The sequence below is a fragment of the Arthrobacter sp. 754 genome (genome assembly GCF_040548695.1).
Lineage (GTDB): Bacteria > Actinomycetota > Actinomycetes > Actinomycetales > Micrococcaceae > Arthrobacter.
The window spans coordinates 688,315-799,892 of the sequence record NZ_JBEPSC010000002.1 but is presented as its reverse complement, the minus strand read 5'-3'; the positions used below and the strand labels follow the sequence as shown (position 1 = coordinate 799,892).

General features: G+C 65.8%; 108 protein-coding genes, 3 tRNA genes, 1 pseudogene and 1 riboswitch (2 of these 113 only partly in view). Of the genes and pseudogenes, 32 read left to right on the top strand and 80 right to left on the bottom strand.

Translation table 11 applies throughout. From position 1 onward, the window contains the following. A protein-coding gene (locus ABIA70_RS09090; protein ID WP_502917191.1) for an HNH endonuclease signature motif containing protein crosses the window boundary here: on the top strand, positions 1-1,404 show its 3' portion. Its footprint begins 216 nt before the window's first position; only the last 1,404 of its 1,620 coding nucleotides appear in the window; its start codon lies beyond the left edge, outside the window; its stop codon occupies positions 1,402-1,404. 86 nt (positions 1,405-1,490) lie between these two features. Here ABIA70_RS09090 and ABIA70_RS09085 read toward each other — a convergent pair whose 3' ends face one another. After that, positions 1,491-2,453, bottom strand: coding sequence for a helix-turn-helix transcriptional regulator (locus tag ABIA70_RS09085; protein WP_354147252.1), 963 nt, complete (start codon positions 2,451-2,453; stop codon positions 1,491-1,493). Positions 2,454-2,896: 443 nt separating this feature from the next. On the opposite strand from ABIA70_RS09085, the gene ABIA70_RS09080 reads away from it, so the two are divergent. Beyond that, on the top strand, positions 2,897-3,178 hold the full coding sequence (locus tag ABIA70_RS09080) for a hypothetical protein (RefSeq protein ID WP_354147251.1): 282 nt from the start codon (positions 2,897-2,899) through the stop codon (positions 3,176-3,178). Between the two features lie 39 nt (positions 3,179-3,217). On the opposite strand, the gene ABIA70_RS09075 is transcribed toward ABIA70_RS09080, so the two are convergent. The 7 genes from ABIA70_RS09075 to ABIA70_RS09045 all read right to left on the bottom strand — a co-directional run bounded on the left by ABIA70_RS09075 (position 3,218) and on the right by ABIA70_RS09045 (position 11,310). Next, complete coding sequence (locus tag ABIA70_RS09075; RefSeq protein ID WP_354147250.1) at positions 3,218-3,679, bottom strand: DUF1579 family protein; 462 nt, start codon at positions 3,677-3,679, stop codon at positions 3,218-3,220. A gap of 61 nt (positions 3,680-3,740) precedes the next feature. Next, positions 3,741-5,084 (bottom strand): M16 family metallopeptidase, encoded by a 1,344-nt coding sequence (locus ABIA70_RS09070; RefSeq protein WP_354147249.1) that lies wholly within the window; start codon positions 5,082-5,084, stop codon positions 3,741-3,743. A 109-nt stretch (positions 5,085-5,193) separates the two neighbouring features. After that, the gene (locus tag ABIA70_RS09065) at positions 5,194-7,455 is read right to left on the bottom strand and encodes a polyribonucleotide nucleotidyltransferase (protein ID WP_354147350.1); all 2,262 of its coding nucleotides are present in this window, start codon (positions 7,453-7,455) and stop codon (positions 5,194-5,196) included. Between the two features lie 246 nt (positions 7,456-7,701). Continuing rightward, complete coding sequence (gene rpsO / locus ABIA70_RS09060; protein ID WP_108597943.1) at positions 7,702-7,971, bottom strand: 30S ribosomal protein S15; 270 nt, start codon at positions 7,969-7,971, stop codon at positions 7,702-7,704. 215 nt (positions 7,972-8,186) lie between these two features. Next, positions 8,187-9,446 carry a kynureninase gene (kynU, locus tag ABIA70_RS09055; protein WP_354147248.1) on the bottom strand — a complete coding sequence of 420 codons (1,260 nt, stop codon included), beginning with the start codon at positions 9,444-9,446 and terminating at the stop codon, positions 8,187-8,189. Next, on the bottom strand, positions 9,443-10,297 hold the full coding sequence (gene kynA / locus ABIA70_RS09050; RefSeq protein ID WP_354147247.1) for a tryptophan 2,3-dioxygenase: 855 nt from the start codon (positions 10,295-10,297) through the stop codon (positions 9,443-9,445). The genes kynU and kynA overlap by 4 nt, the downstream gene beginning before the upstream one ends. Before the next feature lie 29 nt (positions 10,298-10,326). Continuing rightward, the gene (locus ABIA70_RS09045) at positions 10,327-11,310 is read right to left on the bottom strand and encodes a bifunctional riboflavin kinase/FAD synthetase (protein WP_354147246.1); all 984 of its coding nucleotides are present in this window, start codon (positions 11,308-11,310) and stop codon (positions 10,327-10,329) included. Positions 11,311-11,561: 251 nt separating this feature from the next. On the opposite strand from ABIA70_RS09045, the gene ABIA70_RS09040 reads away from it, so the two are divergent. After that, positions 11,562-12,386: a DUF937 domain-containing protein gene (locus ABIA70_RS09040; RefSeq protein WP_354147245.1), complete on the top strand. Its 825-nt coding sequence runs from the start codon at positions 11,562-11,564 to the stop codon at positions 12,384-12,386. 21 nt (positions 12,387-12,407) lie between these two features. Here ABIA70_RS09040 and ABIA70_RS09035 read toward each other — a convergent pair whose 3' ends face one another. The 5 genes from ABIA70_RS09035 to ABIA70_RS09015 are packed head-to-tail and all read right to left on the bottom strand — an operon-like array spanning position 12,408 to position 15,184. Then, on the bottom strand, positions 12,408-12,932 hold the full coding sequence (locus tag ABIA70_RS09035) for a hypothetical protein (RefSeq protein ID WP_502917187.1): 525 nt from the start codon (positions 12,930-12,932) through the stop codon (positions 12,408-12,410). Between the two features lies 1 nt (position 12,933). Then, positions 12,934-13,287 carry a hypothetical protein gene (locus tag ABIA70_RS09030; RefSeq protein ID WP_354147243.1) on the bottom strand — a complete coding sequence of 118 codons (354 nt, stop codon included), beginning with the start codon at positions 13,285-13,287 and terminating at the stop codon, positions 12,934-12,936. Between the two features lie 2 nt (positions 13,288-13,289). Next, positions 13,290-14,210, bottom strand: a complete 921-nt coding sequence (truB, locus tag ABIA70_RS09025) for a tRNA pseudouridine(55) synthase TruB (RefSeq protein WP_354147242.1) — start codon at positions 14,208-14,210, stop codon at positions 13,290-13,292. A 20-nt stretch (positions 14,211-14,230) separates the two neighbouring features. Further along, positions 14,231-14,656 carry a thioredoxin gene (trxA, locus tag ABIA70_RS09020; RefSeq protein WP_354147241.1) on the bottom strand — a complete coding sequence of 142 codons (426 nt, stop codon included), beginning with the start codon at positions 14,654-14,656 and terminating at the stop codon, positions 14,231-14,233. Between the two features lie 27 nt (positions 14,657-14,683). Then, positions 14,684-15,184, bottom strand: coding sequence for a nucleoside deaminase (locus tag ABIA70_RS09015; RefSeq protein WP_354147240.1), 501 nt, complete (start codon positions 15,182-15,184; stop codon positions 14,684-14,686). Positions 15,185-15,360: 176 nt separating this feature from the next. Here ABIA70_RS09015 and ABIA70_RS09010 point away from each other — a divergent pair, with 176 nt between their 5' ends. Next, positions 15,361-16,476, top strand: a complete 1,116-nt coding sequence (locus tag ABIA70_RS09010) for a ScyD/ScyE family protein (protein WP_354147239.1) — start codon at positions 15,361-15,363, stop codon at positions 16,474-16,476. Positions 16,477-16,554: 78 nt separating this feature from the next. Here ABIA70_RS09010 and rbfA read toward each other — a convergent pair whose 3' ends face one another. The 5 genes from rbfA to rimP all read right to left on the bottom strand — a co-directional run bounded on the left by rbfA (position 16,555) and on the right by rimP (position 22,549). Further along, a complete protein-coding gene (gene rbfA, locus ABIA70_RS09005) occupies positions 16,555-17,064 on the bottom strand; it encodes a 30S ribosome-binding factor RbfA (protein WP_354147238.1) in 510 nt (169 codons plus the stop codon). 240 nt (positions 17,065-17,304) lie between these two features. Then, positions 17,305-20,241 (bottom strand): translation initiation factor IF-2, encoded by a 2,937-nt coding sequence (gene infB, locus ABIA70_RS09000; RefSeq protein WP_354147237.1) that lies wholly within the window; start codon positions 20,239-20,241, stop codon positions 17,305-17,307. 152 nt (positions 20,242-20,393) lie between these two features. Beyond that, positions 20,394-20,753 (bottom strand): YlxR family protein, encoded by a 360-nt coding sequence (locus ABIA70_RS08995; RefSeq protein WP_354147349.1) that lies wholly within the window; start codon positions 20,751-20,753, stop codon positions 20,394-20,396. Positions 20,754-20,954: 201 nt separating this feature from the next. Beyond that, complete coding sequence (nusA, locus tag ABIA70_RS08990) at positions 20,955-21,935, bottom strand: transcription termination factor NusA (protein WP_354147236.1); 981 nt, start codon at positions 21,933-21,935, stop codon at positions 20,955-20,957. Next, the gene (rimP, locus tag ABIA70_RS08985; RefSeq protein WP_354147235.1) at positions 21,935-22,549 is read right to left on the bottom strand and encodes a ribosome maturation factor RimP; all 615 of its coding nucleotides are present in this window, start codon (positions 22,547-22,549) and stop codon (positions 21,935-21,937) included. Before rimP ends, nusA begins: the two co-directional genes overlap by 1 nt. Before the next feature lie 105 nt (positions 22,550-22,654). Here rimP and ABIA70_RS08980 point away from each other — a divergent pair, with 105 nt between their 5' ends. The 3 genes from ABIA70_RS08980 (at position 22,655) to ABIA70_RS08970 (ending at position 25,575) form a co-directional block, all read left to right on the top strand. Beyond that, complete coding sequence (locus ABIA70_RS08980) at positions 22,655-23,740, top strand: DUF4439 domain-containing protein (RefSeq protein ID WP_354147234.1); 1,086 nt, start codon at positions 22,655-22,657, stop codon at positions 23,738-23,740. A gap of 102 nt (positions 23,741-23,842) precedes the next feature. Next, entirely contained in the window at positions 23,843-24,571 is a 729-nt protein-coding gene (locus tag ABIA70_RS08975) for a VIT1/CCC1 transporter family protein (protein WP_354147233.1), read from the top strand. Then, on the top strand, positions 24,568-25,575 hold the full coding sequence (locus tag ABIA70_RS08970) for an aminoglycoside phosphotransferase family protein (protein WP_354147232.1): 1,008 nt from the start codon (positions 24,568-24,570) through the stop codon (positions 25,573-25,575). The genes ABIA70_RS08975 and ABIA70_RS08970 overlap by 4 nt, the downstream gene beginning before the upstream one ends. Before the next feature lie 43 nt (positions 25,576-25,618). Here ABIA70_RS08970 and ABIA70_RS08965 read toward each other — a convergent pair whose 3' ends face one another. From ABIA70_RS08965 to ABIA70_RS08955, 3 genes are read right to left on the bottom strand one after another with little or no spacing between them, the layout of a single operon-like run. Continuing rightward, positions 25,619-27,016 carry a pyridoxal phosphate-dependent decarboxylase family protein gene (locus tag ABIA70_RS08965; protein ID WP_354147231.1) on the bottom strand — a complete coding sequence of 466 codons (1,398 nt, stop codon included), beginning with the start codon at positions 27,014-27,016 and terminating at the stop codon, positions 25,619-25,621. Positions 27,017-27,070: 54 nt separating this feature from the next. Further along, entirely contained in the window at positions 27,071-27,865 is a 795-nt protein-coding gene (locus tag ABIA70_RS08960) for a sulfite exporter TauE/SafE family protein (protein WP_354147230.1), read from the bottom strand. 9 nt (positions 27,866-27,874) lie between these two features. After that, positions 27,875-29,683: a proline--tRNA ligase gene (locus ABIA70_RS08955; protein WP_354147229.1), complete on the bottom strand. Its 1,809-nt coding sequence runs from the start codon at positions 29,681-29,683 to the stop codon at positions 27,875-27,877. A gap of 421 nt (positions 29,684-30,104) precedes the next feature. Here ABIA70_RS08955 and ABIA70_RS08950 point away from each other — a divergent pair, with 421 nt between their 5' ends. Genes ABIA70_RS08950 through ABIA70_RS08940 form a run of 3 tightly spaced genes read left to right on the top strand, consistent with a single transcriptional unit; the run spans position 30,105 to position 32,310 of the window. Beyond that, on the top strand, positions 30,105-30,908 hold the full coding sequence (locus ABIA70_RS08950) for an ABC transporter ATP-binding protein (protein WP_354147228.1): 804 nt from the start codon (positions 30,105-30,107) through the stop codon (positions 30,906-30,908). An 8-nt stretch (positions 30,909-30,916) separates the two neighbouring features. Beyond that, a complete protein-coding gene (locus ABIA70_RS08945) occupies positions 30,917-31,660 on the top strand; it encodes an ABC transporter permease (RefSeq protein ID WP_354147348.1) in 744 nt (247 codons plus the stop codon). Further along, entirely contained in the window at positions 31,657-32,310 is a 654-nt protein-coding gene (locus ABIA70_RS08940) for a TetR/AcrR family transcriptional regulator (protein WP_354147227.1), read from the top strand. Before ABIA70_RS08945 ends, ABIA70_RS08940 begins: the two co-directional genes overlap by 4 nt. Here ABIA70_RS08940 and ABIA70_RS08935 read toward each other — a convergent pair. The 8 genes from ABIA70_RS08935 to dxr all read right to left on the bottom strand — a co-directional run bounded on the left by ABIA70_RS08935 (position 32,294) and on the right by dxr (position 39,421). Next, positions 32,294-33,184: a GNAT family N-acetyltransferase gene (locus tag ABIA70_RS08935; protein WP_354147347.1), complete on the bottom strand. Its 891-nt coding sequence runs from the start codon at positions 33,182-33,184 to the stop codon at positions 32,294-32,296. The two genes, ABIA70_RS08940 and ABIA70_RS08935, sit on opposite strands and share 17 nt — an antisense overlap. Further along, a complete protein-coding gene (gene ispG / locus ABIA70_RS08930; RefSeq protein ID WP_108600185.1) occupies positions 33,147-34,313 on the bottom strand; it encodes a flavodoxin-dependent (E)-4-hydroxy-3-methylbut-2-enyl-diphosphate synthase in 1,167 nt (388 codons plus the stop codon). The genes ABIA70_RS08935 and ispG overlap by 38 nt, the downstream gene beginning before the upstream one ends. A gap of 50 nt (positions 34,314-34,363) precedes the next feature. Beyond that, positions 34,364-34,657 (bottom strand): YciI family protein, encoded by a 294-nt coding sequence (locus tag ABIA70_RS08925; RefSeq protein ID WP_354147226.1) that lies wholly within the window; start codon positions 34,655-34,657, stop codon positions 34,364-34,366. An 89-nt stretch (positions 34,658-34,746) separates the two neighbouring features. Then, positions 34,747-35,262, bottom strand: coding sequence for a hypothetical protein (locus tag ABIA70_RS08920; RefSeq protein ID WP_354147225.1), 516 nt, complete (start codon positions 35,260-35,262; stop codon positions 34,747-34,749). Next, positions 35,259-35,924, bottom strand: a complete 666-nt coding sequence (locus ABIA70_RS08915) for a MarR family transcriptional regulator (protein WP_354147224.1) — start codon at positions 35,922-35,924, stop codon at positions 35,259-35,261. Before ABIA70_RS08915 ends, ABIA70_RS08920 begins: the two co-directional genes overlap by 4 nt. A gap of 136 nt (positions 35,925-36,060) precedes the next feature. Continuing rightward, the gene (locus ABIA70_RS08910) at positions 36,061-36,762 is read right to left on the bottom strand and encodes a hypothetical protein (protein WP_354147223.1); all 702 of its coding nucleotides are present in this window, start codon (positions 36,760-36,762) and stop codon (positions 36,061-36,063) included. Positions 36,763-36,886: 124 nt separating this feature from the next. Further along, complete coding sequence (locus ABIA70_RS08905; RefSeq protein WP_354147222.1) at positions 36,887-38,218, bottom strand: M50 family metallopeptidase; 1,332 nt, start codon at positions 38,216-38,218, stop codon at positions 36,887-36,889. 18 nt (positions 38,219-38,236) lie between these two features. Beyond that, positions 38,237-39,421, bottom strand: a complete 1,185-nt coding sequence (gene dxr / locus ABIA70_RS08900) for a 1-deoxy-D-xylulose-5-phosphate reductoisomerase (RefSeq protein ID WP_354147221.1) — start codon at positions 39,419-39,421, stop codon at positions 38,237-38,239. Between the two features lie 84 nt (positions 39,422-39,505). Between dxr and ABIA70_RS08895 the strand changes: the two genes are divergently transcribed. Continuing rightward, positions 39,506-40,978 carry a lipase maturation factor family protein gene (locus ABIA70_RS08895; RefSeq protein WP_354147220.1) on the top strand — a complete coding sequence of 491 codons (1,473 nt, stop codon included), beginning with the start codon at positions 39,506-39,508 and terminating at the stop codon, positions 40,976-40,978. Here ABIA70_RS08895 and ABIA70_RS08890 read toward each other — a convergent pair. Genes ABIA70_RS08890 through ABIA70_RS08860 form a run of 7 tightly spaced genes read right to left on the bottom strand, consistent with a single transcriptional unit; the run spans position 40,975 to position 48,997 of the window. Next, positions 40,975-41,814, bottom strand: a complete 840-nt coding sequence (locus tag ABIA70_RS08890; protein ID WP_354147219.1) for an HpcH/HpaI aldolase/citrate lyase family protein — start codon at positions 41,812-41,814, stop codon at positions 40,975-40,977. The two genes, ABIA70_RS08895 and ABIA70_RS08890, sit on opposite strands and share 4 nt — an antisense overlap. Further along, entirely contained in the window at positions 41,811-42,368 is a 558-nt protein-coding gene (locus tag ABIA70_RS08885) for a MaoC family dehydratase (RefSeq protein ID WP_354147218.1), read from the bottom strand. Before ABIA70_RS08885 ends, ABIA70_RS08890 begins: the two co-directional genes overlap by 4 nt. Then, on the bottom strand, positions 42,365-43,132 hold the full coding sequence (locus tag ABIA70_RS08880) for a CoA transferase subunit B (RefSeq protein WP_354147217.1): 768 nt from the start codon (positions 43,130-43,132) through the stop codon (positions 42,365-42,367). The genes ABIA70_RS08885 and ABIA70_RS08880 overlap by 4 nt, the downstream gene beginning before the upstream one ends. A gap of 2 nt (positions 43,133-43,134) precedes the next feature. Continuing rightward, positions 43,135-43,929 (bottom strand): CoA transferase subunit A, encoded by a 795-nt coding sequence (locus ABIA70_RS08875; protein ID WP_354147216.1) that lies wholly within the window; start codon positions 43,927-43,929, stop codon positions 43,135-43,137. Positions 43,930-43,978: 49 nt separating this feature from the next. Next, complete coding sequence (locus ABIA70_RS08870; protein WP_354147215.1) at positions 43,979-45,154, bottom strand: acyl-CoA dehydrogenase family protein; 1,176 nt, start codon at positions 45,152-45,154, stop codon at positions 43,979-43,981. A 2-nt stretch (positions 45,155-45,156) separates the two neighbouring features. Then, positions 45,157-47,382: an acetyl/propionyl/methylcrotonyl-CoA carboxylase subunit alpha gene (locus tag ABIA70_RS08865; protein WP_502917186.1), complete on the bottom strand. Its 2,226-nt coding sequence runs from the start codon at positions 47,380-47,382 to the stop codon at positions 45,157-45,159. Positions 47,383-47,389: 7 nt separating this feature from the next. Next, a complete protein-coding gene (locus ABIA70_RS08860; RefSeq protein WP_354147214.1) occupies positions 47,390-48,997 on the bottom strand; it encodes a carboxyl transferase domain-containing protein in 1,608 nt (535 codons plus the stop codon). 155 nt (positions 48,998-49,152) lie between these two features. Here ABIA70_RS08860 and ABIA70_RS08855 point away from each other — a divergent pair, with 155 nt between their 5' ends. After that, entirely contained in the window at positions 49,153-49,812 is a 660-nt protein-coding gene (locus ABIA70_RS08855; protein ID WP_354147213.1) for an SACE_7040 family transcriptional regulator, read from the top strand. Positions 49,813-49,904: 92 nt separating this feature from the next. Here ABIA70_RS08855 and ABIA70_RS08850 read toward each other — a convergent pair whose 3' ends face one another. The 3 genes from ABIA70_RS08850 to pdhA are packed head-to-tail and all read right to left on the bottom strand — an operon-like array spanning position 49,905 to position 53,559. Further along, positions 49,905-51,353: a dihydrolipoamide acetyltransferase family protein gene (locus ABIA70_RS08850; protein ID WP_354147212.1), complete on the bottom strand. Its 1,449-nt coding sequence runs from the start codon at positions 51,351-51,353 to the stop codon at positions 49,905-49,907. Then, complete coding sequence (locus ABIA70_RS08845) at positions 51,350-52,360, bottom strand: alpha-ketoacid dehydrogenase subunit beta (protein WP_354147211.1); 1,011 nt, start codon at positions 52,358-52,360, stop codon at positions 51,350-51,352. Before ABIA70_RS08845 ends, ABIA70_RS08850 begins: the two co-directional genes overlap by 4 nt. Continuing rightward, positions 52,360-53,559: a pyruvate dehydrogenase (acetyl-transferring) E1 component subunit alpha gene (gene pdhA / locus ABIA70_RS08840; RefSeq protein WP_502917185.1), complete on the bottom strand. Its 1,200-nt coding sequence runs from the start codon at positions 53,557-53,559 to the stop codon at positions 52,360-52,362. Before pdhA ends, ABIA70_RS08845 begins: the two co-directional genes overlap by 1 nt. A gap of 194 nt (positions 53,560-53,753) precedes the next feature. On the opposite strand from pdhA, the gene ABIA70_RS08835 reads away from it, so the two are divergent. Further along, positions 53,754-54,227, top strand: a complete 474-nt coding sequence (locus tag ABIA70_RS08835) for an Lrp/AsnC family transcriptional regulator (RefSeq protein WP_354147210.1) — start codon at positions 53,754-53,756, stop codon at positions 54,225-54,227. 128 nt (positions 54,228-54,355) lie between these two features. Further along, positions 54,356-55,033 carry a hypothetical protein gene (locus tag ABIA70_RS08830; protein WP_354147209.1) on the top strand — a complete coding sequence of 226 codons (678 nt, stop codon included), beginning with the start codon at positions 54,356-54,358 and terminating at the stop codon, positions 55,031-55,033. Positions 55,034-55,164: 131 nt separating this feature from the next. Here ABIA70_RS08830 and ABIA70_RS08825 read toward each other — a convergent pair whose 3' ends face one another. Together ABIA70_RS08825 and ABIA70_RS08820 are read right to left on the bottom strand one after the other, a co-directional pair. Then, on the bottom strand, positions 55,165-56,781 hold the full coding sequence (locus ABIA70_RS08825) for a monocarboxylic acid transporter (RefSeq protein WP_354147208.1): 1,617 nt from the start codon (positions 56,779-56,781) through the stop codon (positions 55,165-55,167). Beyond that, positions 56,778-57,158: a DUF485 domain-containing protein gene (locus ABIA70_RS08820; protein WP_354147207.1), complete on the bottom strand. Its 381-nt coding sequence runs from the start codon at positions 57,156-57,158 to the stop codon at positions 56,778-56,780. Before ABIA70_RS08820 ends, ABIA70_RS08825 begins: the two co-directional genes overlap by 4 nt. Positions 57,159-57,331: 173 nt before the next feature. On the opposite strand from ABIA70_RS08820, the gene ABIA70_RS08815 reads away from it, so the two are divergent. The 5 genes from ABIA70_RS08815 to ABIA70_RS08795 all read left to right on the top strand — a co-directional run bounded on the left by ABIA70_RS08815 (position 57,332) and on the right by ABIA70_RS08795 (position 61,922). After that, positions 57,332-58,522, top strand: coding sequence for a sensor histidine kinase (locus ABIA70_RS08815; protein ID WP_354147206.1), 1,191 nt, complete (start codon positions 57,332-57,334; stop codon positions 58,520-58,522). A 44-nt stretch (positions 58,523-58,566) separates the two neighbouring features. Then, positions 58,567-59,289 (top strand): LytR/AlgR family response regulator transcription factor, encoded by a 723-nt coding sequence (locus ABIA70_RS08810; RefSeq protein WP_354147205.1) that lies wholly within the window; start codon positions 58,567-58,569, stop codon positions 59,287-59,289. Beyond that, positions 59,286-59,636 carry a DUF485 domain-containing protein gene (locus ABIA70_RS08805; protein WP_354147204.1) on the top strand — a complete coding sequence of 117 codons (351 nt, stop codon included), beginning with the start codon at positions 59,286-59,288 and terminating at the stop codon, positions 59,634-59,636. The genes ABIA70_RS08810 and ABIA70_RS08805 overlap by 4 nt, the downstream gene beginning before the upstream one ends. A 7-nt stretch (positions 59,637-59,643) precedes the next feature. Then, positions 59,644-61,110, top strand: coding sequence for a sodium/solute symporter (locus ABIA70_RS08800; protein ID WP_354147203.1), 1,467 nt, complete (start codon positions 59,644-59,646; stop codon positions 61,108-61,110). Between the two features lie 122 nt (positions 61,111-61,232). Continuing rightward, positions 61,233-61,922: a hypothetical protein gene (locus tag ABIA70_RS08795; RefSeq protein ID WP_354147202.1), complete on the top strand. Its 690-nt coding sequence runs from the start codon at positions 61,233-61,235 to the stop codon at positions 61,920-61,922. Between the two features lie 22 nt (positions 61,923-61,944). On the opposite strand, the gene ABIA70_RS08790 is transcribed toward ABIA70_RS08795, so the two are convergent. The 6 genes from ABIA70_RS08790 to rpsB all read right to left on the bottom strand — a co-directional run bounded on the left by ABIA70_RS08790 (position 61,945) and on the right by rpsB (position 66,973). Continuing rightward, positions 61,945-62,529, bottom strand: coding sequence for a DivIVA domain-containing protein (locus ABIA70_RS08790; protein ID WP_354147201.1), 585 nt, complete (start codon positions 62,527-62,529; stop codon positions 61,945-61,947). A 78-nt stretch (positions 62,530-62,607) separates the two neighbouring features. Next, complete coding sequence (locus tag ABIA70_RS08785) at positions 62,608-63,531, bottom strand: phosphatidate cytidylyltransferase (RefSeq protein WP_354147200.1); 924 nt, start codon at positions 63,529-63,531, stop codon at positions 62,608-62,610. After that, entirely contained in the window at positions 63,531-64,088 is a 558-nt protein-coding gene (gene frr / locus ABIA70_RS08780) for a ribosome recycling factor (protein WP_354147199.1), read from the bottom strand. The genes ABIA70_RS08785 and frr overlap by 1 nt, the downstream gene beginning before the upstream one ends. A 125-nt stretch (positions 64,089-64,213) precedes the next feature. Beyond that, the gene (gene pyrH / locus ABIA70_RS08775; protein ID WP_354147198.1) at positions 64,214-64,951 is read right to left on the bottom strand and encodes a UMP kinase; all 738 of its coding nucleotides are present in this window, start codon (positions 64,949-64,951) and stop codon (positions 64,214-64,216) included. 126 nt (positions 64,952-65,077) lie between these two features. Next, a complete protein-coding gene (tsf, locus tag ABIA70_RS08770; protein ID WP_354147197.1) occupies positions 65,078-65,914 on the bottom strand; it encodes a translation elongation factor Ts in 837 nt (278 codons plus the stop codon). A gap of 129 nt (positions 65,915-66,043) precedes the next feature. Beyond that, on the bottom strand, positions 66,044-66,973 hold the full coding sequence (rpsB, locus tag ABIA70_RS08765) for a 30S ribosomal protein S2 (protein ID WP_354147196.1): 930 nt from the start codon (positions 66,971-66,973) through the stop codon (positions 66,044-66,046). A gap of 404 nt (positions 66,974-67,377) precedes the next feature. On the opposite strand from rpsB, the pseudogene ABIA70_RS08760 reads away from it, so the two are divergent. Next, positions 67,378-67,938: pseudogene (locus ABIA70_RS08760) on the top strand (M23 family metallopeptidase); the annotation flags it as partial. Positions 67,939-68,031: 93 nt separating this feature from the next. Here ABIA70_RS08760 and ABIA70_RS08755 read toward each other — a convergent pair. The 6 genes from ABIA70_RS08755 to ABIA70_RS08730 all read right to left on the bottom strand — a co-directional run bounded on the left by ABIA70_RS08755 (position 68,032) and on the right by ABIA70_RS08730 (position 73,358). After that, positions 68,032-69,222 (bottom strand): acyl-CoA dehydrogenase family protein, encoded by a 1,191-nt coding sequence (locus tag ABIA70_RS08755; protein WP_354147194.1) that lies wholly within the window; start codon positions 69,220-69,222, stop codon positions 68,032-68,034. 155 nt (positions 69,223-69,377) lie between these two features. After that, positions 69,378-69,451, bottom strand: a tRNA-Ile gene (locus ABIA70_RS08750). 148 nt (positions 69,452-69,599) lie between these two features. Then, positions 69,600-70,796 (bottom strand): glycosyltransferase, encoded by a 1,197-nt coding sequence (locus ABIA70_RS08745; protein WP_354147193.1) that lies wholly within the window; start codon positions 70,794-70,796, stop codon positions 69,600-69,602. A 111-nt stretch (positions 70,797-70,907) separates the two neighbouring features. After that, entirely contained in the window at positions 70,908-71,816 is a 909-nt protein-coding gene (locus ABIA70_RS08740; protein ID WP_354147192.1) for a DMT family transporter, read from the bottom strand. Next, a complete protein-coding gene (locus ABIA70_RS08735; RefSeq protein ID WP_354147191.1) occupies positions 71,816-72,457 on the bottom strand; it encodes a CDP-alcohol phosphatidyltransferase family protein in 642 nt (213 codons plus the stop codon). The genes ABIA70_RS08740 and ABIA70_RS08735 overlap by 1 nt, the downstream gene beginning before the upstream one ends. Before the next feature lie 46 nt (positions 72,458-72,503). Further along, positions 72,504-73,358: a phage holin family protein gene (locus ABIA70_RS08730; RefSeq protein ID WP_354147190.1), complete on the bottom strand. Its 855-nt coding sequence runs from the start codon at positions 73,356-73,358 to the stop codon at positions 72,504-72,506. Between the two features lie 184 nt (positions 73,359-73,542). On the opposite strand from ABIA70_RS08730, the gene ABIA70_RS08725 reads away from it, so the two are divergent. The 3 genes from ABIA70_RS08725 (at position 73,543) to ABIA70_RS08715 (ending at position 75,482) form a co-directional block, all read left to right on the top strand. Then, on the top strand, positions 73,543-74,766 hold the full coding sequence (locus tag ABIA70_RS08725; protein WP_354147189.1) for a multidrug effflux MFS transporter: 1,224 nt from the start codon (positions 73,543-73,545) through the stop codon (positions 74,764-74,766). Between the two features lie 24 nt (positions 74,767-74,790). Further along, a complete protein-coding gene (locus tag ABIA70_RS08720) occupies positions 74,791-74,970 on the top strand; it encodes a YMGG-like glycine zipper-containing protein (RefSeq protein WP_354147188.1) in 180 nt (59 codons plus the stop codon). A gap of 104 nt (positions 74,971-75,074) precedes the next feature. Next, positions 75,075-75,482 (top strand): hypothetical protein, encoded by a 408-nt coding sequence (locus tag ABIA70_RS08715; RefSeq protein ID WP_354147187.1) that lies wholly within the window; start codon positions 75,075-75,077, stop codon positions 75,480-75,482. 7 nt (positions 75,483-75,489) lie between these two features. Here the strand turns inward: ABIA70_RS08715 and ABIA70_RS08710 are convergent, their stop codons facing one another. The 8 genes from ABIA70_RS08710 to ABIA70_RS08675 form a co-directional block, all read right to left on the bottom strand. Continuing rightward, positions 75,490-75,759 (bottom strand): hypothetical protein, encoded by a 270-nt coding sequence (locus ABIA70_RS08710; RefSeq protein ID WP_354147186.1) that lies wholly within the window; start codon positions 75,757-75,759, stop codon positions 75,490-75,492. Positions 75,760-75,919: 160 nt separating this feature from the next. Next, positions 75,920-76,393, bottom strand: a complete 474-nt coding sequence (locus ABIA70_RS08705; protein WP_354147185.1) for a hypothetical protein — start codon at positions 76,391-76,393, stop codon at positions 75,920-75,922. Positions 76,394-76,572: 179 nt separating this feature from the next. After that, positions 76,573-76,645 (bottom strand) — tRNA-Asn (locus tag ABIA70_RS08700). 125 nt (positions 76,646-76,770) lie between these two features. Beyond that, a tRNA-Asn gene (locus ABIA70_RS08695) sits at positions 76,771-76,843 on the bottom strand. An 81-nt stretch (positions 76,844-76,924) separates the two neighbouring features. Further along, positions 76,925-78,841 carry a DNA primase gene (dnaG, locus tag ABIA70_RS08690; RefSeq protein ID WP_354147184.1) on the bottom strand — a complete coding sequence of 639 codons (1,917 nt, stop codon included), beginning with the start codon at positions 78,839-78,841 and terminating at the stop codon, positions 76,925-76,927. Positions 78,842-78,857: 16 nt separating this feature from the next. Next, positions 78,858-80,147, bottom strand: a complete 1,290-nt coding sequence (locus ABIA70_RS08685) for a deoxyguanosinetriphosphate triphosphohydrolase (protein WP_354147183.1) — start codon at positions 80,145-80,147, stop codon at positions 78,858-78,860. After that, positions 80,140-81,318 (bottom strand): tRNA dihydrouridine synthase DusB, encoded by a 1,179-nt coding sequence (dusB, locus tag ABIA70_RS08680; protein ID WP_354147182.1) that lies wholly within the window; start codon positions 81,316-81,318, stop codon positions 80,140-80,142. The genes ABIA70_RS08685 and dusB overlap by 8 nt, the downstream gene beginning before the upstream one ends. Before the next feature lie 77 nt (positions 81,319-81,395). Further along, entirely contained in the window at positions 81,396-82,913 is a 1,518-nt protein-coding gene (locus ABIA70_RS08675; protein WP_354147181.1) for a YibE/F family protein, read from the bottom strand. Between the two features lie 83 nt (positions 82,914-82,996). Here ABIA70_RS08675 and ABIA70_RS08670 point away from each other — a divergent pair, with 83 nt between their 5' ends. Further along, positions 82,997-83,749 (top strand): alpha/beta hydrolase, encoded by a 753-nt coding sequence (locus tag ABIA70_RS08670; protein ID WP_354147180.1) that lies wholly within the window; start codon positions 82,997-82,999, stop codon positions 83,747-83,749. Further along, positions 83,746-84,546 carry a DUF1295 domain-containing protein gene (locus ABIA70_RS08665; protein WP_354147179.1) on the top strand — a complete coding sequence of 267 codons (801 nt, stop codon included), beginning with the start codon at positions 83,746-83,748 and terminating at the stop codon, positions 84,544-84,546. Before ABIA70_RS08670 ends, ABIA70_RS08665 begins: the two co-directional genes overlap by 4 nt. A gap of 100 nt (positions 84,547-84,646) precedes the next feature. On the opposite strand, the gene ABIA70_RS08660 is transcribed toward ABIA70_RS08665, so the two are convergent. The 3 genes from ABIA70_RS08660 to ABIA70_RS08650 form a co-directional block, all read right to left on the bottom strand. After that, positions 84,647-85,684: a GNAT family N-acetyltransferase gene (locus ABIA70_RS08660; RefSeq protein ID WP_354147178.1), complete on the bottom strand. Its 1,038-nt coding sequence runs from the start codon at positions 85,682-85,684 to the stop codon at positions 84,647-84,649. 2 nt (positions 85,685-85,686) lie between these two features. Continuing rightward, entirely contained in the window at positions 85,687-87,072 is a 1,386-nt protein-coding gene (locus tag ABIA70_RS08655) for a glycine--tRNA ligase (protein WP_354147177.1), read from the bottom strand. A gap of 140 nt (positions 87,073-87,212) precedes the next feature. Further along, entirely contained in the window at positions 87,213-88,217 is a 1,005-nt protein-coding gene (locus ABIA70_RS08650) for a DMT family transporter (protein ID WP_354147176.1), read from the bottom strand. Positions 88,218-88,249: 32 nt separating this feature from the next. Here ABIA70_RS08650 and ABIA70_RS08645 point away from each other — a divergent pair, with 32 nt between their 5' ends. Continuing rightward, complete coding sequence (locus ABIA70_RS08645) at positions 88,250-88,486, top strand: RNA-binding S4 domain-containing protein (RefSeq protein WP_354147175.1); 237 nt, start codon at positions 88,250-88,252, stop codon at positions 88,484-88,486. Positions 88,487-88,598: 112 nt separating this feature from the next. Here ABIA70_RS08645 and ABIA70_RS08640 read toward each other — a convergent pair whose 3' ends face one another. Further along, positions 88,599-89,249, bottom strand: a complete 651-nt coding sequence (locus tag ABIA70_RS08640; RefSeq protein WP_354147174.1) for an alpha/beta hydrolase — start codon at positions 89,247-89,249, stop codon at positions 88,599-88,601. Between the two features lie 95 nt (positions 89,250-89,344). Here ABIA70_RS08640 and ABIA70_RS08635 point away from each other — a divergent pair, with 95 nt between their 5' ends. From ABIA70_RS08635 to ABIA70_RS08625, 3 genes are read left to right on the top strand one after another with little or no spacing between them, the layout of a single operon-like run. Continuing rightward, positions 89,345-90,193 carry an SGNH/GDSL hydrolase family protein gene (locus ABIA70_RS08635; protein ID WP_354147344.1) on the top strand — a complete coding sequence of 283 codons (849 nt, stop codon included), beginning with the start codon at positions 89,345-89,347 and terminating at the stop codon, positions 90,191-90,193. A 47-nt stretch (positions 90,194-90,240) separates the two neighbouring features. After that, a complete protein-coding gene (locus tag ABIA70_RS08630; RefSeq protein ID WP_354147173.1) occupies positions 90,241-91,398 on the top strand; it encodes a winged helix DNA-binding domain-containing protein in 1,158 nt (385 codons plus the stop codon). A 13-nt stretch (positions 91,399-91,411) separates the two neighbouring features. After that, a complete protein-coding gene (locus ABIA70_RS08625; protein WP_354147172.1) occupies positions 91,412-91,921 on the top strand; it encodes a hypothetical protein in 510 nt (169 codons plus the stop codon). 7 nt (positions 91,922-91,928) lie between these two features. On the opposite strand, the gene mmsB is transcribed toward ABIA70_RS08625, so the two are convergent. From mmsB to ABIA70_RS08600, 5 genes are all read right to left on the bottom strand, one after another. Then, the gene (gene mmsB, locus ABIA70_RS08620) at positions 91,929-92,867 is read right to left on the bottom strand and encodes a 3-hydroxyisobutyrate dehydrogenase (RefSeq protein ID WP_354147171.1); all 939 of its coding nucleotides are present in this window, start codon (positions 92,865-92,867) and stop codon (positions 91,929-91,931) included. 60 nt (positions 92,868-92,927) lie between these two features. Continuing rightward, positions 92,928-94,046: a zinc-dependent alcohol dehydrogenase family protein gene (locus tag ABIA70_RS08615; protein WP_354147170.1), complete on the bottom strand. Its 1,119-nt coding sequence runs from the start codon at positions 94,044-94,046 to the stop codon at positions 92,928-92,930. 3 nt (positions 94,047-94,049) lie between these two features. After that, positions 94,050-95,432, bottom strand: coding sequence for an MFS transporter (locus tag ABIA70_RS08610; RefSeq protein ID WP_354147169.1), 1,383 nt, complete (start codon positions 95,430-95,432; stop codon positions 94,050-94,052). A 180-nt stretch (positions 95,433-95,612) separates the two neighbouring features. Continuing rightward, the gene (metX, locus tag ABIA70_RS08605; protein WP_354147168.1) at positions 95,613-96,728 is read right to left on the bottom strand and encodes a homoserine O-acetyltransferase MetX; all 1,116 of its coding nucleotides are present in this window, start codon (positions 96,726-96,728) and stop codon (positions 95,613-95,615) included. A 12-nt stretch (positions 96,729-96,740) separates the two neighbouring features. Next, positions 96,741-96,855: riboswitch (SAM riboswitch) on the bottom strand. A gap of 69 nt (positions 96,856-96,924) precedes the next feature. Next, positions 96,925-98,277, bottom strand: a complete 1,353-nt coding sequence (locus ABIA70_RS08600; protein WP_354147167.1) for a bifunctional o-acetylhomoserine/o-acetylserine sulfhydrylase — start codon at positions 98,275-98,277, stop codon at positions 96,925-96,927. A gap of 206 nt (positions 98,278-98,483) precedes the next feature. Here ABIA70_RS08600 and ABIA70_RS08595 point away from each other — a divergent pair, with 206 nt between their 5' ends. Further along, complete coding sequence (locus tag ABIA70_RS08595; RefSeq protein WP_354147166.1) at positions 98,484-99,122, top strand: VOC family protein; 639 nt, start codon at positions 98,484-98,486, stop codon at positions 99,120-99,122. A gap of 106 nt (positions 99,123-99,228) precedes the next feature. On the opposite strand, the gene ABIA70_RS08590 is transcribed toward ABIA70_RS08595, so the two are convergent. Then, positions 99,229-100,008 (bottom strand): CPBP family intramembrane glutamic endopeptidase, encoded by a 780-nt coding sequence (locus tag ABIA70_RS08590; protein WP_354147165.1) that lies wholly within the window; start codon positions 100,006-100,008, stop codon positions 99,229-99,231. A gap of 125 nt (positions 100,009-100,133) precedes the next feature. Here ABIA70_RS08590 and ABIA70_RS08585 point away from each other — a divergent pair, with 125 nt between their 5' ends. Continuing rightward, a complete protein-coding gene (locus ABIA70_RS08585) occupies positions 100,134-100,814 on the top strand; it encodes a histidine phosphatase family protein (RefSeq protein WP_354147164.1) in 681 nt (226 codons plus the stop codon). A 27-nt stretch (positions 100,815-100,841) separates the two neighbouring features. On the opposite strand, the gene ABIA70_RS08580 is transcribed toward ABIA70_RS08585, so the two are convergent. From ABIA70_RS08580 to tdh, 5 genes are all read right to left on the bottom strand, one after another. Further along, complete coding sequence (locus tag ABIA70_RS08580) at positions 100,842-101,630, bottom strand: DeoR/GlpR family DNA-binding transcription regulator (protein ID WP_131681998.1); 789 nt, start codon at positions 101,628-101,630, stop codon at positions 100,842-100,844. Positions 101,631-101,725: 95 nt separating this feature from the next. Beyond that, on the bottom strand, positions 101,726-102,937 hold the full coding sequence (gene hutI, locus ABIA70_RS08575; protein WP_354147163.1) for an imidazolonepropionase: 1,212 nt from the start codon (positions 102,935-102,937) through the stop codon (positions 101,726-101,728). Positions 102,938-102,948: 11 nt separating this feature from the next. Next, positions 102,949-104,061 (bottom strand): NAD(P)/FAD-dependent oxidoreductase, encoded by a 1,113-nt coding sequence (locus ABIA70_RS08570; protein WP_354147162.1) that lies wholly within the window; start codon positions 104,059-104,061, stop codon positions 102,949-102,951. 65 nt (positions 104,062-104,126) lie between these two features. Beyond that, entirely contained in the window at positions 104,127-105,323 is a 1,197-nt protein-coding gene (locus tag ABIA70_RS08565; protein ID WP_354147161.1) for a glycine C-acetyltransferase, read from the bottom strand. Between the two features lie 8 nt (positions 105,324-105,331). Next, positions 105,332-106,378 carry an L-threonine 3-dehydrogenase gene (gene tdh, locus ABIA70_RS08560; RefSeq protein WP_354147160.1) on the bottom strand — a complete coding sequence of 349 codons (1,047 nt, stop codon included), beginning with the start codon at positions 106,376-106,378 and terminating at the stop codon, positions 105,332-105,334. 138 nt (positions 106,379-106,516) lie between these two features. Here tdh and ABIA70_RS08555 point away from each other — a divergent pair, with 138 nt between their 5' ends. Beyond that, entirely contained in the window at positions 106,517-107,428 is a 912-nt protein-coding gene (locus tag ABIA70_RS08555) for a LysR family transcriptional regulator (RefSeq protein ID WP_354147159.1), read from the top strand. 53 nt (positions 107,429-107,481) lie between these two features. On the opposite strand, the gene ABIA70_RS08550 is transcribed toward ABIA70_RS08555, so the two are convergent. The 4 genes from ABIA70_RS08550 to gatC all read right to left on the bottom strand — a co-directional run. After that, positions 107,482-108,099: a hypothetical protein gene (locus tag ABIA70_RS08550; protein WP_354147158.1), complete on the bottom strand. Its 618-nt coding sequence runs from the start codon at positions 108,097-108,099 to the stop codon at positions 107,482-107,484. Between the two features lie 184 nt (positions 108,100-108,283). Then, entirely contained in the window at positions 108,284-109,792 is a 1,509-nt protein-coding gene (gatB, locus tag ABIA70_RS08545; protein ID WP_354147157.1) for an Asp-tRNA(Asn)/Glu-tRNA(Gln) amidotransferase subunit GatB, read from the bottom strand. Next, on the bottom strand, positions 109,792-111,387 hold the full coding sequence (gatA, locus tag ABIA70_RS08540; protein ID WP_354147156.1) for an Asp-tRNA(Asn)/Glu-tRNA(Gln) amidotransferase subunit GatA: 1,596 nt from the start codon (positions 111,385-111,387) through the stop codon (positions 109,792-109,794). The genes gatB and gatA overlap by 1 nt, the downstream gene beginning before the upstream one ends. Positions 111,388-111,390: 3 nt before the next feature. After that, positions 111,391-111,578, bottom strand: the 3' portion of a protein-coding gene (gene gatC, locus ABIA70_RS08535) for an Asp-tRNA(Asn)/Glu-tRNA(Gln) amidotransferase subunit GatC (RefSeq protein ID WP_354147155.1). 109 nt of this gene lie beyond the right edge of the window; 188 of the gene's 297 nt are visible here — the last part of the coding sequence; the start codon falls outside the window, past its right edge — the gene reads right to left on this strand; its stop codon occupies positions 111,391-111,393.

Here is a 111,578-nt window from a genome sequence, read left to right as displayed (position 1 = left end):
CTCGCCGGCATTGCACGGCTCGAGGCCCGGACCGCGGCTGAGAAGGTCCGGATCCTGGCGGAATTACTCGTGGTGTCCACGGCGTTGGAAGCACCGGCGCAGTCGCCGCAGGAGGCCACGGCCCAGGAAATGGCGTTGATCGCGGAGGTCGCGTGTGCCCTGACGGTCGGCGAACGGACCGCCTCCACTCTGCTGACCGAATCCCTTGAACTCACCACCGCCCTGCCGTTAACCTTGGCCGCTCTGCAGGCAGGGGCAATTTCGTGGCAGCACGCCCGGGTCATGGTCGATGAGACCACCAACCTCGACGCTTCCGCTGCGAAGGCTCTGGAGGCGCACTTCCTGGACCCCGGGGCGGAGAACCCCAACCGGGGCTGCCCGGCCGGGGAACTCGTCCCGTCCCGGTTCCGGCATAAGGCCCGGATCTGGCGGGAACGCCACCACCCGGTCAGCATCGAAGAACGCCACACCAGAAGTGTTGCGGACCGGCGGCTGGAATACCGGCCGGACCGGGACGGGATGGCCTGGCTCTCGGCGTACCTGCCCGCGGACCAGGCCGCGGGGATCTGGAACCGCACCACCGCCGACGCCCGCGCCTTGCAGGGCCCGGACGAGGACCGGACCATGACCCAGAGGCGTGCCGACATCGCCGCGACCCTGCTCCTCTGTGGGGACGCGGACACACTGCTCTCAGGCGGCGATGGTGACAACCTCACCGGCGGCTCCGGCGGCGCGGGTGAAATGGCCAGCCAGACGGGTGGGGGTGGAGCCGGGCGGGTGCCTTCACCCAGGGCGCTGGTCCTGGTCACCGTGCCCATCATGTCGCTGCTCGGCGCCACGGATGAACCGGCGATGCTGGATGGGTTCGGGCCGATCCCTGTCACCATGGCACGCCGGCTCATCGCAGACGGCGCCACCTCCTTCCACCGGGTCCTGATCGACCCCAGGGACGGTGCACCGCTGGAGATCGGACGGACCAGCTACCCGGTCACCAAAGCCCAACGCCAATGGCTGCGCATGCGGGACGGGAAATGCCCGTTCCCCGGCTGTCACAACCAATCCCTGGACAACGAAGCAGACCACCTCCTCGCCTGGGCACACGGCGGCACCACCGGCATCACCAACCTCGCCCAGCCCTGCCCCAAACACCACAAGCTCCGGCACACCGGCGGCTGGACACCCGGCCCGGCCACCCACCACGAACCACCGGGCTGGATCTCACCCACCGGCAGACGCTACGCCAGCGAACAACCCGACTGGGAACCACCACATTGGCCGGAAGACCTGCTGGAAGACCTGCAGGTTCCCGTGCCGGAAGACTGGCGGGCGCTGACCACTGTTGGCTGGGATCCCCCAGGATGCGACGAGCCTCTTGACGACCTCTCGGAGCATGGTTTGACGTAGCAGCGGGACGGCCGCTCGGAGTTTGAGTTGCTCTCATGGCCCCGCCTCTGTTCACGGTTGAGTTGCCTCATGGGCCCCGCCTCTGTTCACGGTGCAGTGCCTAGGGCCATGGCCAAGAGGGCCGCCCGGCTGTGCACACCGCAGGCATCAAATATCTGTTTGAACTGATCCTGAACGGTGTAGATGCCGATGCCCAAGGTGGTCGCCATCGCAGCGGTGTCGAGGCCTTCTGAAGCCAGCTGAAGCAACTCCCTTTGCCGTGGTGTCAGCCCAAGGCTGCGGGCGAAGACATCCAGCCGCGCTTCGGGAGGACAAGCCTGGATAGTGATCGCGAGCGGTGGCGTCGCCTCCAATCCAGCTGGACCCATCCGGCTGGCCCTCAGAATGGCCCACTGACCGGACACCAGATGTACCCGGGACCACGCCGGGTGGTGATCCACGCCCGCTTCCTGGGCCAGCAGTTGGGCAGCGACGTTCAGAACCTCGGACGGTACGGTGTGAAAGGGCCGCGGTCCTGCCTGGAGGAGCCCCAGCCATTCGTCAACTGAAGCCGTTTTACCCAACACTGCCATGTCCTCGTCGAGGGTGAGGATGGCCTGTTGAGGCAGGTCAGCTATCAGGCGGTCGGTTCTCGGACGATCGTCAGTGGACGAGGGAATGCGTGGGGAGACAGGCCACGGAATTGGCCCGGCGATGCCAAACTGCCTGGCTACTGACCGGCGAAGTGCCGGTGTCACTGCGAGCACTACAGCCGCGAGGAACTGCACTTCCTCGGCAGTGAAGGCGCCTTGATCAGCCGTCCGCCAGAGATCAAGCCAACCCCAGTAGCCATACTTGTCCGCGAAGCCCGCATACAGAACATCGGACACTTCATAGCGCTTCATCAAGCTTTCCCAGACAAGGCTCTGCGATGGATTGCCGCCAGTCTCGCTCAGCAGTGTCGTCACCTGCGGTCCCCTGGCCGCCAGCGTGGTCCAGCGCCCTACCGTCGTTTGATACTTCAGCCGGATCAGCAGCGGCAGGTCCTCCGGGTACGGAATGCGGGCCATGGGGGAAATTCCGGTTCCCGTCACGGGGTCGGAAAGTGGCCAGACGAAGGCGCTGAACGGAACAACGCGGCCCAACTCCGACAGCACACTGGCACGCAGGGCGTGATGGTCCGGACTCGAATCACCGACAAGCCGAATCCGCTCCAGGCTCCGGTCCAAGGACCCTCCGGCTCTCATTCCCCCAGTATGCGCTCTGGGCCCCACCGCACGCTTGGACAGCACCACGCTCCGCACAGCACCGGCCACTGGACAGCACGCACTCTCGACAACACCGACGCAGGCAGCCCAGTTCTCCCAGAATTCTGGGATGGCCGCCGGGCTGGCAGGCATTTACCGTGAAAACACGCACCGGAGGAACCGCCACAGTGCGGATTCCGCCGGAATCGCGGAACCCAAAACATTCGCAGGCCAGTTAAGGGCAGGCCAGTTAAGGAGAATCAGTAATGTACACACTGCACATAGAACATGGGATCAACGACTTCGGACTGTGGAAGCAGGCCTTTGACCGCGATCCGGTGGATCGGGGTGCTTCGGGCGTGATCGGCCATAGGATTTCCCGTCCGGTGGATGACTCCCATTACGTGGTGGTGGAGCTCGACTTCAATGAACTCAGCCAGGCCGAGCAATTGTTGGCGAACCTGAAAGCAACGGTTTGGAACTCGCCGGCCGTATCCCCTGCGTTGCATGGAGCGCCGCAGACCCGAATCCTGGAATCCGCCGCGTGAGGTGCACCAGGATGAAGCGGCGGCTGCGCTGCAGCCCCGTCAGGCCCTGCGGCATTCCGAAGTCATAAACGGTGCAAAGTCTGACGTAGGGCCAAGCCGCAACTCAGCTGTGTGGGTCAGCACGCCGTCATCCACGCGGAAAGTATGGCGCGCCGTCCCCCGGTCGCTGTGGCGCTCCACCCGGAGTACACCGTCCTGCCACGTGCACCGGGCAGGTGCTTCGGGCGGCTGGCCCAGGCTGTCCACGTGGTACCAGAGAACGTCGTCACGGTCCGGGTCCACGGTGAACACGCCGTGGCCTTCGAAGTGGGTGCCGTCAGCCTCCGTGTGCCGGTAACTTTGGAGCACGGCGTAGCCGCCGGCGGCCCGGGTATAGCTCACCTCGGCTAATGCCGTGCGTTCGGGACCCCACGCCGAAGCCGCAAGGCGTGTGGTGCCTCGCCAGTGTCCCAGAAAGCCTTCCAGCACGGCGTGCACCGTTCCCGGCTGCGGAGCGTCCATGGATTCATTATCCCCGGACTGTGTCAGTCAGGTCAGGTCATCGCCGCCAGGGCCGCCCGAATCAGAGGCCGAACGTCTCGGTTTCCTCGAACGGACCCACCACGGTAACAGTCCGGGGGGCGGCTGCCAGTTCCTTGGCAAGGTCCTGCACATCCTGGGCGGTGACTGCCTTGATGAGACGGAGGGTTTCGTCGATGTCCTGGTATTCGCCGGAGACCAGTTCCGCGCGGCCCAGGCGGGACATCCGCGAACCGGTGTCCTCGAGAGCCAGGACGATTCCGCCGCACAGCTGGCCCACAGCCTTGCGGAGTTCCTCGTCGGAAATTCCGCCTTCCGCCAGCTTGTCCAGTTCCAGCCCCAGCAGGTCCAGCACCTGGCGGACCTTGGACGGTGTGCACCCGGCGTACATGCCAAAGTAGCCGGCATCGGCGTACGAAGAAGCGAAGGAGTAAGTGGAGTACACGAGCCCCCGCTTCTCCCGGATTTCCTGGAAGAGGCGCGAGGACATGCCGCCGCCGAGCACGGCGTTGAGCACGCTCATCACGAAGCGGCGGTCATCGGTGGCCACGATCGTGGGGCAGCCCATGATGATATTGGCCTGCTCCACGGCACGCTTGACCACATGGAGTCCGGCCGTGCCGGTGATCTCGGCCCGTTCGGTGGACCTCCGGTCCACGGGAGCGGCGTCCGGCTCAAGCGACCACCCGGCGGCGTGGAGCGCATCCACCACCAGGCTGCAGACGACGTCGTGCTCCAACCCTCCGGCGGCGGTGATGACCAGCTCATCGGGACGGTAGTACCGGCGGTAGTGTTCCCAGACGGAGTCGCGGGCTACGGCGCGGATGGCTGCGGGGGTTCCGCCGATCGGGCGGCCCAGCGGGTGCGTGCCCAGTACGGCCGCCACAAAGTTTTCATGGGCGACGTCGGTGGGGTCATCGCTGTCCATGGCGATTTCCTCCAGGATGACGTCGCGTTCCTGCTCCATCTCAGCCGGGTCAAGGACGGCGCCGGTGATCATGTCGGCAATGACGTCAATGGCCATGGGGAGGTCGGTGTCGAGCACCCTGGCGAAGTAGCAGGTGCTTTCCTTGGCAGTAGCCGCATTGGACTCCCCGCCCACCTCGTCGAACGCCGAAGCGATCTCCAGTGCGGTCCGCTTCTTGGTGCCCTTGAACAGCAGGTGCTCCAGGAAGTGCGTGGAACCGTGCTGCCCGGGAGCCTCGTCACGGGAACCCACCCCCACCCAGAACCCGATGGTTGCCGAGCGCTGGCCCGGCATCGCCTCAGTGAGGACCCGCACGCCGCCGGGGAGGACCGATCGCCGCACCACGGCGCCGCCCTCGGATCCGTGAACCAGGGTGTCACCAGCGTGGTTCTGCTCAAGCGGCAGGGGTACAACAGTCATTGAGGCCTTTCAAAAGCGGCAGCCGGATCTGGCTGCCATCGTAACAGCGGCGGGGCCGGTGGATCATCCACCGGCCCCGCCGATTCATGCTTGTGTACCGAAAACCCGATTACTCGGAGTCGGCGCCCTCAGCGGCAACCGAAGCGTGAACGCGCTCGGTCTCGCCGGCGCCTTCCTCTTCAGCCACTACGGGGGAAAGGGACAGCTTTCCGCGGTCGTCGATCTTGGTGATTTCCACCTGGATCTTCTGGCCGACGGAAACAACGTCATCAACGTTGTCCACGCGCTTGCCACCGGCGATCTTGCGCAGCTCGGAGATGTGCAGCAGGCCGTCCTTGCCCGGGGTGAGGGAAATGAAGGCACCGAAGGTGGTGGTCTTGACGACCGTACCCAGGTAACGCTCGCCGATTTCCGGAACCTGCGGGTTCGCAATGGCGTTGATCGCGGAGCGTGCTGCGTCTGCAGACGGACCGTTGGTAGCGCCAATGTAGACCGTGCCGTCGTCCTCGATGGAGATGTCGGCGCCGGTGTCTTCCTGGATCTGGTTGATCATCTTGCCCTTGGGCCCAATGACCTCGCCGATCTTGTCAACCGGGATCTTGACCGCGATGACGCGCGGCGCGAACTCGGAGAGCTCGTCCGGGGTGTCGATCGCGGAGTTGATGACATCCAGGATGTGCAGGCGGGCTTCGCGGGCCTGCTTCAGTGCTGCTGCCAGCACGGAGGCGGGGATACCGTCGAGCTTGGTGTCCAGCTGGATGGCCGTGACGAACTCGGAGGTACCGGCGACCTTGAAGTCCATGTCACCGAAGGCATCTTCGGCGCCGAGGATGTCGGTCAGGGCTGCGTAGCGGGTCTGGCCGTCAACCTGGTCGGAGACCAGGCCCATGGCGATACCTGCGACGGCGGCCTTCAGCGGCACACCGGCGTTCAGCATCGACAGGGTGGAGGCGCAGACGGAACCCATCGACGTCGAACCGTTGGAGCTGAGAGCCTCAGACACCTGGCGGATGGCGTACGGGAACTCCTCGCGGGACGGCAGTACGGGCACGAGTGCACGTTCCGCCAGGGCACCGTGGCCGATTTCGCGGCGCTTGGGCGAACCCACGCGGCCGGTCTCACCGGTGGAGTACGGCGGGAAGTTGTAGTTGTGCATGTAGCGCTTGCGCGTGACCGGTGACAGCGAGTCGATCTGCTGTTCCATCTTGAGCATGTTCAGCGTGGTGACGCCCAGGATCTGGGTTTCGCCGCGCTCGAAGATGGCCGAACCGTGCACGCGGGGCAGAACCTCGACCTCGGCAGTGAGCTGGCGGATGTCCGTCAGGCCGCGGCCGTCGATACGGATCTGGTCCTTGAGGATGCGCTGGCGCACAACCTGCTTGGTGACCGAGCGGAACGCTGCGGACAGTTCCTTCTCGCGGCCCTCGAACTGGCCGGACAGCGAAGAAGTGACTTCGTCCTTCAGCTCATCCGAAGCGACGTCGCGCTCCTGCTTGTCAGCGATCTGGAAGACGGCAGCAAGCTTCTCAGCGGCAGCAGACTCAACAGCGGCGTAGACGTCATCCTGGTAGTCAAGGAAGACGGGGAACTCAACCGTGGGCTTGGCAGCGCGGGCGGCCAGGTCCGCCTGGGCGTCGCACAGTGCCTTGATGAACGGCTTGGCAGCCTCGAGGCCCTCGGAAACAACCTCTTCGGTGGGGGCGGTGGCGCCCTGTTCCTTGATGAGGTTCCAGGAGTTATCGGTTGCTTCGGCTTCGACCATCATGATGGCGACGTCGTCACCGGCAACGCGGCCGGCTACAACCATGTTGAACACGGAGTTTTCCAGCTGGGAGTGCTTGGGGAAGGCAACCCACTGTGAACCCTGCTCGTCGGCTACGAGGGCAACGCGCACGCCGCCGATCGGGCCGGAGAACGGGAGGCCGGAAAGCTGGGTGGACATGGAGGAGGCGTTGATGGCCACCACGTCGTAGAGCTCGTCGGGGTTGATCGCCAGGACGGTCACGACGATCTGGACCTCGTTGCGCAGGCCCTTGACGAAGGCCGGACGCAGCGGGCGGTCCATGAGGCGGCAGGCCAGGATGGCCTCGGTGGACGGGCGGCCTTCACGGCGGAAGAACGAGCCCGGGATGCGGCCGGCGGCGTACATACGCTCTTCGACGTCAACCGTGAGCGGGAAGAAGTCGAAACCTTCACGCGGGTGCTTGCCGGCGGTGGTTGCGGACAGCAGCGCGGTGTCTTCGTCGATGTACACCATGGCTGCGCCGGCTGCCTGCTTGGCAAGACGGCCGGTTTCGAAGCGGATTACACGCTTGCCAAAGCGGCCATTATCAATGACTGCTTCTGAGAACTGGATTTCGGGACCCTCCAAGAGAGTCACCTCCGTTTCTTGTTTCACGGAGCCCAGCCGCATCAACCCAGGCCAGCATCTGTCTACTGGCCTGCACTGCACCCGGTCATCGATCGAGACCCACGGGCCAGGGGCTTCAGTCTTCGAAGCCGTTCCCGGGGATCACTACCGAGGACCGCGAATGCGTGATGCGGTTGATCCTCCTGTTTAGTTTTTTCTGAAGAAGGCGGCCCGTTCCACGTGGGAAAGGGCCGCCCCTAAATCAGACTAGCGACGCAGGCCGAGGCGCTCGATGAGCGCACGGTAGCGGGCGATGTCTGTGTTCTTGAGGTAGGTGAGCATGCGCTTGCGACGACCAACCATTGCCAGCAGACCGCGCTGGGTGTGGTAATCGTGCTTGTGCTCCTTCATGTGCTCAGTCAGATCCTTGATCCGCTGGGTAAGGACTGCAACCTGGACCTCGGGCGAACCGGTGTCGCCTTCGCCTGTTGCGTATTCCTTGATGATGGACTGCTTTACAGCGGCGTCAAGTGCCACAATAACTCCTAGAGATGTGCCGTGAGGCCCGAATCAGTAATTCACTGCCGGGTCTGCCAGCGCAGGAATCCCCCGAAAACCAGGGGTTCGCCATACATGGCAGGAACCAGCCGCCACGGACTGCAGCCGGATCCATCGTTCAGTTTACCGTCAGGGCTGCAATCTTGTCGAAACAGCCGCGGCAGCGTACCCACGCCGCCAGCCAGATGGCAGGGTCAGGGACGCAGCAGGTCCCGGACGGCAGCCATCCCCCGGTACAGTTCCGCGAAGCTGGTGCTCAGCGGCGACAGCCCGATGCGGATTCCCTGCGGTGCCCGGAAGTCCGGTATGACGTCCTGTTCCCAGAGCGCTGCGGTCACGTTGCGGAATGCCGGATGGTCCAGGGTGATGTGGCTCCCCCGCCGTTCCGGGTCGCGCGGCGACGATAACTGCACGCCGAGGGGCTTGAGCCAGGCTTCGAACAGGTCCACGGCGTAGGCGGTAAGGTCCAGGGATTTGGTCCGGACAGCAGCCATTCCGGTCACTTCGATGAGATCCAAAGTCCCGCGCATGGCGAGCATGCCGAAAATGGCCGGGGTGCCGCTGAGGAAACCCCGGATTCCGGGCGCGGGTTCGTACCCTGCGGCCATCTCGAAGGCGTCCTTGCGGCCCATCCAGCCCCAGATCGGCTGGCGAAGCGTGGCCAGGTGCCGGCTGTTGACGTACGCAAAGGCCGGCGAGCCCGGGCCACCGTTGAGGTACTTGTAAGTGCATCCGGCTGCGAAATCCACGTCTGCAGCATCAAGGTTCATTTCCACCGAGCCGGCGGAATGGCACAGATCCCAGACCACCAGCGCCCCCGCGCTGTGCGCAACCCCGGTGATGGCCGGAAGATCGGCCAGGAAGCCCGAGCGGTATGCCACATGGGACAGAAGTACGACGGCGGTGGACGGCCCGGTTGCCTCCCTCACCTGCTCAGGGGTTACCCCGGCTGCCGGATCGGCGTCGATCCATTTGAGCGTGAGGCCTTCCTCGCGGGCGATCCCCTCCACCAGGTAGCGGTCGGTGGGGAAGTTCTCCGTGTCCAGCACGATCTCCGTCCGGGCGGGGTCGGTCACTGCTGCGAGGGCGGCGCGGATCAGTTTGTACAGCACCACGGTGGTTGAATCGGCGATCACGGTCTGGCCGGGAGCGGCACCGAGCACCGCTCTGCCCAGCTGGTCGCCGATGGCCTGCGGCAGTTCCAGCCATTCCTCGTCCCACCCGCGAATGAGCCGGCCGCCCCAGCCGTCCTGGATGAAGGCGCTGATGTCGCTGAGGGTCCGCTTCAGCGGGCGGCCCAGGGAGTTGCCGTCCAGGTACGAAAGGTCGGTCTCGGTGCCGATGAAGAGATCGCGGCAGCGGGCCAGCGGGTCGACGGCATCGAGTTGCGCTGCCCGCTCGAGGAGGGCGCCGTCGTCGTGCGTTTCGGTCAAAGGCAGACCATGCGTGCTCACTGGCCGATCTCCGTCCGGACAGCGAAGAGTTCCGGGAAGAACGTGAGTTCCAGGGCCTTCTGCAGGAAAGCGGCGCCGCTGGATCCTCCGGTTCCGGATTTCATGCCGATGGTGCGCTGGACGGTGCGGAGGTGGCGGAACCGCCATAGCTGGAAGTTGTCTTCCAGGTCCACGAGTTCCTCGCAGGCCTCGTAGGCACCCCAGTTGTCGGCAGCGTTTTCGTAGATGTGCTTGAAAACCGGCACCAATTCGGGGCAGAACTCATGGGCGCGGGTGACGTCGCGTTCCAGGACGGACTGCGGAACGTCGAAGCCCTGCCTTGCAAGGTACGCCAGGAATTCGTCGTAAATGCTGGGGGCGTTGAGCAGTTCTTCGAGCATGGCGTGTGCTTCGGGATCCGATTCGAAGACGGGGAGCATTTTGTGGTTCTTGTTGCCCAGCACAAACTCCACGGCGCGGTACTGGCTGGACTGGAAGCCGGAGGAATTGCCCAGGAAGCCGCGGAACTGGGAGTACTCCGTCGGCGTCAGGGTGGCCAGCACGGACCACTGTTCGGTGAGAGTTTTCTGGATGTGCTTGACCCGGGCGATGCCCTTGAGCGCTGCGCCAAGGTCATCTGCGCGGAGCCAGGCCGCGGCGCTGCGGAGCTCGTGCAGCACGAGTTTGAGCCACAGTTCGGTGGTCTGGTGCTGGATGATGAACAGCAGTTCGTCGTGGTGCTCGGGCTTGCTGACAGGCTGCTGGGCGCTGAGGAGGGTCGGCAGTTGCAGGTAGGACGAGTAGCTCATCCGGGAGCTGAAGTCGCGGACGATGCCCTTGTCCAGCTTCCTGGTGTTCTTTTGGACGGTCACTGGCTGCCTTTCGTGGGCGGGTGCTCCGGTCAGCGCCGCGCCAGCAGATCGTGTGCCTGGACGACGTCCAGCCGCATCTGCTCAACCAGCGCCTCAGGCCCACGGTATGCCACCATGCCGCGGAGGCGCTGCACAAATTCCACGATTACTGTCTGGCCGTACAGATCGAAATCCTCCACGGACTCTTCCGGACGGTCAATCACATGCGCTTCAACCTGGCGGCTGACGCCGTCGAACGTGGGGTTTGAACCCACCGATATTGCAGCAGGCCAGCGCGTCCCGGCGTGGTCAACCAGCCACCCGGCGTAGATTCCGTCCGCGGGGATGAAGCCTGATGCCTCATGGGCAAGGTTGGCCGTGGGGAACCCCAACGCCCGCCCCCGGGCGGCGCCGTGGACAACCTCCCCGCGCATCCGGTGCGGCCGGCCCAATACGGCGGCGGCAGTGGCAACGTCTCCCTCCTGAAGTGCTTCACGCACCCAGGTGGAGGAACAGCGGCGGTCCTTGCCGCCGTCGTCGTGCAGCGGATAGCCCTCCGAGCCGAACTCGCTGATGACCAGGACTTCGAAGCCGAATTTCACACCGAGTTCCTTCATGGTCTCCAGGTCACCGGAGTTGCCCCGGCCAAACCTGGCATCGTGGCCGATCACCACATGGCTGGCGTGCAGGCTGTCAACGAAGACCTGCTCCACGAACTCCTCGGGCGTGAGGCTGGCGAGGTTGAGCGAATATTTCATCACCAGGATCGCGTCGAGGCCCAGCTCCCCCAAAGCCTCCAGTTTGTCCGGAAGGCCCATGATCAACTCCGGCGCTGACTCCGGGCGGTGGACGAGTGCCGGGTGCGGATCAAAGGTGATCGCGACGGCCCTGGCGCCGTTGAGGCGGGCGGTGCGCGTGAGCTGGGAGAGCACCTGCTGGTGGCCGCGATGGACGCCGTCGAAGTTGCCGAAGGTGACCACGGAGGGACCAAAGTCCGCCGGGACTTCGGACGGATCGTTCCAGATGTAGACCATCACCCTCGCCTTTTTACTGCGTACAACTGTCATGGTTCCGGGCGCGCCGGCGCCGGAACTCTCTAAGATTACCTGCAATCAAGGCGACTGCCGGACGGCGCAACCGTGCCGGCCGGCCACGTCGGAAGCGACGGGTATCTCTCTGGTACTGGTCAGTAAGCCGGACTACGATGCAAGGGCAGCTTCCGGCGGCGACCCTCGCCGCATAGAACAATGTCCGCAGTCCAACGCGGCGCTGAAGGAGTTACCTCATGACCGAGATCCACGACCTCCTGAACCAGATAGACGTTAACCAGATCGCTTCCCTGCTCGGAACAGACCCGGCTTCAGCCCAGTCAGCTGTTGAAGCGGCGCTGCCCACGCTGCTGGCGGGGATGCACAACAACGCGCAGGCCCCCGACGGCGCGGCATCACTTCAGGAGGCACTCGGCCAGCACCAGGACGGGCTGGTTGACGGCGGCGTGGACGCCACCCGGGTTGACACGGCCGACGGCGAAAAGATTGTCAGCCACGTCTTTGGCGGCCAGCAGGATCAGGTGGCGGCCCAGCTCGCGGGGGCGCCTGCCCTGGGTGGTATCGGCGGAGACCTGATCCGGAAGGTCCTCCCCATCCTGGCCCCGATCGTGATGTCATACCTGGCGAAGAAGATTCTCGGTCAGGGCGGCCAGGGCACCGGCCAGTCGACGCAGGCCGGCGCCCCGGGTCAGGCCGGTGGAATCGACCTTGGCAGCATCCTCGGCGGGATCCTTGGTGCAGGAGCAGGTGCCGGTGCGGGTGCAGGTGCGGGCGCAGGGTCGGGCCGGCAGGGCTCGGTGCTGGACAGCATCCTGGGGAGCCTCGGCGGGATCCTGGGTGGCGGGGCACCGGGAACAACGCAGGCAGACACCCAGGGTGCGACGCCTGCGGAGACGCCGGCACGTGACCAGCTGCCGGACGTTCAGGGCCAGCCAGGTCAGCGGTCAGTACAGCCCGGCGAGGTCATCGAGGTGGACTTCCCGAAGAACCAGCCCGCACCGGAGGCCGACAGGAGCGGCGGGCTGGGAGACATCCTCGGCGGCCTGTTCGGCAAGAAATAGCAGCAGGAGTACTGCAGGCAGCTAGCGCTGCCCTTCGGCGGCGGCCGGCGTCCTGTCCGGCCGCCGCCGGTACAGCCAGACCAGGCCCAGGATGGGCAGCAGCAGCGGGATGAAAGCGTAGCCGCGGCCGAACAATGACCAGACCGTCTCGTGCGGGAACTGCACAGGGTCGAATACGCTCAGCGCCCCCACCACCAGCACGCCCACGAGTTCCACCAGCACGGCGGCAAGGGAGACCTTGAACCAGGTGCGGCCGGGCTTGGCCAGGGATACCGTGGCAACCAGATACACGACGGCGGCGAAGGCGGAGAGCAGGTAGGCCAACGGGGCCTCGGAGAACTTGGTGAGGATCTGGTAGCCGGCGCGGGCGGTCGCTGAAATCGCAAACACCGCATACACGGCAATGAGCAGCCGACCGGGCCCGGTGTTCCTGGTGTCCTTGCCGCCGGTCTTGCCGGCCGCCGCTCCAGTGGCCCCGGCTCCAGGGGCTCCGGACACGGGGGTGGCTGCGGACTTCGGTGCTTTCACTTTGCGCGCTTCTTCCATTTCAGTACCAGATCTGGTTCATTCGGGCGGCCATCACCAAAGCTGTGACGCCGACGGCGGCCAGGACAAAGTTGCTCCAGCGGGTCCGTTCGAGGATGGACCAGTAGACAGCAGCCGGTGGCAGGAGCATGGCCGTAGCAAGATATCCCCAGAACTCCCAGGCTTCACCGGCGATGGGTTCGCCCGCGACGACCCTGATGATTGAGCCCACCAGGTAGATCACCAAGGTCAGCTCGACGGCAGCAACGGACAGGATGGTGACATCGTTCGGAGCTCTTTTCAGGATGCCGGCCACCAGGCAGATGCCGCTGGAGATCAGGCCGACCGTCATGATGATGTAGAAATACGCATCCATGCTCAGGAATCCTGCCTGGCGTTGCCGGGCGCGAAGACAAGCACGGGTTTCGCGTAGCTGCCGGTATCGGCGAGCAGGGCCACCAGGCTGCCGTCCGGTGCGAAAGCCGCTGCAGGGTGCTCGGTGGTGGCCGCCGGCAGGCTGCCTGCCTCCGTTCCTGCGGCGATCCGTCGGCCGAAGGAGATCTCGGTGGTTTCCTCTGCCGTGAGTTCGCGGTTGGGCATGAGGGCCCGGGCGGCCTGCGACATCTCCAGGACCTCAAGTTCCTCAGCAAGCTGCTCCAGGGTGCGGGCCTGGTCCAGCGAGTAGGGGCCCACATGGGTCCGGCGGAGGGCCGTGAGGTGGCCACCCACCCCGAGCCCGTCCCCCAGGTCCCGAGCGAGTGCACGGATGTAGGTCCCCGACGAACACTCCACTGTGACATCGACGTCAAGGGTTTCGCTGCCGGGTTCGCGTTTGATGCCGTGGACCTCGAAGCGGTGGATGGTCACGGGGCGGGCGGCGAGTTTCACTTCCTCGCCTGACCGGACCCGGGCGTAGGCCCGTTCGCCGTTGACTTTGATGGCGCTGACGCTGCTGGGGACCTGCTGGATCTCCCCGGTGAGGGCGGCGACGCCATCGAGGACAGCTGCATCTTTGACCCCGGCGGCGCTGACGGAGGCAATGACGTCACCTTCGGCGTCGTCCGTGATGGTGGACTGGCCCAACCGGATGGTGGCTGTGTACGTCTTGGAGGTGCCCACGATGTAGGTGAGGAGACGGGTGGCCTTGTTGATGCCGACCACCAGCACTCCGGTGGCCATGGGATCGAGGGTGCCGGCGTGTCCCACTTTCCGGGTTCCGGCGATGCGACGCATCCGACCAACCACATCATGGCTGGTCCATCCCTGCGGTTTGTCCACTATCACCAGTCCAGAAAGCACGCCTCCCAGTATATCGGCGCTCAGCGAAGCGCTTGGTCAAGCCAGGAGCGAAGGGCTTCGGCAGGTGCAGCGCCGGTCTGCGTGGCTACCACTTTGCCGCCGGTGATGATCATGAGCGTGGGAATCGCCTGGATGTCGAACCGGCTGGACAACCTGGGTGCCCGGTCCACATCAACCTTGACGAGCTTGATTTTGCCGACCCGCTCCCTGGCCAGCTTGTCCAGGACAGGGCTCACCATCCGGCAGGGCCCGCACCAGGCAGCCCAGAAATCGATGAGCGCGGGGACCGGTGACTGTTCAGCCACTACCGCGAAGTCGTCGTCCCCGGCATCGACGATCCAGGGCAGGTCAGACCTGCAGCTCCCGCAGCGCGGATGGCCGGCTGCCGCGGCGGGGACCCGGTTGGTCTTCCCGCACGCAGGGCATTTGATCAGGGCTGGTTCCACTGCTCCTCCAGGCACTTCGGCTCCGGTTCAGTACTCGGTTCGTTCGGCGTTGTTCCGCCAGGCGTCAAACGGAAGGTCCGACGTCGGAATCGGCTCGTGTGCCACCGGCAACAGTTCCGGCCTGGCTCCGTCGAAGTATTCGTAGAAGACCGCGTCGTCGAACCCTGCTGCGGCCGCCCCATGGCGGTCGGCGGCGAAGTACACACGGTCGATGCGGGCCCAGAGCGCTGCGGCCAGGCATAACGGGCACGGCTCGCAGCTGGCGTAGAGCACCGCACCGCTGAGGTCGAAGTTGGCGCTCGCAGCGGCCGCCGTGCGGATGGCCACTACTTCAGCGTGTGCGGTGGGATCGTTGTCGCGGGTGACCCGGTTGATGCCTTCATGGACGCGCCCGTCGGCTGTCACCACCAGGGCAGCGAACGGTCCCCCGCCGTCAGCGACGTTCCGGACCGCCAGGTTCACGGTGCGTTCGAGGTACTGCCGTTCGAGGTGCTGTTCGGCGTCGCTGTGATCATTCCCCAAGGCCATAGCTCGATCCTAGCGACAGGAGCAAAAGCAGGGGGCCCATTAGGGGCAAAATGCCATCGACTTTGTTGCCGCAGCGGGACTAACCTAGCGCCAGGGGTTCATTCAGCGCAGTGCTGATCTTGGTCTCATTGCCCGGCCCCGTCCGCGCGGGGTGCACTTCAACTCCGGAGTATGCAATGAACAGGAAGTCCACCGTTATCGCGTGCCTGGCGGCCGCCGCGATCCTTGTCCCGGCAAGCCCGGCCGCCGCAGAATCCAAAGAATCCGGTCCCGACACCGTGGCGGAGCACTTGTTCTCGCCGCTGAGCCTCGCTGTGGGACCAGGCAAGAGCATCCTCGTCACACAGAACTTTGCCGGAACCCTGGACCGCGTCGAGGACGACAAGAAGCCAGTCAACGTCTACAAGAGGGCGGACTGGGATGTTGGCGGTGTTGAAACCCGGGGCAGCACCACGTTCTTCGTTGAAAGCGTGGGCGCGGGCGGCGGCGATCCCGCAGCGCTGAAGGGTTACCTGAAATCAATCAACAGCCGCGGTGACGTCCGGCAGATCGCCGACCTCGCGACCTACGAACGTGAGAACAACCCGGATGGATCCCAGCACTACGGCTTCGGCTCCGATCTTCCGGATTGGTGCCTGGCCAAAATCAACGTGCCGTTCCCGCCTGCCCAATACACCGGGATAGTCGACTCCCATCCCTATGCGACGGCCGTGCAAGGCAACACCGTGTACGTGGCCGACGCCGGGATGAATGCCATCCTGAAGGTCAACGCCACCACGGGAGAAACCTCCACCGTCGCCGTGCTGCCCCCGCGTCCGGCGGAGGTGACTGCCGAAGCCGCCGCAGCTGTCGGCTTCCCGGAGTGCGTCAAGGGCTACGACTATGCTTTCGAGGCGGTCCCCACAGACGTGGAGATCGGCCCTGACGGCTGGCTGTATGTCTCATCGCTGCCGGGCGGTCCTGAGGATCCGTCCCTGGGCGCCCGCGGTGCCATCTTCCGGATCAACCCCTGGACCGGGGCGACGCACGTGTGGGCAAAGGACATCCTCAGCCCCACCGGCATTGCGGTCGCGGGCAACGGGGACGTTTACGCCGCTTCAATGTTCGGCAACGAGATCGTCAGGATCGACGCCACCAGCCGTAAACAGTCGCAGTTCCTGGAGGTGACAACACCGGGTGCGGTTGAGATCCAGGGCCGGACCCTTTACGCCACGGTGAAGGCCCTGCCTGACTTCATGGCCCCGCCCCCGCCGCCGGCCGTGGGTGAGGTCATCGAGGCTGAGCTCTGGTAGCAGCACAAAGACCCGGAATTTCCGGGAATCAGAAGGCCCGGACCACGTGTGGTCCGGGCCTTCTGCTGAAGACTTGACTTACTTGTTGCCGTCTTCGTCGAGTTCCTCGTCGTCGGTGAGGTCAAGGTCCTCTTCGTCGAAGTCGTCCTCGTCAATGTCGACATCCTCAGGAATGTCGCTCTTGTAGGGATCGGCGTCGCCGGCGTGCTTGGCGCTTGCAGCCAGCGCGGCCACCTCGGCGTCCCGCTTCTTGGCGGCCCGGAGGAGTTCCTCGAGGTTCGAAGCATTGACCGGAATCTGGTCGGCCACAAACTCCAGGGTAGGCGTCAGGCGAACGGTGATGTTGCGCCCCACTTCCTGACGGAGCACGCCCTTGGCCTTTTCCAGCCCCTTGGCAGCATCGGCCTGGACAGCCTGGTCCCCGAAAACGGTGTAGTAGATCGTGGCATGCTGCAGATCATTGGTAACGCGGGCATCGGTAACAGTAATGCCCTCGAGCCGGGGATCCTTAACCTTCCGGCCCAGAGCCTCCGCAACAACAACCTTAATCCGCTGCGCCAACTTGGCAGCCCGTGCGGGATCAGCCATTTCCACTCCTATAAATTTGGATGTACGACGACGCGCTGGCGGCTTAGCTTCTTGGGCTGAGTTCGCTGCCACGCACCTGAGGTGAGTCTATGACGATGCCGGAGAGTTTTGGGGGCGCCCGGGAGTGGCATCGGGCCTACCGGAGCTGGGCGGCACAGGATCGCAGATCCAGTGCCGCCCAGCGTAGGGGCGGGGCGCCCCCAAAACTCGGAGGCTCCCCGCGATAATGCTTACCCTGCCTTAGACGCGCGGCTTTTCGCGCATCTCGAAGGTCTCAATGATGTCGCCTTCGTTGATGTCGTTGAACGAACCAAGACCGATACCACACTCGAAGTCCGTGCGGACCTCAGTGGCGTCGTCCTTGAAGCGCTTGAGCGTCTCAACGGTGAGGTTGTCACCGATGATTTTCCCGTCGCGGCTGATGCGGGCCTTCGTGTTGCGTCGGATGATGCCCGAGCGAACGATGGAACCGGCGATGTTTCCGAACTTGGAGGAACGGAAGACTTCGCGGACCTCGGCGGTGCCCAGCTGGACTTCTTCGTACTCCGGCTTGAGCATGCCCTTGAGCGCTGCTTCGATGTCATCGATTGCTGCGTAGATGACGGAGTAGAAGCGCATGTCCACGCCTTCGCGGTCGGCCAGTTCGGCAACCCGCTCGGCAGGCTTGACGTTGAAGCCGATGATGACGGCGCTGTCCACTGTTGCCAGGTTGACGTCGTTCTGCGTGATGGCACCAACGCCGCGGTGGATGACGCGCAGCTGCACGCCTTCGCCGACGTCGATCTTGAGCAGGGCATCTTCGAGGGCTTCCACGGCACCGGACACGTCACCCTTGAGGATGAGGTTGAGGGTGTCGATCTTGCCATCGGCCACAGCCTGGTCGAAGTCTTCGAGGCTGATGCGCTTGCGGCGCTTGGCGAGGGCTGCGTTGCGGTCGGCTGCTTCACGCTTCTCGGCGATCTGGCGGGCGGTGCGCTCGTCAGCGGTCACAAAGAAGGTGTCGCCGGCGCGCGGCACGTTGGACAGACCCAGCACCTGCACGGGGCGGGACGGGCCTGCCTCGGTCAGGGCGCTGCCGTCGTCGTCGAACATCGCACGGACGCGGCCGTGGGCCGTGCCTGCCACGATGGTGTCGCCGACGTGCAATGTACCGGACTGCACCAGGACGGTGGCCACAGAACCGCGGCCCTTGTCCAGGTTGGCTTCGATCGCGATACCGCGGGCGTCCTTGTTCGGGTTGGCGCGCATGTCCAGGGCGGCGTCTGCGGTGAGCAGGACGGCCTCGAGCAGCTCGTCGATGTTGAGGTTCTGGCGGGCAGAGACCTCTACGAACATGGTGTCGCCACCGTATTCTTCCGGAACCAGGCCGTACTCGGTCAGCTGGCCGCGGACCTTCTCCGGGTTGGCGCCTTCCTTGTCGATCTTGTTCACGGCCACGACGATCGGCACGTTGGCCGCCTGGGCGTGGTTGAGGGCTTCAACGGTCTGCGGCATCACGCCGTCGTCCGCTGCGACCACCAGGATGGCGATGTCGGTGACCTTCGCACCACGGGCACGCATGGCGGTGAACGCCTCGTGGCCCGGAGTATCGATGAACGTGATCTTGCGGTCAGTGCCTTCGTGCTGGTGCGTGACCTGGTAGGCACCGATGTGCTGCGTGATGCCGCCGTGCTCGCCCGCCATAACGTCGGACTTGCGGATGGCATCGAGCAGGCGCGTCTTACCGTGGTCAACGTGACCCATGACGGTGACGACCGGAGGACGTGCCTCGAGGTCTTCGTCGCCTTCGGCTTCCAGCTCGGCTTCGAAGTCGATGTCGAATCCGGAGAGCAGCTCGCGCTCCTCATCTTCCGGGGACACAACCTGGAGCTTGTAGCCAAGTTCCTCACCCAGCAGGGCGAAGGTCTCTTCATCCAGCGACTGCGTTGCGGTAGCCATTTCACCGAGGTGGAAGAGGACGGTCACCAGTGCTGCGGGGTTTGCCTCGATCTTGTCGGCAAAGTCCGTGATGGACGAGCCGCGGCGAAGCCGGACTACGGTGTTGCCGTCGCCGCGGGGTACGCTCACGCCACCCAGCGACGGGGCACTCATCTGCTCAAGCTCTTGGCGCTTGGCGCGCTTGGACTTGCGCTGCTTGCCGCGTCCTGCGCCGCCCTTGCCGAAGGCACCCTGGGTGCCACCGCGACCGCGGCCACCCTTGCCGAAGCCGCCGCCGGCCGGAGCGCCGCCACCGGCACCGGGAGCGCCGCCTGTACCTGGTGCGCCACCCGGACGTCCGGGACCACGCGCGCCGCCACCGGGACGTCCGGCACCAGCGGGTGCGGGACGCTCAGTGCGGTTGGGCATCATGCCCGGAGTAGGCCGGTTTCCACCGGCACCCGCCGGACGGGGGCCACCTGCACCGGCAGCGGGGCGGGGACCACCCGGACGGGGGCCACCTGCACCGGCCGCGGGACGGGGACCACCCGGACGGGGGCCACCTGCACCTGCTGCGGGGCGGGGACCACCGGGACGGTCGCCGTCGGGACGGCTTCCACCGGCCCGGGGCATGCCCTGTGAAGGTGCGAAGGGGTTGTTGCCCGGACGCGGAGCGCGTTCCCCGTCGCCGCCACGGCCGCGGGGCATGCCCTGGGAGGTGGCGAACGGGTTGTTGCCCGGGCGGGGACCGCCGGGACGCGGTGCGGAACCGCCCTGGGATCCACCCTGCGGTGATCCCTGGCGGGTGGGTGCAGCCGGGGCTTCAGCCTTGGGGGCCGGACGGGCACCGGGCTTTGCGCCGTTGAAGGGTGATGCCGGAGCACTGGCAGCGGGGGCGGCCGGTGCTGCAGCAGGAGCAGCCGGGGCTGCGGCTGCCGGAGCGGCAACTGCAGGCGCTGCAGCAGCAGGTGCGGCAGGTGCCGCAGGTGCCGCGGGAGCTGCCGGGCGTGAGTCAGCCGACGGAGCCGGTGCTGCGGGAGCTGTTGCTGCCGCCGGGGCAGGCGCCTTGGGCGCGGCTGCCGGAGCTGCGGCCTTCGCCGCTGCGTCGGGGTAGGCGTTGCGGAGTTTCCGCACCACCGGGGCCTCAATTGTTGACGAGGCGGAGCGAACGAATTCGCCCAGTTCCTGCAGTTTTGTCACTGCATCTTTGGAAGTAATACCGAGCTCTTTAGCGAGCTCATGTACGCGGACCTTGGCCACATTTCTCCTGTCTCGGTCCGCACCGAGCCAGGCACGAACCGTCTACTTCTTACTGCGGGCCCCAGCCGCGGTTGCAGCTGCCGGGCCCATTGCAGAGCGCAACAAAGTTGTCATCGTTGCGCACTCATCGCTGGGAACTCATCGGGTTTCCATCAGTTTTCTGACCCGCTTTCAGGTTGGACGGTTTTTGCTGCAGCTACCGGAGGTTTCTGCAACGGGCCGGCTTGCTTGCCTGCCAGGATCCGGCGTTCGACGTCGGCGGTTCCGGTTGCGCCGTTGAGGGCACGTCCGAATGCACGCCGCTTCACCGCCAGGGCCAGGCAAGCTTCGCTGGGGTGCAGCCATGCTCCCCTGCCAGCCATCCGGCGTCGTTCGTCAACCAGCACTGCGGTGGAACCGGTGCTTTCGGCGACGAGCCGGAGTAACTCCGACCGCGCACCCTTCTTTCGGCATCCGATGCAGGTACGCTGCGGTTGATTCTCACTGTGAAGCACTTCTGCCACGGGGAGCATCATCCTGACGTTCATAACTGCCGGCCCGGAACCCCTTCACCACTGGTCAGCGGATCGGGAATTCTCAGGGCACACGAATACCGGCCGTTAGGCGCGGTCACGTTCTATTCTAGACCCTCCGGGCCGTTATGCCTGAAACCGCGGCTTCCAATGAGGAAGCCGCGGCAGGTACGGGCGTACGGGAGGGCTTTGCCGTGCGGGTCAGTGCTCCCGCGGCGCGGCAGCGTCGGAGACGATGTCGATCCGCCAACCGGTCAGTTTCGCCGCCAGGCGTGCGTTCTGGCCTTCTTTGCCGATCGCCAGGGACAGCTGGTAGTCGGGAACGACAACACGCGCAGAGCGGGTGGCCTCGTCAGTGATGGTGACGGAGTTCACACGCGACGGCGACAGTGCGCTGGCAATGAAGGCGGCAGGATCTTCGCTGTAGTCGACGATGTCGATCTTCTCGTCGTTCAGTTCAGTCATGACGGCCCGGACCCGCGAACCCATTTCGCCGATGCAGGCGCCCTTGGCGTTGATGCCCTGGGTGTTGGCTTTGACGGCGATCTTGGTGCGGTGGCCGGCCTCGCGGGCCAGGGCAACGATCTCCACGGAGCGGTCGGCGATCTCCGGCACTTCCAGTTCGAAGAGCTTCCGGACCAGGCCCGGGTGCGACCGGGACAGCGTGACGGACGGGCCTTTGGTGCCGCGGTGGACGTCGATGACCAGGGCACGGAGACGGTTGCCGTGGGTGTACTTCTCCCCCGGCACCTGCTCGGGCGGCGGCAGGAGGGCCTCCACCGAACCCAGGTTGACCTGGATCATGTGGGGGTTGTTGCCCTGCTGGATGGTGCCGGATACGAGTTCGCCTTCGCGTCCCTTGAACTCACCCAGGACGGCGTCGTCCTCCACGTCGCGCAGGCGCTGGAGGATGATCTGCCGGGCGGTGCTCGCCGCAATGCGGCCGAAACCGGCCGGGGTGTCCTCGAACTCGCCGATCGGGGCGCCGTCGTCGTCGATCTCCACAGCCCAGATGGTTACGTGGCCGCTCTTGCGGTCCAGCTCTGCGCGGGCCTTCTCGAAAGCTCCGGGAGACTTGTGATAGGCCACCAGGAGCGCCTGCTCGATGGTGGGGATCAGGAGGTCCAGCGGAATTTCCCGTTCACGCTCCAGAAGTCTCAGCGCGCTCATGTCAATATCCATCAGGCCTCCTCAGAAGGTCCATTGTGTTCAGTTTCCAGACCGGCCTCATCGAGGTGGCTGAATTCGATCTCGACTTTTCCGTTGCGGATCCTGTCGAAAGGAAGTTTTACCGGTTCGCCCTGTTTGGGCTTCATGCCTTTTTTGACCTCGATCTCCGGGACAAGGGTCACCCCGGAGTCGTCCACCGACTGGACGCGGCCCGTGACGTTCTCGCCCTGGATGACGTTGACCTTGACCATGCGGCCGCGGGCCCGGTGCCAGTGCCTGGGTTCGGTCAGGGGGCGCCCCACGCCCGGTGAGGAGACTTCAAGATCATACGGGCGGCCGTCGTCGGCAGGATCGTTGTCCAGGACGTCGGAAAGGACCCTGGAGATGTCCGCGATGACGTCAAGGTTCACCCCGCCCGTCTCCTCCTGGGGCAGGTCCACTACGACGTGGACCACCCGGTGCGAGCCTGCGTTGATGGATACATCCTCGAGATAGAGGCGGTTGGCCTGGACTGCGGGTTCAAGCAAGGCCCGCAGCCGGGCAGCTTCCGGATTGTAAGCCGGCGCCGCCTCAGTTTTGCCGGCTCCGGTAGGTTCTGATGAAGTCGTGGCTTCTGCATTACTCACGATTCCGGCCGCCTCCGATAGATGATGTTGTGACTACTAGCCTAGCGATTATCCGGCCGCAGTGGTGCACGGAGATTGGCATCAGGCGTGACAACATGGTCTGTTGTGAAAGACGACACGCAGGAAAACGGACGCCGCAGGCGCCATTTCCGCTACGCCGTTTTTTCGCTGGCAGCCCTTCTTGTCCTCAGCCTGGGCTTTGTCCTGATCCCCCGCGAGCCTCAGGTTCCCCCCACTCCGCCGTTTTCCGAGCAGGCGAGGGCGTCCGCGTACTCGGACGCCCTGTCCCTCCGGGCCGCCGGCCTTGCATTTGAACGCGCATCCGGGGACGCGCGTTCGGGCCCGCAAGCCGCTGCCGTGAACCGGGCTGTGACTTTGCTGACTGTCCACGCCCGGGCTTTGATGCTGCCGGGAGGTTCGGCGGCATCAGGCCCACCAGCATCCCCTGCGTCGTCTCCCCCTGCTGCGGCCGCCGCGCCATCAGCGTCGGAGCTCGCCGGAGCACTCCAGGCAAGTGCGGCCCGGCGCCTGAAGGACGCAGAAACGGCCGACGGCGGGATGGCCCGCCTCCTGGCCGGCGCCGGCACGGCCCAGCTGCTGGCAGCTGAGGACATCGCCAAGGCTGCCGGGATTGCCCTGGCCGCCGCTCCGGTTGCGGACATTCCGGACGCCGGCGCCCACTCCCCCACGGCACAGGCAACTGACAAGTCCACCGCTTCGGCCGCCGCAAGCTGCCCGGCCCAGCCACCCGGGGACGGCACCAGTCTGGGTTCGGCCCTGGCATCGGCCGTGGCAGCTGAGCTGGAGCTCGTCTACGCCTACCAGGCCGCGCTGACCCGGCTTGACGCCGGTTCGGCGGTTCCGGCGTCGGGCTTCCTGGCACAGCACCAGGACCTCCACGGCGACGCTGAGGCACTCGGGCGGGCCAGTTGCGCCCCTGCGGTTCCCCAACCTGCCGGCTATCCCCTGAGCCAGGCCTTCCTTGCCGCACCCGCCACCGCACTCGGAGCCCTCGAGGCAGGGAGCCTCCCAGTGTACGGCGACCTGGTAGCCCTCAGCGAAGGATCCGGCAGGGCCTGGGCCATCTCGGCGCTCCAGTCTGCCGCCCGCAGGACCCTGCACTGGGGCAGCCCTCCGGGCACGCTGCCGGGGCTGGTCCTGGCCGAATCGGAGCTGCCGGAGCTTCCCTGATGGCGGAAGTGCCAGAGCCGGACCAGGAGCTGCCCGCGCGGTAGAAGTCAGCTGAGCCTTGGCACACTGGCACGCCGGGGGCACTGATGCTTTGCTGTAGGAATGGACAACGCATCGGCACCGGCTCTTCACGAGGACGAGCCGCACCACAATGACATCGCCCACCGCCTGAATTGGCTCCGCGCCGGAGTCCTGGGTGCCAATGACGGAATCGTCTCGGTCGCCGCCATCGTGGTGGGTGTCGCGGGGGTCACCAACGAGGCCGGTCCGATTCTGGTTGCCGGTGCCGCCGGCGTAGTTGGTGGTGCCATCTCCATGGCGCTGGGCGAATACGTTTCCGTGAGCAGCCAGAAGGACAGCCAGAAGGCGCTGATCGAAAAGGAGCGCCGCGAACTTGTCGAGCAGCCGGAAGAGGAGCTCGCGGAACTCGCCGCGATCTACCAGTCCAAAGGCCTCAGTGTGGCCACGGCACTGACGGTCGCCCGGGAGCTCACGGCCCACGATGCGCTGGGCGCCCACCTGTCGGCAGAGCTGAACATCGACGAAACAGACATCGTCAGTCCGTGGCACGCCGCCTTTGCCTCCGCCGTCGCGTTCCTGATCGGTGCGATCCTGCCGATGCTCGCCATCCTCCTGCCGCCGGAAAACATCAGGGTTCCCCTGACGTTCGTCGCCGTCCTGGTGGCCCTCGCCGCCACCGGTGCGCTGGGCGCCTGGATCGGTGGCGGTTCGAAGCTGCGAGCCGCAGTGCGGGTGGTGGTGGGAGGCGCTGCGGCCCTCGTTGCGACGTTCACCATCGGCAACCTGCTCGGGGCAAGCGGGGTGATGTGAGCCTTTCGACAGACGTTCCCATCCCTCCTGCCCTTAGCCTGCGCTACGGCGGGAGCAGTGCCGGCCGCGCCTGGCTTGGGTCCCTTCCCGGTCTCATCCGGGGGCAGCTGGAGCATTGGGAGCTGGCCGTCGATCTGGCAGCGGGGGCGCTCCCCTGGCATGGACACGGCGGCCTGGTCTTACCCGTCCGCAGGAAAGACGGCACTCCTGCCGCCCTGAAGATCGCCTTTCCCCACGATGAGGCCCGGATCGAACGGCACGCATTGGTGCTGTGGGGAGGACGCGGCGCCGTACGGCTGCTGGAGTCCGACGCCGGAACGTGCGCCATGCTCCTGGAGCGGCTGAACGGGGGCTGTTCGCTGCAGGGTGTGCCGCTGGATGAGGCACAGGCCGTCTGGGGCAGCATCGTGCGGCAGTTGTCCCTGCCGCCGGACCGCAGACCCCAGTGGCAGGAGTTCAATCACATCGCCGGAGTGGCGGAGCAGTGGAGCGATGACTTGCCCGCGGAGTGGGAGCAGCAGGGCCGGCCTTTCCCTCGCTGGCTGCTCGAAGCGGCTCTGGAAGTCTGCCAGACCCGCGGCGCCGTGGGCCGCCGCTCGGGCCGCGACGTCCTGGTCCATACGGATCTTCATTTCCTGAATATCCTGGCAAGCAGGGAAGGAGGCTTTGCGGCCATCGACCCGCAGCCCATGATCGGCGAAGCTGAGTTCGCGGTGGCGCCGCTCCTGTGGAACCGCCTCAGTGAACTTTCCCGCATCGATCCGGCCGAAGGGCTCAGGCAGCGCTGCCGGGATTTCAGCTCCGCTGCCGGCCTTGACCCGGAAGCAGCGCGGCAGTGGGCCATCATTCGCGAAGTGGAAAACGCCCTGCAGTATGCCTCGCTTCCCCGGCGGCACGGCGATCTCGCGCGGTCATTGTGGGTGGCCAGCACACTGGCCGGCCGGACCCTGGACGGCCTGCCCGGCGCCCACGACCTGCCTGAACCAGGGCAGACACACAGCTGAGGATGGCATACCGACGGGCAGCTGCAGCGAAGCGGGCGTACCGTCAGCTGCCCGCTGACTTAACCGCTGCAAAAGCGGAGCTGACCGCGTCAACTGCAGTGTCGACGTCGTCCGCGTCGGTGCTCCAGTTGCTGACAGAGACGCGCAGGACGTCCCGGCCCTGCCAGTGCGAGCCGGACATCCAGACTTTCCCGTCCTCGATCACCCGGGCCGTCACGGCACGCGTCAGGGCGTCGTCGGCGAAGGCGAGGGAAACCTGTGTGTAGTCCACCTCGTTGAGTACCTCGATGCCGTCCACTTCCGCCAACTGCTTGCCGATCCGTGCAGCGGCATCGGTCAGCCCACGGACCTGCGCTGCCACCCCTTCACGGCCGAGGGAGCGGAGGGCCGCCCACACCGGCACGCCCCGGCCCCGGCGGGACAGCTCAGGAACCTTCTCATGCGGGTCTCCGGGACCTTCCGGGTCCTGGATCAGATAGCTGGTGTGCACACCCATGGCGCTGCGCAGGGCGTTCGAATCCCTGACCACGGCGATGCCGCAGTCGTACGGGACATTCAGGGTCTTGTGCGCGTCAGTTCCCCACGAATCAGCCAACTCCATGCCCCTGGTGAGGTGCGCGAATTCCGGGACGGCGGCCGCCCAGAGGCCGAAGGCGCCGTCCACGTGAACCCAGGCACCGTGGCGCCGTGCGATCCGGATGGCGTCCTCAAACGGGTCGAAGGCTCCGGAATGGAGGTTGCCTGCCTGGAGGCACACCAGTGCCGGACCGGAGGATGCCGAGAGCATCCGGTCCAGTTCTGCCGGGAGCAGCCGGCCCTGGGTGTCTGCCGGGACGGGGGTTGGGCGGCCCAGGCCGAGGTAGCGCAGCCCGAGGTCGATGGTGTCGTGCCGCTCCTGCCCCACAAAACACCTGATCCGTGGAGCGCCCGCGAGCCCATCCCGGTCCAGGTCCCACCCTGCGTCGGCCAGCAGCCGCCATCGTGCGGCAGCGAGCCCGGTGAAATTGGCCATGGTGGCCCCGGTGGTGAAGCCGACGTCGGATTCTGCCGGGAGCCCCAAAAGGTCCAGCAGCCAGGACGCGGCGCCGTCTTCGATGGCCGCAACGGCGGGCGTGGCGTAGCGCAGGCCGGAATTCTGGTCCCAGGCGCTGACCAGCCAGTCCGCGGCCAGGGCTGCCGGCAGTGTCCCCCCGATCACCCAGCCGAAGAACCGTCCGGCCGGCATGGCCATGAGGCCCGGCTCGGCCTTGTCCGCAAGATACTCCACCACGGCCGCGGCCGGCATCCCCTGTTCCGGGAGGGGTCCGCCGAAGTCCGCCGCGAGGTCGTGGGCGTTTTTCAGTGGTCCGACGTGCCTGTCCGGCAGGCTCTCCAGCCAGTCCACGGCCCGCGCGGCCGCCACTGACAATGCTTCCGAATAGGGTTCCCCGCCTGCGGACATACCAGCATGGTACGCCCGGCGGGGCGGGCCTGCGAGGGTCTCCGGACGGCCCGGTCAGGCGGAGTTTTCGGCCCAGACGTCAAAACCAAGCTTGATGATCAGTGAGCCCACCACCAGCAGGAAGACGATCCGGACGAAGCGGCTTCCCTGCTTGATGGCGGTCCGCGCCCCCAGGTATCCGCCGGCCATGTTGGCAAGGCCAAGCATGAGGCCCACACCCCACAGCAGCGAACCGTGCGGCAGGAAGAACAGCAGCGCCCCCGCGTTGGTGGCCATGTTCACGATTTTGGCCTTGGCACTGGCTTCCAGGAAGGCGTAGCCCATCGCCGACACCAGCGCGATGATGAGGAACGAGCCTGTTCCCGGGCCGATGAGGCCGTCATAGAAGCCGATCACGGCCCCGATCAGGCACGCCACGACGTAGTGCGTGTGGCCATCGTGCCGCAGCACGGTGAGGTCACCGACGTTAGGTCTGAGGGCGGTAAAAAGTGCGACGGCGACCAGCGCGATGACGATGATCGGTTTGAAGACACTTGCCGGCAAAGTCGCTGCCAGGACTGCTCCGCCGAAGCTGCCGGCAAGGGCGATGACGGCCATGGGTATGGCCGTCCAAAGGTCCGGTTTGACCCGCCCGTAGTACGTGACGGCGCTGGTGGTGGTGCCGAAAATCGAGCCCATCTTGTTGGTGGCCAATGCCTGGACCGGCGTAATACCGGGCACCAGCAGCAGGGCGGGAAGCTGGATCAGCCCGCCGCCACCCACCACAGCGTCAACCCAGCCGGCGGCAAATCCAGCCACCACAATCAGGATGATCGTGGCGGGCTGGATCGATTCGAAGCCCGAAATCACCGCCGCAGGTCAGCCGCGGACGGCGGTGACCACGTAGTCAACAGCCTTGTCCACGGGCACGTTTTCCGCTTCGCCGCTGCGGCGGTCCTTGATCTCCACCACACCGTCCACCAGGCCGCGGCCGACGGCCAGGATGGTGGGGACGCCGACGAGTTCAGCGTCGCCGAACTTCACGCCCGGGGACACCTTGGGACGGTCGTCATAGATAACGTCCAGGCCGGCGGCCTCGAGTTCCAGCGCCAGCTTCTCGGCAGCGGCGAAGATCTCCTCGCCGCGTCCGACGGCCACAACGTGGACATCTGCCGGTGCGACGGCGCGGGGCCAGACGAGGCCCCTGTCGTCGTGGTTGGACTCTGCCAGGGCTGCCACGGCCCGGGTAACGCCCACGCCGTAGGAGCCCATGGTGACCACCACCTGCTTGCCGTTCTGGTCAAGGACCTTCAGTTCAAGGGCCTCGGCGTACTTGCGGCCGAGCTGGAAGATGTGCCCCATCTCGATGCCGCGCGCGATCTCCAGCGGTCCGGAGCCGTCCGGGGCGGCATCGCCCTCGCGGACATCGGTGCATTCGATGACGCCGTCCCAGCCGAAGTCGCGGCCGGCCACGAGACCGAACACGTGCTTTCCGGCCTCGTTGGCTCCGGTGACCCAGGCTGTGCCGCTGACGACGCGGGGATCCACGAGGTACAGCAGCTTGGTAGCGCTTTCGCTGCCGAGGAGCGGCTCGTCCAGCGTCAGCCCCGGGCCCAGGTAGCCCTTGACGATCAGGGGCTGCTTTTTGAGGTCGTCGTCGTTGGCTGCTTCCAGCCCGATTTCGCCGGCGATCGGCAGGTAGCGGCCGATGTTGGCTTCCACCCGCTTCAGGTCCACGCCGCGGTCACCGGGCAGGCCGATGACGACCAGTTGGCGCTCACCCGTGGGCAGGGTGACGGCGAGGACCACGTTCTTGAGGGTGTCAGCGGCAGTCCAGGCGCCGCCGTCGGCCTCGCTGCGCGGGGCGAGCTCGTTGGAGGCGGCAACCAGCGTGTCGATCGTGGGGGTATCCGGCGTGTCACGGACTACGGCAGCCGGGGCATCGGTGAAGTCGATGTCTGCAGGGACCACCGTGGTGACGGCCTCGACGTTGGCTGCGTAGCCGCCCGCGGACCGCACGAAGGTGTCCTCGCCGACCTCGGTGGGGTGCAGGAATTCCTCGCTCTTGGACCCGCCCATGGCGCCGGCCGTGGCGGCTACGGGAATGACCTCCAGGCCCAGGCGCTCAAAGATGCGGATGTAAGCGGCACGGTGCGCGGCGTAGCTGGCGTCCAGGCCGGCGTCGTCCACGTCGAAGGAATACGAATCCTTCATGATGAACTCGCGGCCGCGCAGCAGGCCTGCCCGGGGGCGGGCCTCGTCGCGGTACTTGTTCTGGATCTGGTAAAGGCTAAGGGGCAGGTCCTTGTACGAGGAGTACAGGTCCTTGACCAGGAGGGTGAACATTTCCTCGTGCGTCGGGGCCAGCAGGTAGTCCGCACCCTTGCGGTCCTGGAGCCGGAACAGGCCCTCGCCGTACTCGGTCCAGCGGTTGGTGGCCTCATAGGGTTCACGGGGCAGCAGAGCCGGGAAGTGGACTTCCTGCGCGCCGATGGCTGCCATCTCCTCACGGATTACGGCTTCGACTTTTCGAAGCACGCTGAGCCCGAGCGGCAGCCAGGTGTAGATGCCGGGCGCCGCACGCCGGATGTAACCTGCCCGCACTAGCAGCCGGTGGCTGGCAACCTCGGCGTCGACGGGATCTTCGCGCAGGGTGCGCAGGAAAAGCTGGGACAGTCTTGTGACCACGGGCGGGTATCCGTTTCTGGGGAATGGCTGCTGGAAAGCAGAGCCGGGCAATTCTTCTGGGTACTAATCTACCGGCAAGCAACGTCTATGCCCGCGAGAGCGTGGGTGCCCGCCGCCCGCCGCCGACGCCGGCGGCCGGGGACAGCGAAGAGCCACGCCCGGGCCGCAAAGCCCCTGGCCCCCATTCGGGCTGGTCATTGCGGCCGGGCGTGGCTCTTCTTGCCGTTTACGCCGTTGGTTTACTGGTGAGGACTGGTGAGACCGCCCACCCACTCCAGCGCAGCTAGATCGAACCTATGTGATAGCTGACACGTTGACAAGTATTTTTTCCATTCGAAGTTATTGACGGCCCTCACGGGCAGGCCTAGTTTTAATTCATCAGGTGGTGAATTTAGGAATTGCCATCACACGGGAGGCCTCAATGTCCCATGCAGCATCGCTGGCAGGCCCCGGAACCGGCATGGCCGTCACCGTCAATGCCCTTCACATCATCCGGGACAGGACTCCGATCCTGCGTGGTCTCGACTTCGCCATCCCTGCGGGCCGGATCACCGGCCTCCTGGGGCCGTCCGGCAGCGGAAAGACCACCCTCATGCGGGCGATCATGGGCGTCCAGGCCCTGACGTCCGGCTCGATCCGGGTTCTTGGTCTTCCGGCCGGCCACCCTGATCTCCGGCACCAGGTGGGCTACGTCAGCCAGTCTCCGAGCGTGTATCCGGACCTGACTGTCGAAGCCAACGTCCGCTACTTCGGCGCCATGCACCGCAAAGGCCGGACCGCGGCGGCAGAGGCAATCGCCGCCGTCGGGCTTGAACCGCAAACCCGGCAAAAAACGGGCGATCTTTCCGGCGGCGAGCTCAGCAGGGTCTCCCTGGCGTGCGCCCTCGTGGCGCACCCCGCGCTGCTGGTACTCGATGAGCCGACCGTTGGCCTTGATCCCGTCCTCCGGGCGGACTTATGGGGCAGGTTCCGGTCCATGGCCGAGGCGGGGACAACACTCCTGGTCTCCAGCCACGTAATGGAGGAAGCAAGCCACTGCGAATCGCTGCTGCTCCTGCGTGAGGGCAGGCTCCTGGCGCAGCTGACGCCGGCCGAATTGAGCCAACGCGGGCAGAGCACCGACCTTGAGCAGGCATTCCTGCACATCATCCTGCACGCTGCGGAGCAGTCCGGCCGCTCCCCCGGACATCGTGGCAGCGCGGCTGAAAGGACCGTGCGGCCGTGAACCTTATGATGATGCTGGCCACCACCCGGCGGGTCCTGGACCAGCTCCGCCACGACCACCGCAGCGTCGCGCTGATCCTGGTGGTACCGGCGCTGCTGCTGACCGCTGTGTACTTCCTCTTCGAGAATGAAACCCTTCCGCCGGGGGTGCCCAGGACGTTCGACCGCGTTGGCCTGATGATGCTGGCGATCTTTCCTTTTGTGGTCATGTTCCTGGTCACTTCCATCACCATGCTGCGCGAACGCACGTCCGGGACCCTGGAGCGGCTGCTGACAACGCCGGTTCATAAGGCCGACCTGCTGTTCGGCTACGGCCTGGCCTTCTCCATCATGGCCGCCCTGCAGTCGCTGGTTGCCACCGGGGTGGCGTACTGGATCTTTGGCCTGGACATCCAGGGCAGCCCTGGACTGGTGGTCATGATCGCCGTGATCAACGCGGTCCTGGGTGTCGCCTTGGGCCTGCTGTGCTCGGCGTTCGCCCGGACGGAATTCCAGGCTGTGCAGTTCATGCCGGTGGTCGTCGTTCCGCAAATCCTGCTGTGCGGCCTCTTTGTCGCCCGCGACCGCATGAACGACGTCCTGGAAGCGGTGGCGAATGTCCTGCCGCTCACCTACTCGGTGGATGCGTTGCAGGAGATCGCCGCCAATGCCGGTCCCACTGACCGGCTGTGGATGGATGCCGGGGTCATCGTGGCCATCGTCGTGGCCGTCCTGGTGCTGGCATCGTTGACCCTTCGCCGGCGGACACCGTGAACGGAACGGCGGACGACGGCCCCGCAGCCGGATCCGGACGCCGTGGCCGGCGGGGCGGGGCAACGGAGTCGCGCGCCGAGATTCTGGAGACCGCCCGGAGGCTGTTCGCCGAACAGGGTTTTGAAGGCACCAGCCTCCGCGGGATTGCCCGGGAAGCCGGTGTGGACCCTGCCATGGTCCACCACTTCTTCAACGGAAAGGACGAGCTGTTCGCGCTCAGCGTGGCACTGCCGGTGGACCCGGAAAAGGTCCTTGAGGGCGTCGACGAACACCTCCCGGAGGTCAGGGGCGAGGCTATTGTGCGGGCAGTGCTTCGCGTGTGGGAGAGCCCGGCCCAGCACAGCCTGGTGGCCTTCCTGCGGGGAACCATCGGGTCCAAACCCAAGACTCTGCTTTTGCGGGAACTGGTATCGCGGGCCGTCCTCAGCCGGATCATGGCAGGGGTGCCAGGTCCGCCCGCGGAAGTGGCTTTGCGCGGGAACCTGGTGGCCACACAGATGGTGGGCGTGATGCTGGTCCGCTATGTGGTGCGGCTTGAACCCCTCGCCTCCGCCTCGCCCGAGGACGTGGTCCGGCTCGTGGCCCCCACTGTCCAGCGCTACCTGACGGGGGAGCTTCCCGAAGAAAAGCCGGCTAAAAGAGGACCGTAGCGAACGTGCCCACTTGGCGGAAACCGACGCGCTCATACGTCGACCGGGCACGGAGGTTGAAACCGTTCACATACAGGCTGGTCACGGGAGCAAGTTTCCTGGCCTGCTCCACGACGGCTGCCATGTAGCCGGCGCTCAGACCCTGCCCGCGGTAGCCGGGGTTCATCCAGACGCCCTGAATCTGCGTGACGTCCGCCGTTACCGCCCCGAGCTCGGCCTTGAAGACCACCTCGCCGGAGCTGTTGACGTGTGCCAGCGAGTGGCCTTGGCGGATCAGGCCTTCAACGCGGCGGCTGTAGAACTCCTTGCCGCCCAGGAATGGCGAGTAGCCCACTTCCTCTTCGAACATGGCCGCGCAGGCAGGAAGGATCCGGTCGAAATCGGCCAGCCTGCCCAGCGCAAGGTCCGCGTTAGGTGCCACGGCGGGCGGCCGGTCAAGGGTCATGAGGGGCTGCTCGTCCCGCACTTCGTGGGCTGTGTGCCCCAGTTCGGCAAGTTCGGCGTGGAGCGCGAGGACCGGCTCAGCGGGGCCGAAAGCCGAGGCGAAGCGTCGCCCGGAGCTGCTCGCTGCGGCTGCCACGAGCCCCGCGAACGCGGGGTCAAGTTCGACAGGCACAAGGTTGGCCCCGGTCCAGCAGGCACCCACCAGGATCCCGTCGTCGAACACGCCCAGGACGGCGGCACCGCCCGTGGTGGGCGCTGCAGTTCCTGCCGACCGCAGGTGGGCAAGGATGAAGACATTGGCCACCGGGTCCTGTTGCGCAAGGTGCCGGAGGGCAGGGGTGTCCGCACCGGTAAGGGCATGGACGGATATCCCCGCCTCTGCGGTGCCCGGCTTATGAGACGCTAACCACGGGGCTACCCTTGACAGCATCTTCGCCATCGGCCTCCCCCATCTCTTCAGCAATGCGCATGGCCTCTTCGATCAGTGTCTCAACAATCTCACTTTCAGGCACGGTCTTGATGACTTCGCCCTTCACAAAGATCTGGCCCTTGCCGTTGCCGGACGCCACTCCGAGGTCCGCCTCGCGTGCTTCGCCGGGTCCGTTCACCACACAGCCCATGACGGCAACGCGCAGCGGAATCTCCATTCCTTCCAGGCCGGCGGTGACCTGCTCGGCAAGGGTGTAGACGTCCACCTGGGCGCGGCCGCACGAAGGGCAGGATACGATTTCGAGCTTGCGCGGGCGCAGGTTCAGGGACTGGAGGATCTGGTTGCCCACCTTGATTTCCTCCACCGGCGGGGCGGACAGCGAGACCCGGATGGTGTCGCCGATGCCCCGTGAGAGGAGTGCTCCAAAGGCGGTGGCCGACTTGATGGTGCCCTGGAACGCCGGCCCTGCTTCGGTCACGCCCAGGTGCAGGGGCCAGTCGCCCTGCTCGGCGAGCATCTCGTAGGCGGCGACCATGATGACCGGGTCGTTGTGCTTGACCGAAATCTTGAAGTCGTTGAAGCCGTGCTCCTCGAACAGCGAAGCCTCCCACACGGCGGACTCCACCAGCGCTTCCGGGGTGGCCTTGCCGTACTTCTTGAGGATCCCGGGCTCCAGCGAACCTGCGTTGATGCCGATCCGGATAGAGGTACCGTGGTCCTTCGCCGCGCGGGCGATCTCCTTGACCTGGTCATCGAACTTACGGATGTTGCCGGGGTTCACCCGGACTGCGGCGCAGCCGGCCTCGATGGCCGCGAACACGTACTTGGGCTGGAAGTGGATGTCAGCGATGACTGGGATCTGGGATTTGCGGGCGATGATGGGCAGCGCCTCGGCATCGTCGGCCGACGGGCAGGCAACGCGAACGATGTCGCAGCCTGAGGCGGTGAGTTCCGCGATCTGCTGCAGGGTGGCGTTGATGTCCGTGGTGGGCGTGGTGGTCATGGACTGCACGCTGATGGGCGAGTCCGAGCCGACTCCGACGGAGCCCACCTTGATCTGGCGCGTCTTGCGGCGGGGGGCGAGGACGGGCGGCGGTGCTGACGGCATTCCCAGGCTGACCGAGGTCACGTGGACTCCTTGGGTAGGTTTTTTTCGGGGGTGAGAGAGGTCCGTCTGAATCAGGACGCGTGCGCTGCCAGGATGCCGATCACGGGCGTCCACTCTGTACTGCGGATACCGGCGATGGCTCCCGCGACGGCGAACGGGTCCTGCTTGAGGAGGTCATTCAGTGCGGCTTCGTCCTGGACCTTGAAGATCAGCAGGGCGCCTGCGCCGTCACCGTAGGGTCCGCTGGTCAACAGTTGGCCGTCCTCCGCGAGGCCGGCCAGCCAGGCGCGGTGCGCAGGACGGTGCTCATCAAGGACGGCGGAGGAATCGGCGGCGTACACGTATTCAACGGCAAAAACAGTCATAAGGACACCCTATCCCCCGGCGTGGCCTGTCGCCGATCCCCGCGGGAGGTTCCCGCCCGCTGGGAGCGCAGACCGGTCGGGCACGCAGCTCAGCTGAGGAAGAAAACCTTGGCGATCGCCGCCGTCCCCGCCGCCCACAGCATCGACGTGAGCGTCCCGATGATGAACCGTTCCGCCGCCACCGGCGTTTCCTTCAGTTCAGCGAACCTGCCCAGGCCCTTGACAGCCACGATGTAGGCAATGGCCACCGGTTGTCCGGCCAGGATGGCCAGGCAGACACCAAGCCGCTCAAGGACGCCGATGATGGCACCGCCACGGAGGATCCGCTGGGCCGGGACCGGCTGGGTGACGTCCGACGTCGGCTGGCCGGCCCCCGCCGTCAGCTCGCCGTCGACGGTTTGTCCCGTTTGGGCCGGCGGGGCCGCAGCGAGGGTGTCCACGGTGACGTCGGCCGACGGGTCCTGGGCTGAGGCGTCCTGGTCCGCCTTCCCGGCGGCGTCGGCTTTGTCATCGATGGTCCTGGCGAGCCGAAACACCAGGGCGGTCACAGGCCACCCCATGAATCCGGCCACAACCAGGGCGATGGTGATCCAGAGTGCGTTCACCGGTCTCCTTCAATCTGGGAACGGGCGTAGTCCAGGAGCATGGCTGCAGCCGGCCTGGCTGCACATTCTTCCGGCCAACCGGACCTGAGCACGGCACGGCTCACCGATTGCTCAGTGATTCCGAGCTCACGGGCCACTTGTTTCTGGCTGCCGTGTTTTCCGTCACCGCTGTGGAGCTCCCGGAGCCGGTCGACCACCCGCCATTGGGCTTCCGTTCGTTGCTGCACGACGCGTCCGATCAGGCGGAGCACTGCCTGGGCATTTGCACTGGCCATGGATCCTTCCTTGGCTGCGGGAGGGACCTCCCGGCCACGGCCCATATTGCCGGACACCACTGACAGCGGGACCTGGCCGGCCGCGCCCTTTGCCAGCTCCACGGCCTTCCGGGCCGCCACAAAGCCGCTTCCGGAGCCTTCGCGCGGGCTCCCGCCAGGCTGCAGCTGCACGGTTCCGATCCCGATCCCGACGTACCATTGCCCGCTCCGGAGCGCATGCAAAGCGATCTCCACCACCTCTGCGGCGTCTTCCACGACCCCCTGGAGCTCATCGCCCACCGAACGCTCAAAGGGCTCGGGTGTGAGCCTGCGCAGCTGGGAAATCAGGTCCGGGACCCGATCGATGTCGCTGGTGCTGCCCCGCTGATCAATGGTCAGAACGTACATGGGGCAACCGTACGCAGCTGATCGGAAATAATCAATCGAAAACAGCTGATTACTTGATATCAGCCGAAATAGGCTGACTATGGAATTTCACCCTTCGAGCGGCACGGGCTGTCTGAGTCAGGCACGTCAGGCAGGGTCAGGCCGAACCCGCCCCGGCGAGGTCGGGTGCCGCAGCGCGCTCCCGGGATGCGCTCCAGGCGATCCATCCCCCTGCCACAGCCATGAGGAGGGCCCCCGCAGATTGTGTGGGCAGGCTGGCACCCGTTGTCGCCTGCCCCAGGACGACACCCAGGACGAAAAACAGCACGGTGCCTGCAGCCCAGAGTGCGCCCGCCCATCGCGGCAGGATGCGGGAACGCCAGACCGCGATCCCCAGAAGCACGTTGCCGACGAATGCCAGCAGGAGCCCCAGGAGGAACGCCCCGTTCATGGACCCGGGAAACTCCAGCTGCATCACGTCCTGGTTTCCGGCCAGGTAGGCCTTGCCAATGGCAGGGCTGGCGAAGGTGGAGATCACCGCCGGCACAAGCAACAGCGCCGTTCCTGCAGCAGCGGTGACCATGCCTGCCAGTGCGAGTCCGCCCGCACGGCTGTTGGCCAGGCAACAGCCCAGGGCGAAGACACCAAGGAGGGTCAGGACCGTGCCTGCGGTGCCGCCATACAGGTGGCTGAACTGGTAGGAGTCGGTGCTGACAAAGCGCGCCCAGGCTTCCGGGTCCTTCGCCTGGTCCGGTTGCGGCTCCAGGGTCGCCCAGGCAGTGACAAGCCAGGACAGAGCCAGCGCCCACAGCCCTGCCTGGATCCAGCGTCTGACGATCTGCGGGTTCGACGTACGCATGGTTCAGGTTAAGTCCGGGCCCGCCCACGCCAACAGGGCCAAAAGACTCGCTGCACGGCCCCTGCCTGCACTGCTGGCCCGGCACTGCACGGCTTTTAGGCAGGCACTCCCCCGGCGCCGCCTGTCAGCCGAACAGGTTCACCGGCTTCACGATGTCGGCGTAGATCAGCAGCGCGCTCATGCCCATCAGCAGGGCCGCCACCACATAGGTCACCGGGAGCAATTTGGCGATGTCGAAGGCGCCTGGGTCCGGCTTGCCGAACAGCTTGGCCACCCGCCGCCGGGCCCCTTCATAGAGCGCACCGGCCACATGGCCGCCGTCGAGCGGGAGCAGGGGGATGAGGTTGAAGACCGCGAGCGCAAAGTTCAGCCCCGCCAGCAGTCCCACCAGCGCACCAAGCCTGGACTGGAGGGGCACCTCTTCCATGGCCGCGACCTCACCGGCAACCCGCCCTACGCCCACCACACTGATGGGACCGTTGGGGTCACGGGCTTCCTCGCTGAAGGCCGCTTTGGCAACGCCCACCACCCGGGCTGGCAGGTTGAACACCACCCCGGCCACCTGCCTGATGTTTTCTCCCGCCATGGGCAGGACGGACGACGCCGGCTGGGCAACCAGCTCGGTCTGCGCACCAATGCCCAGGAAGCCTACATCCTGGTACAGGAGGGTTCCGGCGTCGTCCTTGGCCTGGCGGCCGTCCACCCCGATCACGGGACGGGCCGACAGCACCGGCGTCACCGTGGTGGTGACCGGGGCGCCGTCGCGTTCGACGGTAATGCTGACTTCCTTGCCGGCAGAGGCACGGATCCACTCGGTCAGCTGGTCCCAGCCGGTGACTGCCTTTCCATCAAAGGAGGTGACCACATCGCCCGGCAGGAGTCCGGCCGCTGCCGCCGGGGTCAGCCGGCAATCGGGGGAATCGGGATCGACCGTCTGCCCGGCCGCAACCTGGCATTTGGAGACGTCAGAGATGGTGGTGGTGGCAGTCGCCACGCCGAAGCCCATCAGCAGGACCGCCGTGAGCACCACACCGATCAGCAGGTTCATGGCAGGACCACCCAGCATGACGATGACTTTTTTCCACACGGGCAGCCGGTAGAAGACCCGGTTGCCGTCCTCGGGGCCTACCTCCTCGTGGGCCATGGAGCGGGCTTCGGTGGCCAGCGTCTGGAACATGCCGGTGCTGGAGGGGCGGACCGTGCCGTCGTCCTTGTTCGGCGGGTACATGCCGATCATGGACACGTAGCCGCCCAGCGGAATGGCCTTCACGCCGTATTCGGTTTCACCCTTCCGTTTGGACCAGAGGGTGGGACCGAAGCCGATCATGTACTTGGTGACACGCACCTTGAACAGCTTCGCCGGCACCAGGTGCCCCACTTCGTGCAGCGCGATGGACACGGCGATGCCGATCGCCACGAAGACGACGCCGAGGATAAAAAGGATGACGGGACTCATGCGTGGATCTGCTGCTTCCTAGAGACTGCTGACTGCTAAACGTTCGTGGGCGCGCTCGCGTGCCCATTTTTCAGCATCCAGTACCGATTCCAACGTCAGCCTGGAAGAACCTGAATGTTCGCTGAGGACAGCATCGATGGTGTCCACGATTTCGGTGAACCGGATGCGCCCTGCGTGGAAGGCCGTAACCGCTTCCTCGTTCGCCGCGTTGAAGACGGCAGGAAAGGTGCTTCCCTGCTTGGCCGCGTCCTTGGCCAGCGCCACTGCCGGGAAGGCTGCCGAGTCCAGGGGTTCGAAGGTCCAGCTGGTGGCCTTGGTCCAGTCACAGGCTGCGGCGGCCTTGGGAACCCGGTCGGGCCAGCCCAGCCCTAAGGCAATGGGCAGGCGCATATCCGGCGGCGACGCCTGGGCAATGACTGACCCGTCAATGAACTGGACCATCGAGTGCACCACTGACTGCGGGTGGACCACAACCTCTATCCGGTCCAGGGGCACGTCGAACAGCAGGTGGGCTTCAATGAGCTCAAGGCCCTTGTTAACCAGCGTGGCCGAATTCGTGGTGACCATCAGGCCCATGTCCCAGGTGGGGTGCGCCAGAGCTTCTTCCGGGGACACATCGTGGAGCTGTTCGCGGGTCCGGCCGCGGAAGGGACCGCCTGAGGCGGTCAGGATCAGTTTTTCCACCTCGGCGGCGGAACCGGACCGCAGGCACTGCGCGATGGCCGAATGCTCGGAGTCAACCGGAACGATCTGGCCCGGGCGGGCGGCGGCCTTGACCAGCTCGCCGCCCACGATCAGCGATTCCTTGTTGGCCAGGGCCAGCGTTGCCCCTGACTTCAGCGCGGCCAGCGTGGGTGCCAGGCCGATGGAGCCGGTGATGCCGTTCAGGACGACATCGGCGTCCACCGCTGCGATCCGGGCGGCAGCGTCCGGGCCGCAAATGATCTCTGGCTTGTACCCTGTCCGCCCTGCGCTCCTCGCCGCCTCACCGATCAGGGCTTCGAGCTGCCGGGGATCGCCGGCAGCGATTCCCACTACGCTGACCCCGGTATGGACCGCCTGCCGGGCCAGGAGTCCGAGGTTTCCCCCGCCGGCGCTGAGTGCCACTACCTCGAAAAGGTGCGGGGCGCCGTCGACGACGTCAATCGCCTGGGTACCTATGGAACCCGTGGATCCGAGAAGGACGATTCTGCGTGGCTGCATGGCTTAAGTATCCCGCACAGGAGTCATTGTCCGGTCCAGCAGCGGATCTGGAGCCAAGGCAGACGTGGGCGTAACGTGGAGTGCGTGGACTGGGTTTCCTGGTTCGATGCTCCGGAGTACGGATTCGCCCGGAACGTGCTGCAGCGAGGCGTGGCGGCGTTGTACTTTGTTGCGTTCCTGTCCACCCTGAACCAGTTTCCGGCGCTCCTGGGCGAACGCGGACTGCTCCCGGTTCCGGACTACCTTGAGGGTTTCAGCGCACGGCGCCGGCCCACCCTCTTCCGCTGGCACTATTCGGACCGTCTGCTGCGTGCGGTCTGCCTTGCCGGCCTCGCTGTCTCCGCCCTCCTGGTTGCCGGTGTCCCCCAGCTGGGGCCGCCGTGGGTTCCGCTGATCGCCTTCCTGTCCTTGTGGCTGCTGTATATGTCGATCGTCAATGTCGGCCAGACGTTTTACGGTTTCGGCTGGGAGATGCTGCTTCTGGAGGCCGGCTTCACGGTGGCGTTCCTGGGCTCGGACCAGACTGAGCCGCCCCGGACCATCCTGATCCTGGTGGCCTGGCTGGTGTTCCGGCTGGAGTTCGGCGCCGGGATGATCAAGATCCGCGGCGGCCGGGAATGGCGGGACCTGACAGCTCTCTACTATCATCACGAGACCCAGCCGATGCCCGGCCCCTTAAGCCGGCAGGCGCACCTGTTGCCCAAGCCCTTCCACCGGCTGGAGGTGGTGGGCAACCACTTTGCCCAGCTGGTGGTGCCGTTCTTCCTCTTCGCGCCGCAGCCAGTGGCCAGCGCGGCCGCGGGCATCGTCATCTTCACGCAGCTGTGGCTCGTGGGCAGCGGTAACTTCGCCTGGCTGAACTGGATAGCCATTGTGCTGGCATTCTCCGCGGTGAGCGATCAGGCAGCCCATGCGGTGCTGCCCTTCCTGCCACTGGACTGGCATCCGCTCGAGGGCAGCCGTGGGAATCCCCCGTACTGGCTGGCGATCACCCTGGTGGCGACCCTGCTGCTGGTGGTGCTGAGCTACTGGCCGGTCCGCAACCTGTTTTCGAAGCAGCAGCTGATGAATGCGAGCTTCAATCGCTGGCAGCTTGTCAACACGTACGGCGCTTTCGGCACGGTGACCAAACAGCGCGTGGAAATCGTGGTGGAGGGGACACTGGACGAGGATCCCGGCGAAACCGCCGACTGGAGGGAGTACGGGTTCAAGGGAAAGCCCGGGGATGTGCGCCGGCTGCCCCGCCAGTGGGCGCCCTACCACCTGAGGCTGGACTGGCTCATGTGGTTCCTGCCGCTCCGGACGGTCCACGAGGAGTGGTTTTATGCCTTCCTCGCCAAGCTCCTTGAGGCGGACCCCCGGATGCTGCGGCTGCTCCGCCATGACCCGTTCGACGGCGCACCGCCGCATTGGGTGCGTGCCCGCAGCTACCTTTACCGTTTTGCCACGCGGGCCGAGTTCCGGGAGACGGGCGAGCGATGGGTCAGGACCCCGCTTTATGAGGCGATTCCGCCGTTGTCCCTCCGCCGGACGCCGGGCCGCCGGCCTGCACGCTAGCTGTGGATTCCGGCCCTGCGGATGGTGGCCTCCGCGTGCTTGAGGATGGGCCCGTCGATCATCTTGCCGTTGAACTGGAAGACGCCGGCACCAGCTGACGCGGCGGCCTTGAGCAGCTCGGTTGCGGCGGCGACGTCGGCCTCCGAAGGAGCATAGGCGCCCCGGACCACCGCGGCCTGGGTGGGGTGGATGCAGGCCTTGGAGCCGAACCCGGAAGCGACGGCGTCGGCAGCTTCCACCGCCAGCCCCTCGAGGTCCGGGATGTTGACGTACACCGCGTCCACGGCGGCCTTGCCGAATGCCCGGGCTGCGATCAGGACGGCTGACCGGGCGTGCAGGGCAACGGCGCGGTAGCCGCCGTCGTCCTTTCTGCTGGACGTGCCGCCCAGCGACGCCACCAGGTCCTCGGCGCCCCACATCAGTCCAACGACGTTGGGGGCGGCGGCGATGGCGGGGGCGTTGAGGATTCCGACGGCGGTCTCGCACAGTGCAATGACGTGGAAGCCGCTGAGCGCTTTGAGCTGGTCCGCGCTCTCCGCTTTGGCCAGCATGACCGTCTTGTACGGTGTGTGGGCCAGGCAGTGCAGGTCCTTCTCGAACTCATCGGTGCCCGCGGGATTGATCCTGATGATGGTGCGGCTGGGATCGAGTTCCGGTACGTCGCCCGCTGCCCCGAGCTGTGCGAGGATCGCGCCGCGGGCGCGCTGTTTGTCCGCGGGTGCCACGGCATCCTCGAGGTCGAGAATGACTGCGTCCGCCCGTTCCGAAGCTTTCTGGTACCGCTCGGGGCGGTCGGCAGGGCAGAACAGCAGTGCAGGTCCCATCACGAAAGTCATACAGCCATTGTCCCCTTTTGGCTCCCGGATTGCTGCCCGGATCGTGCCTGTTGGGTCCACATAAGGCACGTGCGGGTGGCCAGTCCCACAACGGTGCCGTCCTGGTTCCGGCCCGTGTGCTGCATGGTCACAAGCCCCTGGCCCGGACGGGACGCTGAAGGGCGCTTCTGCGTAATGACGGTCTCCGTGTAGAGCGTGTCACCGTGGTACAGGGGGTGCGGGAAGGACACATCCGTGAGGCCCAGCTGGGCGATAATAGTGCCCTGGGTCAGTTGGGTGACGGACTGCCCCACCATGGTGGACAGCGTGAACATGGAGTTGACCAGCCTCTGGCCGAAGGGCTGGCCGGCGCTCCAGGCGGCGTCGAGATGCAGGGCCTGGGTGTTCATGGTGAGGGTGGTGAACAGCACGTTGTCCGCCTCGGTCACCGTGCGACCCGGTCTGTGCGCGTAGAGCACGCCCTCCTCGAGCTCCTCGAAATACAGGCCGCGTTGTTCAATGACCCGGGGAATGGCCGGGGTTGAGTCTGCCGTTGCCCCTTCAGTGTCCGTCATACGGTGAGTTCCTGGTCTTCCTCGAAGAGCTCGGCGCCGGTGGCAGCTGCCACGTCCTCCACGGACACGTTGGGGGCCAGTTCGCGCAGCACCAGCCGGGAAGATCCTTCGTCGCGCACGACGTCGATGACGGCGAGGTCCGTAATGATCCTGTCCACGCAGGCTTTGCCGGTCAGCGGAAGCGAGCACTGCTCCACGATCTTGGGCCGGCCGTTCCGGTCCACGTGTTCCATCATCACGATCACCTTCTTGGCCCCGAAGACCAGGTCCATGGCGCCGCCCATGCCCTTGACCATCTTGCCTGGGATCATCCAGTTGGCCAGGTCCCCGTTGGCGGCCACTTCCATGGCGCCGAGGACCGCCACGTCCACATGGCCGCCGCGGATCATGCCAAAGGACGAAGCGGAATCGAAGAACGCGGCACCCTTGTTGACCGTGACGGTTTCCTTCCCGGCGTTGATGAGGTCAGGATCCACCTGGTCCTCTTCCGGATAGGGCCCGACGCCGAGGATCCCGTTCTCCGAGTGGAGCACCACTTCCACGCCTTCCGGGATGTAGTTGGGGATCAGGGTGGGCATGCCGATCCCCAGGTTGACGTACTGGCCGTTGCTGAGCTCCTGCGCCACCCGGGCGGCCAGTTCGTTCCGGGTCCAGCCTTTCGTCTCCGGGTTGACGCCTGCGGGATGCCCGACGGCGGGGGGCCGGTATTCATGACGGACGGCTTCAGGGCGGGGCGGGGCCCCTTGCGGGCTGGTGGACTCCATGGCTACGCTCCTGCCTGTTCTGTTGCCTTCTCGGATCCGGAGGCACGCGTGAGCGCCACCGTCCGCTTTTCAATCCGCTTCTCACCGGCCGGGACCACCACCACCCGCTGGACGAAGATGCCCGGCGTGTGGACATGCTCCGGTTCCAGCTCGCCCGGCTCAACCAGTTCCTCGACCTCCGCTATGGTGATCCGCCCGGCCATGGCGCACAGCGGATTGAAGTTCATTGCCGTTGCGTGGAAGACCAGGTTGCCGTGGCGGTCGCCCTTCCAGGCGTGGACCAGGCCGAAGTCGGGCGTCAGCGACTCTTCGAGCACGTAGTCGACGCCGTTGAAGGGCCGCACTTCTTTGGGTGCTGAGGCGATGGCGATGCCGCCGTCGGCGTCGTACTTCTGGGGCAGGCCGCCGTCGGAGACCTGGGTGCCCACGCCCGCCTTGGTGTAGAAGGCCGGGATGCCGGCACCGCCGGCGCGGAGCTTCTCGGCAAGCGTTCCCTGCGGGGTCAGCACCACTTCGAGCTCGCCCGACAGGTACTGCCGCGCGAACTCCTTGTTCTCGCCCACATAGGAGCTGATGGTCCGCCGGATCCGGCCATCGCGGAGCAGGACGCCCAGGCCCCAGTCGTCCACCCCGCAGTTGTTGCTGACGGTCTCCAGGTCCTTGGTGCCGTGCCGGTGCAGGGCGTCGATCAAAGCGACAGGTATGCCGCACAGGCCGAACCCGCCCACCGCGAGCGACGCGCCGTCGGGGATGTCCGCGATTGCTTCCTCGGCGCTGGCAACAACCTTGTTAATCATCAGTGATCCTTTCAGGGCGGCTACAGTGCGAGGTCCTACAGTCCGGTTTCTACAGTCCGAGTTCGCGGGCGATCAGCATCAGCTGGACCTCCGTGGTGCCCTCTCCCACTTCAAGGATCTTGGAGTCGCGGTAGTGGCGTGCCACGGTGAATTCGTTGATGAAGCCATAGCCGCCGAATACCTGGGTGGCATCCCGCGCGTTGTCCATGGCCGCCTCGCCTGCGACCATCTTAGCGATGGCCGCCTGCGTCTTGAACGGCTTGCCGGCCAGCATTCTGGCGGCTGCGTCGTAGTAGGCGAGCCGGGACGTGTGAGCCCGGGCCTGCATGCGGGCAATCTTGAAGGCGATGGCCTGGTGCTTGCCGATGTTCTGGCCGAAGGCGCTGCGTTCCTTGGCGTATTTCACCGAGAGGTCCACGCAACCCTGCGCGGCACCGGTGGCCAGTGCGGCGATGGCGATCCGGCCTTCGTCCAGGATGGAGAGGAAGTTCGCGTACCCTCGGCCCTCCTCGCCGAGCAGGTTCTCCTCCGGCACCCGGACATCCTTCAGCGTCAGCGGGTGCGTGTCCGAGGCGTTCCAGCCCACCTTGTTGTAGGCCTTCTCGGCCTTGAAACCCGGTGTGCCGGTGGGCACCAGGATGGTTGAGATCTCCTTCTTGGTGCTGCCGTCCGGGCGTTCCTCCTGGCCCGTGACCGCGGTGACAGTGACGAGGCGGGTGATGTCGGTGCCGGAGTTGGTGATGAACTCCTTGTTGCCGTTGATCACCCATTCCGTCTTTTCTCCGACGGTCTCGCGCCGGGCGTGGGTTTTGGTTCCGCCGGCGTCCGAGCCTGCTTCCGGCTCGGTGAGCCCGAAGCCGGCGAGCGCCTGGCCCGACGCCAGCATCGGCAGCCACTCATCCTTCTGGGCCTCGGTGCCAAAACGGTAAATAGGCATGGCTCCCAGCGAGACTCCCGCCTCCAGGGTGATGGCTACTGACTGGTCCACCCTGCCCAGCTGCTCGAGGGCGAGAGCCAGGGCGAAGTAGTCTCCGCCCATACCCCCGTGCTCTTCGGGGAACGGCAGGCCGAACAGGCCCATGTCCGCCATCTGCTTAACCACTTCGTAGGGGAAGCTGTGTTCCTCGTCGTGCTTGGCCGAGACCGGGGCGACCACCGAGTCCGCAAAGTCACGGACCGTATCGCTGAGGTCCTGGTATTCCTCGCTGAGTTCAAAATCTGCCATGGCTACGGCTCCTGGATCGGTTCTTGGCGTGTTTCGTGAATGGTGGCCAGGACCTGGTCGAGCTTGACCAGATCGCCGGCTTGAGCGGTGATGTGGACGGTGCCGGCCACCTCGGCGCTCAGTTGGTGTTCCATCTTCATGGCTTCCACGGAGAGGAGGAGCTGGCCGGCCGCGACGGTGTCGCCGTCGCTGACGGCAACAGAGACCACGGTGCCCGGCATGGGCGAGCGGACTTCGGGGTCCCCCGCGCCTTCCTCACGATGGATGGCAGCAAGGACCCGGCTGAGCCGGGATTCCCTTGTCAGCACTTCCAGCCGGCAGGACCAGCCATCGTTGCCGATGAACAGTTCCGTGGGCCAGGCGGGGGCAAGGTTATCCCACGTGGGCGTGACGGGGCCGGTGTAAACCGGCGCGAAGGAATATGTGACGGCTTTTCCGTCGAGACCCAGCACGGCGTGCCTGCGTGAGCTGGACTCCAGTGATGCCTCGCGTTCGGGCCCGTTGTCCACGGTGACGCGGACTGGTGCGTCCACAACGCGGCCGCCGGACACCCTGACCGTTGCCACGCCGCCGTCGGGGGTTCCGAGGCTGATCCGCCGGGGTGCCGCGGAGCCGAGCCGCCAGCCTTTCCTGTTCTGCCACGGTCCGGCGGGGGCCGGCATGTTGTCCTGTTCCTCCTGCGTGAGCGCGTACAGCGCCGCCGCCACCAGTTCGGAATCGGCGACGCGGCGGAAGGCGAGGTCCGGGAGCTTGCGTTCGATCAGTCCCGTATCGAGGTGCCCGGCGCGGACATCGGGATCGTTGATCAGCAGGCGCAGGTATTCGACGTTGGTGTCGATGCCCAGGGCGGTATACCCCGCGAGCGCCCGGTCAAGCGTGTCAAGGGCGGCGGTGCGGTCCGCACCCCAGGCGATGACCTTGGAGATCATGGGGTCGTAGCTGGAGGAAAGCTCCAGGCCCTCGAACAGGGACGAGTCCACCCTGACGCGGCCCGTGCCGGTCTCCACTTCCGCCCGGGCCGGGGCACCGGGGCGCTGGGCGGGGCCGGGAAGTTCGTCGAGCAGGAGAACGGTGCCGGTGGAGGGCAGGAAATTACGTTCCGGGATTTCAGCGTAGACGCGTGCTTCCACAGCGTGCCCCTGAAGTCCGACGTCGGATTGGGCGATGGTGAGCACCTCGCCGGCGGCGATGCGCACCTGCCACTGGACCAGATCAACGCCCGTGACCATTTCCGTAACCGGATGCTCCACCTGGAGGCGGGTGTTCATCTCCATAAAGAAGAACTCGTCCGGGGCCTCGTCTGAGACGAGGAATTCCACCGTTCCGGCTCCGCTGTAGTGGACACTGCGCGCTGCCTGGCAGGCTGCCTCACCGATCCGGGCCCGGGTTGCTCCGCCGTCGTTCAATGAATCCAGCAGCGGCGAGGGGGCCTCCTCAATGACTTTCTGGTGGCGGCGCTGCAGCGAGCACTCGCGCTCCCCCAGGTGGATGACATTGCCGTGGTTGTCCGCCAGGACCTGCACCTCGATGTGCCGGGGCGTACGCACCAGCCGCTCCAGGAACAGTGTGTCATCGCCAAAGGCGCTCGCCGCGACCCGGCGGGCGGTTGCCAATGTGGCTTCGAGCTCCTCGGGGCGCTCCACGATGTGCATACCCTTCCCGCCGCCCCCGGCGGAAGGCTTGATCAGCAGCGGGAACCCGACGCCGGCCGCGGCGTCCATGAGCTCGGCGTCGGTCATGCCCGGTTCGGCAACGCCGGGCACCACCGGAACTCCGTACCCTGCCACGTGGTTCTTCGACCTGATCTTGTCCCCCATGATGTTCAGGGACTCGACGCCGGGGCCGATGAACGTGATGCCGGCCTGTTCCAATGCACGGGCGAACTCGACGTTCTCGCTGAGGAAGCCGTAGCCGGGGTGGACGGCCTGGGCTCCGGTGTCGCGGCAGGCCTGGATGATGGCCGCGATCTTCAGGTAGCTTTCGGTTGCAGCGGCGGGGCCGATCCGGACGGCCACATCCGCCTCGCGCACATGCCTGGCACCGGCGTCGGCATCGCTGTAGACAGCCACCGAACGGATACCGAGTGAGCGCAGGGAGCGGATCACGCGGCAGGCGATTTCGCCGCGGTTGGCCACAAGTACCGTACCGAAGAGGGGCTTCGCCGCCGTGCCGGCCGAGGCCGTGGCGGTAAAGGCGGGTGAAGGAGGGGCGGGAAGGGGGAAAGTCACGGCGGGCTCACATCCGGAAAAGGCCGAAGGAGGTCTCCGGCAGCGGGGTGCGGGAGACGACGTCGAGCGCCAGTCCCAGGATGGTGCGGGTGTCCGCGGGGTCGATCACGCCGTCGTCCCAGAGACGGGCCGTGGAGTAGTAGGGGCTGCCCTGGTCCTCGTACTGCTGCCTGATCGGAGCCTTGAAGGCGTCCTCGTCCTCAGCGGACCATTCCTCGCCACGGGCCTCGTACTGGTCGCGCTTGACGGTGGCTAGCACGCTGGACGCCTGGTTCCCGCCCATGACGGAGATCCGGCTTGCCGGCCACATCCAGAGGAAACGCGGAGAGTAGGCCCGGCCGCACATGGAGTAGTTGCCTGCACCGAAAGACCCGCCGATGACCACTGTCAGCTTGGGCACCCGCGCAGTGGCCACAGCAGTGACCATCTTGGCGCCGTTCTTGGCGATGCCGCCCTGCTCGGAATCCTTGCCCACCATGAACCCGGAAATGTTTTGCAGGAACACCAGCGGGATGCCGCGCTGGTCGCACAGTTCGATGAAGTGTGCGCCTTTGAGGGAGGACTCGCTGAAGAGCACGCCGTTGTTGGCGACGATCCCCACCGGGTGGCCGTGGAGCCTGGCAAAGCCGGTGACAAGCGTGGCGCCGTACTCCTTCTTGAATTCATGGAACCGACTGCAGTCCACGAGGCGGGCGATGACCTCACGGACGTCGTAGGGCGCGTTGACGTCCGTGGGCACGGCACCGTACAGCCCGGCAGGGTCCGCCAAAGGTTCGACGGCGGTTTCCACGTCCCATGCGGGGGCGGCCGGCTTTGGCAGGGTGGCGACGATGTCCCGAATGATTTGCAGGGCGTGTTCGTCGTTCTCGGCGAGGTGGTCCGTGACGCCCGAGATCCTGGAGTGCACGTCGCCGCCGCCCAACTCCTCGGCGGTGACGATCTCGCCGATGGCCGCTTTCACCAGCGGTGGGCCGCCGAGGAAGATGGTGCCCTGGTTCCGGACGATCACCGTCTCGTCGCTCATGGCAGGGACGTAGGCGCCGCCGGCCGTGCAGGAGCCCATCACGGATGATATCTGGGGGATTTTGGCGGCGGACAGCCTGGCCTGGTTGTAGAAGATCCTGCCGAAGTGCTCTTTGTCCGGGAAGACCTCGTCCTGCTTGGGGAGGAACGCTCCGCCGGAATCCACCAGGTAGATGCAGGGCAGCCGGTTTTCGAGGGCGATTTCCTGGGCGCGCAGATGCTTCTTCACGGTCATTGGGTAATAGGTGCCGCCTTTGACGGTGGCGTCATTGGAAATTACCAGGACCTGGCGGCCGTGGACCAGGCCGATGCCGGCTATGACACCGGCTCCGGGTGAGTCGTTGTTGTACATTCCGTTGGCTGCGAGCGGCGCAATTTCCAGGAAAGGGCTGCCGTCGTCGAGCAACTGGTCAATGCGTTCGCGCGGCAGCAGCTTGCCGCGCGCCACGTGGCGTTCGCGCGATGCGACGGGGCCGCCCAGTGCAGCTTCAGCCAGCTTTGCCCGGAGCTCGGCGACCAGCGAGGTTTGCGCCTTGCTGTTTGCAGCGAAGGCGTCACCCGCAGGGTCCAGCCGGCTGGTGAGGGTCTCCATCGACGGTGTCCGGTCCTGTTCTGTTGAGCCGCGCCCGAACTGGCGCCAAGCCAACTCGGTTAGTGCTTTGTAACTGAAATTCAGGTTAGTCTTTATTAACTGTGATGTCCAACACAGATAGGCATTGCTAGAATTTGCTGGTCCAAGGAGGAAACGTGCCCACCAGCCGACCGGTCCCGCCTGCACAGCCGGCGCCGACAGTCCCGCCTGCCCCGGCCACCCAGCGGAGCCAGGCTAAGGAGAACCGGCGGCAGGCCCTGCTAGTCGCTGCCGCATCGCTCTTCGCGGTGAACGGGTTCAACCGGGTATCCCTGGAGGACCTGGGCGCCGCCGCGGGCGTCAGCGGCCCCGCCGTCTACCGGCACTTCCCCGGAAAGCAGGCGGTCCTGGGCGCCCTGCTGCTCACCGTCAGCCGCGACCTCCTCGAGGGCGGCCGCCGCGTAGTGGCCGAAACCTCCGATCCCCTGGCAGCGCTCCGGCGGCTCGTCTGTTTCCAGGTCGATTTTGCCCTGGGGAAGCCTGACGTGATCCGGGTACAGGACCGGGACTTCAGCAACCTCACCCCGCAGGACCAGTTCGAGGTGCGGACGCTGCAGCGGAATTACGTGGAGCTCTGGGTTGAAGTCCTTGCCCGGCTGCACCCCGCGGATGACGCGGCCGAACTGAGGATGCGCGCGCACGCCACCTTCGGGCTGATCAACTCCACGCCGCACTCCGTCCGGACCCACGGGCGCAAGGTCACCGCGAAATCAGCCCGCCCCCTGCTGGAAGGCATGGCCATGGCCGCGCTCACCGTGGACGTCCAGGAGACCTGAACTGACAAACGGCGTGGAAGCGGCCCGGCCCGCATGACCGCAGCTGGGCAGCAATCGTCATGCGGGCCGGGGCCGGTCCAGCGAACAGCAGCCTAGATCATGGTCAGCACCATGCCGGGCTCGGCCAGGATGGCGCCGACGTCGGCGAGGAAACGCGATCCCTGCTCCCCGTCAACCAGCCGATGATCGAACGACAGGCTCAGCGTCATGACCTGGCGCAGGGCCACTTCGTTCCGGAATTCCCAGGGCGTCTTCCGAACGGCCCCCATGGCCAGGATGGCCGCCTCGCCCGAATTCAGGATGGGCGTGCCGGCATCGATGCCGAACACGCCGATATTGGTGATGGAGATGGTCCCGCCGGACAGTTCGGCCGGAGCCGTCTTGCCTGCCCGCGCCGAGTCGGTCAGTCCGGTGAGGGCCTCGGACAGCTCCAGCAGCGACATGGTGTCCGCGTCCTTGATGTTCGGAACCGTGAGTCCGCGGGGCGTCGCGGCGGCGATGCCGAGGTTCACGTAGTTGAACTGAACCACCTCCTGGTTGGCTTCGTCCCACCTCGAATTCAGCGCCGGATTCCGCCGGAGCGCGATCAGGACTGCCTTCGCCACGATCGTCAGGGGTGTGAGCTTGTGGCCGGAAAAGGCTTTGCCTGCCTTCAGCTTGGCGAGGAGTTCCATGGTGGGCGTCACATCCACCGTCAGGAATTCGGTGGCGTGCGGTGCCGTGAAAGCACTGGCCACCATGGCGGCGGCCATGGCTTTCCGGACGCCCTTGACCGGGCTGCGGACCTCCCGCTCCCCGCGGGATGCACCACGCTCAGCGGACGCCTGATCCGGTACTGTCGCGTCATCCGATACGGCAGAAAGATGGCGCACCGGCGCCGCAAGGTCCCCGCCCACGAAGTTCAGGACGTCTTCGCGGGTGATCAGCCCGTCAGTGCCGGTGCCACGGACAGCCGACAGTTCCACCCCAAGGTCCTTGGCGAGTTTCCGGACGGGCGGGGTGGAGCGGGGGCGCTCGGTACCGGTTGTCTCAGGTTCTGCCACGGGGGCTTCGGTCGGCGCGGCCACCGCTCGGGCCGCAGGCACGGAACCGGCCACGGAGCTGGTCACGGACGCCGCGAAGTTACGGGTCCGCCGCGCGGGACGGCCTGAACTTTCGACGACGGCGCCATACCCCACGAGGTTGGGTTCCCTCTTTGCGGGACCCGCCGCCGTTGCGGCACCGCCGGGCGCTGCTCCGGACACCGCGCCCCCTGGCGACTCAGTCCCCGAACGCGACGCTCCGGCGTCGTCCGCCACTTCGAACGAGACGATCGGCTTGCCGACTTCCACCACGGTCCCCGGCTGTTCGTGAAGTTCCTTGACCACCCCGGCGAAAGGCGACGGCAGCTCTACCACTGCCTTGGCTGTTTCCACTTCGGCGATGACCTGGTTGAGGCTGACGGTATCCCCGACGGCCACCTTCCAGCTGAGGATTTCGGATTCGGTCAGTCCTTCACCGAGGTCGGGGAGCCTGAATTCCTTGATCATGGTGGCGCTCATCCTTCCAGCCCGCTGAGGGAGTTCGGGCGGCCCAGTGCGCGGTCCACGCCGTCAAGAATCCGGTCCAGGCCCGGAAGGTGGTGCATTTCAAGCTTGGAGGAGGGATAGGGGATGTCGAACCCGGTAATCCGCACCGGCGCCGCTTCAAGGTAGTGGAAGCACCGTTCGGTGATGCTGGCTGCCAGCTCGGCTCCCACACCGCCGTGCTGGCCAGCCTCATGGGTGACCACGAGGCGGCCGGTCTTGCGTACGGACTTTTCAACGGTGGCGAAGTCCACGGGGGCAAGCGAGCGCAGGTCGATGACTTCGATTGAGATCCCTTCGTCAGCCGCGGCGGTGGCGGCGTCCCTGGCAGTCTTGACCAGCGGCCCGTAGGCCACGAGCGTCACGTCCGCGCCCTCCGTCAGCACGCGGGCGGTGTCCATGGGCAGCGCGGTCCGGGGGTCAATGCCCTCGTCCACCTCGCCTTTGTCGTGGTAGCGGCGCTTGGGTTCGAAGAAGAGCACGGGGTCGTCGCTGAGGATTGCCTGCTGGATCACGGTATGGGCGTCCTGCGGATTGGACACCGTGACCACCCGCAGGCCCGACGTGTGCGTGAAGTACGCCTCAGGCGACTCGGAGTGGTGTTCCGGTGAGCCGATGCCGCCGCCGAAAGGAACGCGGATGGTGATGGGCAGCTTCACCGTGCCCCGGGTGCGGTAGTGCATTTTGGCGACCTGGCTCACGATCTGGTCGAACGCGGGATAAATGAAGCCGTCGAACTGGATCTCGAGCACCGGCCGGTACCCGCGGAAGGCGAGGCCGACGGCGGTGCCGATGATGGCCGACTCGGCCAGCGGGCTGTCCACCACGCGGTGCGTGCCGAAGTCCTTCTGGAGCCCGTCCGTCACGCGGAAGACGCCGCCGAGGGTGCCGATATCCTCACCCATAAGGATGACTTTGGGATCGTTTTCCAGGGATTTGCGCAGGCCGGAATTGATGGCACGGGCAAAGGTCATCTGGGTCATCAGCGTGCACCTTCTTCTGCAGTGGCTTCCGCGGGATCACCGAAGGAAGCCAGGTAACGGGTGTAGTGGTCCTGCTGCCGGTCCAGCCAGGAGTTGGGCGAGCTGTACACATGCTTGAAGACTTCCAGCGGTTCGGGGTCGGGCATGTTGATGCAGCCTGCACGCAGCTCGCGCGCGACGGCATCTGCCTTGTCCCGGACCTGCTGCTGCAGCTGGTCCGTGAGGAGGCCCTTGCGGTCCAGGAGCGCCTTGATCCGGGAGATGGGATCCTTGGCGGCCCAGTCCTCCAGTTCGTTGGCGTCCCGGTAGCGGGTGGGGTCATCCGCCGTGGTGTGCGGACCCATGCGGTAGGTGACGGCCTCGATGAACGTGGGGCCGCCGCCATGCCTGGCACGGTCCAAGGCCACACGGGTGGCTGCCATGACGGCCAGGACGTCGTTGCCGTCCACCCGGAGGCTGGGAATGCCGAATCCGGTGGCCCGGTCCGCGAGCTGGACGTGGGACTGCAGCCGCACCGGCTCGGAAATGGCCCAGTGGTTGTTCGAACAGAAGAAGACAACGGGCACCTGGAAGCTGGCCGCGAAGACCATGGCCTCGTTGACGTCGCCCTCGCTGGTTGCGCCGTCGCCGAAGTACGTCACCGCCACCGAGTCGGCGCCGTCGTTCTGGATCCCCATGGCGTAGCCGGTGGCATGGAGGGTCTGCGCTCCGATGATGATCTGCGGTGTGGCCATGTTGACTGTGTAAGGATCCCAGCCGGAGGCGGCAGTGCCGCGCCAAACCCTCAGGATGTCCGCCAGGTCAACGCCGCGGCAGTAGGCCACTCCGTTTTCCCGGTAGCTGGAGAACACAAAGTCGTCATCCCTCAGTGCCCTGGCGGAACCGACCTGCGCCGCTTCCTGGCCCAGCAACGGCGGCCAGAGTCCGAGCTCTCCCTGCCGCTGAAGGGCGGTGGCCTCGACGTCAATGCGCCGGATGACCGTCAGGTCCTCATAGAGGGAAGTCAGCTGCTCATCCGCAATGTCCTGCACCCAGGGGTCGAATTCCGGATGGCTGATCCGCTCCCCCGAGGGGGTGATCAGCTGGATGAGGTTCCTGCCTGGTCCGGCAGGGTTTTCCGAATTGCCAGCAGGGATTCCTGCATTTTCGACCGGGCGGCCTGTGCCCGTTCCGCCCTGGCCCGCTTCGTCTGTAGACACGATCGCACGCAACCTTTTCACGTCGTTTGACCGCTGCCTGGGAACTTGTGGTTCCGCCAGCCGCAGCCGCCCGGGCGCCGTTGCCCCGGATAATTGTGACCCTACTCACAATGCTCAATGGGTACAACCACCGCCGCGCGTCCTGACCATAATGCCCTGTTTGAGCGTCCATGACCGTGCTAACGTTGCGCAACATGCAACCTTTGGATGGCACCGACACGCGCCTGCTTTCGGCCCTGGCACGCGACCCCCGGCGGACAGTCGTGGCGCTCGCCCAGAAGCTGGGACTCTCGCGGAACACGGTCCAGGCGCGGATGGCGCAGCTGGAGAAGAAACACGTCTTCCTGTCCTTTGAGCGCCGGATCAACCCGGCCTCACTCGGGTACCCCCTGATGGCATTCATTTCCGTCCACGTCCAGCAGCAGAAGCTGGGACAGCTGGCCCACGACCTCGCCGGCATTCCGGAGATCCTGGAGGGCTACGGCCTTACCGGTTCGGCCGACCTCCTGCTGCGGGTGGTGGCCTTGGACGCTGAAGACCTGTTTCGGATCAACGGGAAGATCCTGGCCTGCGACGGTGTGGACAGGACCGACACCGCACTGGCCATGAGCGAACTCATTCCCTTCCGCATCCAGCCACTGCTGGAACGGGGATCCGCTGATGGTTAGGGGTCGGTCAAGGGACATTTAGGGCAGGGAGGCAGGCTGGGTTATAGGCTGTTCCATGGTGTATCGATGGGCGCCGTTCAGCGGATCCCAGCAATAAGGCAAAGCCAGTGCGTTGCCGGAAAGGCTCCATGTTGAGTTATCCCCAGGAACCGTACCAGCAGGCCCAGCCCGGACCCGGGCCGCAGCAGCCTCCGGCAGTCCCGATTGGCGCCCCGGGCCAGTACCGTGCACCCGGCCGGTACGCGGCACCGGCAGTTGACCCGTCAGCGGTATCGGACGGCACCCCGGGTTACCTCCCTTCCCCAAGGCAACTCCCTTCCGACGGGCAACTCCCTGCCGACGGGCCGTTCGGACTGCCCGGCCGGCAGCCGCCTGTCCGGGGGCGCAGGAAACTCTGGACCATCCTGGGAATAGCGGCTGGCGTCCTGCTGCTGGCTGTGCTTGGCGTGATCATCCTGCTCAGCGTTGTCAATGCCGCCACTAACCAGGCCAGGGGCCTCGCGGACGGCTTTACCAAGCTGGTGATCTCCGGCGACAGCTCCAAAGCCTACGACGATTACCTGGACCCGGCCCTGAAGGAACAGCTGTCGAAGGAAGCTTTCATCGCCGGCGTCAAGACCCTGGAAATGAACAGCAGCTGCCAGCCCGCCTACAACAACGTCAAAGCCGGCACCGAGAACAACACCAAGTCCGCCGACATCACCGGCCTCATCACCTGTGACGGCGACAGGAAGATCGACCTCGTCTACCGCTTCGAGGGCGAGGCACTCAAGATGGTCAACATCAAGCTCAAGCCACAAGCCTGACCGGCGCCAGCGGACAGCCTGGCCACGCAAAGAACCCCTGTGCCGCAGCACAGGGGTTCTTTGCATCAGCGGTCTCGGTCAGGAAACCACCGTCTCGGTCAGGAAACCAAGGGGTCAGGAAACCACCGAGGTCAGTGGTCCACTGCCTTCTCGGCGCCGACCCCCGTGAGGGACCGTACTTCCATCTCGGCCTGCTTGGCAGAATCCTCACGATTCTTGTCCAGGACCGTTCCGAGCCAGCCCAGCAGGAACGCGAGCGGGATGGAGACGATGCCCGGGTTGCTGAGCGGGAAGAGGGCAAAGTTGGCGTCCTTGATCATGGAAGTCGCTCCACCGGACACCACCGGCGAGAAGATGATCAGGATGATGGCCGAGCCCAGGCCGCCGTACATGCTCCAGACTGCGCCCTGGGTGGTGAACTTCCGCCAGAACAGGGAGTAGACAATGGTTGGCAGGTTCGCCGAGGCTGCTACAGCAAAGGCCAGGGCCACCAGGAAGGCCACGTTCTGGCCGTTGGCGAAGATGCCGCCCAGGATGGCAAGAACGCCGATGACCACCACAGTGCGGCGCGCAACCTTGACCTCAGTGTCGGCGTCGGCCTTGCCCTTGGAAATGACGCTGGCGTAGATGTCATGGGCGAACGAAGCGGCAGCGGTGATGGTCAGGCCGGCAACCACTGCCAGGATGGTGGCGAAAGCCACCGCGGAGATGAAGCCCAGGAGCAGCGGGCCGCCCAGGTGGAAGGCCAGCAGCGGTGCTGCGGAATTCACTCCGCCGGGTGCAGCCTTGATCGTTGCGGCACCCACGAGGGCAGCAGCGCCGTAGCCCAGGACCAGGGTGAACAGGTAGAACAGACCGATCAGCCCGATGGACCAGACCACTGACTTCCTGGCTTCCTTGGCCGTGGGAACGGTGTAGAAGCGCATCAGCACGTGCGGCAGGGCTGCGGTACCCAGGACCAGGGCCAGGCCGAGGGACATGAAGTCCAGCTTGGACGTCTCGGTCTTGCCGTACTGCAGGCCGGGGTTGAGCATGTTCGGGTTGCCGGAGGTCTCCACTGCGCCGCCCAGGAGGTCGGAGAGGTTGAAGCCGTAGATGGCGAGGACCCAGAAGGTCATCACGGCAGCCCCGGCAATCAGGAGCATGGCCTTGATGATCTGGACCCAGGTGGTGCCCTTCATGCCGCCGATCAGTACGTACATGATCATGAGGGCGCCGACGACGATAATGACCAGCGCCTGTCCGCCCCAGTCGCTGATGCCCAGCAGAAGCGAGATCAGGCTGCCTGCGCCGGCCATCTGCGCCAGGAGGTAGAAGAAGCAGACGGCGAGGGTGGAGATGGCGGCGGCGATGCGCACGGGGCGCTGCTTAAGCCGGAACGAAAGGACATCGGCCATAGTGAACTTTCCGGTGTTCCGGAGCAGCTCAGCCACCAGCAGCAGGGCCACCAGCCAGGCAACCAGGAAGCCGATCGAGTACATGAAGCCGTCGTAGCCGTTGACTGCGATGGCACCGGTGATGCCCAGGAAGGAGGCCGCCGAGAGGTAGTCACCGGCGATGGCTGTGCCGTTCTGGGGACCGGTGAAGGAGCGGCCTGCGGCGTAGTAATCGGCCGCTGTTTTGTTGTTCCTGCTTGCCCGGATCACGATCACCATGGTGACTGCCACGAACAGGCCGAAGATCCCCATGTTCAGCAGGGTGGTTTCCTTGAGGTCGGCAACGTCTACTGCCGTGGCAATCCCGATCATTTCTTCACTCCGGTCACGATGTTGCCGTCCTTATCAAATTCGTGGCCTTCGATTTCGTGGCGGATCTCCGCCGCGATCGGGTCCAGCCTGCGGTTGCAGTAGCTGACGTACCAGCCGGTGATGGCGAACGTGGTGACGAACTGCAGCAGGCCCAGGATCAGGCCAATGTTGATGTTCCCCCACACTTTGGTGGACATGAAGTCAACTGCATAGTCCGCCAGCAGGACATATGCGAAATACCACAGCAGGAATGCGACCGCCATGGGGAATACAAAGCTGCGGTGACGTTTGCGCAGTTCCTGGAACCGCGCCGTCGACTGCACCTGCTCGAAGTCTACGGACGCCGCTGCGTCCGGAGTGTGGGCATCATTACCCATCGTTCCTCCTCATTGAGTCTTGCCTGGTTCACACCGCCTGCATGCAGGATGCTGCAGTGTGACTGCAATCACTGTGCGCCGTGATGGGCGCTACATTCCATAGCCGCCGGCACAACGTTCGCTCAACGGTTGCGATGCTGCGCCTAACGGCACCCGCAGCTACGCTGGGCACCATGCCGGACTCCCCTCTCCTGACCGCAGCCGCCATCGCGGTGATCGTCCTGGCGATCGCCGTCGTCGTCGGTGCAGGCATCAAGGTGTTGCGTTCCTTCCGTGAGCTGGGCACGGACGCCGAGCTTGCCACCTACAACACGCTGCACGCCGCGTCCCGCGCGGGGCAGCACCTGCGTAGGGGGCTCAATCCGGCCGGTGCTGCGAAGGCCAGCCGGCAGCTGCGCAACCTTCTCGGCTGTGAAGCGCTCGCGATCACCGACACCGCAGGCGTGCTGGCCTGGGACGGTGCAGCGGAAGAACTGAAACCGCTCCTGATGGGGCTGGCGGCAGATGTGCTGGCCGGTGGCCGGACTGCTGTGATCCAGCCCCGGGACCTGGGCTTCGGCGGTAACCCGGGCAGTCTTGCCGCCGTCATTGCACCGGTCAAGGCCGGTTCCAAGGTGGTGGGCGTGGTTGCCGCATTCGCCCCGTCGGCCGGCGCCGGCCTGGTCCGCGCCACCGGTGAAGTGGCCGACTGGGTGGCTGTCCAGGTGGAGCTGGCCGAGCTTGATGCGTCCCGCACGTTGCTGATGGAAGCTGAGGTCCGGGCCCTCCGCGCCCAGATCAGCCCGCACTTCATCTACAACTCGCTGAACGCCATCGCGTCGTTCATCAACACCGACCCGGCGCGTGCCCGTGAACTGGTGGTGGAGTTCGCGGACTTCACCCGGTACTCGTTCCGAAGGCACGGGGACTTCACCACCCTTGCCGAGGAGCTGCGCTGCATTGACCGCTACCTGCTGCTGGAGCGGGCACGGTTCGGCGAGCGGGTGCAGGTCAGCCTCCGGATTGCGCCGGAAGTGCTGGGCACCGTGATCCCGTTCCTGAGCCTGCAGCCGCTCGTGGAAAACGCCGTGCGGCACGGCCTGGAGGCCAAAGAAGGGCCCGGCCATATCAGTATCACCGCCGAGGACTCGGGTGCCTTCGCTCAGGTGACCATCGAGGACGACGGCGTGGGCATGGACCCTGCGCAGCTTCAGTCCATGCTGGCCGGCCACACGGACGGTGACCACGTGGGTCTCCGGAACGTGGACGCCAGGCTGCGGCAGGTGTACGGCGACGAACACGGCCTGGTGATTGAGACAGCCCCCGGTGAAGGGACGCTGATCACCATGCGGGTGCCCAAGTCCCAGCCAGGCCATGACGCCTGAGCCGCTCCCCCGGCAAAGCACCATGGGGCGGCTAATGTAGGACCATGATTAATGTCCTCGTCGCCGACGACGAGTTACCTGCCGTGGAGGAACTCGCTTACCTCCTGGGCAGGGACGACCGGATAGGCACCATCCACCGGGCATCCTCCGGCTCCGAGGCGCTGCGGGCGCTCAGCACGGAGTCCGTGGACGCCGTCTTCCTCGACATCCATATGCCTGCCGTGTCCGGCCTGGACATCGCCCGGGCCATCGCGCGCAGCAGCCACCCGCCGGCGGTAGTGTTCGTCACGGCCGACGAGGATTGCGCCCTGGAGGCTTTCGAGCTTGCTGCAGTGGATTACCTGCTCAAGCCCGTCCGCGCTGAGCGGCTGGCCCGTTCGGTGGGCCGGATCAGCGAGCTGCTGCGCGACGGCGGCGGCCCGGCACCCGAGATGATCACCGTGGACCAGGGCGGCACCACGCGGATGATCAGGCGCGACGACGTCACGTACGTCCAGGCCCAGGGAGACTACGCCAGGCTCCACACGGCGGATGCCAGTTACCTGATCAGGGTGCCGCTGGCTGACCTGGAGCAGCAGTGGGCAGATGCCGGGTTCATCCGTACCCACCGGTCCTTCCTGGTTGCGCTCAAGCACGTGGCCTCAATGAAGCTCTCTGCCGACGGACCCAGTGTCAGCGTGGCCGGGGCCAACCTTCCCATCAGCCGCCGCCACCTGCCCACCGTCCGGGAGAAGCTGCAGGCCACCCGGATCCGGCCCCAGCTATGACGCGGGTCCGGGTGACCGCCCCGCACTCCGCTGCCCGGCCGGCCGCACAGACGCGGGAGGCTGCCGAGGAGTCAGTGGTGGGACAGCTTTTTGTCAGGTCGCTGATCCGCTCCCAGCTCCGGCTGGCGCTCGTGGTTGCGGGCGGATTCCTGCTGATCCTCGGTGCGTTTCCCCTGCTCCTGGCGGCCGTGCCCGGACTGGCCGAGACGAGGGTGGCAGGCATACCCTTCGACTGGCTGCTGCTGGGTGCCGGGATCTATCCCGTGATCGGCCTGAGCGCATGGCTGTTCATCCGGACTGCGGCTAGGAACGAGGCCCGGTACCGCGATCTGGCCGAGGACAAATGAGGCCGCAATGAACCCCGCCGTGGGCCTGGTGGCCCTCGTAGTGGTTGCAGTCGCCACCGCGGTGATCGGCTTCTACGGGCTGCGGATCTCCCGCACCACGGGCGATTTCTACGTTGCCTCGCGGACCGTCAAGCCTTGGTGGAACGCTTCGGCCATCGGAGGTGAATACCTGTCGGCGGCAAGTTTCCTCGGCGTCGCCGGCCTGATCCTGCTGTCCGGGACCGATGCCCTGTGGTTCCCGGTGGGCTACACCGCCGGGTACCTGATGCTGCTGCTCTTTGTGGCCGCCCCGCTGCGCCGGTCCGGCGCCTACACCATCCCTGACTTCACCGAAGCCCGGCTCGATTCACGGGCAGTCCGCCGGGTGACCAGCCTGGTGGTGGTGGTGGTGGGCTGGCTGTACATTGTGCCGCAGCTCCACGGGGCGGCGCTGACCATCCGGATCAGCACCGGGCTGCCGGCATGGGTGGGATCGGTGGCTGTGGTGGTCATCGTGTGCCTGACGGTGGTGGCCGGCGGCATGCGTTCGATCACCTTTGTGCAGGCATTCCAGTACTGGCTCAAGCTGACGGCGCTGGCGGTGCCGGTCCTTTTCCTCATTTTCACGCTTGCCGGCACCGGGGACCATGCCGCGGCTCCGGCCGCAGTCAATCCCACCGGACTGGCTCCTGCCGGGCCGTACCAAAACATTTCGCTGCTGGTGGCGCTCTTGTTTGGCACCTTAGGCCTCCCCCACGTCCTGGTGCGGTTCTACACCAATCCCGACGGGCACTCGGCGCGGCGCACCACCCTGATCGTCCTGGGGTTGCTGTCCGTGTTTTACCTCTTTCCCACTGCGTACGGGCTCCTGGGAAGGATGTTCGCTCCGGAACTGGCCCGCTCGGGCCAGGCCGATGCGGTGGTTCTCCTGCTGCCAGGGCAGTTCATCGGCGGGACGGCCGGCGACCTGCTCTCGGCGCTGGTGGTGGCAGGTGCGTTCGCCGCCTTCCTGTCCACCACCTCCGGCCTGGTGGTCTCGCTGGCTGGGGTCATCAGCCAGGACGTACTGGACGGCAGCGTGCGGGGTTTCCGGCTGGCAGCCGTGATCGCGGCCCTGGTTCCGCTGGGCTTTGCCTTTATGACAGACTCGCTGGCCCTGGCCGGCAGCGTGGGCCTGGTGTTCGCCTTCACCGCGTCCACGGTTTGCCCTGTCCTCCTGCTGGGCATCTGGTGGCGCGGACTGACGGACGCCGGCGCGATTGCCGGGATGGTCACGGGCGGCATTCTCTGCGGCGGCGCCATGGTGTCCGGCTCTCTCCTCGGAGCCGCGGGCACCCCGTTCTGGCTGGCCCAGCCTGCGGCCTGGTCCGTGCCGGCAGCCTTCGCCGTCATGGTGTCCGTCTCCCTTGCCACCCGGAAGCGGATCCCGCGGACCATGGCACGGGTGATGACCCGGCTGCACACCCCGGAACGTCCGCTGGTCACCGAACGCTGAGACAGACGGCAGCCACCACGGACCGGCCGCCACGGCCGCCGCAGCGGGTACGACGGCGGCGGGACCCGCCGTCCTCGTCCGCTCCCCTCGCGCCGTGAGGGCCAAAGGTGGAGAATTACCGCATGTCCACGCAGGACGGAAACACTGCCTCCGGGCCTGAAGGTGTTCCGGCGGCGGTCCGGGCCCAGCTGCTCGCCACCGAACACTGGTCCCTGCTGGCCTCCCGGAGCACCACGCAGGGCGAGGTTTTGACGCGGATCAGCATGTTCCTGACTTTCACCTCAGCCAGCCTGGTGAGCCTGGCGCTGGTGGGTCAGGCCACAAGGTTCTCGGACGCGTTCATCATCCTGGCGATGGCTGTGCTCCTCGCCGACCTGGTGATCGGCCTGCTGACCCAGGTCCGGGTGATGAACGTCGGCCTGGAGGACCTGATGTACGTCGTGGCCATGAACAGACTGCGGGCAGCCTACGTTGACCTTGACCCGGGTCTCGCGCCGTACCTGATGGCCGGCCGTCATGATGACCTGCCCGGTTCCCGGCAAACCTATTTTTTTCTTGGTCCGCGGAGACCCTGGAGCCAGGTGGCGGGGAGCAGCATGGTCTTTATCCAGATGGCAAACACCGCCCTGATCGCGATCATCCTGGGAACCTTTGCGATGATCCTGGGTGCCGGGACCGCCCTGGCAGTCCTGGTCGGGGCGGTTTGCGGGCTGGGGTTCATGGCCGGATCCATACTCCACGGAAAGCGCATGTATTTATCCTCGTGGCGCAGCTACACGCCGTTGTCCCCCACGCCCGGACCTGACGGATAAGTCCCCCGCTTTAACCGGGATATCAGTCGATGGCCGCCATCAGTTCAACCACGCGGTCCAGGAAGGCGTCGACCTGGGTCTCCTCGTACCCGTCCTGGCCGGCGGCGGGACGGAAGACGGCACGGCGGACGTTGTCCACGCTGAGGGGCTTGTCCTCTTCGAGGTAGCCGATCAGGTCGTAGCAGAGTTTGTCCACATCCTGGATGTTGTAGCTGCGGACGTTCTTCCTGGCGGGGCGCCGGAAGCGTTCGCCATCGGGCCGGTGGAGGCGGCCGCGGAGGATGCCGGAAAGTTTTCCGATTTCGCGCAGCCAGGCATCTTCGCCGCGCGCCGCGATCAGTTCGTCCCGCTCGCGGCGGGCGAAGGCATCCTCGAGGCGGTCGAGGGCGGAGTCCACGACGGCGGCGGAATAGCCGCCTTTGACGGGATCAAAGGAGACCGCCCGGACGTCGGCGCTGCCGAGGGCGTGGGTGGCGGCCTTGGGCGTCTCGAGCGCCACCCTGGCCCGCTGGAGGAACTGGTCCACCTGCTTGGCGTTGTAGCCGAATTCGTTGCCCCGCACGCGCTCAAACGACGCGGGAATTTTCCGTTGGAAATCCAATGCCACTGTTGTTCCTTTGTTGCTCTTGAGCCGGGTCACGTTATGGACCAGTCTATTGGACTGCCGTATTCAGGTGGGGCGCCCTCAGGCACCCGAGACCACCGCGAACAGGACGAACGCCACGGGAGAGGCGAAAACAATGGAGTCGAGGCGGTCCATCACTCCGCCGTGCCCGGGAAGGATGCTGCTCATATCCTTGATGCCCAGTTCACGCTTGACCATGGACTCGGCAAGATCTCCTGCAGTGGACGCCGCCACTGTTCCCAGCGCCAGGATCACGCCGACCCACCAGGGCCTGTCCAGGAGGAAGATGCAGGCGAGGACTCCGATCACCATGGCCCCGGCAACTGATCCGGCAAAGCCCTCCCACGACTTCTTCGGGCTGATCTTGGGAGCCATCGGATGCTTGCCCAGCGACGCGCCAACCAGGTATCCGAAGGTGTCGTTTGAAACCACCAGCAGGAGCATCACGGCCACCTGCCACGCCCCGGCCGGCACTGTCCCGCCGGGATATAAGCCCAACGCAGGCATCACGCCGGCGGTATGGAGCGGCAGGGTGGCGAAGCTGATGAAGAAGGGTACCCAGCCGAGAGCGAACACGCCGGCGAAGATGCTGTTGGCTGATCCGACCGGGCTTTCCACCGAACGCCAGAGGAGCACGGCGACGCAACTCAGGAGCAGCGCAAAGAGCAGGCTTTCGAGCCCGCCGAAATAGGCGGCAAAGGGCATGGCCACCGTGCCCACCATGACGGGGATGATGGGCATCCTGGTCCCGTTGGCTTCCAGGGCGCGGAAGATCTCCCAGACCCCGAAAACCGCGAACCCGGTGGTCACGGCCACGAAGCCGAGCGGGAGGAAAATCAGTCCACCGAGCACACCGATCAGCATGGCCAGTCCCACCACAATGGCCGCGGGAAGGTTCCGGCCGGCTTTGGGCGTCGGGTTGCTGCGCGGCTTGCTCCCCCTTGCCCGCGCCCTCGATGCGGGGGCCTGTTCTGCCTGGCCCATCAGACTTCGAGCAGCTCTGCTTCCTTGCGCTTGAGCAGCTCGTCGATGCCGTCCACGTGAGCCTTGGTCAGGGAATCGAGTTCCTTTTCGGCGCGGCTGCCTTCGTCCTCGCCGGCTTCGCCGTCCTTGACGAGCTTATCCAGCGTCTCCTTGGCCTTGCGCCGGATGTTGCGGATGGACACCTTGGCGTCCTCGCCCTTGGTCTTGACGATCTTGACGTATTCCTTGCGACGTTCCTGGGTCAGGTCAGGGATAGTGATCCTGATGACGTTGCCGTCATTTGACGGGTTGGCGCCCACTTCGGAGTCGCTCAGGGCCCGCTCGATATCGCGCAGGGCGGTTTTGTCGAACGGCGTGATCAGGATGGTGCGGGCGTCCGGGATGGCGAAGGACGCGAGCTGCTGCAGCGGGGTCGGTGAACCGTAGTAATCCACCAGGACCTTGTTGTACAGGCCCGGGTTTGCCCGTCCGGTGCGGATCGAGGCGAAGTCTTCCTTGGCTACCTCTACTGCCTTGTCCATCTTCTCTTCGGCTTCGAGCAAGGTTTCTTCGATCACGGTCTCTCCTCAGAAATCAGTGCAGTCCGGGTCCCGGTTTTCTGCGCAGTCTTGGTTCAGTCTTCCTGGTTCCATGCTGGGTCCTGCCAGCGGGTGGAACTGTCCTGAAATTATCCTAGCCGTAGCTACGCGGTCACCAGGGTACCGAGCTTTTCGCCCAGGATGGCGCGGGTGACGTTGCCTTCGCCTTCCATGCCGAAGACCACCATGGACAGGTTGTTGTCCTTGCACATGGTCATTGCGGTCTGGTCCATGACCCTGATGTCCCGGCGGAGGGCGTCGTCGTAGCTGAGCGTCTCAAGCCGCTCGGCGTTGGGGTCCTTTTTGGGGTCTGCGGTGTAGACGGCATCGACGCCGCTCTTGGCCATCAGCACGACGTCAGCGTGGACTTCCAGGGCGCGCTGGGCGGCCACTGTGTCGGTGGAGAAGTACGGAAGCCCGGCGCCGGCACCGAAGATGACGACGCGGCCCTTCTCCATGTGCCGGATGGCGCGGCGCGGAATGTACGCTTCAGCGACTTGGCCCATGGTGATGGCGCTCTGGACGCGGGTTTCCACCCCTGCCTGCTCCAGGAAATCCTGCAGGGCAAGGCAGTTCATGACGGTTCCGAGCATGCCCATGTAGTCGGCGCGCGAGCGGTCCATCCCGCTCTGGGACAGCTCCGCTCCGCGGAAGAAGTTTCCGCCGCCGACGACGATGGCGACTTCCACCTCCGGGACGGCTGCGGCGATCTGTTTGGCGACGTCGCGGACGGTGTCGGGGTCGACGCCGAGTTTCCCTCCACCGAAGACCTCACCTGAGAGTTTCAGGAGGACGCGTCGCCGGCTCTTCTCTGGCTGATTTGAAGTAATGACGGCTTCCATGGGTGCCTTCCCGTTGGTGAACTCTGAAAAGATTATCGTGCCTGGCGTCCAAAGGTCTCATTCGGCCATTCGCCGGCGCATGCAAAAGGGGCGGCCACCGAAGTGGCCACCCCTTTGCAGTTTCGGCTAGGAGCCGACGCGGAAACGTGCGAAAGCAGTTCCCTTGACACCGGCCTCTTCGAGGACCTGTGCCACGGACTTCTTGGCGTCCTTGGCGAATGCCTGGTCAACCAGCACCTCACCCTTGTAGAAGCCCGTCACGCGGCCTTCCACAATCTTGGTCATCGCAGCTTCGGGCTTGCCTTCAGCCTTGGCGGTCTCTTCGGCGATGCGGCGCTCGGACTCAACCAGGTCGGACGGAACGTCTTCGCGGGTCAGGTAGTTCGGGGACATCGCTGCAATGTGCACTGCGACGTCGTGCGCGGCGGTGGCAGCAGCTTCGCCTTCGCCGTCAACAGCGAACAGGACGCCGACCTGGGCCGGGAGATCCTTGGAGGTCTTGTGCAGGTAAGCGTCAACCGTGCCGCCCTCGATGCGGGAGATCCGGCGGACAACAACCTTTTCGCCCAGGACTGCGCCTTCTTCGACGACGACCTCGGAGAGCGGCTTGCCGTCAACCTCGACGGCGAGGAGGGAGTCGAGATCGGCGGCGCCGGACTCGACGGCCACGGCCAGGACCTTGTCGGCCAGCTGGATGAACTTGTCAGCCTTGGCGACGAAGTCGGTTTCGCAGTTGACTTCGATCATCACGCCGACGCCGTTGCTGACCTTCGCGGCCACCAGGCCTTCAGCGGTGGAACGGCCTTCGCGCTTGGTAGCGCCCTTGAGGCCCTTGATGCGGATGATCTCGATGGCCTTCTCGGCGTCACCGTTGGCTTCGTCAAGAGCCTTCTTAACGTCCATCATGCCGGCGCCGGTGCGCTCGCGCAGAGCCTTGATGTCAGCGGCAGTGTAGTTCGCCATGTGAACCCCTCTGTCTAGAAAATGTATGTGGTGTACGGACTGACAGGACGGCAGCTCACTGTGTGAGCGGCCATCCTGTCAGCTGCTTCGGCGCTGCCAGGAGCGCCAAAGATTCCGGATTTACTTGTATTACTTGTCGGCGTCGGCGGCGGGAGCCTCGGCAGCAGCCGGAGCTTCCTCGGCGGCGGGAGCCTCAGCAGCGGGAGCCTCGGCGGCCGGAGCAGCTTCAGCGGCGGGAGCCTCGGCAGCAGCCGGGGCTTCCTCTGCAGCCGGAGCAGCAGCCTCTTCAGCCTTGCTGCCTTCGAGGAGTTCGCGCTCCCACTCGGCCAGCGGCTCTTCCGGAGCCTCGGTGGTGCCGGTTGCACGCTGGTTGCGGGCGATGAGGCCCTCAGCAACGGCGTCGGCGACAACGCGGGTCAGGAGGTTCACGGAGCGGATGGCGTCGTCGTTGCCCGGGATCGGGAAGTCGACTTCGTCAGGATCGCAGTTGGTGTCCAGGATGGCCACAACGGGGATGTTGAGCTTCTTGGCTTCGTCAACGGCGAGGTGTTCCTTCTTGGTGTCCACGATCCAGAGCACGGACGGTGCCTTGGTCAGGTTGCGGATACCGCCAAGGTTGGTTTCCAGCTTGGTGAGTTCACGGCGAAGGAGCAGCAGCTCCTTCTTGGTGTAAGCGGAGCCGGCGACGTCGTCGAAGTCGATCTCTTCCAGTTCCTTCATGCGCTGGATGCGCTTGGAAACGGTCTGGAAGTTGGTCAGCATACCGCCGAGCCAGCGCTGGTTCACGTAGGGCTGGCCAACGCGGGTAGCCTGCTCAGCGATTGCTTCCTGGGCCTGCTTCTTGGTGCCGACGAAGAGTACGGTGCCGCCGTGTGCAACGGTGGCCTTCACGAACTCGTAGGCACGGTCGATGTAGGACAGTGACTGCTGAAGGTCAATGATGTAGATGCCGTTGCGCTCCGTGAAGATGAATCGCTTCATCTTCGGGTTCCAACGGCGGGTCTGGTGTCCAAAGTGGACGCCGCTGTCAAGCAGCTGGCGCATAGTTACGACGGGCATGCCGGCGCTCCTTCCGGCAGGTCATTCATGAGAAAGCATCGCGGCCCTCTTACCCTGCCAATAGTTGACGGTTGATTAGCGTGGCCCAAGGCGGGCCGTGCTCCTGGCATCCTTTGCGACTCTCATCAGGACCGCAAAGCCCTGACCGCAAGAGGCACAATCCTCCTCATACGAAGCCTGGGCTTCAGAATCGGAGGTCTGGATGCGCGTAGTCAGCTGCTGGTCCCCCGCATTCCTGAATGAGGCGTGCCGACGCAAAGCGTTGAGGGCACAGCAAACTGCTCCACCAAGTGTACTACAGCGGACCCCTCGCCAATGGACAGCGGGCACTCCCCCGGCGGGGGTTTTCCACATAGCCAAAACGGTCCCTGTTGCCGGCTGACGCGGGCGGGAATGCTGGGGACATGAAAGCCACATTGCTCCTCGCCGCAGTGCTGGTGCTGCCCGCCGCCGCAGCGGTTCCGCAGGCGGCAGCCCCGCACGCGTCCTCCCCGCCGGCGGCAGGGATTCAGTACCCGGCGGCCCGGGCTGCAGCGGTTCCGCAGGCGGCAGCGCCGCACGCGTCCTGGGACTGGCCGCTCTCCCCGAGGCCTGCGGTGCTGCGCGCCTTTGACCCGCCGGACAAGCCGTGGATGAGCGGCCATCGCGGCGTGGATCTTCGGGCAGCTCACGACGGCGTCCCGGTCGCCTCCCCGGAGCCCGGCACTGTCAGCTTTGTGGGCGTGGTGGTGGACCGCCCTGTGATCACGATCGATCACGGCGATGGGCTCCGAAGCAGCTTCGAGCCCGTGGAGAGCCCCCTGAAGGCCGGGGACGTGGTAGCCAAGGGCGAAGCGATCGGCACACTGCAGCCCGGCCATTGCGGAGTCCTGGCCTGTGTCCATTGGGGCGTCAGGCGGGGCGACTCCTACGTCAACCCGCTGGACTTCGTCATGGATCTGCGCCCGTCCATCCTCCTGCCGTTGACGCCAGGGCTGCCGATGGCGGCTGATCTGCCGGTGGGGCCCGAGTTGCCGATAGCGGCTGATCTGCCGGTGGGGCCCGAGCTGGCGCTGACGCTAGACGATGGCTGAGATACCCGTGATCGCACGCCCGGTCACGAGGGTGTTGATCTCGTGGGTGCCCTCGTAGGAGTAGATCGCTTCCGCGTCCGCGAAGATCTTGGCCATTTCAAAGTCGGTCACAATGCCGTTGCCGCCCAGGAGGCTGCGGCCGATTGCGACGCTTTCGCGCATGCGGGCGGTGGTGAATGCCTTGGCCAGGGCCGACTGTTCGTCCTTGGCCTGGCCGGCGTCCTCCAACTGGGAAAGCCGGACCATCATGCCCATGGAGCTGACGGCGTTGCCCAGGATCTGCACCAGCTGGCTTTGGACCAGCTGGAAGGACGCCAGCGGGCGCCCGAACTGGTGGCGTTCCACCGCATAGCGGCGGGCCACGTCAAAGGCGGCAAGCTGCTGGCCGACAGCCTGCCAGGCAACCGCGAGCCGTGTGACTTTGAGGACTTTGTTCGTGTCGCGGAAGCTGTTGGCACCGGCCAGTTTGAAGAAACCGGGAACAACCACATTCTCGAGGACAATGTCGGCGTTCTGCACGGTACGCAGCGAGATCTTGTTTTCGATTTTGGTGGCACTGAAGCCGGGCAAAGCGGTATCCACGAGAAAGCCCTTGACCTGGTTGTCGGCGAGGTCCCGGGCGTAGATGACCACCCAGTCGGAGAACGTGGCGTTGCCGATCCACCGCTTGGCTCCATTGAGGATCCAGGTGTCGCCGTCGCGCCGGGCTGTGGTGCGGGTGCCGCCGGCAACATCGGAGCCACCCAGGGGTTCGGTAAGCCCGAAGGCGCCGATCTTCTTCAGCGAATAGATGTCCGGGAGCCACGCATCCTGCTGTTCCTGCGAGGCCAGTGCTTCGATGGAACCGGTGAAGAGTCCGTCGTGCACGCCCATGAATGTGGCGATGGAGGTGTCCGCGCGTGTGGCTTCGGCATGGACCAGGCCTGCGAACAGGTTTGAATAACCCTGCCGGCGAACCGGGCTCACCAGGTCGATTTCGGCGAGCTTGGGAATGAGCTCCATCGGGAATTCCCCGCGGTTCCAGCAGTCCACTGCGATGGGCCGCACTTCTCGGGCCAGGAATCCGCGGATTTCAGCCAGGCGGTCCTGCTCCTTTCCCGTCAGGAGCTGCTCGAAGGCGAAGAAGTCACCGTCGGCGTAGGGGAGGTTGTTGATGTCAACGGAAGCTTTGGACATGGGATTCCTCGCAAATCTCAGCAGGCGCGAACGCATCGGTGCGTAGCGGCAGCGGTAAGTTACTGGTCAGTAACATATCGCAGATCCGGCATTAACGGAAGAAACCGCGGCCGACGATGACGTCAGCCGCGGTTCCACGGTGCTTTGAACTTGGGTAGGGCTACTCGGACTTGAACCGAGGACCTTAGGATTATGAGTCCCGCGCTCTAACCAGCTGAGCTATAGCCCCCTATGCACCACCGGCCTGGTCCAAGGGACTTTGGCTTCAGCAGGGCAAAAACACTCTAGCAAACCGCAGCAGGCGTTCGGACCAGGCTCGGCCGGAGAACCGTCCGGGCCGTGGCATCGCCAGCCGCCGGCCCGGGTGGGAAGGCCGTTTAGAGCGCCTTGTCGTCGAAGCTGGCACCCCGGTAGAGGTCCTCAAAAGTCTGCAGCGTGCCCTCCATGCTGTGCGGCTCCACCATCCGGCGGCTGGCCCGGCCCATCGCGGCACGCTCCTCCGGAGGAAGTTGCATGATCCGGGTGATCTTTTCGGCGAGGTCGTCACTGTCATTGGGCTTGAACAGGTAGCCGTTCTCGCCGTCGCGCACCAGATGCGGCAGGGCCATGGCGTCAGCGAGCAGGACCGGCGTGGACGCAGACATGGCTTCGAGGGTTACCAACGACTGCAGTTCAGCGGTGCCCGGCATGCAGAACAGGTCCGCCTTGATGTAGGCCTCCCTGAGGTCCTCATCACTGGCGAGGCCCAGGAACTTCACCCGTTCGCCCAGGCCGATCCGTTCCGCCTGCGCTTCAAGGGCGCTGCGGACTTCGCCGCCGCCCACAATTTCCAGATGGACATTGAGTTCTTCCGGTGTTTTGGCCACGGCATCGATGAGTACATCCACGTGCTTTTCCTCGGCCAGGCGTCCCACAAACAACACCGTGGGGCAGGGATGGGGTTCGATGACCTCGCCGGGCTCCAGCTCGTAAGCGGCCGAGTCGATGCCGTTGGAGAGCGGCAGGACCTTGCGCAGGAAGGCGTGCTGGTGCATGGCCTTGGCAGCCAGCGGAGTGGGCGTCGTCACCACATCGGCCTGGCCCATGACCTTGCCCATGTCCTTCCAGGAGATCTTGCCGATGATGTCCTTGAACCACTGCGGGAACGGCAGGAACGGGTTCAGGTTCTCCGGCATGAAGTGATTCGTGGCCACAATCCTGATGCCACGCTTCGCGGCTTCATACAGAACGTGCTCGCCGATCATGTAGTGGCTCTGGATATGCACCACATCAGGCTTCACGCGGTCGAACAGGAGGCTGATTTCCTTCTTGATTTCCCACGGAAAACAGATCCGGAAGTACTCGTGGGTCCAGACGCCGTGGGAGCGGAGCCGGTGCACCGTGGCCTCGGAGCGGAACTCCGTGAAGCTCGCACCGTTATCCGCGCGGCAGGCCAGCACATGCACATCATGGCCGCGGCCAGTCATGCCTTTCGCCAAGCGGTAGCTGAACTGGGCGGCCCCGTTGATGTGGGGCGGATAGGTATCGGCGGCAATCAGGACGGTCAGGGGTGGCTGGTCAGAGGGCGTTGTCACGTGGAGAGCTCCTGAAGGTCACGGGGCGGCAGCTGACGCCGGCCGCCGCGGTTTTGCCGCGCTGTGGCGCCGGGCAGTTGGGTGCAAAATCGGCTGGTGGATGGACGTTGGCTAGTGGGCCGCCCTGCCCGCCGCCTTCCGCGCGTCTTTCTTGCGCTTGGTGACCTCGGGGTGGTGCCTGGAAAGGGCGATCACCCCCACGATAGCAAGCGAAGCAGCGGTAGCCATGGCAATCGCCATCACGGCGTGGACATCAGGGCGCAGTTCGCCCAGGATCACAATGCCAATTGCGATGCCCACAATCGGATCAATGACCGTCAGGCCGGCGATGACCAGGTCCGGCGGCCCGCCCGAGTACGCGCTCTGGACAAACCAGGACCCCAGGCCCCCGGCTGCGGCGATTGCCACCACCGAGTACCACTGGACATTGAGCAGGACCAGCCCATTCGGATCCAGCAGATGCTTGCCGATAATCCGCGTGAGCACCGCGACAAAGCCGAACAGGACGCCGGCACCAAGGATGTAAACGAACGCGCTCATCCGGTGCCGGAACATGACTGCCAGGGTGCCAAAGACGCCAACGGCCAGTGCCAGCAGGAGCACAATGGTCAGTTCGTCCTCCTGGCTGACGTGATGGTTCTCCTGTGTCACGTTGACGGCGAGAAGGACGAAAAGTGCCGAACCCGTCACGCACGCCGCAATGGAGACCATGGTTGCGCGGTTGATGGTGAGGCCCTGGTCGCGGGCGTTGACCACGGTGGTGATGACCAGGGCAATCGCCCCGATCGGCTGCACCACGGTCAGCGGAGCGGTCACGAGTGCCACCGCATTCAGTCCCATCCCGACACACAGCAGGAGCAGGCCAAGCACCCAACGCGGGTTCCGGAGAAGACGGAGGAAGCCGTTTGAACTCAGGGCGAGCCCGCCTGTGTCGGCTTTGACGGCGCTTCCCTGTTTTTGCGCCCCAAAGGCAAGGCAGAAGGCGCCAAGCACCGCGAGCAGAACCGCAACCCATACCATCAGGCGGTGCCGCCGTCGTGATGTGACTGAATGTCCTGATGCGACTGCAGCCTGCCTTTACGCAGGATGGCCCAAAAGTAGTTGTACGCAGCGATCCAGTGGCCCGCGAGTCCGAGTCCGAGGACAATCCAGGCAGCCACGTAAAGCGGCTCCGTGAACGGGTGGTCCAGGCGCGAGAGGATGAGCAGCGGCGTGCCCAGCAGGAGCAGCCCAGTGCGGATCTTGCCGACCCTGCTGACCGGCAGGTCGGGATGGCCATGGAAGTAGGACAGCGTCATCACCAGGAGAACGGCATCAGGGACGACCAGAGCCGCGAGGTACAGCCAATGCACGACGCCGGCGATCACCAGGGTGACCGCCACCGCTATCAGGGCGAGCCGGTCGGCGAGGGGGTCCAGGACCCGGCCAAGCTTGGACGCCTGGTCGAAACGGCGGGCCACATAGCCGTCAACCCAGTCACTTCCGGCCATGACCGCGAGCACGACGACGGCGATGCCGTACTCTTTCTGCGCCAGGACCAGCCAGATGAAGAGCGGCACACCCATAAAGCGCAGCACTGTGAGGGCGTTCGGGATGGTGACGACCCGGTCGTGGTCTACCTGGGGACGGCCGGGACGCGAGCCAGCACCAATGAACTTCAATCCGTCCCCTCCTCCCTACAACACAGTGTGAACGCGCGGGTTGCCGTTACGGGTTCCGGAGCAGCTTGCGGAGCAGCACCACAAGAACCGTAACGGAGGCTGCGAGGGCTGCAAGCGGCGTCCAGCGGAGTCCGGGGCCTTCCGTGGGTTCCGAGATCGCGGCGAATTTCCGGCCCACAGCCTGCCGGCCGTGATCGAACGCGGCTTTGCCCGCGTCCAGCTTCTCCTTGGCGGTACCCGCGAGGAACCTGATCTGGGGCTTGATGTCCAGCTCCGTGTCCAGTTCGTCACGGACTTCAGCGATATGACGCCGGCGCTGCTCCAGGCGGCGGTGGAGCTCGGGCTCGGAGGCGTGCGGGAATTCCTTCTTGTGTGCCTCTGCCTTGGCTTCTTTTTCAGCCTTCGCCTTCGCGGCGGCCTCGTCCTTGGCGGCCTTGGCGGCCTTCGCCTCCGGGCTGTCCGGATCAAGGATTGCAGCGTTGAAGGCCGAGCCTTCCTTGGCAATTCCAAGGTCGTGCTTAATCCCGCGGATTGTCTCCTCCGGCACCAAGGGCATGGCTTTCTTGAACTTCCGGACGCCGATCAGTGCGCCGATGAGGGCGATGACCAGGAAGGCAGCGCACACCAGAAGTGCGGCCAGCCAGGCCGGCATGATGGTGGCCAGGCCCATGATGGCGGCCACAATGAGGCCAACCACCAGGAAAGCCAGGAAGATGAGCGCGACACCCAGGAATGCAGCGGCAACGCCAACCTGGATGCCCTTGCGCTTGATCTCAACTTTGGCGAAGGCGATTTCGTCATTGAGTTGGCGGGGGGCCAGGCGAAGGAGTAGCTTCACCGTTCTGGGAAGCGCAGTGATCCGTAATCCCTGGCTGGTCCGCCCGGTGTGACGTCCGCTCATCGGTTACCGCCTTACTTGTTGCTGGTCTCATGCCTGGTCGCTCGGCTTCCGGGTGCGGGAGCGTGCGGCAGCACAGTCCCGCACCCAAAACTATCATTCAGGTTCAGGGCAAACTTCAGGGCTGGCCGTGCGGCGCGCCCGCGCCCCGCAAAGATGGAGCCCCGCGCGCCTAGGATTGGTCTCCGTGACCATTCACTCCAATCCGGGCGATGCGCTGAGCCGCCGCCGGAAATTGTTGTACATACTCCTTCTCGGTGCCCTCACGGCCCTGGGCCCCTTCACGATTGACCTGTACCTGCCGGCATTCCCTGCGCTGGAGGAAAGCCTGGGAGTCACTGAGGCCCAGGTCCAGCTGACCCTGGCAGGCACCACGGTCGGTTTTGCCCTTGGCCAGCTCGTGGTGGGACCGTTCAGCGACAAGTTCGGCCGGCGGCTCCCGCTGATCCTTGCCACTGCCCTGCACATCGCGTCCTCGGTGGGAGCGGCGCTGTCCACTGACATCGGGACGCTCGGCTTCTTCCGCGTGCTGATGGGCGTCGGTGCGGCAGGCGGCGGCGTGGTGGCCATGGCCATGGTGCGGGACCTGTTCGCCGGGTACGCCATGGTCCGGATGTTCTCGCGCATGGCACTGGTGAACGGCCTGGCGCCGATCCTTGCCCCGGTGATCGGCTCGCAGCTTCTCCTGGTAATGCCCTGGCCCGGCATCTTTGTGTTCCTTGCCTGTTACGGCACAGTGGTGATCATCGCCGCGCTCTTCGTGGTCCGCGAAACGCTGCCACCGGAAAAGCGCGGCCAGTCAGGGATGACGGCGGGCCAGCGCTACAAGGTTCTCTTCACTGACCGGATCTTCGTAGGCCTCCTGCTGGTGGGCGGCATGAATTTCGCCGGCCTCTTCACATATCTGTCGGCGTCGCCCTTCCTTTTCCAGGACATTTTCGGGTTCTCGCCGCAGCAGTACGGCCTGCTCTTCGGCGTCAATTCGCTGGGCATCGTGGCCGGGGTCCAGATCAGCTCCCGGCTGATCAGGCGCGTCCCGCCGCAGTGGATCATTGCCTGTTCAACGGCCTGGATGTTCCTGATGGCCTTGCTGATCGTCGCTTTCGACCAGGCAGGCCTGGGGCTCTGGGGGGTCATGGTTCCGCTGTGGTTCTACATCATGGGTGCCGGCTTCACCTTTCCCTGCGTTCAGGTCCTGGCGCTGGCCAGCCACGGCGCCCAGGCCGGGACGGCGGCATCCCTGCTGGGCGCCGCAACGTTCCTCCTGGCCGGCCTGATCTCGCCGGTGGTGGGCTGGCTGGGCATCACCAGTTCGACGCCCATGGGCGCCGTGCAGGCGGCCTGTATCCTGGTGGCGATTGCGGGCCTTTGGCTGATAGTCAGGCCGCGGACAGTCCCCTCCATCCACTGACTCCCCTGCCTGAAAGGTGGCCTGATGCAACGCAAACCGCACCGCAACCCCCGTGGACTGTTCCTCGGGGCGGTGCTGGGCGCCGTCGCAGGTTACTTCGCGGGGCGTATGTTCGGCAGCGCGGCCATCGGTATCATCCTCGGCGCACTGGTGGGCGCTGCCCTGTTGTACCGGGTGAACCCTGGCCCGTGGAACCGTCCCTGAGCGTTACCGGCCCTGCGGCCCGGTGCGGCCTGAGGCAGGTGGGCCGTACGACAGGGGGAGCCGGCCACTGCCGCCCGGGACACTTCCCGCGATAAAATAAATCCGTGCCCAGCTGGCAGTATTCCTCACCGCTCCCAGCCACATGGCAACGCTGCGACTCCGGCATCCTGCCCCTGTGGTGGGAACGCTTGTGCGCCCAGACCGGCGAGCAGTCCGCGGCGCTCTATGCTGCCGGGCTGTTCACGGAGGACCGCCGCCGGCCCATCGCACAATGGTTCAACCCGGCTTTCAATGCAGCCCTGCTGGTGGCGCCCGAGACGTCCCCTGAGTGGCCGGTCCAGCGCTTCGGCATTTTTTACGCACCGCCTGGCTCGGGGTTTTCCCGGGTGCACTCGGCACCCCATGAATGGCATCCGCGCGAGCCGCGTAAGTCTCCCACGGAACAGGAAGCATTCCTGGCGGCCATAGCCGAGGCGGAGCGGTTCCTGCAGGTGGAAATGGACTTCGTGTAAGGGATGCCTAGGACTGCGGCGTGCCCGATACCGCAGGATGCTCCCAGCGCATCACGAAGTCGGCCTGCCGGAGGGCTGCCGAGGGGCCGAGGAGTCCCATTGCGCGCAGCATCCCGTTCCTGAGAGCACGCGTGACAGGGTGGCGTGCCGTCGCGAGCCGTGCCATTGCTTCCGACCGCCGGACCATGAGCGAGGTGCGCGGGAGCCTCGCTGCGGTGTAATCCGCCAGGCCGTCCGCTACTGTCCCGGCGACGCTGAGGCAGTAAGCCAAAGTCACTGCATCCTCGATCGCCTGGCACGCGCCCTGTCCCAGGTTCGGGGCTCACATCATGCACCTGCACCGCGCCAACCGGAAGACGCCTCTGTGGGAAGGCCAGCCGCCCGGCCACGTCTGACGCAGCCGGGCGCCGCTGCCCGATCTCTAAGGGACGGTGTCCCTAGGGGACGGCGCAGGTCACAGAGCCGTGGTCGAATTTCGTTTCCCTTCTCACCGAAAGGAAGTCGGTTTCGAAGGTGCACTCCATCCCGTCCTTGCGTGTCGTGGTACTCACGCCTTTGAGCTTGATGACCAGGGGGCCGTAGTTGTAGCCGTCCACATACCATTCGTAAACGTTTACGGACTTGAACACGCCCTCGTCGGTTGTTGTCTCGCCCCGATGCGTCGTCGTCGTTGAGGACTCGACCTGGTTCTGGATTATCACCCGGCCCGATGGTGTGCGCACATCAATGAGTTTCTCGGTGGCGGTGGTACACATGACCAGCCCGGCTTCCTCATCGATGACGCATTGATCGATGGTGATGGTTTGCCGTCCCTCGGTGCTGGCTGCGTCCGCGGGCACAGCGGTTGTGGCCAGCAGCACCGCCGCAGTCCCCAGTCCACAGGCTGCCAGGCGCAAGGATTTGTTGTGCATGAGAGGTCCCCTGTCTCGTCAGTACGGCCCAGTGGCGGGCAGTGACGGAATCCTACGAGCGCGCAGACGCGGGGGTCAAGAGGCCGGCAGTCCGGTTGGATCGAGCGGTCCAGACACGGCGTCGGGGGGCAAGAAAAATCCCCGCCCTCACTCGGAGGACGGGGATTTTTCGCTGATTGCTCCTCCTGCTGGACTTGAACCAGCAACCCTTCGATTAACAGTCGAATGCTCTGCCAATTGAGCTAAGGAGGAATGAAGCAGGTATGACATTAGCAAAGGATTCGCGGGTATGGGAAATCGGCGCGGGCAGCCGCACCCATACCTCCCCCGGGTATAGAAAAATCCCCGTTCCGGAGGCCCGGAACGGGGATTGTGCGCTCCTCCTGCTGGACTTGAACCAGCAACCCTTCGATTAACAGTCGAATGCTCTGCCAATTGAGCTAAGGAGGAATGAAGCGGGTATCAGCCTAGCAAACACCCCGCGGGAAATTGAAATCGGGCAACGGAACAGGGAAGGGCAGCGGCAACAGCCTAGGCATCCGAGCGCAGGGCCCGGCGCTCCATTTCCAGCATCATCAGTTCCCGGTTGAGCCGCTGGAAGTCCTCGGGATGGGCTGCAGCGTCCAGCCGCTGCAGCTGTCCCATCTTGTCCGCCTTCACCCTGGTGATCTGCAGCTCGAAAAGCCGCGAGAGGATGTCCTTGCAGTACTTCTGGACCGCCTCAGCGGTGCTCGCCGGCAACGGCACCACGGCAAGCTCGGAAACCAGCGGGCGGAGCGGTTCCGGGACTTCGTGCATGATCTGCTCAACCCAGCGCAACGGCTCACCGATCAGCTCCGGACCCGAGGCCCGCATCGCGTCGTGGACTGCCTGGAAGGCGGGCGTCACGAACCGCGCCGCCGAGAAGCGCTCCCAGATGCCGCCGCCCAGCAGGGCGGGCTCCTGCAGCGCCACTTCAAGCGCCTGCCGTTCCATGGACGCCACCGGGTCGCGGGGATCCGGGCGGTGGTAGGAAGGGACAGCGCCCGACGCCGGCCCCGAGGCGACGCCGGGTCCGCCCGGCTGCGGCACGGATGACGGACCTTGGGCACCTGAGGCGGCCGGCCGCCCCGGGTCACCCCGCTTCACTGCCGCACTGACCATGCCCAGCACTTCGTTCGGGTCACGCATACCCAGCCAGCCGGTCAGCGCCTGGCAGTAGCCCACGCGGGTTGAAGCATCGCGGATGGCAGCCACCACGGGCACGGACGCCTTGAGCCCCTGCACGCGGCCTTCCACCGTGTCCAGGTTGAACTGCTTGAGCGTGGTGCGGATGGCGAACTCAAAGAGCGGCCGGCGGGACTGCACCAGTGCGTGCACCGCCGCATCGCCTTTGCTCTGCCTCAGATCGCAGGGATCTGCCCCGGAGGGCTCCACCGCAACGTAGGTCTGGGCCGTAAAGCGCTGGTCCTCCTCGAAGGCACGCAGGGCGGCCTTCTGCCCGGCGGCGTCCCCGTCGAAGGTGAAGATGACCTCTCCCCCGGTGCCGTCGTCGGAAAGGAGGCGGCGGGCAATCTTGATGTGCTCGGTGCCGAACGCCGTGCCGCAGGTGGCCACCGCCGTCGGGATTCCGGCGAGGTGGCAGGCCATCACGTCTGTGTACCCTTCCACCACCACCAGTTGGCGGTCCTTGGCGATGCTCCGCTTGGCGAGGTCGATCCCGTAGAGCACCTGGGACTTCTTGTAGAGCGTGGTCTCGGGCGTGTTCAGGTACTTGGGGCCCTGATCGTCCTCGTAGAGCTTGCGGGCGCCGAACCCGATGGTGTCCCCCGCGATGTCGCGGATGGGCCAGATCAGGCGGCCGCGGAAGCGGTCGTAGATCCCCCTATTGCCTTCGGAAAACATTCCGGTGAGTTTGAGCTCGGCGTCCGTGAACCCGCGTCCGCGCAGGTGCTTCAGGAGTGCGTCCCAGCCCTGGGGGGCGTAGCCCACACCGAACTGTTCCGAAGCTGCGCGGTCAAAGCCGCGGTTGTAGAGGAAGTTGCGGCCCTCCGCTGCGCCGGGCGTGAGGAGCTGGGCGCGGAAGAACTCGTCGGCGATCTTGTGGGCATCCAGGAGGCGCTGGCGCCTGCCCACCTCTTCCCGGTTGGGGCCCGTTCCGCCGTCTTCGTAGCGCAACTCGTAGCCGATCCGCGCGGCCAGCTTTTCCACGGCTTCCTGGAAGGAGGTGTGGTCCTGCTTCTGGACGAAGGCGATGACATCACCGTCTTCGCCGCAGCCGAAGCAGTGGTACCGGCCCACCTGCGGGCGGACCGTGAACGACGGCGACCGCTCGTCGTGGAAAGGGCACAGGCCCTTGTACGTCCCCAGCCCGGCACCCTTGAGCGTGACGTAGCCGTCAACCACTTCCTTGATGTCCGTGCGCTGGCGTACTTCGTCTATGTCTTCACGTTTGATCAGGCCAGCCACAGAGCCATCCTAGCCCTCACCACAGCGATGGCAGGCTGCCCACCAGCCGTTCGTACATGGCCAGTGCGGAACCGTCGGTCAGCGAGGCAACCTGGTCGATCACCACGCGCAGCCGCGCTCCGTCGTCGGCCGCATCCCGCCAGTCCGCGGCGAACATGGGTTCCAGATGCCGGTCCCCGGTGGCGTTCAGGGCAGTCACCAGGGCGTGGAGCACTTCGCGCTGGCGTTCGTAGATGGGCTGCCGGTGCTCGGTGGTCATGACGAACGTGGTGGCAAGGCCCTTCATCACGGCGATCTCCATCACCGTCTCATCCGGCACCATCAGCTCTGCGTTGTAGCGGGTGAGGTTTTCCGGGCCGTAGAGGGCGCGGGTGGTCTCCAGCGCACTCTGGCAGAACCGGCCGATGAGTTGGCTTGTCATGTTCTTCAGCGCCGCCATGGACTTGCGGCTGCCGTCGGCCTCACGCACCCAGACATCGGTTGCCTCGAGCCGGCCAAGGGCAGCGTCGATGGCGGCAGGGTCGTTGTGCGGGAGGTACCACTGCTTCGCGTAGCCCACCACCCGGGCACGGTGGTCCGGGTTGTCCATCCAGCGCAGCTGGAAGTGGCCCGCCACGATCGCGTCCTCGACGTCGTGCACCGAGTAGGAGATGTCGTCGGCCAGGTCCATGACCTGGGCTTCCAGGCAGGACCGGCGGACCGGGGCGCCTTCGCGGAGCCAGTTGAAGATGGGCAGGTCGTCCTCGTAGGCGCCGAACTTGCTGGTGCGCTGCCCGTGGATCACCGGCGCTTCCAACGCGGACCAGGGGTACTTGGCGGCGGCGTCCAGGCTGGCCCGGGTCAGGTTCAGTCCTGCCGGGCTTCCGTCCGGAGCCAGGACCTTCGGTTCAAGCCGGGTGAGCAGCCGCAGGGTCTGGGCGTTGCCTTCAAAGCCGCCGATGGCGTGGGCCACTTCGTTCAGGGCCGATTCGCCGTTATGGCCGAACGGCGGGTGCCCGAGGTCATGGCTCAGGCAGGCGGTGTCTACCACGTCCGGGTCGCAGCCGAGGGCACGGCCCAGTTCCCGGCCCACCTGGGCAACCTCAAGGCTGTGGGTCAGGCGCGTACGGACGAAGTCGTCGGTGTCCGGCGCCACCACCTGTGTCTTGGCTCCCAGCCTGCGCAGCGCCGAGGAATGCAGCACCCGGGCGCGGTCGCGCTCAAAGTCGGAGCGGTAGGTGTTCTTGGGTGACTCTTCGACCCACCGGGCCGAGTCATGGGGCTCGTAGCCGGGCAGGACGGGCGCCGTGGTGCGTGTTTCAGCCACCGGAGACGTCCAGTTCGGCAGCGGAGATGTCCTTGGACTGGGCAGCATTCAGGGAACGGGACTCGAGCCAGTCCTTGGGCAGCGCCGGCTTCTTCGGCGATCCGGCCCGGCCGCGGGGGCCTTCGGCGTCCGCACCGGGGTACGGCGAATCCAGGTCCAGCTGGCCCAGGGTATCGCGGAGCTCTTCGAGGCTGGTCACAAGTGCCATCCGGGTCCGGAGTTCGCCGCCCACCACGTAGCCCTTGAAGTACCAGGCGATGTGCTTGCGGATTTCACGCAGGGCCTTGCCTTCGTCACCAAAGGTTTCCACCATGAGTTCGGCGTGCCGGTAAACGCTCTCGGCCACCTTGCGCAGGTCCGGCTTGTGCCGGATATCGCTTCCTTCGAAGGCGGCCATCAGGTCGCCGAAAAGCCACGGGCGCCCCTGGCAGCCGCGGCCCACCACCACGCCGTCCACCCCGGTCTGCCGGACCATGCGGACAGCATCCTCTGCAGACCAGATATCGCCGTTGCCCAGGACAGGGATGTCAGGGAGGGCCTCGCGGAGGCGGGCGATGGCGGTCCAGTCCGCCTCGCCAGAGTAGAACTGCGCCGCGGTCCGCCCGTGGAGCGCGACGGCGGCAACTCCGGAATCGCGCGCGATCCGGCCTGCGTCGAGGTAGGTCAGGTGGTCGTCGTCGATCCCCTTGCGCATCTTGATGGTGAGCGGGACGTTGCCCTTGGACGCCTCTTTGACTGCTGCCTGCACGATCGAGGTGAACAGGTCGATCTTCCAGGGCAGGGCGGAGCCGCCGCCCCGCCGCGTCACTTTGGGGACGGGGCAGCCGAAGTTCAGGTCGATATGGTCAGCCCTGTCCTCCTCCACCAGCATGCGCACTGCCTGGCCGACGGTGACCGGATCCACGCCGTACAGCTGGACCGAACGGACCTTTTCGTCGTCGTCGTGGGAGATGATGCGCAGGGACTCCGGAGTCCGCTCCACGAGGGCACGGGAGGTCACCATCTCTGCGACGTACATACCGCCGCCGTATTCACGGCACAGGCGGCGGAATGCGGAGTTGGTGATGCCGGCCATCGGAGCCAGGATCACGGGGGTATCCACCGTGATGGGGCCCAGCTTCAAAGGCGGGAGTTCCAGCTTGGGGGCGGGAGGCGTTGCTACAACAGTCACCCGTCCATTGTCTCAAAGGCTGACAAATCGGCCTGCCACCTGCCCGCAGAGACTGGCGTGGAGGCCAGCGGCGAGGGTCAGCCGCGGTCCGCCCGGCGTCCCCGTCGCGTCTCCGGAACCTCGTCCGCGGCACTGCGCGTCGCGACATCGGAACCGCGTGTAACGGCATCGGTCCTGCCTTCCGCCGTTGCCCGGCGGGAGCGGCTGCTGGCAGCCGCCGCTGCGAGCGCACCGGTATCGACGACGTCGTCCGGGTTGACCGGAGATGCGCCGGCGATGGTGCGGTGCTGACCGTCAGGGCCGCCGTCGGCCGTTCCCCCCGTCCGGATGCCTGTGGCCTTGACCACCAGCACCGCGATCAGGGTGGTCACGGGGATGGCGAGCACCAGGCCGATGGACCCAACGAGGGTCCGGATGACTTCCTCGGAAAGCTCGGCGCTGGTCAGGGTGTCGCCCAGCGGGCGGTCGTAGAGCATCACGATGATCAGGATGGGCAGCGCGGCGCCCGCGTAGGCGAAGGCGATGGTATAGACAGTGGAGGCGATGTGGTCCCGGCCGATCCGCATGGCGGAGGTGAAGAGTTTCCGTGCGCTGGTGCCGGGGGCGAGTTCGTAAAGTTCCCACACGGCCGAGGACTGGGTGATGGTGACGTCGTTCAGGACGCCCAGGCCAGAGATGATCAGGCCGCAGAGTATGACCCCGGAAATTGAGATGTTGGCCGAGGTGTTGATCAGCGTGGTGGCTTCATGGCTGCCTACCCCGGCGAGGTTGGCTGCGTCCGTGGCCCAGGCGGCCAGGAGAGCCGTGATGGCCAGGCCGAACATTGTGCCCAAGAGGGCAGTGGACGTCCGGGCCGAGAATCCGTGGGCAAAGTAGAGCACCCCGATCATGATCACCGTTGAACCGACCAGCGCCAGCAGCAGCGGCGGTTTGCCCTCCACCAGGCCGGGGAGCATAAAGCCGGCCAGGACGACATACGCGCCCACCAGGCCCACAAGGGCGCGGAATCCGCGCCAGCGTGCCACAGCAATCACCACGACGGCGTAGAGGATCGCCAGCAGCACGATGGGCAGGGTCCGGACGAAGTCAACGAAGATGAAGGCCGGAGAACCCTGCGACGCCGTGGCGCCCGGGGCGTTGGACAGGTTAAGGTACCTGATCTGGTCGCCGGGCTTTACGCCGTGGGATTGTGCCACCTCCGGGTTGATCACCACCTTGACGGGGCTGCCGCCCTGGTCCGGTTGGGTAAAGGCAAACATGCACTCGGAGCCCTTGGGTGCTGCCTGGCCTGCAGTTTCCGGCGGCACGGCGCTTTGCTGCAAGGTGCCCGTAGAGCCCTGCATGCAGCTTTCCTCCACGACACTCTGGATCTTCCCGGTGTCGAAGCTGACTCCGGGTGCAGCCGAATAGGGGCTGGCAAGGGTGATTCCCTCTTTGGATCCGGACGGCCAGAGCATCGCCATGGCAACGAGGGTCAGGAGCGCCAGCGGCACCAGCACGGCTGCCAGAATGCGGTTGGCTTTCCTTCGTGCGGCAATCGCTTCTGCTGTCGGCTCCGAATGACCTGTTGGAGCGTGGGAGTGACCGGACCCCATCAGCAGTTAATCCTCATACCTTGAACTCTACGTCCGGCACCATAGGGTTGATAAATGGGCAGCAGGAACCGGAAGGATGCAGCGTGACGAACGGCAGGACTGAGCAGTACGGCAATGTACCCGTCACCGGATCCGCGGCGAAACAGCAGGCGGTCCTTACTGTCCTGGAGGCAGCGGGGCCTACGAAGGGCATCGCACTGGTGCTGCACGGCGGAAAGTCGCACAGCTTCGAGCCGGTGGCGGCCCGGCAGCTCAGCCCGCTCCGGATGGTTCCCTTCGCCCGCCACCTGCACCGGGCCGGGAAGAACCACGGGCTGGCGGTGTGGTCGCTGAGAAACAGTGTCCGCGGCTGGAACGGCCAGGAAATGTCCGCGTTGAAGGACGCCCGCTGGGCCCTCCAACAGATCAGCATGCAGCATCCGGGACTGCCCGTGTACCTGGTTGGCCACTCCATGGGCGGGCTCACCGCAGTCTGCGCCGCCGACCATCCACAGGTGGAAGCCGTTGTGGCACTCGCGCCCTGGCTGAACCCGGGCACACCTGCGGCGAGGGTGGCAGGCCGCAAAGTCCTGATTGTCCACGGCACCGGGGACCGGATGACCAGTGCCGCAGAATCCCTGAAGTTCGCACGCCGCGCTGCTGAAGAGGCTGCCTCCATGCAGTACGTTTCGCTGAAGAATGCCGGGCACTTTATGTTGCGCCGCCTTCGGCTGTGGCACATCCTGTCCACCGGCTTCGTGATGAAGGCTTTTTCCGAGCGGACGGGATCCAGCCACCCGGCGTCACGGGCCCTGGATGAACTGCTCCCGGAATCGTGCGTTCAGGTGACCCTGTGAGCCCCTTTCCCTGGCAGGGCTTCGCGGCCTCTTTGCCCTGGGCAGCCCTGGCCGTTGTCATGGTGCTGGCCGTGACCTTTGCGGTGGCAGTCCGGCAGCGGCGGCACTCGGTGATGGACGTCGCGTGGGGGCCGGGATTTGTTGCGGTGGCCGCTGTGTCCTGGCTCCTGTCGGCAGGATCCGGTGATGACACCCGGCGGCTGCTGCTCCTGCTTCTGACCGCCGTCTGGGGGCTGCGCCTCGGAGCCCACATCGGCTGGCGGGCGCGCGACGGGCACGAGGACCCGCGCTACAAAAGCATGCTGGGCACGGCGCCGGGATCCCGGAACACCTACGCCCTCCGGCGGGTCTACCTGCCGCAGGGCGTGGTCATGTTCTTCGTCTCCCTGACCCTGCAGGTGGGCATGTTCGCCACCGGCCCGGTCGGCTGGGTGGCGCTCTTCGGCATCCTGCTGTGGATCACCGGGTTCGTGTTTGAAACCGTGGGCGACTGGCAGCTATCGCAGTTCAAGAACGATCCGTCCCGCCGCGGCACGGTGCTGAACACCGGCCTGTGGCGGTACACCCGGCACCCCAACTATTTCGGCGACGCCGCTGTCTGGACGGGCCTCTTCCTCATCGCCGCAGACTCCTGGCCTGGCATCCTCACCATCCTCTCCCCGGCCCTGATGGTCTGGACGCTGGCAGGGAAAACGGGCAAGCCGCTGACGGAAAAGGCGATGTCCGGCCGGCCCGGCTACAAGGAATACGTCGAGGCGACCTCCGGGTTTATCCCGTGGCCGCCCCGGCGCAGGTGAAACGCCCCGGCGCTTTCAACTGCATTGGGGGCACCGGTCCCCGCCTGGCACCGGTCCCTGCCGGTCGTCAGTCCCTGCCCGTCGCCAATCTTGCCTGGCGTCAGTCCGAGACAACCAGGGTTTCAGCTCCGGCCAGCCGCGCCCGGCCGCTGTCGAGCAGCGGCTCGACGGCGGCGCGCAGTGCCGTCATGGAATCGTCCAGTTCGAGCATGACGGGGTGCTGGTAGGCCAGGAGGGCCAGCAGGTCCCGGACCGCAGCTGCGGCGTCGTCGGCCGCAAGGGCGGGCTCGTGGCCCACGAATACATCCGTGGCCTGGGCCCCGGCGGCCTGGGCCGCTCCGGCCTCGGCCAGGGGGTCCTGCGCAGTCTCCGCGTAACTCACCGCGAACGCCCGGATCCTGCCCTTCCGGCTCGGTGCAACGCCGGCGCCGAAAGCGGACTCCGGCTCGGCCCGGAGCACGATCGCGCCGTGGGCGCCGGTGAGGTCGTCCAGGAACAGCTTCTGCACCTGACCCACGGACAGCACGCCGGGGGAATCCCAGCCATGGATGGAGGTGTAGTAACGCCCCACCACATCGGTCAGCTCCACCGAGCCGGTCGCGAGGTCCATGACGACGTCGGACCCGGCGTTTTCATCGTTCGCCGGCCGGCCGCCGTCGTTCTTTGAGGGGAACACCGGCAGCTTCAGGGCGCCGGGCTCCACCACCACCAGCCGCGAGCGCTGGATGGGCGAGAGTCCCGCGGCCTCGGCAAACGCGGCGCCGGGCGTTCCCGGCTGCACCTTCGCACGGAGCCTGGTGACGCCCGACGGCGACTGTTCGGCTTCGCGGCGCAGCATGGCCAGCAGCGCGGCGCCGATGCCCGCGCGGCGATGGTCCCGCGCCACCTCGATGTAGGCCCACAGGCGTTCCGGGTGCAGCGAGGCCTCGTAGACCACGCCGGCTGCCACCGGGATGCCGACGCCGCCGATGACGTCCTCTGCCACGATGGTGCGGCGCCACGGCGTTCCGTCCGTTCCAGCCGAGGAGACGGTGAGGGCACCGCGGAACTGCCGGGCCTGCTCCGTCTCCGGACCGCCCCAGATTTCCAGGAGCGTCAGGTCATCGCCATCGCGCCATTCGCGGTATTCGATGGCCATTCTCAGGCGCCGATCAGGCGGGCGGCCAGGTAGCCTTCCACCTTGTCCAGCGAGACGCGTTCCTGGCTCATGGTGTCGCGCTCGCGGATGGTGACTGCCTGGTCCTCGAGGGTGTCGAAGTCCACGGTGATGCAGAACGGCGTGCCGATCTCATCCTGGCGGCGGTAGCGGCGGCCGATCGCACCGGCGTCGTCGAAGTCGATGTTCCAGCTCTTGCGCAGCTGGGCGCCGAGGTCCTTGGCCTTCGGGGAGAGGTCCTCGTTGCGGCTCAGCGGCAGCACGGCGGCCTTGACGGGGGCGAGGCGCGGGTCCAGCCGCAGGACCGTCCGGACGTCGACGCCGCCCTTGGCGTTGGGTGCCTCGTCCTCGGTGTAGGCGTCCACCAGGAACGCCATGAAGGAACGGGTCAGCCCGGCGGCCGGCTCAATGACATAGGGGGTGTAGCGCTCGTTGGTGGCCTGGTTGAAGTAGCTCAGGTCCTGACCGGATGCCTTGGAGTGGGTGGAGAGGTCGAAGTCGGTGCGGTTGGCGATGCCTTCAAGCTCGCCCCACTCGGAGCCCTGGAAACCGAAGCGGTATTCGATGTCCGTGGTGCCCTTGGAGTAGTGGCTGAGCTTCTCCAGCGGGTGCTCGAAGAAGCGCAGGTTCTCCTCGCGGATGCCCAGGCCGGTGTACCAGGACATGCGCTCCTTCATCCAGTACTTGTGCCATTCCTCGTCAGTGCCGGGCTCGACGAAGAACTCCATCTCCATCTGCTCGAACTCACGGGTGCGGAAGATGAAGTTGCCGGGCGTGATCTCGTTCCGGAAGGACTTGCCGATCTGGCCGATGCCGAACGGCGGCTTCTTGCGGGACGTGGTGAGGACGTTGCTGAAGTTCACGAAAATGCCCTGGGCGGTTTCGGGGCGCAGGTAGTGCAGGCCTTCCTCACTTGCCACGGGGCCGAGGTAGGTCTTCAGCAGGCCGGAGAACTCGTGGGGTTCGGTCCATTGTCCGCGGGTGCCGCAGTTGGCGCAGGCAATGTCCTTCAGGCCGTTCTCGGCGGGGCGGCCCTTCTTTTCCTCGTATTCTTCCTCGAGGTGGTCGGCGCGGTAGCGCTTGTGGCAGGACAGGCACTCCACCAGCGGGTCGGAGAAGACGTCCACGTGGCCGGATGCTTCCCAGACCTGGCGCGGCAGGATGACGGAGGAGTCAAGGCCCACCACGTCCTCGCGGCCGCGGACCATGGACTGCCACCACTGGCGCTTGATGTTTTCCTTCAGCTCCGCACCAAGGGGCCCGTAATCCCAGGCAGAACGCGAACCACCGTAGATCTCACCGGCCTGGAACACAAAGCCCCGCCGTTTGGAGAGGGAAATGACCTGGTCGAGAACGGATTTAGGTGCCATGGGTGGAACTCCAATTTCTACAGGGCCGCTGGGTGCGGTCCGCGGTTTATCTGGCCCCGCTGCACGTGTGTGCATCACCGCAGGATGCGGGCGGGGCGGGCGAAGGAAACTAAGGTGCGGCGTCAGCCGCGTGTCCTAGCCTACCGGCCCAGCCTCCGTAAGGCGCCCCGGGGCCAGGGCAGGGTGGCCAGGATGATGGCGGCCAGGGTAAGCAGCGTGCCAAGGACTGTGGCGGGAGCAACCACTGCGCCCGGGGAGGGAACCAGCAGGTCCAGGCCGAGGGAACCGAGAAGCTGCCCTGCAATCATGCCCAGTCCGGTGACCAGCACCCCCAGGCTGCGGACCAGCAGCGCGCCCAGGCCGATGAAAAGGCAGCCCATGGGACCGCCAAGGTAATACCACCACTCGGCGGGCAGCGGGTTGCCCGGGCCGAACAGTGCCAGCTTGACGCCCCACGCAATCCACAGCACCACCATGCCTGCCACGAAGTTCACCAGCGTGGCGGCGATGGGTGTGCCGTAGTGCACCGTGGCGGTTCCGTTCATCGCCTGCTGGAAGCTCATGAGGAACCCTGCCAGGACCGGCAACAGCAGCGGGAGCAGCAGCGCCTCGGGACCGCTTCCCGTGCCGGCCGGACCGGCGGGTCCGCCGGCTCCGGCAAAGCGGGGCGAGACCGCCCAGGCGACCGCGGCGATGGTCAGGACGCAGCCAATCACCCGGATGGCGGTCACGGGCCTTTTGCCGGCGGGCCCGATGCCCAGCCGGTCCACCAGCAGTCCGCTGAGCGTCTGGCCCGTCACGGTGGCGACCGTAAAGAGCGCCACCCCCAGGAGTCCGACGGTGAAGGACTGCGCGAAGACAAACAAGGCGCCGATCCCGCCGGCGAGGACATACACGGGTGGAAACGCGCGGCTACGGACTGCGGGAATAACCCTGGCCAGGCCTGCGCGCCCCTTGGGCAGGACCAGTGAAATCAGGATCATCAGGACGAGGCCGATGCTGAAGCTGACCACCGCGGCGGCAATGCCGTCATCGAGGCGCCCTCCGAGGGCTCCGTTGATCCGGCCCTGGACGGGGATCGCCAAGCCCGCTCCGACGGCCAGCAGGAGCCCTGCCGGCAGTGGCAGTCGCGGGGTGAGGGTCATTGAAAGTACCTTACGTCAGGCATCATGGCTGTATGAGCAACCAGGACATTGAAGAGATCCCCATCCGTGACAGCATGATCCGCCTTGGCCAGCTCCTCAAGCTCGCCAATCTGGCGGAGGACGGCGTGGAAGCGGCTGAACTCATCAAGAACGGACTGGTAAAGGTCAACGGCGAGATCGACGACCGCCGCGGCCGGCAACTGCACAACGGCGACACTGTCACCGTCAACGCCCAGACCGTGAAGGTCGTTGCGCCGGAAGCTGACTGACCGCAGCGAAAACGGCCGGCGGCACTGAACCGCCGGCCGCCGTCGGGCGTTACCGGTTCAGCACCTTAGTTGTCCGGCAGCTTAGTTGTCCGGCCCCTTACTTATCCGGCACCTACTTGTTCAGCACCTCATGGGTCAGGAACTCGGACACATGCCCGATCTCCTGCTGGTTGATCCCGTGCCACATCCCGGTATAGAGCACCTTGGTCAGGTGGACGTGTTCGCGCACCCAGGCCATGGTGTAGTCGATTTTGTCCGGCGTGATCACCGGATCCTGCTGATCGCGGCCCCAGAACAAGGGCACGGTGCCGTCCAGTTCGCCGTCCCTGAAGCTCGGATCGCCGTCCGCGTTGACGACAAAGCCCGAAAGACCGACGACGGCGGCGTAGTCAGCGGGCCGCTGCCGGAGCAGTGTGGTGGCCATCGCCATTCCCATGGAAAAGCCCAGCAGCGTCACGGACGGGTGGTTGGCCTTGACGGTGTCGATCCAGTCCTGCACATAAGCCGCTGCCTTCTTGACTTCGTCCAGCGAGTATTCCACTGATGCCGTGAGCGGAAACCACATAAACCCCGGGCCCGTAGGCAGGGGCGCCCGGACGGAGGCCACAACAAATTCCGAAGGCAGCAGGTCCGCCAGGCTCAGGAGGTCCTGTTCATTGGCGCCGTAGCCGTGCAAGAGTACGAGAAGGGGCTTTCCGGCGCGCTGGTCCTCGGGCTTGGACCACAGAACAACAGGGGCAGGAAATACTTGGGCGTCAGTCATGGTTTCCATTCTTACAGCTACCGATCGGTAGCTGCCCACGGTGGCACAGCTGGACGGGGACGAGGAAGGATAGGACCGTGAATGAAGCAGAAGCCATGCAAAATCCGACCGTGACCGCCGAATCCCACCCCTGGAGCAGGTATGTCGCCATGGGAGACTCCTTCACGGAGGGCATTGGCGATCCGGATCCCGTCAGCCCCGGCGGCTACCGCGGCTGGGCGGACCGCGTGGCGGAGGAACTGGGCCGGGGGCAGGCCGACTTTGCGTACGCCAACCTTGCCGTCCGCGGGCGGCTGCTGCAGCAGATCGTGGATCAGCAGCTCGCTGCCTGCCTTGCGCTCAAACCCGACCTCGTGACGCTCTCCGCCGGCGGCAACGATCTGATCCGGCCCGGCGGCGATCCCGATGCCCTGGCCGAAAAGCTCGATTCGGTAGTCCAGATCCTGTCCATGAGCGGGGCCACGGTGGTCCTGTTCAACGGCCCGGATACGGGTTCTTCGGTGCTGGGACGGGTGCGCAGCAAGGTGGCCATCTACAACGAGAACCTCCGCACTGTGGCCGCCCGCCATGATGCGATCATCGCGGACATGTGGTCGCTCAAGCAGCTGAACGATCCGCAGATGTGGGACGAGGACCGCCTGCACTTCTCGCCCCTGGGCCACCACACCATCGCTGCGATGGTGCTTGATTCGCTCAACGTCACCCACACCCTCGAGCCGCTTCAGCCCAAGCCCCGGCCGGGCCGTACCTGGCGCGCGGCACGGACCGAAGACCTGGTGTGGGCCCGCACGCATTTTGTCCCGTGGGTGGTCAGGCGGCTGCGCAACCGCTCCTCCGGCGACGGCATCACCGCAAAACGCCCGACGCCGGGCCCGGTGTTCGGCCCGGGCGTCCCGCTGGGCTCCGGCGAGGGTCCGCTGGGCACCACCGACGCCCGCCGGTAGCGGCAGTGCCGGGGAAGGGCAGCCCTGGAGCCGGAGAGCAGGCAGCCATGGACCCGGACGAGGTGGTGCGGCGCCGGCTTGTCGCCCAGCGGCTTCGCGGACCCGGCCTGGCCTCCCCCGACGACGTCGTCCGGCACCTGCTGGCGGTCCAGGCCCAGGAATTCCCCTACGCCCGCTGGAGCCTTGCCCAACGTACGCGGTTCCCCGGCGCAGGCCGCGTCACGGCAGGGGACGTGGAGCAGGCGGTGGCGGACGGCCGGATCCTGCGCACCCACATCCTTCGCCCCACGTGGCATTTTGTGCACCGGGACGATCTCCGCTGGCTGATGGCCCTGTCTGCGCCGCGCCTCCACCAGGGCAATGAAACCACCTACCGCAGGACCGGGATCGACGGGGCCACGGCCGAGCGCAGCGCCCAGGTCCTGGCCGACGCCGTCCGGGGCGGGCGGCACCTGACCCGGGACCAGCTGGCAGTGCGGCTTCAGGACGCAGGGTTCGACGCGGACGGCCTGCGGCTCGCCTACCTGATCATGCACGCCGAGGCCGGCTCCGTACTGGTCAGCGGCTCGCCGGTGCGGAGTCCGGGAGGTGCCCTGAAGCAGACGTACGCCCTCTTTGATGAGCGCGTTCCGCCTGCCCCTGCCATTCCGGTATCCCGGGACGAGGCCCTTGGCCGGCTGGCCCGGCGCTACTTCACCAGCCGCGGTCCGGCCACGCTCAAGGACTGTGCGGGCTGGTCCGGACTCACCGTTACTGACGTGCGGCGCGGTCTGCACGTGGCGCAGGAGGCCTATCCGGACGCCCTGGCGGCCATGGTGATGGACGGCGTCGAGTTCTATTTCGACGCCGCTGCGGAAGACGGCGGGGCACCAGCCCCTCCAGTTGGCACCTTGCCGCAGATCGACCTGATCCAGTGCTACGACGAATACATCATGGGCTACTTCCCCACCCGGCATTACCTGGGCGGCGCCGCCCCCGCCTTCCCCACTGCCGGTGCGCCCCTGCATGTAGTGCTGCTGGATGGCCGGATGGCCGGCTCCTGGCGGCACACGATGTTCCCCGGCCGCTGTGAACTCGACATCCGCCTGACCCGTGCCGGGGCTGTTGGGCGCGCCGTGCAGGATGCCGTTGACAGGTACGGGTCGTTCCTCGGCGTCCCCACCGTCCTTGTGCACTCCGGGGCTAAGCTGGAAGGACACATATGAGAGGCGCTATACCGTGAACAGCTTGTTTTTCTGGATCATCGTTCTGTCGTTCCTGATTCCCATGGCGATGCGGATGTACCGGAAGTCCGTCAACAAGCGCAACCAGGACCAGAGCTTTTCCGGACGCTACCCTGACCAGTTTCCCGGCGGGGGCCAGTTCCCGGGGCAGCAGAGCCGGCAGCCCCGCGACGGCTACACCCAGCAGGATTACATGGGCGGCGGATTCCGCCAGATCAACGGGCCCCAGCCGCTTCCGCCGGCCGAGCCGCTTCCGCCCATGCAGCCGGTTCCGCCCATGAACCAGCAGTTCCCGCCTTACGGCCAGCAGCCCTACGGGCAGCCGGCGCCCGGGCAGCCCGCTGAAGCGCCGCAGCCTCCCGCCGCCCCTGTTACTCCCCCGCCGCCGTCGGCACCGCTGGGCTTCCGTGCGCGGAAGCTCGCCGAACTCGACCAGCAGTACAGCAATGGCGAGATGCCGGTGGATGAGTACATGAAGCGCCGCTCCGAAATCATGGACGGGTAGAGCCTGCTCAGTCCCGGTTTGTGGGGTCCAGCGAACCGTCCACGAGCTTGATGATCATGGAGCAGTCCTTGCCGGACTCACCGGCGTCGATGAGCCTCTGGAAGAGCTGCTGGACGTGGCGGCCGATTTCGAGCGGGGTACCGGTTTCCTCGGCGGCGCTGATCGCCAGGCCAATGTCTTTGTTGGCCAGCTCTGTGGTGAAGGTGGGGGCGAAGCCGTTGTTGGATGCTGCAGTGGGAACCACCCCGGGCACCGGGTACCAGGTGCGCAGGGCCCAACTGTCCCCCGAGGAGACAGAGGCGATGTCCCAGAACACCTGCTTGTCCAGACCCAGCCGGTCCGCCAGCACGGCGCCTTCGGCGGTGGAGGCCAGGTTGATGAAAAGCATGAGGTTGTTGCAGATCTTGGCGGCCTGGCCGGTGGTGGCACCGCCGGTAGGGATGATGTTGGCGGCCATCGGCCCGATGTAGGCTGTGGCGTCCGCTACGGCGCTGTCCTCGCCGCCCACCATAAAGGTGAGCGTTCCGGCCTCGGCCCCACTCATTCCACCCGAGACAGGGGCGTCCACAAAGCGGAAGCCGGCGGCAGCGGCGGCGTCGTGCAGTTCCTTTGCTGAAGCGATGTCGATGGTGGAGGAGTCCACCAGGAGGGTGCGCTTGTCGGCATGTGCAAGTACGCCGTCACCGCCCAGGTAGACGGCCTTGGCGTGCTCCCCCTTCGGCAGCATGGTGAAGACAACGTCCGCACCCTGCACTGCCTCCGCGATGCTTTTCGCCGGCTTCACCCCGTTGGCCTCCGCGGCCGCAACAGCTGCTTCGTTGAGGTCAAAGCCGTGGACATCGTGGCCCGCCTTCGCCAGGTTTGCGGACATAAAACCGCCCATGTTCCCCAGACCGATCCAACCGACTACAGCCATCTGTAAGCTCCTTTGCTTTGTGCCCGGCACGTGCGCCGGGACTTTACGTGCTTGACGTTGGACCGGGCGGACTGGCCCGGGCGCCGGCTCTCAGGCCTGGAACAGCCGCCGGACAACTTTGCCCGTGCTGAGGGCGTCCAGTCCCTCGTTGATCTCCTCCAGCGGCCTGGTATCCGTGTGCAGCAGCTCAACCGGCAGCCGCCCCTCGCGCCAGTGCTGCACGTAAAGGGGTATGTCCCGCTCAGGCACGGCGTCCCCCATGTAGGAACCCAGGAGTCGCTTGCCCGCGCCGGCGAACTGCAACGCGGGTACTGTCAGTTCAGCCGACGGGTGAGGAAGACCAACGGAAACAACTGCACCGCCGCGTGTCACGCGTTCCAGGCACGAAGCGATCACCCGGGCCGAACCGACGGCTTCGACGGCACAGTCCACCCCGTCGCCGGTGGCTTCGGCGATCAGCCGTTCGGCGTCCTCGGGCGTACCGACAGCGGTGGCGCCGCAGTCCAACGCCAGCTGGTGTTTGCCGGTATTGGGATCAATGGCGATCACTGAGGAGGCACCGGCGAGCGCAGCAGCCATGACCGAGGAAAGCCCCACCGCGCCGAGGCCGAACACGGCGACGGACTGGCCGGCCTTCACAGCCGCCGTATTGAGCACAGCGCCCATTCCGGTGAGGACGGCGCAGCCGAACATCGCCGCAACGGTGTCCGGGACGTCGTCGTCAATCACCACGACGGATTCACGGGCCACGACGGCGTAATCGGCGAAGGCCGAGACGCCCAGGTGATGGTTGATCCGCTCCCCCCTCCGGGTCCGGAGCAAAGCCTCCCCGTGGAGCAGGTCACCGGAGCCATTGACCTCGGCGGCCCGGTGGCAAAGCGCAGGCCGGCCGGCGGTGCAGGCGCGGCACGTGCCGCAGCTGGGGACGAAGACCAGCACTACGTGGTCCCCCACCTGGACATCCCGGACGCCCTCGCCCAGGGTTTCGACGCGGCCCACCGCTTCATGGCCCAGTGCCATCGGCAGCGGCCTGACCCTGGAACCGTCCACCACCGACAAGTCCGAATGGCACAGGCTGGAATAAGTGATGGCCACGCCCACCTCGCCGGCCCGGGGTGCGGGCCGGTCCAGGGTCTCCACCACCAGCGGCCTGGCTTCGCTGTAGCTGGTGCCGGACGGCACCGTGGAATAGAGGACCGCTGCTCGCATGCGCTACTTCTTCTCGGCTGCCAGCAGGTCTGCCGTGCCCTGGGCGTCAGCGGCATCGACGTCGTGCAGTGAAATGCCGCGGGTTTCCTTGAGGAAGAACACAGAGACTGCCGTGACGACGCATGCTCCCAGGAGGTACAACGCCACCGGGGTGGAGGATTTGAAACTGCTCAGCAGGGAGCTGGCAATGATCGGTGCCAGCGACCCGGCAACTATGGACGTCACCTGGTAGCCAAGGGAAACGCCTGAGTAGCGCATCCGGGTGGGGAACATCTCTGCCATGATCGAGGGCTGGCCTGCATACATCAGTGCGTGGAAGAGCAGCCCGATGGTGATCGCGGCGAGGATGATCATGTCGTTTGCGGTGTCCATCATGGGGAAGGCGAAGAAACCCCACGTCCCGCCCAGGACCGCCCCTGCCATGTACACCGGCCGCCGGCCAAAGGCATCCGACATTTTTCCAACGAGCGGGACTGCGCAGAAGTGGATGAAGTGTGCCACCAGCAGAAGGAGCAGGATCCGGGAGGTATCGGTCTGTACGACGACTTTCAGGTAGGTGATGGAGAACGTCACCACCAGGTAGTAGAGGATGTTCTCGGCAAAGCGCAGCCCCATGGCCGTAAAGACACCCCGCGGGTAGCGGCGGAAGACTTCAGCGACACCATAGCCCTTCTTCTCGACGGTGACTTCTTTGCGGGCCTCCAGGAAGATGGGGGCATCCTGGACTTTGGTTCGGATGTAGTAGCCGATGACGACGATGACGGCCGAGAGCCAGAACGCCACCCGCCAGCCCCAGCCGAGGAAGGCTTCCTGGGAAAGCGTGGAGGAAAGGGTGAACAGCACACCGGTGGCCAGCAGGTTACCCATCGGAACGGCGGACTGCGGCCAGCTGGACCAGAACCCGCGCGACCTGTTCGGGCTGTGTTCCGCCACGAGCAGGACGGCTCCGCCCCACTCGCCGCCGACCGCGAAGCCCTGGACAAAGCGGAGGAACACCAGGAGGGCCGGAGCCCAGTAGCCGATCTGGGCGAAGCTGGGCAGGCAGCCCATGAGGAAGGTGGAGACCCCCACCAGGATGATGCTCAGCTGGAGGAGCTGCTTGCGGCCGAACTTGTCACCGAAATGGCCGAACACTATGCCGCCGATGGGCCGGGCGACGAAGCCCACGGCGTAGGTGACGAACGCGGCGATGATGCCGTCCAGCTCTGTCCCTGAGTTGGGGAAGAACATTTTGCCGAACACCAGGGTGGCTGCCGAGGCATAGAGGAAAAATTCGTACCATTCAACGACGGTGCCGGCCATGGAGGCCGTGACGACTTTTCTCAGGCCTGAAGCCTTGACATCGGGTTCGACTACGCGCCTTCCGGCGGAGTTTTCCATGCTCATTTGAACTCTCCTTCGGCGTCGCCATCGACACCACTGGGACCTGCCTTTGGCGGCCGTGATGACGGGCGCCACGGATCGCCGGGTCCCAAGAGTATGTTCCGCGCAGGACTTAACATCAACCCCGAAAAATGCAGGCCCTATCTGCAAAAATGCACAGGCGCCCTGGGCCTGGCCGGTTCGTCAGCCGGCGAGGTGCCGCCGGAGGGGGTCGCTGAGCTGGCCGATTTCGGTGAGGAAGCCGTCATGGCCGATGGGGGCCTCGATCACGTGCACGTCCACGTCGCCAGGCAGGGCATCCGCCAGTTCACGGGACTGGGACGGGAAATAGAGCCGGTCACTGTCCACTGCGGCGACGAAGAACCTGGCCGTGGCGCGCCCGAGCGCCTCGTGGAGGGATCCCCGCCCGCGGCAGATATCGTGGCTCATCAAAGCGTCTGTGATGGCGATGTAGCTGTTGGCGTCGAACCGCCGGACGAGTTTCCTGCCCTGGTGGTCCAGGTAGCTTTCAACCTGGTAACGGCCGCGCGCCCCCAGTGCCTCGGCCTGCAGCGGCGATTCGGCGATCTGTGCCGAGCGTCCGAACCGGCCATCGAATTCAGCGGCCGAGCGGTACGTGATGTGCGCGATGCGCCGCGCCAGTGCCAGGCCATCCTCGGGGAGCGGGCCACCGTAATAGTCGCCGTCATTGAAGTTGACGTCCTGGCGGATGGCCAGGGTCTGGGCCTGGGCGAACGCGATCTGTTCGGCCGTGCTGGCGGCGCCGACAGAGATGACGGCGCAGCGCTGCACACGCTCAGGGTAGGTCACGGCCCATTCCAGGGCGCGCGCCCCGCCCATGGAGCCGCCCAGTACGGCAAACCAGCTGTGGATGCCCAGGGCATCGGCCAGCCGGGCCTCAGCCGCCGTGGTGTCGCGCAGTGTTACCAACGGGAACCGGGACCCCCACGGCTTCCCGTCGGGAGCTTCGGAGGACGGTCCGGTGGAGCCGTAACATCCGCCGAGGATGTTGATGGAGACCACAAAGAACCGGTCAGTGTCCACCGGCGCGCCGGGTCCGGCGAGCTGTTCCCACCAGCCTTCCTCGTCGCTGTCCCCACGGGTCACATGGGTGCTTCCGGTCAGGGCGTGCTCGATGAGGACGGCGTTCGATCCGTCGGCATTCAACGTGCCCCAGGTTTCGTAGGCCAGGGTGACGTCGGGAAGGTAACCGCCGGCTTCCAGCTGCAGGCCGCCGATGGTGGCATAGCGGACAACCCCGTGTCCTGGGGCGGCGGTTCGGGAAATCGTGATCGTCATGGCAGGACCTTTTCTACGCGCTTGCCCGCCGTCAATTGACCGGCAGGCCAGGTCCTCACCCGGGGCACCCCGCCGCGGAGGAGGGTTGCCGGCCAGCAAGCCGGGGCTGTCGCTGGCACTCATGACCTGCTTCGAGTGTACGAAACAGCCGGCGCTTGGCGCTAAGCCTGTGACAGGTTGTGACTTCAGCGGATGCCTACTGCCGCTCCTCACCTGCCGCCGCGGCTGCTTCCGCCGCGCTTTTGGCCGCACGGAAGCCGGCTTCGAGGTCGGCGAGGATGTCATCGATGTGCTCGATGCCGACGGAGAGGCGGACGAGTCCGGGGGCCACCCCCGCTATGGCCTGCTGTTCGGGCGAGAGCTGGCTGTGCGTGGTGGAGGCCGGGTGGATGACCAGAGAGCGTACGTCGCCGATGTTGGCCACATGGGAGTGGAGCTCCAGGGCGTCCACGAACCGCTTGCCCGCTTCGGCTCCCCCGGCGACGGTGAAGGAAACCACAGCCCCGGTTCCCTTGGGCCCGTACTTCCGGCCGCGCCCGTACCAGGGGCTGGAGGGCAGACCGGCATAGGCGACGGATTCGACGTCGTCCCTTGCCTCGAGCCACTGCGCCACAGTGGTGGCGTTGGCGACGTGCCGCTCCACCCGAAGGCTGAGGGTTTCGATGCCCTGGGCGATCAGGAAGGCGTTGAAGGGGGACACTGCCGAGCCGAGGTCCCGGAGCAGCTGGACGCGGGCCTTCAGGATGTAGGAAAGGTTGGCGCCGAGGGCACCGCCTGCGCCCAGGTCGCGGGCATAGACCATGCCGTTGTAGGTGGGGTCCGGGGTGTTGAACCCGGGGAACCGCTCCGGGTCCTTGCCGAAATCGAAGTTGCCCGAATCCACGATCACGCCGGCAATCGCGGCGCCGTGTCCGCCGAGGTACTTGGTGGCGGAATGCACCACAATGTCCGCACCCCATTCGATGGGCCGGATCAGGTACGGCGTGGACAGGGTGTTGTCCACGATCAGCGGGACTCCGGCGTCATGCGCCACCGCGGAGATGCCCTCAAGGTCCAGGACGTCCTGGCGGGGATTGGACACCACCTCGCCGAAGAACAGCTTGGTGTTCGGCTGGACGGCTTCCCGCCACTGGCCCAGGTTGTCAGGATCGTCGACGAACGTGACGGAGATGCCGAATTTCTTCAGCGTGTGCGCCAGCAGGTTGTACGTGCCGCCGTACAGGCTGGGGCTCGCCACAATATGGTCACCGGCTTCGGCAACGTTCAGGATGGCGAAGGTTTCCGCTGCCTGTCCCGAACTCAGCAGCAGCGCGGCCAGACCGCCTTCCAGGCTGGCGATCCGCTGTTCGACGGCGTCCTGCGTGGGGTTGCCGATCCGGGTATAGATGGGTGCCAGTTCCGCGAGCGCGAAGCGGTTCGCAGCGCTTTCCGCGCTGGGGAAGACGAACGACGTCGTCTGGTAGATGGGCAGCGCCCGCGCACCGGTGGCGGTGTCAGGTTCCTGGCCGGCGTGGATCTGGCGTGTTTCGAAAGACCAACCCTGGGACATTTACGGCTCCTTTGACGTGGTACTGGCGCTCATCACCTTCGGTTCAGTGTAGGAACGGGCTGCGGGCCGGGAACAGCATTGTGACGAACATGGTCACTGCTGCCCGTCGTGGCCGAAGGAGGGGAAATGGTGGCCCAGGAAGGGCCCAAAACCAAGTAAGGGTACCCTTAGCTGAGAGCCTCATCACAAAGTGCCAAGATGAGGGCATGCGCATGGATCACGTCTCTTACGCCTGTGAACAAGATGGCCTCGTTGCCACCACCGAACGTATTTCGTCCGCCCTCGGCGTCGAAGCCGTGAAGGGCGGAGTGCACCCGCGCTTCGGGACCCGGAACATGATTATTCCCCTGGCCGGCCACAAATATCTTGAAGTTGTGGAGGTCCTGAACCACCCCGCGTCCGACAAGGCTCCTTTCGGCCAGGCTGTCCGGGCGCGGTCCGAAGCCGGTGGCGGCTGGATGGGCTGGTGCGTCGAAGTGGACGACCTCGCCCCGTTCGAAGACCGCCTCGGCCGCGCCGCCGTCAACGGCAACCGCAAGTTCCCGGACGGCCGTGAGCTCGTCTGGAAGCAGATCGGCATCCTGGGCCTGATCGCGGATCCGCAGGTGCCCTACATGCTCAAGTGGGAGGGCGACCCCGCCCTGCACCCCTCGAACGCCTACGAGAGCAACGTCAAGATGAGCTGCCTGACCATCGCCGGCTCCGCCGAGCGCGTGACGGAATGGCTGGGCGAGCCCGTGGAGAAGCCCCTTGAGGACGTGGCCGTTGAATGGGTTGCCCCGCATGGCACCCCGGGCATCCTGTCTGTAACGTTCGAAACCGCCACCGGGGCAGTCACGATCTGAGACCAGTCCTGTGTGATCCGGAAAACCTTCGGCCGCCATCAGCGGGTGCCAATGATGTCACCTACCGATGGCGGCCGAATTTCCTTAAGCGGGCCCTGCGCCCTGCTCAGCCCAGGCCCACCGCCTTGCCGAAGAGGCTGAAGCCGACGAAGGCAACGATGTCCAGCAGCGCATGTGCGATGACCAGCGGCATCACCCGTTTTGTCCTGGTGTAGAGCCAGGCGAAGACCACGCCCATGACGGCATTGCCAATGAACGGGCCGAAGCCCTGGTACAGGTGGTAGCTGCCCCGCAGCATCGAGCTGGTGAAGATGGCCAACGGAATGCTCCAGCCGAACTTCCCGAAGCGGTTCAGGAGATAGCCCACCACAATGACCTCCTCCACCACCGCGTGCCGCATTGCTGAGAGGACCAGCACCGGAATCGTCCACCAGTAGGCGTCAAGGGCGCTGGGGATGATGGCCGTGGTGATGCCCAGTGCACGGCCCGCCGCGTAGAGCCCCAGCGACGGAATTCCGATCAGTGCCGCCAGGCCAAAGCCCTGCAGCAGGTCCCGCCCGGGCCGGGCGAAGTTGAACCCCAGTTTGCTGAAGGCTGAGCCGCTGCGAGGACCCTCCCCAGCCCCCGGCTGCCGGTGGTCGGTGAGGAAATAGATGACCAGCAGCACGGGCACAAGGGCGAAAATGATGTCCAGCAGCTGGTAGGTGAGATCGAAATATTCGCGGGTACTCTGCGAACGGTTCAGCGTGGACGTGCCCTCCGCCAGCGGCGCGCGGGTCATCTTGTCGAGCAACTGCACCACGGAGTAGACGGCGGACTGCCCCAGGGACAGTCCCAGCACAATCCAGACTTCAATCCGCAGCCGACGGCGGGAGGGAACCAACATGGTTCCATCTTGCCTGTAGTTTCCGGATCTTCGCTGGTCCACTTGCCGCTGTGCGGGAGCGTTGGCCAAAAACCCACATTAGGTGAGAGAGCGCCGAAAGGGGAACGACCATATGCTTGGGGCTTATGAGTGCTCCCGGCAAAATCATCATGATCCGGCACGGCCAGTCCGCCGCCAACGCGGATACTTCCATCTACAACAGGGTCCCGGACTACCGGATTCCGCTGACTCCCCTGGGGCTGGCCCAGGCCACCGCGGCCGGCGAACGCATCCGCCGGGAGCTGGACGGCCGGCAGGTCTGCGTCTACGTCTCCCCGTACCTGCGGGCCTACCAGACGCTCGAGGCACTGAATCTTGGCCCCCTCACGGAGCGCGTGATTGAAGAGCCGCGGCTCCGGGAGCAGGACTGGGCGAACTTCCAGATCAGCGGGGACATCGAGGACCAGAAGGAACTCCGCAACGCCTACGGCCACTTCTTCTACCGCTTCCGGGAGGGTGAGTCCGGGTCGGACGTCTATGACCGGATCTCATCCTTTATGGAGACGCTCTACCGCCACTGGTCCAAGCCGGACTACGCCCCCAACGCCCTCCTTGTGACCCACGGGCTGACGATGCGGCTGTTCTGCATGCGCTGGTTCCACTGGTCCGTGGAGTACTTCGAATCCCTGAACAACCCGGACAACGCCGATGTGCGGACCCTGGTGCGCACCGACCTGGACAAGTACCGGCTCGACGTTCCGTTCAGCCAGTGGGTGGAGCGCCGGGTGGATGAGACAGTCCTGGACGCACCGCCGGTGGTTTTCTAGGGCAGTGGTTTCCAGGGCAGTAGCTTCCTAGCGCGGCGCCACAATCACTTCCGTGCCGTTGGCTTCAAACGCTGCTTTGTCCTTGGCGGAAATTCCGGCGTCGGTGATCAGCCGGTTGAATGCGTAGCCGTCCATGGTGGCGAAGGCCCTGACCCCCACCTTGGAGGAATCCGCCAGCACGTACGAAACCCTGGCCCGGCTTGCCAGCAGGGCATTGACTGATGCTTCGCCTTCGCCGGTGTTGGTGGGGCCGACTTCGGGATCGATGCCGTTAACACCGATGAAGGCGATGTCCAGCACAACCTTCTGCATGATGATGTCCGTGTACGGGCCCACCAGTTCGTAGGAGCGCGGGTTCAGGATCCCGCCGGTCACCATGACTTTGATGTTTGGCCGGACTGCGAGCTGTGCGGCGATGTTGATGGCGTTGGTGACCACCGTGAGGGTGGGCTGGTTGGCCGGCGCGTTGAGGTCCTCCCGGGTCGCGAGGATCTGGGCCAGCGCGGTGCTGGTGGTGCCGCCGCAGATCCCGATCACCGCGCCGGGCCAGATCAGCGCGGACGCTGCCTGGGCAATCTGCTCTTTGGCCTCTGCGTGGTCATCGCGGTTGTACCGGCCGGGGAGGTCGTAAGCCAGTGCCCCCGTGGTGGCGCCGCCGCGCGTCCGGGTCAGCAGGCGCCGCTTGGCGAGGCTGTCCAGGTCACGCCGTGCCGTGGCCGGTGAAACTTCCAGCGTGCTGACAATCTCCTCCACCTCCACCTGGCCGGTCTTGGCAAGGAGGTCCAGGATGGCCGTGAGGCGGTCAGTGCGGGTCATGCGGGCCTTTCAGAGTCAGAACTCGCCAGGAAATGACGCTTCCTGATTATAACAGAGGCCAAAGGTGCAGATTGCGTCAGATCGGCGGTTGCTGGCTACCGGGCCCGGACACCTGCCCGCCACACAGCGTACGTCAGTGGCATGCCCGGACGGTAGGCGAGATGCGTGGCCGAAGGGGCGTTGAGCATGTGCAGGTCCGCCCGGTGTCCGACGGCGAGGGAGCCCACCGCCCGCGCGCCGTCGGCGTCGTCCCCTGTCTCGCGGTGGAGCGCCAGCGCGCCGCCGTAGGTTGCGGCGCGGACGGCCTCGTGGACCGTGAGCCGCATCTGGAGCACGGCAGTGGCCACGCAGAAGGCCATGGAGCTTGTGTAGGAGGTGCCCGGGTTGCAGTTGGAGGCCAGGGCCACCTGCACGCCGGCGTCAAGCAGCTCCCGACCGGGCGCGAGCGGCGCCCGGGTGGAGAGGTCACAGGCCGGCAGGCATGTGGCCACCGTTCCCCTGCGTCCCGTTCCGGCAGCGGCGTTCCAGCCGGACCAGCTTTCCGCAAGCGCCTCCACGTCATCGGCCGACAAATGATTCACGTGGTCAACACTCGCCGCCCCCAACTCCACCGCCAACTGGACACCGGGACCTGGACCGAGCTGGTTGCCGTGCACGCGGATGCCCAGGCCGGCCTCCCGGCAGGCCTGAAGGACGCGCCGCGACTGCCCGGCCGTGAAGGCGCCTTCCTCGCAGAACACGTCGGCCCAGCGGGCATAGGGCCTGACGGCGGCCAGCATGGGGCCGCAGACCAGGTCCGTGTAATCCTCGGCATCGGAACCGGCGGGGACCAGGTGCGCGCCGAGAAAGGTGACTTCATCCGCCACGGTGGAAGCTACCCGTGCACTCCGTGCCTCGTGCTCGACGTCGAGCCCGTAGCCTGTCTTGGTTTCGAGGTAGGTGGTGCCCTGGGACACGGCTTCGGATACCCGTGCCATCGCCAGCCGGGTGAGGTCGAAGTCCGAGGTGCGGCGCGTGGCGTCCACGGTAACGGCGATTCCCCCTGCCGCGTACGGTTCCCCCGCCATGCGGGCCTCGAATTCGGCGGTGCGGTCTCCTGCGAACACGAGGTGGGAGTGGGAGTCCACCCAGCCGGGCAGCACTGCGCGTCCACCGGCGTCCACGGCAGTGTCCGCCGCCGGGGCGGAGGCCGCGGGTCCGAGCCAGGCGATCCGCTCGCCTTCGATCACCACAGCGGCGTCAGTGAGGACGCGGTGTTCCAGGTCCTGGGTCATCAGCTCGGCAATATTGGTGATCAGGGTACTCATGGGACCATTCTTCAGCGCCGGATGGACCAGCGCGTGGCTGCCAGCGCCTCCGCTGTCCGGGATGCCGGACCGCCCGTGGCTGCCTGCCCCGCTCCCGGGCCGGCCAGGATCTGTGCCGCTGCCAGTTCCGCAATGGCCGAGGAGGTCTGGAAGCCGTAGCCGCCCTGGCCGGCCAGCCAGTAGAACCCGGTAGCCTCTGCGTCGAAACCGGCCACCGGGATGCCGTCGGCCGCCTCTGTCCGGAGCCCGGTCCAGGCGCTGCGGATTCCGCCGATTCCGAGGGTGGTCACCTCGTTGAGCCGGGAAACCAGCCGCTCGACGTCACCGGGCCGTGGCCGGGCGTCCTCCGGTCCGCTGGGGACCGACTCCGACGGCGAGATCAGCACCCCGTTGCCGTCCCGGCGGAAGTAGAAGCTGTGGTCCGCCGCCGCCACCATGGGACTGGCCTCGGGCAGGGGATGTTCGACGTCGACAATCGCCGCGGTGCGCCGGTACGGCTGCAGCCCGAGCTTCTCAACACCGCTGATGACGGCGAGTTCATCCGCCCAGGCGCCGGCAGCGTTGACCATCACGCCGGCCTGGAAAGCCTCCTGGCCGGCACCTACTTCCCACCCCGAGCCCAGCCGCTGGGCGGAGTGGACCCGGGCGCCGGTGATGATGTCTGCTCCCGCTGCTTCTGCCCGCTGGCGATGGTCGGCCAGGAGCACAGGCGCGTTGCAGCCGTAGGACCCGGTGTCCAGGCCGGCTGCCGCGAACGCCTCAGGCACCAGCACCGGGCAGAGCTCCAGGGCCCGGGCGTGGGAGATTGCCTGCATGTGCCCGCTGGCCTCCGCGCGGACGGACTCCTCGGTGCCGATGAGCATAAAGCTGCGCGGCGTCAGGACCGGCTGGGGCAGGTCCGCGTCCCGGGCCGCCATCAGTTCCAGGGTCCGAACCGTCAACTCCCGGACCACGTCCGGTCCATAGCTGGGAATGAGTTGGCGGGCCGAGCGGGAGGACGAGTGGTACGCCAGGTCCTGCTCCGCCTCGACGAGGCCCACACTGCAGCTGCCGGCGAGAGCCGACGCCAGGGAGAGGCCGGCTATGCCGCCGCCGGCAATCAAAACATCGTAATGAGCTGCCATGGCTCCAGTGTTGCAGAATTGCCGGCCGCCGCGCCCGGCAATTCTGCCTGAATAGAGCCGGGGGCCTAGTCCGCTACCGCGGCGCGGCTGGCGACGAAGGCACGCACGCACGCTTCGACGTCGTCGGCTGAGTGTGAGGCGGAGAGCTGCACGCGGATCCGGGCCGCACCGCGCGGGACCACCGGGAAACTGAACGCGGTGACGAAGACGCCGTGCTGGAGCATCTGATCGGCCACTTTGCCGGCCATCACCGCGTCCCCGAACATCACCGGGACAATCGCGTGTTCGCCGGCCAGCAGGTCAAAGCCCTCCTCGGTCATCCGGCGGCGGAACAGGCCGGCGTTCTCAAAAAGCCTGGTCCGCAGTTCGCCGGAGTTCTCCACCAGGTCGAGGGCTTTGATGGTGGCCGCGACGATGGCCGGGGCGACGGAGTTGGAGAAGAGGTAGGGGCGCGCCTTCTGGCGGAGCATCGCCACCACTTCGCTGCGGCCGGAGACGTAACCGCCGGAGGCGCCGCCCAGCGCCTTGCCGAACGTCCCGGTATAGATGTCCACCCGGTGTGACACCCCGGCGTGCTCTGGGGTTCCGGCCCCGGTGGCACCCATGAACCCGACTGCATGGGAGTCGTCCACCATCACCATGGCGTCGTACTTGTCCGCGAGGTCGCAGATGGCCTCCAGGGGTGCCAGATAGCCGTCCATGGAGAAAACGCCGTCGGTGACAATAATCTTGCGCCGGGCATCCTTCGCCTCAACCAGTTTCGCTTCCAGGTCCGCTATGTCCTGGTTGGCGTACCGGAACCGCTGGGCCTTGCAGAGCCGGATGCCGTCGATGATGCTGGCGTGGTTGAGGGCGTCGGAGATGATGGCATCCTCGGGTCCGAACAGCGATTCGAACACGCCGCCGTTGGCGTCAAAGCAGCTGGAGAACAGGATGGTGTCCTCGGTGCCCAGGAACTTCGATACCCGGGCCTCAAGCTCCAGGTGCAGGTCCTGGGTGCCGCAGATGAAGCGCACGCTGGCCATGCCGAAGCCGCGGGAATCCATGGCGGCCTTGGCGGCTGCGATGATCTCCGAGTGGTCTGCCAGGCCCAGGTAGTTGTTGGCGCAGAAGTTCAGGACCGGCGCGCCCGGCTGGCCCAGCTGACCGGCAGTCACGTGGCTGGACTGCGGTGAGCTGATGGTCCGCTCGGTCTTGAAGAGCCCTGCGGTGCGGATGTCGTCCAGCTCGGTCTGCAGCTGGTCCTTGATGGTGGTGTACATGGCGTTCCTTAGAGTTCAGTCCAGTCGAGGACAACTTTGCCGCCGAGGCCGGCGCGGGCAATCTCAAAGCCTTTTTCCCATTCGGCGGCGGGCAGCTTGTCCGTGACCACAGCGGAAATGGCGGCGTGCAGCACCGGGTTGGAGGAGAGCATGGCGCTCATCGCGTACCAGGTCTCGTACATCTCACGGCCGTAAATGCCTTTGAGGGTCAGCATGTGCGTGACCACTTTGGCCCAGTCAATGGTGATGTCCTGGCTGGGCAGGCCGAGCATCGCAATGCGCCCGCCGTGGTTCATGTTCTCGATCATTTCAGGCAGGGCCGTCGGATGGCCCGACATTTCCATGCCGATGTCGAAGCCCTCCCGCATGCCCAACTCACGCTGGGCCTCCCTGATACGGGTGGCCGAAACGTCGATGGCGAGGTCAACACCCAGCCGGCGTGCGAGCTCAAGCCGCGGCTGGGAAACGTCCGTGATGGCGATCTTGCGTGCACCGGCGTGGCGGGCGACGGCGATGGCCATCAAACCGATGGGACCGGCGCCGGTGATGAGCACGTCCTCGCCCACCAGCGGAAAGCTGAGGGCGGTGTGGACGGCGTTGCCGAACGGATCGAAGATGGCACCCAGTTCCGGTGTGACCGACGGATCGTGGTGGACCCAGACATTGGTCTCGGGAATCACCACGTACTCCGCGAACGCGCCGTCACGCTGGACGCCGACGCTGACGGTGTGGATGCACATCTGGCGGCGGCCGGCCCGGCAGTTCCGGCAGATTCCGCAGACCACGTGGCCTTCGCCGGACACCCGGTCCCCCACTTTGACATCGCGGACGTCGGCGCCGGTTTCCACCACTTCGCCGTAGAACTCGTGGCCGGCGATCAGCGGGGCTTCGATCATGCCCTGCGCCCAGGTGTCCCAGGACTGGATGTGGAGGTCTGTGCCGCAGATCCCGGTGGTCATCACCCGGATTTTGACGTCATCGGGGCCGGTTTCCGGTTCCGGGCGGTCAACGAGCTCGAACCCGGCATGGGCGCCGGACTTGTAGAGGGCCTTCATCGGCTTCCTAACTTCTTGGCAATCGCCTCGCGGTTCGGGGGCGGAGATCTTCCTTCATTAGAGCCACTGAAGAAGCATTAGCACAAGCAGTAATTCCTCAATCGACGATGAAGTTCGGCTAATGCGTAGACTGACCAGATGGAAATTCATCAGCTGGAAATCCTCCGCGAGCTCGGTGCGCTGGGCAGCGTGAAAGCTGTCGCCGAAACCCTGATGGTGACCCCCTCGGCAGTCTCCCAGCAGCTCGCACTGCTGCAGCGGAACGTCGAGGTCCCCCTGACCCGCAAGGAGGGCAGGAACCTGGTGCTCACCGAGGCAGGCCAGGTGCTGGCCGACGCCGGTGCCGCCGTCGTCAGTGCCATGGCCGACGCGCGGACCGCGATCGGCGCCTATCACGGGTCACCTGTTGGCCCGGTGACCATCAGCGGGTTCCACAGCGCGGGCCAGGCAATGTTCGCCCAGCTGGCGCGGCGTCTCGATGCGCCCGGCCAGCCGGGAATCCAGCTGTCCGACGAGGACGTGGCGCAGCAGGACTTCCCGGCGCTCACGGCGCGGTACGACCTGGTGCTGGCGCACCGGATGGACCACAGTCCGCGTTGGCCCCGGGAGCGGGTGGCCGTGATCCCCCTGGCCCATGAACCGCTTGACGTAGCACTCCCTGCAGGCCACCGGCTCGCCGGCCAGGACACGGTGACCGCGGCCGACGTCGTGGGGGAACCATGGGTGACCAGCCACACCGGGTACTCCCCCGCCGACGTGCTGTCCGCCGTCGCGGCCGTCTCCAGCAGGGAACTGAACATCGTCCACCGCATCAACGACTACTCCATCGTGGCGGCGCTGGTGGCCGCCGGTGGCGTGTTGGGCCTGCTGCCACGGCACACGGCGCGGCCGGTGCTCAACCCGGGCATCGTGCTGCGGCCGCTCGAAGGCATCAGCACCAGACGGCGGATCGACATCCTGGCGCGTCCGGAGAACCTGAAGCGCCGCTCGGTGATGATTGTGTGCGAGGCGCTGCAGGCCATCATGACCGGCCTGGTGGAAGACAGCTGACCGCAGGTCTTTTGCAGGCGGCTGGTCTTTTGCGGGGCGGCTGGTGCAGGCGGTCAGCTGCCGCTTCCGGACTCCTTGGGCTTGCCCGGCCCGTGGCCCTTGCCCATGCCTTGGCCCATGCCCTTGCCCAGGCCCTTGCCTATTCCCTTGCCCGGACCCGTTCCGGCACCTTCGACGATGTTCCGCGCAGTGACGTCGTTCCCGTTTTTCACGCCCGTGACCCTGACGGTCTCACCCGTGGCGATCTCTTCAATGGTGACCTCCGAGGGCCGCAGCCGCTTGCCGTCCTCGCCCGTTGCCGGCGTTCCGTCCGCTTTCGGGGCCGGGAACTTGATGATCCGGGTGTCGGCGTTGACGGCATAGCTCTGGGAGAAGCCGTCCTCGCTTTTCACGGTGACCGATGTTGCGCTGACGGCGTCCACGGTGCCTTGCTGGCTCAGCTCGGTTTCGAAGGTCCCGTCTGCCTTCTTGACCACGCTCTCGCTGTGCAGGTGCTGGGGCCGCTGGGCCTTGTCCTTCTTTGCCGCGCCCGGCTCCGACGGCGACGCAGACGGGGAGGGTGCCGGGTCGGAGGCTGACCATGCGATCGCCACGCCCGTTCCGGTCAGCGCAAGCGCCACCATGCCGGCCAGCAAAGCCTTGCGGATTTTCAATGGTTCCCTGACCGACATCGCCGTTCCTCCCACGCATCTGCAGGGCCGCTGTGCCCTGGATCTTCAGTGTAGGGCCGGGAAACGCCGCTGAACACGAGTACTTTGCGGGCTGTGCAATGTGAGTACTGCTTAACGCCCAGCCGGGTTAACGCCAAACCGGGCCACAGCGTCACTGTGGCCCGGTTGGGTTAAATCAGACCAATCAGCCTTCGACGCCCAGTTTTTCAAGGATCAGCTCGCGGACACGGGCGGCGTCGGCCTGCCCGCGGGTGGCCTTCATCACGCCGCCCACGATCGCGCCGATGGCCTGGAGCTTGCCGCCTCGGATCTTCTCGGCAACGTCGGGCTGTGCGGCCAGTGCCGCGTCGATGGCCTCCAGCAGGGGGCCGTCGTCGGAGACCACGGCGAGGCCGCGCTTCTCAACGATTTCCGCCGGGGTGCCCTCGCCGGCGAGCACGCCGTCCAGGACCTCGGTGGCCATCTTGTTGTTGATCTTGCCGTCCTCCACCATTTTGCTGAGCTCCACGATGGTGGCGGGCGCAACGCCCAACTGGCCGGGATCGACGTCGGCGTTCTTGGCACGGCCCACGATCTCGCCCATCCACCATTTGCGGGCCACGGAGGCGGAAGCTCCGGCAGCGATGGTTTCCTCGATCTCGTCCATCACGCCGGCGTTGACCACGTCGCGGAATTCCAGATCGGAGTAGCCCCAGTCAGCCTGGAGCCGCTTGCGGCGCGCCGCGGGCGGTTCGGGCAGGGTGGCGCGGAGTTCCTCCACCCATTCGCGGGAGGCAACGATCGGAACCAGGTCAGGCTCCGGGAAGTAGCGGTAGTCATCGGCGTCGGACTTGGCCCGGCCCGACGTCGTCGTGCGGGTGTCCTCGTGCCAGTGGCGGGTCTCCTGGGTGACAGGCACGCCGGAGTCCAGGACGGCCGCATGCCGCCGGATTTCGTAGTGGACGGCGTGTTCGACGGCGCGCAGCGAGTTCACGTTCTTGGTCTCGGAGCGGATGCCGAAGCGTTCGCGGCCGTGCGGGCGCAGCGAGACGTTGGCGTCGCAGCGCACGTTGCCGCGTTCCATCTTCGCGTCGGACACCCCGAGGTTCTTGACGATCTCCCGGACCGCTGCCACGTAGGCCTTGGCGAGTTCGGGGGCGCGGGATCCTGCGCCCTGGATGGGCTTGGTGACGATTTCCACGAGCGGAACACCGGCCCGGTTATAGTCCACCAGTGAGAAGTCCGCACCTTGGATGCGGCCGGTGGCCCCGCCCATGTGGGTCAGCTTTCCGGCGTCCTCTTCCATGTGCGCCCGCTCGATCTCCACGCGGAAGATGGTGCCGTCGGAGAGTTCGATGTCCAGGTAGCCGTCGTAGGCAATCGGGTCTTCGTACTGTGAGGTCTGGAAATTCTTGGGGGTGTCCGGGTAGAAGTACTGCTTCCGGGCGAAGGTGCAGGATTCGGCGATCTTGCAGTTCAGGGCAAGGCCGATCTTGATCGAGGACTCGATCGCGGCCTTGTTCACCACGGGCAGGACGCCGGGCATGCCCAGGTCCACCTCGTTGACGTTGGTGTTGGGCTCGTCGCCGAACACGTTGGGCGCAGAGGAGAACATCTTGGTCTTGGTGTTGAGCTCAACGTGGACCTCGAACCCCAGGACGGGATCGTACTTCTCCATCGCCTCTTCGAAGCTAAGGGTTGCTTCAGTGATCATTATTTTGCCTCCTGGGTTCCGACAAGTCCGGCCACCGGTTGCGCCGCAAGTTCAGGGGCCTGGGCCAACAGCGGGCCACCCCACTTGGCCTCCAGCAGTGACTCCAGGACAGCACCCACCCGGTAAAGGCGGGCATCTTCCCGGGCCGGAGCGAGCAGCTGGATGCCCACAGGCAGGCCGTCCTCGTCCGCCAGGCCGCCCGGCAGGGTCAGCCCCGGCACGCCGGCGAGGTTTGCCGGGATGGTGGCGACGTCGTTGAGGTACATCGCCAACGGATCGTTCAGCTTCTCCCCCAGCTTGAAGGCCGTGGTGGGAGCCGTCGGAGAGATCAGGACGTCGGCCACCGTGAAGGCTGCGTCGAAGTCGCGCTGGACCAGGGTGCGGACCTTCTGGGCCGAACCGTAGTAGGCGTCGTAGTAGCCGGCGCTCAGGGCGTAGGTGCCCAGGATGATGCGGCGCTTGACCTCGTCGCCGAAGCCGGCGGCACGGGTGGCGCCCATGACCCGTTCAATGGTCATGGGGCCGTCTTCGGGCAGGACCCGCAGGCCGTACCGGACGCCGTCGAACTTTGCCAGGTTGGAGGAGGCCTCCGACGGCATGATCAGGTAGTAGGCACCCAGGGCGTACTGGAAGTTGGGGCAGGAGACCTCAACGATCTCGGCGCCCGCCTGCTTCAGCAGCTCCAGGGAGTCGTTGAAGCGGTTCTCGACGCCGGCCTGGTAGCCCTCGCCGTGGAGTTCCTTGATGATGCCGATCCGCATGCCCTCGACGTTGCCGGTCCGGGCGGCCGCAACGAGGTCTGCCAGCGGGTCGGGCAGGGAGGTGGAGTCGTGGGGATCGTGCCCGCCGATGACCTGGTGGAGGAGGGCGGAGTCAAGGACGGTCCGCGAGACGGGTCCGATCTGGTCCAGGGAGGAGGCCATGGCGATCGCGCCGTAGCGGGAAACACCGCCGTAGGTGGGCTTGACGCCCACGGTTCCGGTGACGGCGCCGGGCTGGCGGATGGATCCGCCGGTGTCGGTCCCGAGGGCCAGCGGTGCTTCGAAGGCAGCGACGGCGGCAGCTGAACCGCCGCCGGAGCCGCCGGGGATCCGGTCCAGGTCCCACGGGTTGCGGGTGGGCCCGTAGGCGGAGTGCTCGGTGGAGGACCCCATGGCGAATTCGTCCAGGTTGGTCTTGCCCAGGATGGGCATCTTGGCCGCGCGGAGCCGCTTGACCACTGTGGCGTCGTACGGGCTGTGCCAGCCCTCGAGGATCTTCGAACCGGCAGTGGTGGGCTGGCCGATGGTGACAATCAGGTCCTTGACGGCGATGGGCACGCCGGCGAGTTCGTGGAGTTCCGCTGCTGCGGCGCCGCCGGCTGCGCGGATGGCATCAACCTCGGCGGCAACGGCGAGCGCTTCCTCGGTGTTGACGTGCAGGAAGGCGTTGACGCCGCGTTCGCCGCCGTCAACAGCTGCGATCCGGTCAAGGAATGCCTGGGTGACCTCGACGGAGGTGACCTGGCCGGATGCCAGCATTCCGGCCAGCTGCGCGGCGGAGGAACGGATCAGGCGCTCTGCGCTGATGGACCCGTTCTGGTTCTGTTCAGTCATTGGTTATTCCTCATCCAGGATTGCGGGGACCTTGAATCGGTTCTCATCCGAATCCGGTGCGCCCGAGAGTGCCTGCTCAGCCGTGAACGTGTGGCCCACAACGTCCTCGCGGAACACATTGCTCAGCGGGATCGGGTGGGAGGTGGCCGGGACGTCGTCACCGGCGGCTTCACTGACTGATTTGACCGAAT

Bases quoted from the DNA above. Each gene is read 5' to 3' on its own strand.
- ABIA70_RS08565 (WP_354147161.1), bottom strand. From the start codon at position 105,323: ATGTACACCACCATCAAGGACCAGCTGCAGACCGAGCTGGACGACATC.
- ABIA70_RS08860 (WP_354147214.1), bottom strand. From the start codon at position 48,997: ATGGAGACCCTCACCAGCCGGCTGGACCCTGCGGGTGACGCCTTCGCT.
- ABIA70_RS08720 (WP_354147188.1), top strand. From the start codon at position 74,791: ATGCAACGCAAACCGCACCGCAACCCCCGTGGACTGTTCCTCGGGGCG.
- ABIA70_RS08585 (WP_354147164.1), top strand. From the start codon at position 100,134: ATGAGTGCTCCCGGCAAAATCATCATGATCCGGCACGGCCAGTCCGCC.
- ABIA70_RS09035 (WP_502917187.1), bottom strand. From the start codon at position 12,932: ATGGAAGAAGCGCGCAAAGTGAAAGCACCGAAGTCCGCAGCCACCCCC.
- ABIA70_RS08800 (WP_354147203.1), top strand. From the start codon at position 59,644: ATGAACCCCGCCGTGGGCCTGGTGGCCCTCGTAGTGGTTGCAGTCGCC.
- ABIA70_RS08885 (WP_354147218.1), bottom strand. From the start codon at position 42,368: ATGACGGACACTGAAGGGGCAACGGCAGACTCAACCCCGGCCATTCCC.
- ABIA70_RS08820 (WP_354147207.1), bottom strand. From the start codon at position 57,158: ATGGGTAATGATGCCCACACTCCGGACGCAGCGGCGTCCGTAGACTTC.
- ABIA70_RS08635 (WP_354147344.1), top strand. From the start codon at position 89,345: ATGCAAAATCCGACCGTGACCGCCGAATCCCACCCCTGGAGCAGGTAT.
- rbfA (WP_354147238.1), bottom strand. From the start codon at position 17,064: ATGGCTGATCCCGCACGGGCTGCCAAGTTGGCGCAGCGGATTAAGGTT.
- ABIA70_RS08975 (WP_354147233.1), top strand. From the start codon at position 23,843: ATGGACAACGCATCGGCACCGGCTCTTCACGAGGACGAGCCGCACCAC.
- ABIA70_RS09040 (WP_354147245.1), top strand. From the start codon at position 11,562: ATGACCGAGATCCACGACCTCCTGAACCAGATAGACGTTAACCAGATC.
- ABIA70_RS09010 (WP_354147239.1), top strand. From the start codon at position 15,361: ATGAACAGGAAGTCCACCGTTATCGCGTGCCTGGCGGCCGCCGCGATC.
- ABIA70_RS08815 (WP_354147206.1), top strand. From the start codon at position 57,332: ATGCCGGACTCCCCTCTCCTGACCGCAGCCGCCATCGCGGTGATCGTC.
- dxr (WP_354147221.1), bottom strand. From the start codon at position 39,421: ATGCAGCCACGCAGAATCGTCCTTCTCGGATCCACGGGTTCCATAGGT.
- ABIA70_RS08945 (WP_354147348.1), top strand. From the start codon at position 30,917: ATGATGCTGGCCACCACCCGGCGGGTCCTGGACCAGCTCCGCCACGAC.
- ABIA70_RS08835 (WP_354147210.1), top strand. From the start codon at position 53,754: ATGCAACCTTTGGATGGCACCGACACGCGCCTGCTTTCGGCCCTGGCA.
- ABIA70_RS08950 (WP_354147228.1), top strand. From the start codon at position 30,105: ATGTCCCATGCAGCATCGCTGGCAGGCCCCGGAACCGGCATGGCCGTC.
- tdh (WP_354147160.1), bottom strand. From the start codon at position 106,378: ATGAAGGCCCTCTACAAGTCCGGCGCCCATGCCGGGTTCGAGCTCGTT.
- ABIA70_RS08905 (WP_354147222.1), bottom strand. From the start codon at position 38,218: ATGAGTCCCGTCATCCTTTTTATCCTCGGCGTCGTCTTCGTGGCGATC.
- ABIA70_RS08590 (WP_354147165.1), bottom strand. From the start codon at position 100,008: ATGTTGGTTCCCTCCCGCCGTCGGCTGCGGATTGAAGTCTGGATTGTG.
- ABIA70_RS08890 (WP_354147219.1), bottom strand. From the start codon at position 41,814: ATGACTTTCGTGATGGGACCTGCACTGCTGTTCTGCCCTGCCGACCGC.
- ABIA70_RS08915 (WP_354147224.1), bottom strand. From the start codon at position 35,924: ATGTACGTTCTGACCATTGATCAGCGGGGCAGCACCAGCGACATCGAT.
- ABIA70_RS08830 (WP_354147209.1), top strand. From the start codon at position 54,356: ATGTTGAGTTATCCCCAGGAACCGTACCAGCAGGCCCAGCCCGGACCC.
- pyrH (WP_354147198.1), bottom strand. From the start codon at position 64,951: ATGGAAGCCGTCATTACTTCAAATCAGCCAGAGAAGAGCCGGCGACGC.
- ABIA70_RS08795 (WP_354147202.1), top strand. From the start codon at position 61,233: ATGTCCACGCAGGACGGAAACACTGCCTCCGGGCCTGAAGGTGTTCCG.
- tsf (WP_354147197.1), bottom strand. From the start codon at position 65,914: ATGGCGAACTACACTGCCGCTGACATCAAGGCTCTGCGCGAGCGCACC.
- ABIA70_RS08655 (WP_354147177.1), bottom strand. From the start codon at position 87,072: ATGGCACCTAAATCCGTTCTCGACCAGGTCATTTCCCTCTCCAAACGG.
- ABIA70_RS08825 (WP_354147208.1), bottom strand. From the start codon at position 56,781: ATGATCGGGATTGCCACGGCAGTAGACGTTGCCGACCTCAAGGAAACC.
- ABIA70_RS08600 (WP_354147167.1), bottom strand. From the start codon at position 98,277: ATGTCCCAGGGTTGGTCTTTCGAAACACGCCAGATCCACGCCGGCCAG.
- ABIA70_RS08875 (WP_354147216.1), bottom strand. From the start codon at position 43,929: ATGATTAACAAGGTTGTTGCCAGCGCCGAGGAAGCAATCGCGGACATC.
- ABIA70_RS09085 (WP_354147252.1), bottom strand. From the start codon at position 2,453: ATGGCCCGCATTCCGTACCCGGAGGACCTGCCGCTGCTGATCCGGCTG.
- ABIA70_RS08850 (WP_354147212.1), bottom strand. From the start codon at position 51,353: ATGAGCGCCACCATGATCAAGGAATTCAGGCTCCCCGACCTCGGTGAA.
- ABIA70_RS08610 (WP_354147169.1), bottom strand. From the start codon at position 95,432: ATGAGCATGGAAAACTCCGCCGGAAGGCGCGTAGTCGAACCCGATGTC.
- ABIA70_RS08935 (WP_354147347.1), bottom strand. From the start codon at position 33,184: ATGCTGTCAAGGGTAGCCCCGTGGTTAGCGTCTCATAAGCCGGGCACC.
- ABIA70_RS08615 (WP_354147170.1), bottom strand. From the start codon at position 94,046: ATGCGAGCAGCGGTCCTCTATTCCACGGTGCCGTCCGGCACCAGCTAC.
- ABIA70_RS08755 (WP_354147194.1), bottom strand. From the start codon at position 69,222: ATGTCCAAAGCTTCCGTTGACATCAACAACCTCCCCTACGCCGACGGT.
- ABIA70_RS08805 (WP_354147204.1), top strand. From the start codon at position 59,286: ATGACGCGGGTCCGGGTGACCGCCCCGCACTCCGCTGCCCGGCCGGCC.
- ABIA70_RS08705 (WP_354147185.1), bottom strand. From the start codon at position 76,393: ATGCACAACAAATCCTTGCGCCTGGCAGCCTGTGGACTGGGGACTGCG.
- ABIA70_RS08880 (WP_354147217.1), bottom strand. From the start codon at position 43,132: ATGGAGTCCACCAGCCCGCAAGGGGCCCCGCCCCGCCCTGAAGCCGTC.
- ABIA70_RS08810 (WP_354147205.1), top strand. From the start codon at position 58,567: ATGATTAATGTCCTCGTCGCCGACGACGAGTTACCTGCCGTGGAGGAA.
- ABIA70_RS08965 (WP_354147231.1), bottom strand. From the start codon at position 27,016: ATGTCCGCAGGCGGGGAACCCTATTCGGAAGCATTGTCAGTGGCGGCC.
- ABIA70_RS09030 (WP_354147243.1), bottom strand. From the start codon at position 13,287: ATGGATGCGTATTTCTACATCATCATGACGGTCGGCCTGATCTCCAGC.
- ABIA70_RS09080 (WP_354147251.1), top strand. From the start codon at position 2,897: ATGTACACACTGCACATAGAACATGGGATCAACGACTTCGGACTGTGG.
- ABIA70_RS09070 (WP_354147249.1), bottom strand. From the start codon at position 5,084: ATGACTGTTGTACCCCTGCCGCTTGAGCAGAACCACGCTGGTGACACC.
- ABIA70_RS08660 (WP_354147178.1), bottom strand. From the start codon at position 85,684: ATGGCCATCGAATACCGCGAATGGCGCGATGGCGATGACCTGACGCTC.
- ABIA70_RS08740 (WP_354147192.1), bottom strand. From the start codon at position 71,816: ATGGTATGGGTTGCGGTTCTGCTCGCGGTGCTTGGCGCCTTCTGCCTT.
- ABIA70_RS08570 (WP_354147162.1), bottom strand. From the start codon at position 104,061: ATGGCAGCTCATTACGATGTTTTGATTGCCGGCGGCGGCATAGCCGGC.
- gatA (WP_354147156.1), bottom strand. From the start codon at position 111,387: ATGACTGAACAGAACCAGAACGGGTCCATCAGCGCAGAGCGCCTGATC.
- nusA (WP_354147236.1), bottom strand. From the start codon at position 21,935: ATGGATATTGACATGAGCGCGCTGAGACTTCTGGAGCGTGAACGGGAA.
- metX (WP_354147168.1), bottom strand. From the start codon at position 96,728: ATGACGATCACGATTTCCCGAACCGCCGCCCCAGGACACGGGGTTGTC.
- ABIA70_RS08925 (WP_354147226.1), bottom strand. From the start codon at position 34,657: ATGACTGTTTTTGCCGTTGAATACGTGTACGCCGCCGATTCCTCCGCC.
- ABIA70_RS08870 (WP_354147215.1), bottom strand. From the start codon at position 45,154: ATGGCAGATTTTGAACTCAGCGAGGAATACCAGGACCTCAGCGATACG.
- ABIA70_RS08995 (WP_354147349.1), bottom strand. From the start codon at position 20,753: ATGCTCCCCGTGGCAGAAGTGCTTCACAGTGAGAATCAACCGCAGCGT.
- ABIA70_RS08630 (WP_354147173.1), top strand. From the start codon at position 90,241: ATGGACCCGGACGAGGTGGTGCGGCGCCGGCTTGTCGCCCAGCGGCTT.
- ABIA70_RS08675 (WP_354147181.1), bottom strand. From the start codon at position 82,913: ATGGGGTCCGGTCACTCCCACGCTCCAACAGGTCATTCGGAGCCGACA.
- ABIA70_RS08910 (WP_354147223.1), bottom strand. From the start codon at position 36,762: ATGCGTACGTCGAACCCGCAGATCGTCAGACGCTGGATCCAGGCAGGG.
- ABIA70_RS08845 (WP_354147211.1), bottom strand. From the start codon at position 52,360: ATGACCCAGATGACCTTTGCCCGTGCCATCAATTCCGGCCTGCGCAAA.
- ABIA70_RS08595 (WP_354147166.1), top strand. From the start codon at position 98,484: ATGCGCATGGATCACGTCTCTTACGCCTGTGAACAAGATGGCCTCGTT.
- gatB (WP_354147157.1), bottom strand. From the start codon at position 109,792: ATGATCACTGAAGCAACCCTTAGCTTCGAAGAGGCGATGGAGAAGTAC.
- ABIA70_RS08645 (WP_354147175.1), top strand. From the start codon at position 88,250: ATGAGCAACCAGGACATTGAAGAGATCCCCATCCGTGACAGCATGATC.
- ABIA70_RS08785 (WP_354147200.1), bottom strand. From the start codon at position 63,531: ATGGGCCAGGCAGAACAGGCCCCCGCATCGAGGGCGCGGGCAAGGGGG.
- ABIA70_RS09045 (WP_354147246.1), bottom strand. From the start codon at position 11,310: ATGGTCTACATCTGGAACGATCCGTCCGAAGTCCCGGCGGACTTTGGT.
- ABIA70_RS08650 (WP_354147176.1), bottom strand. From the start codon at position 88,217: ATGACCCTCACCCCGCGACTGCCACTGCCGGCAGGGCTCCTGCTGGCC.
- hutI (WP_354147163.1), bottom strand. From the start codon at position 102,937: ATGAGTACCCTGATCACCAATATTGCCGAGCTGATGACCCAGGACCTG.
- ABIA70_RS08730 (WP_354147190.1), bottom strand. From the start codon at position 73,358: ATGAGCGGACGTCACACCGGGCGGACCAGCCAGGGATTACGGATCACT.
- ABIA70_RS09015 (WP_354147240.1), bottom strand. From the start codon at position 15,184: ATGGCCTTGGGGAATGATCACAGCGACGCCGAACAGCACCTCGAACGG.
- ABIA70_RS08640 (WP_354147174.1), bottom strand. From the start codon at position 89,249: ATGACTGACGCCCAAGTATTTCCTGCCCCTGTTGTTCTGTGGTCCAAG.
- ABIA70_RS08555 (WP_354147159.1), top strand. From the start codon at position 106,517: ATGGAAATTCATCAGCTGGAAATCCTCCGCGAGCTCGGTGCGCTGGGC.
- rpsB (WP_354147196.1), bottom strand. From the start codon at position 66,973: ATGCCCGTCGTAACTATGCGCCAGCTGCTTGACAGCGGCGTCCACTTT.
- ABIA70_RS09075 (WP_354147250.1), bottom strand. From the start codon at position 3,679: ATGGACGCTCCGCAGCCGGGAACGGTGCACGCCGTGCTGGAAGGCTTT.
- ABIA70_RS08580 (WP_131681998.1), bottom strand. From the start codon at position 101,630: ATGACCCGCACTGACCGCCTCACGGCCATCCTGGACCTCCTTGCCAAG.
- ABIA70_RS08550 (WP_354147158.1), bottom strand. From the start codon at position 108,099: ATGTCGGTCAGGGAACCATTGAAAATCCGCAAGGCTTTGCTGGCCGGC.